Here is a 115343-nt window from a genome sequence, read left to right as displayed (position 1 = left end):
AAGGCACAGCCCCCAAGGCGCTCCCACAAAACGCTGATGCGGGAGCGGCCGGGGAGGGGCGAATCAAATCAGCTCGGTACTGGCGCATCCTCGCGGAGCAGTTCCTCGCGCTTGAGCGTCTGCCAGAATTCGCTGGGAACCTGAGTATTGAAATAGTCCATGTACTGCTTCGGCCGCTCGGGGTTCGCCGTACCGGGGATGACCGAGGCCACCACCGGGTTGGCCAGACAGAAGTGCAGCGCTGCGGCGCGCAGGTCCACGCCGCAGCGCTCGGCGACCGCGTTCAGCTGCTGCCTGCGCTCGCTGATGTGTGCCGGGATCTGGTCGTACTCGTAATGCTCGCCGCCGGCCAGCACGCCGGAGTTGAATGGGCCGCCAACAACGATGCCGACACCCCGCTCGTGGCAGGTCGGAAACAGCGTATCCAGCGCTTCGTCGTGCTCCAGCAGCGAATAGCGCCCGGCCAGCAGGAACACGTTCGGATCGCTCTGCTCCAGCGCCATGCGGCACGGTTCGACCAGGTTGACCCCCAGGCCCCAACCGCGAATCACGCCTTCATCGCGCAGCTGGGTCAGCGCTTTCGCCGCGCCGTTCATGGCCTGCTGGAAGTATTCGCGCCACTGCGGGCCCCATTGATCCTCGGACACGTCGTGGATGAACACCACGTCGAGGCGATCGACGCCCATGCGCTCCAGGCTGTCTTCGATAGAGCGTCTCGCACCGTCGGCCGAATAGTCGGGGACGCGCTTGTTGGGCAGTTCGTCGACAAAAGGCTTGGCGTTCTCCGGTTGAGCGGCCGGGTGCAGCAGTCGCCCGACCTTGGTGCTCAGCACGTATTCATCGCGTGGCTTGCCGCTGAGCAGGCGACCGAAGCGCTGCTCGGCCAGCCCTGCGCCATAGTGCGGCGACACGTCGTAGTAGCGAAAGCCGGCGTCCCAGGCGGCGTTGAGCGTCGCGTCGGCGGTCTCCTCGCTGAGGGGATGGAACATGTTGCCCAGCGGCGCGCCGCCGAGGCCGATGCGTGGCAGGGTGATATGCATGGGAGTCCTCCTTCGGATGCAGATAACGCCGACTGAGGTCAGCGTGGCTCTGCATGGGAGGTCAGCCAGGAGCCGGATGTTCCGGCGATGCGACGGGATGGCCAGAGTGCGGCTGCACAGGCACGAAGTGCACCGGCCACTGGTGTTCTGACCATCGTCCGACGGTCTCGCGTCTGTGCTCGACACGAACCCTGAGCGACACCAGGTGGCCGCCGCGCGCCCGGCGGCTTCGGTAATACCTTGCTAGACGCGATCGTTCATATAGGCGCGCCAACCGCCGAACGCCGTGATGTCGCGGGCCCCCTCCAGTCCGCATGGCTCGCAGATGAAGCCGGTCTCCCAGCTACCATCGGCCAGTTGCACCTTGCCCAGGCCCAGCGGCGCGGGGATTCCTCCGAGGAAGGAGCCCAGCTCGCTGCTGGGGATTTCCCAGACTTCTACTTCGATCGCCGCACCGCCCTCGGCAACCCGGACCATGCCCGGGCGATACGGTGGGCCGCCGGCCAGGGCGTAGAGCTTGTAGGCCGCCGCGCTGCGGGTCGCTTCGAGCAGGCGACCGCCACGCTGCTTGAGCTGCCAGTTCAGCGGCAGCCCGTCCAGATGCGCGCCGCAGACCACCACACGGGCACGGTCGTTGCGCGCGGGTGTTTGCGGAGCGGGCGAGGTGATCGACTGGCCGCCGATCAGCGCGATGCCATTTTGCCGCTGCAGCGCGTCGGCCAGACTCAGCAGGTACTGATCGGTGAACACCCGGCCGAACAGGGTCACGCCCCAGGGCAGACCGTTCTGCATGACGCCCGCCGGCACCGCCACGGCGGCGTAGTCGAGCATGTTCATGAAGTTGGTGTAGTAGCCCAGGTCCGAGTTGCGCTTGACCGGCTCGGCATGCAGCTCGTCCAGCGTCACCGGGCGCGGGTAGGCCGGGGTCAGTACGCAATCGACCTCGGCCATGATCCGGTCGCACACGGCCTTGAGTTGTTGCAGACGGTACTGGGCGCGGAACAACCCTACGGCGGTGGTGCCGGGCGCCTTCTCCAGCACGGCCTTGATCACCGGCAGCACGGCGTCAGGCTGCTGCTCGATCAGCTCGCCGGCGACGCTGTAGCGCTCGGCCACCCAGGGGCCTTCGTAGAGCAGGCGCGCTGCTTCGAGGAAGGGGCCGAAGTCGATTTCCACCGGCTCGCCGCCGATGGCTTTCAATTGCTCGATGGTGGCGGCGAACAGCGCGGGGCTTTCCGGGCAGCCGAGAAATTCCGTGTCCTTCGGCACACCGAAGCGGAACGCGGCGACCTTGCCGAAGGCCGAGCCGTCGTTCCACGATGGGTTGGTGCGGCTGTACTCGTCGCGCGGATCGAGCCGGGCGGTCAGCGCCAGTAGCTGGCTGGCTTCCGCGGCAGTGGCGGCGAAAAAGGTGACGCAATCAAGCGTGCGGCAGGCGGGTACGACGCCGGCCGTGGAGATCAGGCCCTTGCTGGCCTTGAGGCCCACCAGATTGTTCAACGCTGCCGGTACGCGGCCGGAGCCGGCGGTATCGGTGCCCAGTGCGAAGCTCGCGACGCCCAGCGCCACGGCCAGCGATGAACCGGCGCTGGAGCCGCCCGAGGGGTAGTCCGGGTGCACGCTGTTGCGGCATTCACCGTAGGGCGAGCGCGTCCCGTTGAGGCCGGTGGCGAACTGGTCGAGATTGGTCTTGCCCAGCGGGATCGCGCCGAGGCCAATCAACTGTTCGACGAGGGTCGCGCTGGCTTCGGGTGTATAGGCAAAGGCGGGGCAGGCGGCCGTGGTGGGGATGCCGGCCAGGTCGATATTGTCCTTGATGGCGAAGGGGATGCCGTAGAGCGGTAGCTCGGCTGGGGATTTGCTGTCCAGGGCGGCTAGGTAGGGCTCGAGTTCATCTTTGGTCAGAAGATGAATGAAGAGGTTGAATTCGGCCTGGAGGGCGGTGGCTTGCTTGTGCACTGCAGCGATGAGTGTGCGCGGTGACAGTTGGGCGCTGGAGTAAGCCGTGCGGAGTGTGTCGAGGCGTAGATCGAAGTCGTTTGTCACGTTGTATTCCTCGTACGGTGGAAAACGGCAACGCCTTTTCCACCTGTGATGTTCGGGCCGGCCCGGTCAGTCGGTCGGCCGGTTGGTGGATCGGTGAAGCGTGATCCACCCTACGGTTATCTTTGCGTGGGTCGTGCGGCCTTACGCCTCCTCGATCACCACCACGCGCTGGCCGGCGCGCACGGGGGCGCCGGGTTGCACGCGGACCTCCTTGATCACACCGGCTACCGGCGCGGTGAGCGGGATTTCCATCTTCATGCTCTCCAGAATCACCAGCACGTCGCCGGCTTCGACGCGTTCGCCTTCGGCCACCGAGACTTGCCAGAGGTTGCCGGCAATATGGCTTTCGATGCCGTGCTGGCCATCATCCAGCGGGGCGTCTTCGCCGAGATCCGCGGCCACTTCCTCGCTCTCGAAATGCGCCTGGCCGGACGCGATCCAGCGCTGGCGTTCGGCGTCGAAGGCGGCGCGTTGCTGCTGGCGGAAGGCGTCGATGCCGTCGGCTTCCTGGTCCAGAAAAGCCTGGTAATCGGACAGCCGCAGCTCGGTCTCTTCGATCTTCAGCGGGTAACGGCCAAGCGGGAAATCGCGGCGGATCTTTGTCAGCTCCTCGGCCGAAACCGGGAAGAAGCGGATCTGGTCGAAGAAGCGCAGCAGCCACGGCTGGCCGCCGAAGGCCTCGACCGCGCGGTAGCGATTCCACATCTGCAGCGTGCGACCGACAAACTGGTAGCCGCCCGGGCCCTCCATGCCGTAAACGCACATGTAGGCGCCGCCGATGCCCACCGAGTTTTCCGCGGTCCAGGTGCGTGCCGGGTTGTACTTGGTGGTGACCAGCCGATGCCGTGGGTCCAGCGGAGTGGCCACCGGCGCACCGAGGTAGACGTCGCCCAGGCCCATGACCAGATAGCTGGCTTCGAATACGGTGCGGTAGACGGCATCGAGGTTTGGCAGGTCGTTGATGCGGCGGATGAACTCCAGATTGCTCGGGCACCAGGGGGCGTCCTTGCGCACGGTAGTCATGTACTTGTCGATCGCCAGTTGGCAGGCCGGGTCATCCCAGGACAGTGGCAGGTGGACGATTCGCGACGGGACTCTCAGATCCTGTGCCGAGCACACTGCGTCCCATAGGCCGGCGACAGTGTCGAGCAGGCTGGCCAATGGCAGGGTTTCGGGCTGGTAGTGCACTTGCAACGAGCGAATCCCGGGGGTGAGGTCGATCACGCCGTCCAGCTGCTTCGCCTCCAGCGCCTGCATCAGCGCATGGCCACGGAAACGCAGCACCAGGTCCAGTTCCGGTTGACCGATTTCCAGCAAGAGGTGGGTGTCGCCGGAGAGGCGCGCCACCAGGCGCGTATCCGCCTCGCCGATATCCAGCACGATGGGCGATTCCAGCGCCACCGGCACGCACGGCACCGGCGCGGCGGCAAGACGGGCGCACTCGGTGTTGGCTGCCTGGGCCAGCTTGCGTGCGGTAGCCACGTCCACCGGTACGAAACGCACTCTGTCGCCGGCCTTGAGTTGGCCGAGCTGCCAGAGGTCGGCTTCGATGATGGTCACCGGGCAGACGAAGCCGCCGAGGCTCGGGCCGTCCGGGCCGAGAATCACCGGCATGTCACCGGTAAAGTCCACCGCACCGATGGCGTAGGGGTTGTCGTGGATGTTGGAGGGATGCAGACCGGCCTCGCCGCCGCTGTCGCGCACCCACTCGGGTTTCGGGCCGATCAAGCGCACGCCGGTGCGGCTGGAGTTGAAATGCACTTCCCAGTCGGTGGCGAAGAACCTCTCGATATAGCCTTCGGTGAAATATTCCGGTGCGCCATGCGGGCCGTAGATCACGCGGATTTCCCGCACCGCTGGCAGGGCAGAGCACAGTTCCCGAGGCAGGCTCGCGCCAACGCTTTCGTCCGTCAGCGCCGGAATATGTAACACGTCACCGGCCCGCAAGGCGCGACCGGCATGGCCGCCGAACTGGCCAAGGGTGAAGGTGCTCTTGCTGCCGAGATAATCGGGGACTTGCAGCCCGCCGCGTACGCACAGATAGCTGCGCGCACCGGCGCCCGCGATGGTGCCGAGCGCAAGCGTGCTGCCGGCTTTGATCAGGATCGTAGTGCACATCGATAGTTCGATGTCGTCGAGCTTCAGCGGGATCTCGGCGCCTGTTACGGTCACCACTGCGTCGGTGTTGAAACGCAGGATCGGTCCGCTCATGGTGATTTCCAGGCCAGCTGCCTCCGCCGGATTACCCAGCAGCGCGTTGCCCAGGCGCAGCGCACGACTGTCCATCGGGCCAGACGGTGGCACGCCGACGGCCCAGTAACCGAGCCGGCCGGGGTAGTCCTGCACGGTGGTCTGGGTGCCGGCGCTGATCACTTCGAACGTAGTGGCGCGGTAGGTCAGGCTTTCCAGGCAGCGGGTCCAGGGGTTGCCCTCGGCGAACGGGGTATACGCGAGGATCTGCCGCAGGTAGTCGCGGTTGGTCTCGACGCCATACAGCGTGGTAGCGTCCAGCGCCTGATCGAGCGCGGCACAGGCCTGGCCTCGAGTAGGCGCCCAAGTGATGAGCTTGGCGGTCATCGGGTCGAAGTAGGGCGGAATCTCGCAGCCGGCCTCGACCCAGGTATCGATGCGCAGGGCCTTGCCGTCACCCTTGGGGAAACTCACGGCAGTCAGCAAGCCAGGACTCGGCTGGAAATCGCGGCCCGGATCCTCGGCATAGAGGCGCGCCTGAATGGCGTGGCCCTCGGACTTCAAGCCCTTGGCCAGTTCAGCCAGCGGCGGCAGATCACCGGCCGCCAGCTCGATCATCCAGCGCACCAGGTCCACGCCCCAGACCTGCTCGGTCACCCCGTGCTCGACTTGCAGACGGGTATTTACCTCGAGGAAGTAGAAGCGAGCGGCCTCGGCGTCATAGACGAACTCGACCGTGCCGGCGCTGCGGTAGCTGACCGCCTTGGCCAGCTTGATTGCCGCCTCGCAGAGCGCTTCCGCCATGCCGGCCGGCAGGTTCGGCGCCGGGGTTTCCTCCAGTACCTTCTGGTTGCGCCGCTGCACCGAGCAGTCGCGAACGCCTAAGGCGATCACGTCGCCCCGGCCATCACCGAACACCTGTACCTCCAGGTGGCGGGCGCGCTGAATGTATTTCTCGATGAACACGCCCGAGTCGCTGAAGTTGTTCTGCCCGAGGCGTTTGACCGCATCGAAGGCCTCGCTCAGCTCGGCGGCGGTGTTGCATACGCGCATGCCGATGCCGCCGCCGCCAGCGGTGCTTTTCAGCATCACCGGGTAGCCGACCTGCTCGCCAGCGACGAGCGCGGTATCGAGATTTTCCAGCAGTTCGGTGCCTTCGAGCATCGGTACGCCATGCTGCTTGGCCAGCGCGCGGGCGGTGTGCTTGAGGCCGAACACGCGCAACTGCTCCGGCGTTGGCCCGACGAAGGCGATGCCGGCGGCCTCGCAGGCCTCGGCAAAGGCCGCGTTCTCGGAGAGGAAGCCATAGCCGGGGTGAATCGCTCTTGCACCGGTTTCAAGCGCGATGCCGAGAATCTTGTCGACCACCAGATAGGTGTTCGGGGCAGCCCCTTCACCGAGGCTATGGGCTTCATCGGCCTGCTGGATATGCAGGCTGGCGGCGTCGGCCTCGGAATAGACGGCCACGCCTTTCACGTCTAGGGCGCGCAGCGTACGCAGGATGCGGCAAGCAATGGCGCCGCGGTTGGCAATCAGGAGTTTGTCGAACATCTTGGGTAACCCTCAACGGGCAAGGCGGGCCGTCCCGCTTCTATTCGTTCATCGCCACGGTCGTCCGTGGTGGTGATTACGATCAATAGCATCGCGGCGCTCAAAGTCGCCGTAGGGCGGGCTTGAGCCCACCGTTAGCAGTCGGTCAACATGGTGGGCTGAAGCCCACCCTACGACGCCGCCCGGCCCACCCTACGGTTCTACTGGGCGGCGCGATGGTCATCCTTGCCGGGTGTATCCGGCCTGGGTTCGGTGGGCCGCTGCCCGGCACGTGCCTGCAGCAGCGGCAGTAGGTAGCGTCGCAACAGCGGCATCAGTTCCACACCAGCACCTCGGCCGGGGTCGGGTTCCAGCCGTTGCAGGGGTTGTTCAACTGCGGGCAATTGGAAATCAGCACGATCACGTCCTGCTCGGCCTTGAGCTCGACGTACTTGCCGGGGGCAGAGATGCCGTCGGCAAAGGTCAGCCCGCCCTCTGGCGTTACCGGCACGTTCATGAAGAAGTTGATGTTGGCGCCAATGTCGCGCTTGCTCAGGCGGCCGTCGTTGAGGCTCGCGCGCAGGAAGTTGTCGCGGCAGCTGTGCATGTAGCGCTTGTCCAGCGCGTAGCGCACCACGTTGCTTTCCTGGGCACAGGCGCCGCCGAGCGTGTCGTGACGACCGCAGGTGTCGGCGACGATGGTCAGCAGCGGGTTACCCAGGTTCGAATAGAGCACAGTGCCGGTGGTGAGGTAGACGCGGTTCTGCTTGCGCAGAGTGCGCTGCGGGTCGTAGCGCTCGCGCGGGTTCCTCGCGCTGAAGAACAGCGTGTCCACGGCCTGGTTACCTTTCAGATCGAGCAGGCGCAGGGTCTGGCCGGCCTTCACTTCGAACAGATAAGGCTCGCCAGCAGGGATTTCGTGGCGGAACACGGCAGTTTCGGGGTGCAGGTCGCTTTCAATGATCGTCATCTCGGCACTCCTCAGACGTACAGCCGTTCGGTGTTATGGAAGGCGCGGCCGTTCTCTGGCCGCGAGGTGCGGCAGAGCACGCTGATGCCGTCGCTGGCGACGCTGTGCCAGCTGAGCTGCACCGGTTTCGGGGCGTAGTCGGGATTCGGGTCCAGCGGATGCTGCAGCGCAGTGAGGATCACCAGCGTGTCCATTGGTGCGTACAGCTCGACGTAGTCGCCGGCCTGGCTGTTGCCGGGCTGAAAGGCGAAAGCGCCGTCGGCATCGACATCCACCCGGCTGAACAGATTGAGCACCATCAGCAAGTCCTGCAGGTTCAGGTTCCACTTGCCCATCTCCACCAGCAGGTTGTCCGTGCCGTTGCGGAAGAAGCCGTTGCGCAGTTCCTGATAGCGCCCTTGGCCGTACTTCTCGGCGACTTCATCGGCGTTCAGCACGCCGCCGAAGCTGTCGTGCCAGCCGCAGGTGTCGGCGGTGATTGCGGCGAGTACGCGGCCCATGTCCGAGTACAGACAGTGGCCGGCGCTGAGCTTGGCGGTGTGCTGGCCCTTGAGCGTATCCGGCAGGTTGAGGCGTTCGCTCTTTTCATGGGCGTTGAGCAGCATGACGCTGACGTTGGCGCCGCCTTCGATATCGGTCAGGCGCAGCAGCTGGCCGCGTTTGAGGACGAAGGAGGTGTGGCCGCCGCCAGGAACGGTTTCCTCATACAGCGTGGGGCGAATCGCGAGTGAAGCGCTCATGTCAGGCTCCTTGATGGGCAGTTCGAAGTGGCTCGCCGAGGACGGCCGAAAGGCCAGCGGACGCGCCGGGTGCGTGGCGGCCCTCGTGCAGCGGAATGTCGTAGGTCACTCGCGCGCCATAGGCGCCCGGTGCATGGGGATCGATGCGTGGCTTATCGAAGACCAGGATGCGGCTGCCGAGGGTGAAGCCTTCCGACAGGTCATGGGTGACCATGAACACGGTCAATCGGGTCTCCCGCCACAGCTCCAGCAGCAGCGTGTGCATGTCCTTGCGGATGCCGGGGTCGAGTGCGCCGAAGGGTTCGTCCAGCAGCAGCACGCGGGGTTTCATCACCAGCGCCTGGGCGATCGCGAGGCGCTGCTGCATGCCGCCCGACAGCTGCGCCGGATACTTGTCCAGGGCGTGGCCGAGGCCAACCTTGTGCAGCATCTGCGCGGCCTGCTCGCGGGCCTCGCGCTTGTGGCGTCCGAGCAGGCGGCCGAGCAGCGGGGCACGCGGCAGCTCGAGGCCGAGGGCGACGTTGTCCTGCACCGACAGATGCGGGAACACCGAATAGCGCTGGAAAACCACGCCGCGGCTGGCGTCTGGTTCGCCGGCCAGTGGCTTGCCGTCCAGCAGCAGTTCGCCGCGGCTCGGTGTTTCCTGACCCAGTAGTAGGCGCAGGAAGGTCGACTTGCCGCAGCCGGAGGCACCGACCAGGGTGCAGAACTCGCCTTCGCTGATATCCAGATTCAGGCGCTCCAGCACCACCTGATCGCCGTATTCCTGCCAGACGTTCTTCACCTGGATAAAGGTGTTGGGGGAGCCTGCTACGCGAGCCCCTGGCTGCGTTGCGCGGTGCTCGGAGTGTGCGGCCACGGGCGCGTTCGCGTTGATATCGCTCATGCCTTGGCTCCTTCGTACCAGGGGAACAGCAGCTGGGTCAGGCGCCGTAGCAGGTAATCCATGGACCAGGCCAACGCGGTGATCCAGGCGACATAAGGCAGAATCACGTCCATCGCCATGTAGCGACGCACTAGAAAGATGCGGTAGCCGAGGCCGTCCGTGGAGGCGATGGCCTCGGCGGCGATGAGAAACAACCAGGCCGAGCCGAGCACCAGGCGCAGGCTGATCAGCAGGCGCGGCATCAGCTGCGGCAGCACCAGGCGCAGGATCAGCGTCCAGGTGTTGGCCCCAAGGGTTTGCGCCTTGATCAGCAATTCGCGGGGGATCTCGCGGGCGCGCTGCTCCAGGTCGCGGGCGAGGATCGGCGTGATACCGATGACGATGAGCATCACCTTGGACAGTTCGCCCAGCCCGAACACGATGAACAGGATCGGCAGGATCGCCAGTGGCGGCACCATCGAAAGCACCGTGAGCAAGGGCGAAAGCGGCGCGCTAAACAGGGGCAGCGTGCCGGCGGCGATGCCCAGGCAGAGTCCGGCTACCGCCGCAATGGCGAGGCCGATACCGAGGCGCTTTAGGCTGGAGGCGGTGTCCTGCCAGAACAGATAGTCGCCGGAGCGTTTGTCGGGGGTGAAAGCGAGGCGTTCGACGGCGGCGCTCATCTGGCCGAAGCTGGGCAGCAGCTTGTCGTTGGGGTTGAGTTCCAGGCGCTGGGTCGAGGCCGTCAGGTACAACGCCAACAACAGGGCAAAGGGCAGTATGGCCAGGGCTAGCCAGCCGGTGCGGCTGGGTGAACGATTGATCAGGCGCATGGGCAGAGGCCCGGCTCGCTAGGCGCCAGCGCCGGCGGGCAGTCATCCGGCATGTGCGAGACTGGTGCGCCGACAGACAACAGGGCATTGATCGGCAGGGCCGATTCGAACGGGCACATGGCAAACCCTCCAGTGTTTGGAATAGCGCAGGAGCTGCGTGCAATCACGCTGTTCTCCCGGGCTTTTATCCCGCCGTGTAACCTCACTGGAGGTCGCCAACTCTCGGACCAGTCACTCGCAGGCGAGTCGGAACCCTAGTTGGCTATTTTCAAATTTTTGCAGCAGCTTGGCCTGCCCTGTCAGCAAAGCAAGAGCGGTGCCAACGCACGACAATCGCGCATGGCAGGGGCTGGAGAAGGGGGGCTGATCGGTGGCCGCCCCGTCATGGGGCGTCGCCGCGACTCGATGCATGCTTTTCGGGCGCTCGCCGCGTTGTGGCATTCAACGCGGCGGCAACGAACGACGACTCAGAGCTTTAGCTGGCCGATGGCGCGACTGAGATCGGTGGAGAGCGCTGCCAATTCGGCGCTGGTGCTGGCGGAGCTTACGGTCTGCTCTACCGTACGCTCGGTGACGTCGCGGATGCCGGTAACCGAGCGGTTGAGCTCTTCGGCCACCTGGCTTTGCTGCTCGGCAGCCACGGCGATCTGGGTGTTGCTTTCGCGCATCTGTCCGACCGCGTCGGCGATGGCCTCCAGCGCTTGCGCTGCTTCATGGGCTTCACGCACGCAATCGTCGGCCTTGAGCGAACTCTCCTGCATGAATTCCACGGCGTCGCGGGTCATCGATTGCAGGCCGGAGATCATCTGGGTGATCTCGTCGGTGGAGTCTTGCACCCGTTTGGCCAGGTTGCGGACCTCATCGGCGACCACGGCGAATCCGCGGCCCTGTTCGCCGGCGCGGGCGGCTTCGATGGCGGCGTTGAGTGCCAGCAGGTTGGTCTGTTCGGCAATGCTATGGATCACATTGACCACGCCGTTGATCTTCTGGCTGTCCGCGGCGAGCTTCTCGATCATCTCGCCGGTCTGCTGTACGCCCAGGGAAAGACTGGAGATCGACTTCTCGACACGTCCGACAACGCGATGGCCGTCGCCAGCAAGGCGATCAGCGTTCTGCGACTGGTCGCGGTTCTCACGTGCATGCTCGGCAATCTGATGCACCGTGGCGCTCATTTCGTTGATTGCGGTCGCCGCCTGATCAGTTTCACCCTGCTGGCCGCGCATGCCTTTGTGCACGTCGTTCATGCTCTTGGCGAGGCGGCTCGTACCTTCGTCGAGTCGGGCTGCCGCCTGGGCAACCGTACTGACAACGCGCTGATAGCCGCCTTGCATGGCGTTGAAGGCACTGGCCATCTGGCCAACTTCGTCGCGACTGTCCAGCGGTACGCGCGCCTGCAGATCACCGCTGCGCTCGACGTGCAGCATGACGTCCTTGAGTGTGTTGAGGTGGCTGAGCAAAAAGCGGATGAGCAACTGGGATGCGGCGAGCAGGCCAAGCATCAGCACCGCGACCGCTGCGGCGTAGCTGACAAAGTGCTCGCCCAGCACCTGCGACACGCTCGGCGTGCGCGCCAGCACCGCAAGCGTAGTGCCATCGGCGCGGGTAACGACTTGCGCGCCTATAACGGGGTTGTTGGCGAACAGGCGATCATGGGCCAGGGCGGTCCAGCCCCTTTCCGCAACCGGCTGACCCTCGATCGAGGCGCGCTGGTTCGTCTGAAACAGAACGAGATCCGGCGCTTGCGGTAGCGCGGCGGAGTCCGGCCAGGCCGCCAGCAGCGAAGCGCGCCCCTGCGCTTGCGCCTGGGCATCGCCACTACGGGCGGTTTGTTCCAGCTGCACGGCATATAGAACCAGCAACAAGGCGATGACGAACGTCACCATGTTGAGCGCCCAGAATTTGTACTTGAGCGACAGATCGCGAATCCAAACGGCCATGACTGCCCTTCTTCTATAGGAGGTTGCCGGAGCGCGGCAAAGCGCTCTGCGGCGCGACTAACAATTAACGGCCGCGGGGCGCAGAGCTTGAGCAGATTTTGTGAATCAGTCGAAGTCAGGCAGGCCGAAGAACGAGCGCGCGCACCGGGTAGTGTGTTCGGCCAGTTGATCAGTGCTTTCACCACGATGATGCGCGACTTCTTGCAGAACTTCCGGCAGGTAGGCCGGTTCGTTTTGGCCGCTTTTCGGCTTTGGTCGCAGGCTGCGGGGTAACAGGTACGGGGCGTCGCTTTCCAGCATCAGCCGTCCTTCGGGAATGACTTTCACCAGCGGATGCAGGTGCGTGCCGCGGCGCTCGTCGCAGATCCAGCCGGTGATGCCGATGTGCAGGTCAAGATCGAGATAGGTGTACAGCGCCGCCTTTTCACCAGTGAAGCAGTGCACCACAGCGGCTTTCAGGTGATCACGGAACGGTCGCAGGATCGCCGCAAGGCGCTCGCTGGCATCGCGCTCGTGGAGGAAGACCGGCAGCTGCGATTCGACGGCCAGCTGCAGCTGTTCTTCCAGCGCGCGTTCCTGCTGCGGGCGGGGCGAGAAATCACGGTTGAAGTCCAGGCCGCATTCGCCAACCGCACGCACCTGCGGCTCGCTCAGCAGGCCGCGCAACTGACTGATGCTGTCGCTCGACCATTGGCTGGCGTCGTGCGGATGCACCCCGGCGGTGCTGAACAGCCGCTGCCCGGATTCATCCAGATCGCGACAGAGCCCGTGGGCCGCTTCACTTTCTGCAAGGCTGGTTCCGGTAAGCACCATCTGCACCACGCCTGCCGCTCTGGCGCGCTCGACCACGGCCGATGGGTTGGCGGCGAATGACGGGTGAGTCAGATTGACCCCGATGTCGATCAATTGCATAGCAACCTCGAAAACTTAAAACATAGTTAAATCAATAAGATAAAGGATATAGCTAAACCAGTTTTAGAGCCAAAACTGGCGCAAATGCGCGGCCTGTGAGAGGCTTTGCCACCTTTGCGGGCAGGGAGCACCGCGTTAGCGTTCTCTGCGTCTTCAGACCGGTGCGTTCTCGATGTCACGATTGCTGCCACTTCTGTTCTGCCTGCTGCTGGCTTTCATGCCGGGGTTGGCGAGCGCGCGCGTGGCCGGGCCTGAGGTCTGGCAATCGACCGACAAGGTACGTGATCTGGCCGAAATTCGCCGCAGTGGCGTGTTGCGCGTGCTGGTCAACCAGAGCCGTAACAGCTCCGGTGAGATCAAGGGCGAGGCGATCGGGGTCGAGTACGCGCGGCTGCGCGCCTTCGAGCAACACCTGAATCGCGATGCCGCCTCCGGAAAGTCGATCACCCTCAAGATCATTCCCAAAGCCAAGGATCAGCTGCTCGGCGCGCTCCAGCGCGGCGAGGGCGATTTGGTCGCGCCCGGTGAACTGCTTCCATTGGCAGGCATGAAAGGCATCAGCCGCAGTCGACCGGTGGTTCGCGACGTTTCGCTGGTGCTGGTCAGTCGTCAAGGCGGACCGCGCTACCAGCGTCTTGAGCAACTCTCCGGCCGCAGTCTTGCCTTGCCGCCGGGCAGCGCCGCAGGGCCGGCACTGGCGCGGCTGAATAAACAGCTCATGGAGCGCAAGCTGGCGCCCATCGTTGCCGAGTGGGTCGATCCCACACTGGCGGTCGAAGATGTTCTGGAGATGGTGCAGGCTGGCGTCTACCCAGCGACCGTTGTCGAGCAAACCATCGCGCAGCGCTGGGCCAAGGTAATGCCGAAACTGCGTATCGAGCAGAACCTGAGTCTGGGCGACAAGGCCAGCATGCACTGGTTCGTGCGCAAGGACGCCAGCATGCTGCGCGCCAGCGCCGACCGCTTTCTCAAGGATTTCACCTTACCGGCCAACCAGGACGCGGCCTTCGAACGCGTTTACCGACGCCTGTACAAGGTCCAATACCCGCTCGACCGAGTCGGCCGCCAGCGGCTGGAGAAGGTTCGGCCGACCCTGCAGCGTTATGCCGAACAGATCGAGCTGGATTGGCTGAACCTCGCCGCGTTGGCGTTCAAGGAATCGACACTGAATCCGGCCGCGAAGGGCGCTGGCGGTGCAACGGGGCTGATGCAGGTGACCCCGGCGACTGCACGGGCGATGGGCGTGAGCAATATCCAGCAGCTGGACAACAACGTGCAGGCCAGCGCGAAATATTTGGCGAATATCCGCCGCAACTACTTCGCCAGCCCTCGGCTGAACGAGCGTGAGCGCATGGCGTTCATCCTCGCGGCATACAACCTGGGGCCGCAACGGGTGCAGAGCATGCGCGCCGAGGCCCGCCGACGCGGCCTCAATCCGGACCAGTGGTTCTTTCAGGTCGAGCGTATCGCCATGGAGACCGTCGGCATGGGTGTGGTGGGCTACGTCAACAGCGTCAACAAGTACTACCTGGCCTACCATCGCGAGCGCTATCTGCTGGAGGCTGACCGCAAGACTGCGGCCAACTAGCGCTCAGCCTTTGCAGCTTGCCGTTGCTGGGCGACGGCGAGCAGGCGCAGGCGTTCGCTGGCGTCGAAATGCTGTTCCTCCAGTCGCTCGATCGCGGCTTGGCGCTCGAGGTCGTCCAGGCCGCGTGTGGACTCGATGCTCGCTCGTGCCTGCTGATAAGCCGTGACGCGTTGCTGCCATTGTTGGCGCTGCCGGTCCAGCGCATCGAGCCGGTCGGCCGCTGCGCTGCCTACCAGCTGCTGGCGTAGTTGCCGGACCTGCTCAGGCCCAGCGCCGCTTTGCACAAGTGCATTGGTCTGCTCGCGCAGCTCGGTTTGCAGCTGTGGCATCAACAACTCCTGCAGCTCAGCAGGCAGTCCGGCACGCAGCTGATCAATGGCGCGACCCTTGGCGTCACTGTCCATCGCCGGGTCGAAGCGAATCGCCAGGCGTTCCAGGCTGAAACGGTCATAGGCCTCGTCGATTGCGAAGAACGCCTGGTGGACGGCAGGGTCGAGCAGTCGCGCGCGCAATGCCTGCACTGCATCCAAGCGCTGACGCAACGCAGAAAGGTCAGGCGCACGAGCATAAGACGCTTCTAAATCAAGAAGTTGACGCTTATAGCTAAGGTATTGGTTTAATACGGTGAGCGCCTGTCCCTGGGCGGGCTCTCGCAGTTCTGTGGTGATTTGGCGGCGCAAACGCGCAACGCTGTTTTTCAGCGGCTCTTCACCGATGGCTGCGAGAAAGTAATCGAAAAGCTGGCGGATCTCGGCGCCGATGATCAGATTGCCGGCAGCGTCCACACGCAACTGGCCATCGATTTGGGTGCCCTGGAATGAAGCGGGCAACTTGGCCGAGTTCTGCGGCTGCGGTTTGGTCCGGGGTGTTTGACTGACCGCTGCGACTGTCGCCGGAGTCGGTGACGACGCCGGGGAAGGCGGCGCAGCGACGTAAGTCGGTACTGTGGCGGATCGGCTGAGGATGATGGTCAGGCTTAGCGCAACGGCCAGTACCAACAGAAGTAGGTATCTGCTCATGGAAGTGCCCAGCGATGAAGGCCCGGGATCATCGATCCCGGCCTTGGTACATGGATGAACGTGCTACAGACCTGCGCTCTTCATTCGATTCGCATGCTGGCGATAGACACTGACTGGATCGGTTTCAAACAGGCTGGTCAGGCCCATGAACTGGTTGACCTCATCCAGGTGATTCATGCGGTAGTTGTCGCGGATCACCATGCCCAGATGCGAACTGCAGCGTCCGACCAGACCATCGTTGGGCCCGCTGAATGCCAGCGAGCCGGCGCCCATCATGGCGTCGCTGATATCCAGCGGATTGGTCAGCGGGCTGGTACCGCTCCAAGAGTAGTAGTGCACGCCATTGACCTTGTAGGCGCCTTCGCCGCAGGCAGTCGTCGGAATGCCCTGAGGGAATTTCGCGTTGAAGCGGGCAGCACCTTCGCTGTTGAGCGACTCCAGCGTACCCAGTGAGTCTTGCGGAGCGCTGCTTGAGCTGCCGGAAAGGAGATTGATGAAGGTGCCCATGGCATTCACCAGCCCGGCGACTATCGCCTCGCCGGAAGAACCCTCGGGAATATTGCGTATCAGATCGGCCACGTCCGAACCCTTGTGCGGTGCACCCACACTGGTTACCGAGGCGATCAGGTCCGGGCGAACACCGGCGACATAGCGAACCGTCGGGCCGCCGTGACTGTGGCCGATCAGGTTGACCTTCGGTTTGCCGCTGATGGCGACGATCTCCTCCACCTGCGCCAGCAGCTCTTCGCCGCGCAGCTCGGAGGTATTGAGTTGGCTGACCTCCGTCACATAGACCTGGGCACCGTCCCGGCGTAATGCTTTCGGAATGCCATACCAGTAATCGATACCGAGCAGACTGTCGAAGCCGAGCATGCCGTGGGCCAGCACGATTGGATATTTCGTAGCGGTGTAGCCGCTGCCAGAAGCAGCGTAAGCCTGACCGGTGAGCGCCAAGGCGCTACCCAGACAGAGGGCGAGCAAGGTTTTGTTCTTATTCATGGACGCACTCTTCGAATGTGAATCGGGCTGTGGGGCAGTCCCTTGCCGTTCACCGCGCATGGCGCGTACTGCGCCTGGACGAGCGCAGCATTCGTGCCAGAACCGATCGCGGAGCAGTGCGAGCGCTCTAGTTAGCGAGATTCAAGAAGAGTGATATCGCGATGAGATCAGGCGAACGGCCAGGTGGCTGTTACCAAGCGAAACGTCGAGTGGGTTGGAAAGTGATAAGTCTGAATTTTGAAGATTATCGCCGCAAATAATCAGCATGATCGGCGTAGATATTGACTAAATGTCCGTAGTTTGACTGACTGGTCACGGATAGTCGATAGCGACCACATACCAGAGTTTGGTGCCGGTAGGGGTTTGCACCTGAACTTCCGCATCCAGGGACTTGCCCACCAGTGCGCGGGCCAGAGGAGAGTCGATACTGATCAGGCCTTGGCGCAGATCCAGTTCGTCCGGGCCGACGATCCGGTAGCGAGCTTCCTCTCCATCTTCATCTTCCAGCGTCACCCAGGCGCCGAAATACACCTTGTTCGGATCACTCGGATGCTCGCCAACGACTTTGAGCTTCTCCAGGCGCTTGGTCAGAAAACGTACGCGACTGTCGATTTCGCGCAGCATCTTCTTGCCGTAGGTGTATTCGGCGTTCTCCGAGCGGTCGCCCTGTGCGGCCGCCTCGCTGACCGACTGGGTCACCTGCGGCCGTTTGACGTGCCAGAGCTCGTGCAGCTCGGCACGCAGTCGAGCTTCGCCTTCGGGCGTGATCAACGGTGTGCCGGCTGGGCGGGGCGGGCGGTAGCGGCTCATGGTTTCGAGACCTTGCGAAAAGCGCCGATTGTAGCGCTTCAGTTCTCCCGCAGTACGGTCAGCGGGCTGGCATTGAGCGCGCGGCGTGTGCCGATCAGGCCGGCGCCGCCCACAAGCATTGCGCCAATCAATGGCAACACCAGCAGCCAGGGATGCGGCTGCCAACGCAGATCGAACGCGTAGTGATAGAGCAGGGCGCTGACCAGTTCGCAGCCGAGCGCGGCAAGCAAGCCGCTGGCCGCGCCCAACAGGCCGAACTCTGTACGCCGAGCGCGCAGCAACAAACGTCGCTCCGCTCCGAGTGCCCTCAGCAGCGCACCCTGGCGTATACGCTCGTCCAGCGTTGCCTGCAAGCCGGCGAACAGCACGGCCAATCCGGCCGCCAGAACGAACAGCAGTACGTACTCCACCGCCAGTGAAACCTGCGCAAGGATGCTGCGCAGCTGAGCCAGCAGCGCCTCGACCTGCAGCAGGGTGACCGAGGGGAACGCGCGCGCCAGCTCTACCAGCTCGCGCTCCTTGCCGGGCGGCAGGTGGAAGCTGGTCATGTAGGTGGCGGGCATTCCCTCCAGCGTGTCAGGTTCGAAGATCATGTAGAAGTTGGGCTGGAAGCTATCCCAGTTGACCTCCCGCAGGCTGGTGACGCTGGCTTCGCGGGTCAGCCCGCCTATCGTGAAGGACAGGCGATCACCAAGTTTCAACTGCAGGCTTTCGGCGAGTTCGGCCTCGACCGACACGCCAGGGACATCAGTCGCCGCTCGGTTGGTCCACCACTGGCCGGCAATCAGATGGTTGTCCTTCGGCAGGTCGGCTGCCCAGGTCAGGCTCAGGTCACGACGGATCGCGCGTTCGCCCTGGGACTCCTTGCTGACCAGCTGGCGCACCGGCTCGTCGTTGATGGAAATCAGCCGGCCCGGCACCACCGGATATAACGGCGCAGCGTGGCTTGAAAGCGCCGCGATACGCTCGGCGAAGGCGTCCTTTTCGACTGGCAGAACATTGAGTACGAAGTGGTTGGGCGCGTTGTCGGGAAGCTGGTCCTGCCAGGTGTCGAGCAGCTCGCCCCGCAGCAAGGCGATCAGCGCCATGGCCAGCAGAATCAGCCCGAAGGCAAGCGCCTGTCCGGCCGCTGCCAACGGATGTCGCAACAGCTGTCCAAGCCCCAGACGCCAGCTTAACGATGCCCCCGCCAGCAGACGGCGCATGGCCTTGAGGCCAAGCAGAAGCAGGCCGCCCAGCAGCAGCGTGGCGAGTAGACCGCCGCCGAGCAATGCCAGCGTGATCTTCAGATCGAGGCTCAGGCGCCACATGATCAGGCCAAGGGCGAAGATCGCCGTGCCGTACACCAGCCAGGCACTCGGCGGTACGGGCAGCATATCGCGGCGCAGTACTCTTAACGGCGGCACACGGCCCAGAGCAGCCAGTGGTGGCAGGGCAAAGCCGGCTAACGCTACCAGGCCGGTCGCAATGCCCGCCGCTGCAGGCCAGACGCCACCAGCTGGTATTTCCTGCGCCAGCAGGTCGCGCAAAAGGAAGAACAATCCGTGCTGCGCCCCCCAACCAAGCAGGGCGCCGGCAAGGCTGGCCAGCAGGCCGAGCATGGCAAGCTGCAGCGTATAAAGGAGCAGGGCGTCATTGCGCGACAGCCCAAGGCAGCGCAGCAACGCGCTGGCGTCGAAGCGACGTGTGGCGAAGCGTGCGGCGGAGAGGGCGACCGCCACGCCGGCCAGCAGGATTGCGGCAAGGCTCGCCAGATTCAGATAACGCTCGGCGCGGCCAAGGGCACCACCGATCTGTCGGTTGCTGTCGTTGGCTGTTTCGATGCGCTGGTGCGCCTGCAAGCCGGGCTGAATCGATTGCTGATAAGCGGTCAGCGCGGCTGTCTCGCCCCGCCACAGTTCGCGATAGCGGACGCGGCTACCTGGCTGCACGACGCCCGTTGCTTCCAGGTCGTCAAGATGCATCAGGACGCGTGGCGTCAGGCTGTAGAAATCGCCGACCCGGTCCGGCTCGTAGGTCAGCACACGAGTCAGGCGCAGCGGCTTGTTGCCGACCTCGATACTGTCCCCGATCTCCAGGTCCAGGGCCGCGAACAGTCGCGCTTCGGCCCAGGCTTCGCCGGGCGCAGGGCCCGGCCCCGGCTGTTCGGCTTCGTAAGGTTGCGCGGCACTGCGCAGGATGCCGCGCAAGGGATAGCTGCTGCTGGCGGCCTTCACGCTGGCAAGCTGCAGGTCCTGATCGGTCGCGATTACGCTGGAAAACTCGACAACCTGTGCGTGATCCAGGCCTTGGCGCTTACCGGCTTCGATCTGCTCTGGCGAAGCGGGCGCACTGCCCCCTAGTACCATGTCGGCGCCGAGGAATTCGCTGGCGCGCAGCAGCATTGCATCATTCAGGCGCGCGCCGAAATAACCGATCGCGGTGCTCGCTGCGACCGCCACCACGAGAGCGAAGAACAGCACCCGCAGTTCGCCAGCACGTGCGTCACGTAGCAGCTGGCGGTAGGCCAGGGCGAACAGCCGCGCCATGGGCATGCCCTTCATTCGGCTGTCTCGGCAGCGATTTGCCGACCGCCTTCGAGGCGAATCATCCGGTGGCAACGCTTGGCCAGACGTTCATCGTGGGTCACCAGCACGAGCGTGGTGCCGCGCTCACGGTTGAGCTCGAACAGCAGTTCGGTGACATGCGCACCGGTATGGGTATCGAGGTTGCCGGTCGGTTCGTCGGCAAACAGTACGTCCGGCTCGGCAGCAAACGCGCGGGCCAGCGCGACACGTTGCTGCTCGCCGCCCGAGAGTTGACGGGGATAGTGATGCAAGCGCTCGCCAAGCCCGACCCGGGCCAGCAATTCGGTTGCCCGCTCGCGCGCATCGCGGCGGCCGTCCAGCTCCAGCGGCAGCATGACGTTCTCCAGGGCATTCAAACTGTCCAGCAGCTGGAATGACTGGAAGACAAAGCCGACATGCTCGGCACGCACCCGAGCTCGCTGGTCTTCATCGAGCGCCGCCAGGGCGTGGCCCGCCAAGTGCACTTCGCCAGAGCTCGGCAGATCCAGCCCGGCCAGCAGGCCCAGTAGGGTGGACTTCCCTGAGCCGGACGTGCCGACGATGGCGAGGCTGTCGCCCTTGGCCAGTTGCAGCGAGAGGTCGGCCAGGATGCTCAGCTCGCCTTCCGCGCTGGGTACCACTTTGTTAAGGTTCCGGGCGTCGAGAATGTTGCCGCTCATGAGGGGATCCGATGCGTAGTTGGCTGAAGTGCGGGGCTCTGGTTCTGTTGTGCTGGGCTCAGGGAGCGCTGGCCGGAACCGTGCTGGTGGTTGGCGATAGTATCAGCGCCGCTTTCGGCCTGGAAACCAGCCAGGGATGGGTGCATTTGCTGCAAAAACGTCTGGTCGAGGAGGGCAAGGAGCGGCGCGTGGTGAACGCTTCGATCAGTGGTGACACCACGGCTGGCGGGCTCGCGCGGCTTGATCCACTGTTGAAGGAGCATGCGCCCGAGGTGGTGATTCTCGAGCTGGGAGGCAACGATGGCCTGCGTGGACAGTCGCCGGCCCAATTGAAACAGAATCTTGCCGAGATGATCGATCGCAGCCAAGAAGCCGGAGCCGAAGTGCTGCTGCTGGGCATGCGCATGCCGCCCAATCTCGGCCAGCGCTACACCCGCGCTTTCGCGGATGCGTTCGACTCGCTCGCTGCGGAGAAGCCGGTGGCTTATGTGCCATTCCTTCTGGAGGGCGTCGGCGGCGTTGCTGGCATGATGCAGCCTGATGGCATTCACCCGACGGCCGAAGCGCAGCATCTGTTGCTGGAGACGGTATGGCCAGCGCTCGAACCCTTGCTTTGAGACGTGTGCGCAGCTACTGTCGCGCCCTCGATTGGAGCCTCAGATGTCGCGCTCAGCCAGGACCCTTTACGCTTATCGAATCATCGTGCCAGACGAGCAGTACGACATGTTTGCCTGCCGCGAAAATCGACTGCACCTGGCGATGCGGCAGCTTGAACTGAGCGGCAGTGCAGACCGGACCCTCTGTGGTGGTCTGTTGCCAGCCCAACCTCGCTGGAAGGAGCTCGAGCGCGCCACCTTGAAGGACCGGCAGCTGTGTCCGAGCTGTCGGCAGCTGCTGGAGGCGCGGCGCAAAGGCCTTCCGTCTGCCGTTGCGGCCTGGTAGCTCAATTTTTCACCAGTTCAAGTACAATCGCACCATTTCCATAGCCCAAGTTTCAAGGATCTCTGAATGCCCTCGCGCGCGTTTGCAGTCGCCTCCTGTTTGTCATTCGCTGCTTTGCTTTCGGCAGGCACCAGTGCGGCTCTCGAGCTACCGCTGCCGCCCGAGGGCGACGATATTGTCGGGCAGATTCAGGTCATCAAGGCAAAGTACGAAGATACCTTCGCGGCCATCGGTGAAACCCATGACCTTGGCTATCTGGAGCTGGTAGCGGCCAACCCGGGTGTTGATCCGTGGTTGCCGGGTGAGGGCACCGAGATCATTCTGCCGACTCGCTTCATCCTGCCGCCGGGTCCGCGTGAAGGCATCGTGATCAATATTGCCGAGTACCGGTTGTACTACTACCCGGAAGGCAAGAACGTCGTTCATACCTTTCCGCTCGGCATCGGCCGCGAGGGTTGGGGCTCACCGGTTGGCAATGCGCGTATCTCTGCCATGACCAGCAACCCTGCCTGGTATCCGCCGCAGTCGATTCGTGACGAACACGCCGCTGACGGCGATCCGCTACCAAGAGTCGTACCGCCAGGTCCGGATAACCCCCTGGGGCCGTTCAAGATGACACTGTCGCTGCCGGGCTACCTTATTCACGGGTCCAACAAGAAGTTCGGCATCGGCATGCGAGTCAGCCATGGTTGCTTCCGCATGCTCAATCACAATGTGCTGGAGCTGGCGAAGATGGCCAAGGTGGGTACGCCGGTACGCATCGTCGATGAGCCGTACAAATTCGGCGTGAGTGAGGGCAAGGTATATCTTGAAGCCCATGCGCCGCTGGAAGACGGCGAGCAGAAAACGCTTACCCTGATGGACAAGCATGCAGTCGTCATCAATACCCTGCTCAAGCGTGATGAGGCGGCCGGTAAGCTGCATTTGGATTGGGAAATGGTGCGCGAGATCATCGCTGGTGAGGATGGCCTGCCAATCCAGATCGCCGAGCAGCGCACGGAAGTGGCGGCCCAGGATGAACAGTTGTTCTGACTGCTTTCTGAGCGCATAAAAAAAGCCGACCTTGTAGGTCGGCTTTTTTATTTTCTACAAGCTTACTTGCGGCTGGCGCGTTCCAGCATACGCAGAGCACGCTCGTTGGCTTCGTCAGCAGTCTGCTGAGCCTTCTGAGCGGCGGCCATAGCTTCGTCGGCCTTGCTGTACGCTTCGTCAGCGCGAGCCTGGGCGCGAGCAGCGGCGTCTTCGGTCGCAGTCAGGCGAGCTTCGCTTTCTTTGGTCATGCTGTTGCTGCAACCGGTAGCCAGTACTGCGGCCAGAGCCAGAGCAGAGAATTTCAGAACGTTGTTCATCTTGTTCCCCTTAAGGTGGAAATCCATAAAGCAACTTCCGTTATGGAAAGTTTGCGCGCACATACTACCTATAAGTTAGCTTAAGTAAACTGAGCGGGCGTTGCGCTACAGCTTTTTTTTCAAAGTGCCTTTGCTTTTCCTCTCATTTCGACAAGTTGGGTGAAAAACATCCAATGCAGGTCACATTACAGCCTTCGTAGTTGCCTGAGTCCCGCGCTGGACGAAAGTTCCGGTCTTGGGCGCGCAAATATTGATCAACGCAAGACTGGTCGAATGAGTTTGAAACAGGTAGAAAAGACACCTATGAATGTTTGGGCTGCCGATTGCTCGCCATAGGCGCAGCCACCCAAGAACAAGAAGACAGGGCAATCCTGCTGAGGAGTCAAGATGAGCGATACGGTGCGCGTGCGCCATGACCTGTCTGGTCACCGCTTTGAAGCCGAGATCGATGGGCATTGCGCTTACCTGGTCTACATGGATTTAGGCAAGCAGACCCTGGACATATACCGCACCTTTGTTCCTGATGCCTTGCGCGGTCGCGGCATTGCCGCCGTTCTTGCGAAGCATGCTCTGGAATATGCTGAGCGCGAGGGTTATCAGGTCATACCTTCGTGTTCGTACGTCGAGCGTTATATCGAGCGCAATCGACCATCAGCGGACAGGGTCGAACCCAATCCATAAAAAAACGCCGGGAGACCGGCGTTTTTCGTTTCAGCCGCGCTGCCGTCTGGGCAGCACGTCCTTGAGCTTGTCATGCATGCTCAGTACCGCCTTTTCGGTGGTTTCCCAGTCGATGCAGGCGTCGGTGATGGACACACCATACTTCAGATCACACAGATCCTTCGGAATCGCCTGACTACCCCAGCCGAGGTGACTTTCGACCATCAGCCCGACGATGGAGTTGTTGCCTTCCAGGATCTGGTTGGCGACGTTATCCATTACCAGCGGCTGCAGGGCGGGATCCTTGTTGGAGTTGGCATGGCTGCAGTCGATCATGATGTTCGGGCTGATACGGGCCTTGTTCAACTCCTGCTCGCACAGGGCGACGCTGACCGAGTCATAGTTGGGCTTGCCATTGCCACCACGCAGGACCACATGGCCGTAATTGTTGCCCTTGGTCGTGACGATGGAGACGCCACCCGACTGGTTGATGCCAAGGAAACGGTGCGGGCTGGATACCGATTGCAGCGCGTTGATCGCCACGGTCAGGCTGCCGTCGGTGCCGTTTTTGAAGCCGACTGCCGAAGACAGACCCGAAGCCATTTCGCGGTGAGTCTGGGACTCGGTGGTACGTGCGCCGATGGCCGACCAGCTGATCAAATCCTGCAGATATTGAGGCGAGATGGGATCGAGCGCTTCGGTCGCAGTGGGCAGGCCTATCTCTGCGAGGTCGAGCAGCAGCTTGCGGCCGATATGCAGGCCATCCTGGATCTTGAACGAGTCATCCATGTACGGATCGTTGATCAGGCCTTTCCAGCCGACGGTGGTGCGTGGTTTTTCGAAATACACCCGCATAACCAGAAACAGGCTGTCTGAAACCTTTTCCGCAAGCACCTTGAGTCGCTCGGCATACTCGTGGGCGGCCTTCAGGTCATGGATGGAGCATGGACCGATCACGATGAACAGGCGGTGATCCTTGCCATCGAGAATATCGCGTACGACCTGGCGCCCGTGGGAAACGGTTTGCAGTGCGGAGGCAGTCAGCGGGATTTCACGCTTCAGTTGCTCTGGCGTGATGAGGGTCACGTTGGAGGCAACGTTGAGGTCGTCGATTGGTAAATCAGCCATTTGTTACTCGTCAGGAATCACGTGAGCCGTCCGCCAGCGATCCCGGTGCGGCGGAACATAGCCTGAGGGCGCAGCGGGGAAACGGAACCTTAGCGCTAATGGGCGGACTCGACAACGGGATTGATGGCCTATTGAAGGGATCGGTACACACTGCTGCGCCTCGATGGGCCGCGTACTGTGACGCGGGCGGCTGGACTGCTATCGTTTGGTTTTTCAACCGGTTGGCGTGCGGGACGCAGTCAGCCGCCAGATCAGGGGTGCGTATGTCTGCAGCGAGTCCACGTATAGGCATCATCGGTACCGGTGCCATCGGAGGTTTCTACGGTCTGATGCTGGCGCGCGCCGGCTTCGATGTGCATTTCCTGCTGCGTAGCGAGTACGCCGCGGTTCGTGAGCATGGGCTGCAGGTAAACAGTGCCGTTCATGGCCCGCTTCTGCTTGCGCAGCCGCAGATCTATAGCGAACCAGCGCAGATGCCTGCTTGTGATTGGCTCTTGGTCGGCACCAAGAGCACCAGTAACGAGGCGCTGGCGCCGATCATCACGCAGCTGGCAGCCCCTGGTTGCAGGGTCGTGGTGCTGCAGAACGGGCTGGGTGTGGAAGATACGTTCAGGCGGTCGCTGCCGGATAATCTACATCTGCTGGGCGGGTTGTGTGCGATCTGTGCTCATCGCTCAGCTCCAGGTGTAGTCGAGCATCAGGCCTTGGGTGGTGTGAACCTCGGCTATCACTCCGGCCCGGCTGATCGTGACGCGCAAGCACAGCTCGCCTTGCTGAACGAGATGGTCGAGATGTTCAGGCAGGCCGGAGTGGATTCATCGCCTATGCCCAGCCTGGCGCAGGCGCGCTGGATGAAACTGGTGTGGAACGTTCCGTTCAACGGCCTGTCGGCATTGCTCGACGCGGGTACCGAAGCGTTGCTGAACAACGACGACTCACGGGCGGAGATCAAGGCAATCATGCGAGAGGTCTGTGCAGCGGCGCAGGCGCTGGGCTGCGCGTTGCCGGAGGACTTTCCGGAGAAGCTGTTGATGGGCACTGCGCGCATGCCCGACTACCTGCCGAGCATGTATCACGATCGATTTCAGCGTCGGCCGATGGAACTCGAAGCCATTTACGCGGCCCCTCTCGCCGCTGCGGCAGAAGTCGGGGTCCAGATGCCTAGGACGCAAACGCTTTGTCACCTGCTGCGCTTTATGGAGCGACGAGCCGCAGACTGACACAAAGGTCGGGCTCGCCTTTCGCCGCGCTGCTAAGCTCAAGCGGCAGTGCGACCAGGCCGACCAAAGGTCGCACAGCAAAAGCCGAGCGGACGATCTATGATCCGTTGGCGCACCGTTCATGTGGTTATAAGAGTAGCGGCAGGCGCGGGTGCCTTTGCCTTGAGGGATTTCTATGAAGCTTCAACAACTGCGTTACATCTGGGAAGTGGCGCACCATGACCTCAATGTTTCGGCGACCGCCCAGAGTCTGTTCACCTCCCAGCCGGGGATCAGCAAGCAGATTCGGCTACTGGAGGATGAGCTTGGCGTCGAGGTGTTTGCTCGGAGCGGCAAGCACCTGACCCGCGTGACTCCGGCTGGGGAACGCATCATCACCACCGCGGGCGAGATCCTGCGCAAATGCGAAAGCATCAAGCAGATCGCTCAGGAATTCTCCAACGAAAAGAAGGGAACCCTGAGCATCGCGACCACCCACACTCAGGCACGTTACGCGTTGCCTCAGGTAATCAGCAGCTTTATCAAGCAATACCCCGACGTTTCCCTGCATATGCACCAGGGCACGCCGATGCAGATTGCCGAAATGGCGGCTGATGGCACCGTTGATTTTGCCATTGCGACAGAGGGGCTGGAGTTGTTCGGCGATTTGGTGATGATGCCCTGCTATCGCTGGAACCGCTGCGTGATCGTGCCCCAGGGTCATCCGTTGGCGAAGCTCGAGAAGCTCACGCTGGAGGCGTTGGCAGAGCATCCGATCGTGACATACGTATTCGGTTTCACTGGTCGCTCCAAGCTCGACGAGGCGTTCGGTCACCGTGGGCTTTCGCCCAAGGTCGTGTTCACCGCAGCCGATGCCGACGTGATCAAGACCTATGTGCGCCTCGGGCTCGGTGTGGGGATCGTTGCACGCATGGCAGTCGATCCCAAGCTGGATTCGGATCTCGTCGTGCTGGACGCCAGCGAGTTGTTCGAGTCCAGCGTGACCAAGATCGGTTTCCGGCGCGGCACGTTCCTGCGCGGCTTCATGTGCGACTTCATCCAGCAATTTGCTCCGCATCTGAACCGGGACATGCTGGAAAAGGCGATTCAGTGCCGCAACAAGGCGGAGCTGGATGAGCTGTTCGACGGCATGGAACTGCCCACCTATTAAACGGTGATGGAGCAGGTCGGGCTACCGAGCTCCGATCTGCTCAACGTTGGCACCTCCTGCCATGATCCAGCACGAGCCGGCCCCGTATCAGCTCTTGGCGATCAGATTGCCGGCGTGCAGGCCGCATTCCTTGTGTGTTGCTTCTTCCCACCACCAGCGACCTTCGCGTTCGTGCTGGTTTGGCAGCACCGGGCGGGTGCAGGGCTCGCAACCGATGCTGATGAAGCCGCGCTCATGCAGGCTGTTGTAAGGGATTTCAAGCATGCGGATGTAGCCCCAGACTTCCTCACTGGTCATCTGCGCGAGCGGATTGAATTTGTACAGCGTGTTGTCTTGGGTGGAGAACGCGCTATCCATTTCCAGTACGGAAACCTGAGCGCGAGTGCCAGGACTCTGGTCGCGCCGCTGGCCGGTGGCCCAGGCACGGACGTTGGCGAGTTTTCGCCGCAGCGGCTCGATCTTGCGGATGCCACAGCATTCGCCGTGCCCGTCGCGGTAGAAGCTGAACAAACCTTTCTCGTTGACCAGTGGCTGCAGCAGCGCAGGGTCTGGCGTCATGACCTCGATGGCGATGCCGTAATGCTCGCGGACCTGTTCGATGAAACGGTAGGTTTCGCTGTGCAGGCGGCCGGTGTCGAGGGTGAACACCTTTACGTTCTTGTTCAGCTTCCAGGCCATATCCAGCAGGACCACGTCCTCGGCGCCGCTGAAGGAGATCCACAGATCATCGCCGAATAGATCGAAGGCGAGCTTGAGTATGTCTTGCGGTGACTTGTCGGCGTAGGCGGCAGCCAACGCGGCGACGTCGATAGATGGGCTCATCGGGCGGCTTCCTTATGGATTGCATCGGCGCTTTGGCGCTCTGAGGCGGCGGATGGTAGCAAAAGGCGTTTATGCCGCTAAATAACGTTTAGGCACTCCACTCAGCTGTTTCGGGTATAAGCCTTGCGTTGCTTCGGTTGCGAGCTGCCGTTAGAGTGCCGCCTTCAATTTTCTGCATTGAGGAGTGGCCCGTGGAAATAGCCTGTCTCGACCTGGAAGGTGTGCTGGTTCCGGAAATCTGGATCGCCTTTGCCGAGGCCACCGGAATCGAATCGCTTCGGGCGACCACGCGGGACATTCCCGATTACGACGTGCTGATGAAGCAGCGCCTGCGCATTCTCGATGAGCACGGCCTTAAGCTTGCCGACATTCAGAAAGTCATCGCGACGCTGAAACCACTGGAAGGCGCGCCGGAATTCGTCGACTGGCTGCGCGAGCGTTTCCAGGTGGTGATTCTCTCCGACACGTTCTACGAATTCTCGCAGCCGCTGATGCGCCAGTTGGGCTTCCCGACGTTGCTGTGCCATCGCCTGATCACCGACGAGACTGATCGTGTAGTCGACTATCAGCTACGCCAGAAGGACCCCAAGCGTCAGTCGGTCGTCGCGCTGAAGAGCCTGTACTACCGCGTGATCGCTGCAGGCGACTCCTACAACGACACCACCATGCTCAGCGAAGCCCATGCCGGTATCCTGTTCCACGCACCGGACAATGTGATTGCCGAGTTCCCGCAGTTCCCGGCAGTGCACACGTTCGAGGAGCTGAAGCAGGAGTTCCTCAAAGCGTCGAACCGCAAGCTGGCACTCTGAGTCAATGAGGTCGGGGCGGCCGGCTGGCTGGTCGCTCTAACCTGGCAGCCGCTCCAGCGCCCCCAGCAGCACCTTCACCTTGTCGATCGATTCCTGATACTCCGCCTGCCAATCGGAATCGGCAACGATGCCGCCGCCGCCCCAGCAACTGACCTGTCCGTCACGGATGAGCAGGGTGCGAATGGCGATGGAGCTGTCCATTTCTCCCCTCACGTCAATGTAGAGCAGCGAGCCGCAGTAGATGGCACGGCGCGTGGGCTCCAGTTCGTCGATGATTTGCATTGCGCGGATCTTCGGCGCACCGGTGATCGAGCCACCCGGAAAGCTGCCCGCCAGTAGATCGAACGCATCGTGATCATCGGCCAACTCGCCGGTCACGCAGCTCACCAGATGATGTACGTTGGGATAGCTTTCCAAGGCAAACAGCTCCGGCACGCGCACGCTACCGATCCGACAGCTGCGGCCGAGGTCGTTGCGCAACAGGTCGACGATCATCAGGTTCTCGGCGCGGTCCTTGTCGCTGGCAAGCAAGGCTTGTGCTTGCTCGGTATCGCTGCGCTCGTTGTCTCCACGTGGCCGAGTGCCCTTGATCGGGCGGGTTTCCACGTGGCCCTGATGCAAGCGCAGGAAGCGCTCCGGCGAAAGGCTGGCAATAGCACCGTCGTCCAGAGCCAGAAAGCTGGCATAAGGCGTTGGACAGGCCTCGCGCAGTGCGCGATAGGCAGCCCAGGCGTCACCCGAGCAATCGGCGCGGAAACGCTGGGTGAAGTTGACTTGATAGCAATCGCCGGCCTGGATGTAGGCCTGGATCTGCTCGATGCCGTGGCGATAAGCGTCGACGGAGAGGTCTGCACGAAAACGACCCAGCAGCCGGAACGAAGCGCTGTGGCCAGCGGCGGTCGAATCAAACAGACTTACCAGCCGCTCGCGCTCGGAAGCCGCCAATGCCGGATGGAAAAGCAGCTGACTGGTCTGCCGTTGGTGGTCGGTGATCAGCGCCCAGTCATAAAGCCCGAAGCGTGCCAGCGGGAGTTGACTGTCGTCTTCGGCACATTGCGGAAGGGTTTCGAGGCGCGAACCAAAGTCATAGGTCAGCAGGCCGATCAGCCCCCCGGCGAAAGGTAATTCGCAACCGCTTGGCAGTTCGGCCTTGCCGAGTTCGCTTAGCGCTTGGCGCAAGCGCTGGAAGAATTCGCGCCCCAGCTCATCCTCGTCAGGCTCAAGCACGCTCAGCGGCCAGGCGCTGAGAATGTCGAAGCGTCCACGCTCCGCCTTTGGCCTGCCCGAGTCGAGGAGGACCGCACCCGGGACGTGACGGATACGTTCGAACCAATAAGCGGGGTCAGCTTGATAGGGCAGGGCGTGCAGCGTGCAGGTGGGCATGGCTCGGATCAATGAGGTGGCAGCCCGTGAGGATACGCGGGCTGCCCGGTTTGCGTCATTCAGGCATGTGGCGGGACGTGCCCGAACAGCTCCTGGGAAAACCTCACCCGCTCCTCGGGCGTTTCCTGAATGCCTTTCTCTTTGAGTTCTGCCAGGCGGTTCTCGACGGCATGTGCCCGGTGCGTCAGACCGCAGTCGTTGGCGATCTGGATATTCAGACCGGGGCGCGCGTTCAGTTCGAGAATAAGTGGCCCCTTGTCCTGATCGAGCACCATATCGACCCCGATATAACCGAGTCCGCAGAGTTCGTAGCAGCCTGCGCCGAGCTTCATGAAGCCATCCCAGTTCGGCAGTTGCACGCCATCCACGGCGTTGGTGGTATCCGGGTGCTTGGTGATCTTGTTGTTGAGCCAGGTGCCACGCAGGGTGATACCGGTCGCCAGATCCACACCGACGCCGATGGCGCCCTGGTGCAGGTTGGCCTTGCCGCCAGATTGGCGCGTTGGCAGCCGCAGCATGGCCATGACCGGATAGCCCATCAGCACGATGATGCGGATGTCCGGTACACCCTCGTAGCTGATGCTTTTGAAGATCGGATCCGGGGTGACCCGGTATTCGATCAGCGCACGATCACGATGACCGCCCAGTGAGTAGAGGCCGGTGAGGATATTGGATATCTGATGTTCGATCTCCTCGTGCGTGATGATCTTGCCGGAAACGGTCTTGTAGCGACCCTCGAAACGGTCGGCGATCACCAGGATTCCATCGCCGCCGGCACCCTGGGCCGGCTTGACGACGAAATCAGTGTGATCCCGGACGATGTCGTTGAGCTTGTCGATGTCCTTTTCGGTTTCGATGACGCCGTACATCTCCGGCACGTGAATGCCGGCTTCGATCGCGCGCTGCTTGGTGATGATCTTGTCGTCTACGATCGGATACAGATTGCGCTTGTTGTACTTGAGCACGTAGTCCGCGTTGCGGCGGTTGATGCCCATGATCCCCTTGGCTTCAAGGGCCTTCCACGTCTTGATAAGACCGAACATGGCTCAATCCTTCAGAAAGGCTTTGAAGCGGAACAGCTCGGTGAGGCGGTAGCCGCGATAGCGACCCATCGCCAGCATGAAGCCCACCATGATCAACAACACCGCCGGGAAGGTGAAGATGAAGTAGGTCAGCTCCCTAATGTTCATCAGCATGAACGCCAGGCTGGCGGCGATCAGGGTGCCGACCGCCACCTTGAAGGCGTGACCACCACCGCGTTCTTCCCAGGTGATGGACAGGCGTTCGATGGTCATGGTCAAGATCACCATCGGGAACAGCGAGACAGACAGGCCGCGTTCGAGGCCAAGTTTGTGGCTGAACAGGCTGATTACTGCAATCAGTACCACGACGAACGTCAGGACCACCGACAAGCGCGGCAACATCTGCAGTTTCAGGTGCTCCAGATAGGAGCGCAGCGACAGGCCCAACGCCGTGATCAATGTGAACAGGATGATGCCGAAGCCGATCTGCGTTTCGCGGAACGCCAAGGCGATCAGTACCGGGGTAAAGGTGCCGAGTGTCTGCAGCCCGCCCAAGTTGCGCAGGATCAGGATCACCAGCACGCCGATCGGGATCATGATCATGATCTGGTAGGTCTGCTGGGTCTGCAGCGGCAGACCGTACAGCGAATACTCCAGGAAGCCTGCCTCGGTGTTTTCGTCGGTCAGTTTCGCCAGGCGGATAGCGTTCATTTCGCTGTTATTGAGCGTGAAGGTGACCTGCGGGTTGCGACCGCCTTCAAGGCTGATCAGCGGCTCGTCGCCGGTCCACCAGACCAGCCGGTCGTTCGGCAGGCCTTGCTCGCCGGTGCCTGGGTTGAAGAACAGCCACTTGTCACCGTTAAAGCTGCGCAACCAGAGCTCTGGATTCTGTGGCTGGTCGGCATTCAATCGGATGGTGTGCACGCGCTCCATCGGCACGTGGGCGATGGACAGGAGCAGTTCGATGACTCGCGCCTTGTTGGCAATCGAGGTGTCGCCGCCCAGCAACAGTTTGACGTTATCGTCATTGGGGTTGTTGACGCGCTTGATGGCTTCGCTGATGAAGGTCTCGACGTCGGCCGAATGCTGGCGGATCGGTGAAAGCAACGCTTCGGCAGCAATCTTTTCTGCACCTTCGACCGGAATGCTGTCGCGGAAGATTGGGCCGGTCGCCTTGGTCTGTTCGCCGCTGTAGCGCTTGGTCAATACAAGGCGGTAATAGAGGGTCTGGTTGCCGCTGGCGCGCCGTGCAGACCAGGTCACGCGGCGATTGCCGTTTGCACGATTGATGCTGACGCCGTAGTTGTTGGAAATGAAGCTCTCGTTGAGGCTTACGAACTCCTGGTTCAGCGGCGGCACGTACATCTGCAGCTTGACTGGCTCGCGCGGACTGGCCTGGAATTCGACCTTGGCGTCGATGTTCCACAGGTCATCGGTTTCGTCTTCTGTAACCGGGATGCCGAGTACGAAGATCTGGTAGGCGGTAATCGAAATTCCCAGTGCGACGAGCAGGAATATCAAGACTTTCAGATGCAGAGTGAGAGCGCGCATGGGTATTACTCGTCAGCGTCGGATTCGTTGAGGCAGCCGGGCTTGCCGGCAATAAAGGTACGACTGGGGTCGACCAGAGCGCCGAAGCGGGTGAGCGCATCGGAACCGATCAAAAGTGGGTATTGGAAAGCGCTACGGTCCGTCAGGTTCACTTCGATTGTGCGTTTAACCTTGCCCATGCACAGATCGAGCTCGATGACCGGGCGAGCGGTATAGGTCTTTTCCTCTTCGGGATCGAAGTCTCCGGCGCGGCGCTTGATCTTGCTTATACGCGCCAATGGACGCTCGATGGGGTGCGCATGCGCGCTATCCACTGCCAGATAGAAACGTACCCACGACTCGCCTTTGCGCTTGAAACGACGAATGTCACGGGCGCTGAGCGAGGCGGTCTGCGCGCCGGTGTCGAGCTTCGCTTCAACCTCCAAGCCAAAGTCGGGTATCCCGACGTTTTCGTTCAAACCATAGATCGCCTTGTCGGCAGCTGTACCGATTGTTGGCAGGATCAATACGCAGAGCAGCAGAAGGTTGGCTTTTACTCTCATGGAACCCGATGTCTTGAAGGGATGAGGAAAGAAGTGGCTGGTCGGTGGCGCGGATGGGCAGGGCAGACGGGCGCCCAAGGCGCGAAAGGCCGGCATTCTAGCATGGGGATTTCAGAGAGCTGCAATGGGCACTGGTGGCATGGTGGAGGCGAGCGCTGGCCGTTGCAGCAGGTACGACTTTAGTAAAGGTGTCGACAATCGTGGCGATCACCCCGTTGACCGTCTGGCAATACAGGCGTAGTTTCGCCTTACCAAAACTGGATTGTCGACAATCATGCTGGATACCGTTGAACTTCCCCCTTCCGCGCAGCAAGTTGACAGTGGAACACTGGCCGAGCACGTGTTTCGCCTGATCCAGGCTGCCATCGTCAAGGGCGAGATTGCGCCGGGAAGCAAGATCTCCGAGCCGGAATTGGCGCGTACCTATGGCATCAGCCGCGGGCCGTTACGCGAGGCGATTCACCGCCTTGAAGGGCAGAAGCTGCTGGTCCGTGTGCCGCATGTCGGCGCGCGGGTGGTGTCGCTCAGCCACTCCGAGCTGATCGAACTCTATGAGATTCGCGAATCGCTCGAGGGTATGGCCTGTCGCCTTGCAGCCGAGCGGATGAGCGAGTCTGAAATTGAAGATCTGCGGCGGGTGCTCAGCACTCATGAGCGCGACGAGGCCTTCCAGGCCGGCGTCGGCTACTACCAGCAGGAAGGTGATTTCGACTTTCATTACCGGATCATCCAGGGCAGCGGCAACCGCACGCTGGCCAAGCTGCTATGCGACGAGCTTTATCAGCTGGTGCGCATGTATCGCATCCAGTTCTCCACCACGCCGAACCGGCCGCATCAGGCCTTCGCCGAGCACCATCGAATTCTCGACGCCATCGCCGAGCGCGACGGCGAGCTGGCGGAGCTGTTGATGCGCCGCCACATCGCCGCTTCGAAACGAAATGTGGAACGCCATTTCAAGGGCGTTCTTGAGCAAACACCACATAAAAGGGGTAATGCATGACTCTTCCTTCTGCCGGTCAGCGTTTCCGTGACGCCGTGGCCAGTGAGCACCCGCTGCAGGTAGTCGGCGCGATCAACGCCAACCATGCGCTGTTGGCCAAGCGTGCCGGCTTCAAGGCCATCTATCTGTCCGGCGGCGGCGTCGCGGCTGGCTCGCTGGGCTTGCCGGATCTTGGCATCACCGGGCTGGATGATGTGCTGACCGACGTGCGTCGCATCACCGATGTCTGCGATCTGCCGCTGCTGGTGGATGTCGATACCGGCTTCGGCTCCTCGGCCTTCAACGTGGCGCGTACCGTAAAGTCGATGATCAAGTTCGGCGCGGCGGCGATCCATATCGAGGATCAGGTCGGCGCCAAGCGCTGCGGCCACCGCCCGAACAAGGAAATTGTCTCGCAGCAGGAGATGGTCGATCGCATCAAGGCGGCGGTCGATGCACGTACCGATGACAGCTTTGTGATCATGGCGCGCACCGATGCGCTCGCCGTGGAAGGGCTGAATTCGGCGCTTGATCGCGCCGCGGCCTGCATCGAGGCGGGTGCCGACATGATCTTCCCCGAGGCCATCACCGAGCTGGCGATGTACAAGACTTTCGCTGACCGCGTGAAGGCGCCGATCCTGGCCAATATCACCGAGTTCGGCGCGACGCCGCTGTACACCACTGAAGAGCTGGCGAGCGTCGACGTTTCCCTAGTGCTGTACCCGCTGTCGGCATTCCGCGCCATGAACAAGGCGGCTGAGAACGTTTACACCGCGTTGCGCCGCGATGGCACGCAGCAGAACGTAATCGACACCATGCAGACCCGCATGGAGCTCTACGATCGCATCAACTACCACACGTTCGAACAGCACCTCGATGCGCTGTTCGCTCAGAAGAAGAGCTGAGCATGCGGGCTTTGCTGGTTTGCCAGTAGAGCCCGAACCCAATTTCGACGTGATTTGCAGTATCCAGAACAAATCCAAGAAGGAGATAGCAATGGCTGAAGCAAAAGTACTGAGCGGCGCGGGCCTGCGTGGACAGATCGCAGGGCAGACTGCCCTGTGTACCGTCGGCAAGACCGGCGCCGGCTTGACCTACCGCGGTTACGACGTACGCGATCTGGCCGCCGAGTGCGATTTCGAGGAAGTGGCTTACTTGCTGTTTTACGGCGAGCTGCCGAACTCAGCGCAACTGGCCGACTACAAGAATCGCCTGAAGACCATGCGCGACCTGCCGCAGGCGCTCAAGGAGGTGCTCGAGCGTATTCCGGCAAATGCACATCCTATGGATGTGATGCGCACGGGCTCATCGGTACTCGGGACCCTGGAGCCGGAAGTAAGCTTCGATCAGCAGCGCGATGTGGCTGAGCGCCTGATGGCTGCCTTCCCGGCGATCATGTGCTACTGGTACCGCTTCACCCACGATGGCGTTCGTATCAACTGCACCAGCGACGAAGACACCCTGGGCGGTCATTTCCTCGCGTTGCTGCATGACAAGAAACCGAGCGACCTGCACGTCAAGGTCATGAACGTCTCGCTGATCCTTTATGCGGAGCACGAGTTCAACGCCTCGACGTTTACCTCGCGCGTCTGTGCCTCGACGCTGTCCGACCTCTACTCGTGCGTGACGGGTGCCATCGGTTCGCTGCGCGGTCCGCTGCATGGCGGCGCCAACGAAGCAGCGATGGACATGATCGAGCAGTGGAAGAGCCCGGCAGAAGCCCGCGAAGCCATCCTCGGCATGCTCGAGCGCAAGGACAAGATCATGGGCTTCGGTCACGCGATCTACAGCGAGTCCGACCCGCGCAACGAAGTGATCAAGGTCTGGGCCAAGAAGCTCGCCGACGAAGTGGGCGACACCGTGCTCTACCCGGTTTCGGTTGCAGTCGACGAAACCATGTGGGAGCAGAAGAAGCTCTTCCCGAATGCCGACTTCTACCATGCCTCCGCCTACCACTTCATGGGCATCCCCACCAAGCTGTTCACGCCGATCTTCGTTTGCTCGCGTGTCACCGGTTGGGCGTCCCATGTGTTCGAACAACGCAGCAATAACCGGATCATTCGGCCAAGCGCCGAATACATCGGTCCGGAACAGCGCAAGGTCGCCCCGATCGCCCAGCGCTGATCGGAGCGGGGAGTTCCTCGACCGGGCTCCCCAGGCCTCGCCCCTCGAATCATTACTGGATTGAGTTCTTCCGGCATGAATACAGAACACCGCAAACCTTTGCCAGGCACTCAGCTTGACTACTTCGATACGCGTGGTGCGATCGAAGCCATTCAGCCAGGTGCTTACGACAAGCTGCCCTATATCTCGCGCGTACTGGCTGAGCAGTTGGTCCGCCGCTGCGAGCCTGAAGCGCTGACCGATTCGCTGAAGCAATTCATCGAGCGCAAGCGTGACCTCGACTTCCCGTGGTATCCGGCTCGCGTGGTCTGCCATGACATTCTTGGCCAGACTGCGCTGGTCGACCTGGCTGGTCTGCGTGATGCAATCGCCGAGCAGGGTGGCGATCCGGCCAAGGTCAACCCGGTGGTGCCGACGCAGCTGATCGTCGATCACTCGCTGGCGGTGGAATTTGCCGGTTTCGATCCGGATGCGTTCGAGAAGAACCGCGCCGTCGAGGAGCGTCGCAACGAGGATCGTTTCCACTTCATCGAGTGGACCAAGACCGCGTTCAAGAACGTCGATGTGATTCCTGCCGGCAACGGCATCATGCACCAGATCAACCTCGAGAAGATGTCGCCGGTGATCCAGGCGCGCGGTGGCGTGGCCTTCCCGGATACCTGCGTCGGTACCGACTCGCATACCCCGCATGTTGATGCATTGGGTGTAATCGCTATCGGCGTTGGCGGTCTTGAAGCGGAAACCGTGATGCTCGGTCTGCCGTCGATGATGCGCTTGCCCGACATCGTCGGTGTACGTCTGACCGGCAAGCGTCAACCGGGTATCACCGCCACCGATATCGTGCTGGCGTTGACCGAGTTCCTGCGTAAGGAGCGGGTAGTGGGGGCCTGGGTCGAGTTCTTCGGCGAAGGCGCCGACAGCCTGACGATCGGCGATCGCGCGACCATATCCAACATGTGTCCGGAATACGGCGCGACCGCTTCGATGTTCTACATCGACCAGCAGACCATCGACTATCTCAAGTTGACTGGCCGCGAGCCCGAACAGGTTGCGCTGGTCGAGCAGTACGCCAAGGAAACCGGCCTGTGGGCGACGGCTCTGGAGGGTGCCGAGTACGAGCGCGTGCTCGAGTTCGACCTGTCCAGCGTGGTGCGCAACATGGCTGGTCCGTCCAACCCGCACAAGCGCCTGCCGACCTCCGCACTGCATGAGCGCGGTATTGCCGACGGAGCCAAGCTGGCCGCAGCCAAGGCCGAAGAAGCCGAAGGCCTGCTGCCCGATGGTGCGGTGATCATTGCCGCTATCACCAGCTGCACCAACACTTCTAACCCACGTAACGTGGTGGCTGCCGGCTTGCTGGCGAAGAAGGCCAACGAGCTGGGTCTGGTGCGCAAGCCTTGGGTGAAGACGTCATTCGCGCCAGGCTCCAAGGTCGCCAAGCTGTACCTGGAAGAGGCCGGCCTGCTGAGCGAACTGGAAAAGCTCGGCTTCGGCATCGTTGCCTACGCCTGCACCACCTGCAACGGCATGTCCGGTGCGCTGGATCCGGTGATCCAGGAGGAAATCATCGAGCGTGATCTTTACGCCACGGCGGTGCTCTCAGGCAACCGCAACTTCGATGGCCGTATCCACCCGTACGCCAAGCAGGCCTTCCTCGCCTCGCCGCCGCTGGTGGTCGCTTACGCCATCGCCGGTACCGTGCGTTTCGATATCGAGCAGGACGTGCTGGGCCGCGACCAGAATGGCAACCCGATCACCCTGAAGGACCTCTGGCCGTCCGACGAGGAGATCGACGCCATCGTCGCATCCTCGGTCAAGCCCGAGCAGTTCAAGCAGATCTACATTCCGATGTTCGATCTGGGCACCATCGAAGAAGCCAAGAGCCCGTTGTACGACTGGCGCCCGACGTCTACTTACATCCGCCGTCCGCCGTACTGGGAAGGCGCGCTGGCCGGAGAACGCACGCTCAAGGGCATGCGTCCACTGGCGATCCTGCCGGACAACATCACCACCGACCACCTGTCGCCATCCAACGCCATCCTGCTGGATTCGGCTGCCGGTGAGTACCTGGCGAAGATGGGCCTGCCGGAAGAGGACTTCAACTCCTACGCGACCCACCGTGGCGACCACCTGACTGCGCAGCGCGCGACGTTCGCCAACCCGCAGCTGGTCAACGAGATGGCTGTGGTTGATGGCAAAGTGCAGAAGGGTTCGCTGGCCCGCGTCGAGCCTGAAGGCAAGGTCATGCGCATGTGGGAAGCCATCGAAACCTACATGAACCGCAAGCAGAACCTGATCATCGTCGCCGGTGCTGACTATGGTCAGGGCTCGTCGCGTGACTGGGCGGCGAAGGGCGTGCGACTGGCCGGTGTCGAGGTGATTGCCGCCGAAGGCTTCGAGCGTATCCACCGCACCAACCTGGTCGGCATGGGCGTGCTGCCGGTCGAGTTCAAGCCGGGCACCACGCGCCTGACCCTCGGCCTCGACGGCACCGAAACCTTCGATATCGAAGGCGAACTGTCGCCGCGCTGCGACCTGACCCTGGTCATTCACCACCACAACGGTGAAGAAACCCGCGTTCCGGTCACCTGCCGCCTCGATACCGCTGCCGAAGTCAGCGTGTACGAGGCTGGCGGTGTGCTGCAGCGTTTCGCCAAGGACTTCCTCGGTCAGGCGTGACCATCAATTGCTGGCTCCGGTTCGGTACACCACGTGTAGCGAATCGGGACGGTGATTGCTTTTTCCATATCCGCTGCGGCCATCTGGCGGCAGCGGTTTCATGAGGGCGAGGTTCCCATGGCTCATGTATCCCAGGTCAGAATTCCCGCGACCTACATGCGTGGCGGCACCAGCAAGGGCGTGTTCTTTCGCTTGCAGGACCTGCCGGAAAGCTGCCAGTTACCGGGCGCTGCACGCGACAAGCTGTTCATGCGCGTGATCGGCAGTCCTGATCCTTATTCGGCGCACATTGATGGCATGGGTGGCGCCACGTCCAGCACCAGCAAATGCGTGATCCTGTCGAAAAGCACTCGGCCTGATCACGACATCGAGTACCTGTATGGCCAGGTATCGATCGATAAGCCCTTCGTCGACTGGAGCGGTAACTGCGGCAACCTTTCGACTGGCGCCGGTGCGTTCGCGCTGCATGCCGGTTTGGTGGATGCAGAACGCATTCCGCAGAACGGTACCTGTGTGGTGCGCATCTGGCAGGCCAACATCGGCAAGACCATCATCGCCCACGTGCCTATCACGGATGGCCAGGTGCAGGAAACTGGCGACTTCGAGCTGGATGGCGTGACGTTCCCGGCTGCCGAGATCGTGCTCGAGTTCCTCGATCCATCCGATGATGGCGAGGAGGGCGGCTCGATGTTTCCTACCGGTAACCTGGTCGACGAGTTGGAAGTACCCGGCATCGGCACGTTCAAGGCGACCATGATCAGCGCGGGAATCCCGACGGTCTTCGTCAATGCCGAGGACATCGGCTACCAGGGCACCGAGCTGCGTGAGGACATCAATGGCAACCCTGAAGCATTGGCGCGCCTGGAGTCGATTCGTGTGGCCGGTGCGCTGCGTATGGGTTTGATCAAGACCGCAGACGAAGCACTGACCCGCCAGCACACGCCGAAGGTCGCCTTCGTTTCCCAGCCGAAAAGCTATCGGGCCTCTTCTGGAAAGACCATTGAGGCAGGCGAGGTCGATCTGCTCGTGCGGGCTTTGTCCATGGGCAAGCTGCACCACGCCATGATGGGCACCTGTGCGGTGGCCATCGGCACGGCGGCGGCAGTCCCCGGTACGCTGGTCAATCTCGCTGCGGGCGGTGGTGAGCGCGAGGCCGTGCGCTTCGGACATCCATCCGGCACGCTGCGCGTCGGTGCCGAGGCGAAGCAGATCGAGGGCCAATGGAGCGTAACCAAGGCGATCATGAGCCGCAGTGCGCGGGTATTGATGGAAGGCTGGGTGCGTGTACCAGGCGACGCGTTCTGATGTGCTTTCGGCGTCGGGAGGCGAATTCTTCTAGCTGAAAAAAGCAAAAAGTCCGCACCAAGCGGACTTTTTGTTGTCTAGCGAAGCGGCACTTATTTGAGTCGACGCTCGACGCCTTTCTCCACCAGAATCTTCGCCGAGATTTCCTCGACGGAAAAATGGGTCGAGTTGATGTAGTTGATGTTCTCGCGGCGGAACAGACTTTCCACCTCGCGAACCTCGAACTCGCACTGAGCGAAGCTGGCGTAACGACTGTTGGGTTTACGCTCATGCCGAATGGCAGCCAGACGATCAGGGTCGATGGTGAGGCCGAACAGCTTGTCCTTGTATTCCTTGAGAACGCTTGGCAGCTGCAGGCGCTCCATGTCGTCCTCGGTCAGCGGGTAATTGGCGGCGCGGATGCCGTACTGCATCGCCATGTACAGGCAAGTCGGCGTCTTACCGCAGCGGGATACGCCGACGAGAATCAGGTCGGCCTTGTCGTAATAGCGGGTGCGGGCGCCGTCGTCGTTATCGAGCGCGAAGTTGACCGCATCGATACGCTCCATGTAATTGGCGTTGTGGCTGATGGAATGGGATTTACCAACGGAATACGAGGAACGTGACATCAACTCATGTTCCAGCGGAGCAAGGAAGGAAGAGAAGATGTCGATCATGAAGCCATTGGATTCGGCCAGAATGTCACGGATTTCCTGGTTTACCAGCGTGTCGAAGATGATCGGCCGGGCGCCGTCCTTTTCCGCGGCATTATTGATTTGCTGTACCATGGCCCGCGCTTTTTCAGCGGTATCTATGTACGGGCGGGTCAGTTTCGTAAAGGTTATGTTCTCGAACTGTGCCAGAAGACTCTGGCCCAGGGTCTCTGCGGTGATGCCTGTGCCGTCAGAAATGAAGAAAGCAGTTCGTTTCATGTGCCTTGGGCCTTAAGTCGAGAACGGTTCCCAGCTATAGTAGGCCCTTCGCCGAGCCCGGTTGGCGGGCATTGTTACTTATTTTGCAGGGTCGGGCCACAGTCGTGCGGCCTGGCTCCGGTTGAGTTTCCAACACTAATGTGGAGAGATCACCTTGGTAGAGTACGTAGTTTCCCTCGATAAGCTCGGCAATCATGACGTTGAGCGTGTAGGGGGCAAGAACGCCTCCCTCGGCGAGATGATCAGCAACCTCGCCGGCGCGGGCGTTTCGGTGCCTGGCGGCTTCGCCACTACGGCCCTGGCCTACCGTGATTTCATGGAGCTCAGCGGTCTTAACGAGCAGATCCACGCGCTTCTCGATGCGCTTGACGTGGATGACGTCAATGCGCTCGCAAAGGCTGGCTCGCAAATTCGCGGCTGGGTAATGGAGGCGCAATTCCCGGCAAAACTGGATGCCGACATTCGCACTGCATTCGCCGAAATGTCCGGTGGCAACGACAACATGGCAGTCGCGGTTCGCTCCTCGGCCACCGCGGAAGACCTGCCGGACGCTTCCTTTGCTGGTCAGCAGGAAACCTTCCTCAACATCCGTGGCGTGGACAACGTGATCCGTGCTGCCAAGGAAGTATTCGCCTCGCTGTTTAACGACCGCGCCATTGCTTACCGCGTGCATCAGGGCTTCGATCACAAGCTGGTCGCATTGTCCGCCGGCGTGCAGCGCATGGTCCGCTCGGAGACCGGTACCGCCGGTGTGATGTTCACCCTGGATACCGAGTCCGGTTTCCGCGACGTGGTGTTCATCACTGGTGCCTACGGCCTGGGCGAAACCGTCGTTCAGGGCGCAGTCAATCCGGACGAATTCTATGTCCACAAGCACACGCTGGAAGCCGGTCGCCCGGCCATCCTGCGCCGCAACCTGGGCAGCAAGGCGATCAAAATGGTGTACGGCGCCGAAGCCAGCGCCGGCAAGTCTGTGAAGACCGTCGATGTCGACCAGGCGGATCGCATGCGTTTCTGTCTGTCTGACGAAGAAGTGACCAATCTCGCCAAGCAAGCGATGACCATCGAGAAGCACTACGGTCGTCCGATGGACATCGAGTGGGCCAAAGATGGCGACGATAACCAGCTTTATATCGTCCAGGCACGTCCGGAAACGGTGAAGAGCCGCAGCAGCGGCAACGTGATGGAGCGCTACCTGCTGAAGGAAAAGGGCACCGTCCTCGTAGAGGGCCGTGCCATTGGCCAGCGTATCGGCGCCGGCCCGGTCAAGGTTATCCACGACGTCAGCGAAATGGACAAAGTCCAGCCGGGCGACGTGCTGGTTTCCGACATGACCGATCCGGATTGGGAGCCGGTCATGAAGCGCGCCAGCGCCATCGTCACCAACCGTGGCGGGCGTACCTGCCACGCGGCGATCATCGCCCGTGAGCTGGGAATTCCTGCGGTCGTAGGCTGTGGTAATGCCACCGATCTGCTGAAAGACGGTCAGCGCGTTACCGTTTCCTGTGCCGAAGGTGACACCGGCCTGATCTTCGATGGCGAGCTGGGCTTCGACATTCGGCAGAACTCCATCGACGCCATGCCTGATCTGCCGTTCAAGATCATGATGAACGTCGGCAACCCAGATCGCGCCTTCGACTTCGCGCATCTGCCGAACGAAGGTGTCGGCCTGGCCCGTCTCGAGTTCATCATCAACCGCATGATCGGCGTGCACCCCAAGGCGCTGCTTAACTTCGACGGCCTGCCGGCCGATGTGAAGAGCAGCGTCGAGAAGCGCATTGCCGGCTACGACGATCCGGTCAACTTCTATGTCGAGAAGCTGGTCGAGGGCGTAAGTACCCTGGCTGCGGCGTTCTGGCCGAAGAAGGTCATCGTTCGCCTGTCGGACTTCAAGTCCAACGAATACGCCAACCTGATCGGCGGCAAGCTGTACGAGCCGGAAGAAGAAAACCCGATGCTGGGCTTCCGTGGTGCCTCGCGTTATATCAGCGACTCGTTCCGTGACTGCTTCGAGCTCGAATGCCGCGCGATGAAGAAGGTTCGCGACGTCATGGGGCTGACTAACGTCGAGCTGATGGTGCCGTTCGTGCGCACCTTGGGCGAAGCCTCGCAGGTCATCGACCTGCTGGCCAAGTACGGCCTCAAGCGCGGCGAGAATGGTCTGCGGGTCATCATGATGTGCGAGCTGCCGTCCAACGCTCTGCTGGCCGACGAGTTCCTGGAGTTCTTCGATGGCTTCTCCATCGGCTCGAACGACATGACTCAGCTCACCCTCGGTCTGGACCGTGACTCCGGCATCATCGCCCACCTGTTCGATGAGCGTAATCCGGCAGTGAAGAAGCTTCTCGCCAACGCCATCCAGGCGTGCAACAAGGCCGGCAAGTACATCGGTATTTGTGGTCAGGGGCCTTCGGATCATCCGGATCTTGCCAAGTGGCTGATGGAGCAGGGCATCGAGAGCGTGTCCCTGAACCCGGACTCGGTCTTGGATACCTGGTTCTTCCTCGCCGATCGCGAAATCTGATCGATCAAGCGGTAACGAAAACGGGGCGTAAGCCCCGTTTTTGCTGATGCCCACAACGTTCCGTTCGGCAATCCCGTTCCGCCTCTTGCGCCTAGTGGCTAATATGCGCAGCTAGATGACTGTACGCTGGATGTCGTTGTAATTTCCAAGCAGAAGGAGCTTCCCATGCAATACGTCACGCCTGATCTGTGCGATGCCTATCCAGACCTGGTACAGGTCGTTGAGCCGCTGTTCAGCAACTTCGGTGGTCGCGATTCCTTCGGTGGAGAGATCGTGACCATCAAGTGCTTCGAAGACAACTCGCTGGTCAAGGACCAAGTCGACACCGATGGAACCGGCAAGGTGCTGGTGGTCGATGGTGGCGGCTCGCTCCGTCGTGCGCTGCTGGGCGACATGCTCGCCGAGAAAGCCGCACGCAATGGCTGGGAAGGCCTGGTTATCTACGGTTGCGTTCGTGACGTCGACGTCCTGGCGCAGACGGAGTTAGGCGTTCAGGCGCTGGCCAGCCACCCGATGAAGACCGACAAGCGCGGCATCGGTGATCTTAACGTTGCAGTGACCTTTTGCGGCGTGACGTTCCGTCCGGGCGAATACGTATATGCCGACAATAACGGGATCATCGTCTCGCCTGAGCCACTGTCGATGCCGGAGTAAACTCTCCGCGTTGACGGTTGTGCCTGTCATTACAATTCAGCCCGGCGATGCCGGGCTTTTCATGAGCGACGACGGAACGGATAGATGCGGGAAACCGAAAGCGAGCATTGCGGCCTGATCCACGCCTTTGTTTTAGACGGCAGCGGTGGCGCGCGACAGGTCGGCTACAGCGACCTTGCTGAGTTGCAGCTTGCAGCCAACGAGAGTGTCTGGCTGCATTGGGATCGCGGCCAGCCGCAAGCGCGTGAGTGGCTACGCAGGCAAAGCGGGCTTAGCCCTTTCGCCTGCGATGTGCTGCTCGAGGAGAACACGCGTCCACGTATGCTGACGCTGCCGCAGGAAGGGTTGGCCCTGTTCCTGCGTGGAGTGAATCTGAATCCCGACGCTGAGCCGGAAGATATGGTTTCTCTGCGTGTCTTTGCCGACCGCCAGCGGGTTATCTCCCTCCGGCTAAGACCGTTGCGTTCGACTGAAGTGGTGATCCGGTTGCTTTCCGAGCGCCGGGGGCCGAAATCGGTTTCCGAGTTGCTGTTGTACCTGGCCGAGGCAATGACCGATCGCGTCGACGCTCTTGTCATGCAGCTTTCAGAGCGAATCGATACCGAAGAGGAAGCGCTTGAAGGTAATGAGCGCTATACCCCTGAGCACGACTCGATGCTCTCGTTGCGCAGGCAGGCGGCGAGCCTGCGTCGCTTCCTGCTGCCCCAGCGCGAGCTTTACGGCCAGCTGACTCGCACTCGCCTGAGCTGGTTCGTCGAGGACGATACCGAGTACTGGAACGAACTCAGTAACCGGCTCATCCGTTATCTGGAAGAGCTCGACATGGTCCGGGAACGGATCAATCTCGTGCTTGAGTCGGAGCATCGTAGGCTCAGTGAGCGGATGAACCGCACCATGTACCTACTTGCTATCATTACCGGCTTTTTCCTGCCGTTGAGCTTCCTGACGGGGCTTTTAGGTATCAATGTCGGCGGCATCCCCGGTGCTGACTTTCCGTACGGTTTCGTCGTCGCCTGTCTGCTGATCGGCAGTGTCGCACTGCTACAGTGGTGGATGCTGCGCCGCCTGCGTTGGCTGTAAATGTGACTCGCAGCCGACCATAAGCCGTCTAGCCGACATACTTTAGCGAGGTTTGCATGCGCGATCCCTTTGAAGAGTCCCTGCGCGACCTGCTCAACAGGCCTTCTGTCCACGATGACGATGCTTGTCTGGGGCGGGTTCTGAAAACGGCCAACCGCCAAGTCGGTGCCGGCGATCTGTTCGCCTTGATTGGGCATTGGCTGCAGGCAGTGATGATGGCGGTCAATAGCGGCTCGGGCCATATAGCTCCAGTTTCTCGCCGCGCAAAACCTAACTGTTCGTTCGATAAGGCAGATTGATCATGGAATTCAATCCCTGGACCCAAAGCTTTCTGGCGGCTATGAGCTCCATTTGGGCGTCTGTGGCGGCTTTCATTCCCCGGCTATTCGGCGCTCTGGTCGTTGTGCTGCTTGGCTTCATCGTGGCCAAGCTTCTCGACACGCTGCTCTCCAAAGTACTTGCCAAAGTGGGGCTGGACCGATTGATGGCTGGTACAGGGCTCACCAAGTTGCTCAGCCGTGCAGGGGTAAGGATTCCTGTCTCGGCTCTGATCGGCAAGGTGGTGTACTGGTTCGTGCTGCTCATCTTCCTGGTTTCGGCGGCCGAATCCCTGGGGTTGGAGCGGGTATCCGCAACGCTGGATATGCTGGCCCTCTACGTGCCCAAGGTGCTCGGTGCGGCATTGATCCTGCTGGCTGGCGTGCTCCTGGCGCAGTTGCTTAGTGGTCTTGTCCGTGGCGCCGCAGAAAGTGTCGGATTGGACTACGCGAACGGCCTGGCACGCATCGCGCAGGGCCTGGTGATCATCATCAGTATCTCGGTGGCGATCGGGCAGCTGGAGGTCAAAACCGAGCTCCTCAATTACGTTATTGCCATCGTATTGATTACTGTCGGCCTTGCTGTGGCGCTGGCCTTTGGCCTGGGTAGCCGCGAACTGGTCAGTCAGATTTTGGCCGGCATCTATGTCCGTGAGCTTTATGAAGTAGGGCAACGGGTCCGTCTGGCGGATATCGAAGGGCAGATTGAAGAGATCGGAACGGTCAAGACACTGCTGCTGACCGATGAGGGCGAGCTGGTGTCTGTCGCCAACAAAGTCCTGCTCGAACAGCGGGTCGGCAGCCTTTAGCCATCGGATTCTGGTAAAGTACGTCGCCTTTTTCCGGTTTCCAACAATGGCGGCCGAGACTTTGACTGCCGGCTCGAAGCGTCTTGACTAAACCCCCAACGTCCATATCGCGCTACGACCCTCGCCAGCTCACCGATGAAGAGCTGGTGCAGCATGCGCATGTAGAACTCTTTCACGTTACGCGTGCTTATGAAGAGCTCATGCGCCGATATCAGCGCACCTTGTTCAATGTATGCGCACGTTATTTGGGAAACGAGCGAGACGCCGATGATGTCTGTCAGGAAGTAATGCTTAAGGTTCTATATGGCCTGAAAAACTTCGAGGGCAAATCGAAATTCAAGACCTGGCTATATAGCATCACTTATAACGAATGTATTACCCAATATCGCAAAGAGCGCCGTAAAAGGCGTTTGCTCGATGCATTGAGCTTGGATCCATTAGAAGAGGCGTCCGACGAGAAAACGCCGAATACAGAGGAAAAAGCTGGGCTTGACCGCTGGCTTGTGCATGTAAATCCAATTGATCGAGAGATATTGGTGTTGCGTTTTGTTGCCGAACTCGAGTTTCAGGAAATCGCCGATATTATGCACATGGGTTTAAGCGCGACGAAGATGCGCTACAAGCGCGCGCTCGACAAGCTGCGCGAAAATTTTTCTGATACAGCTGAAACTTAACTCTGGAAACTTGTCTTATACCTTGCGAACAGCTTGGGCATACAGACAGCCGGTTTCCTTAGATTGTTCTGATTCTAACCACCAGATGGGGATTTACGGATGAAACTTAAAAACACCTTAGGCGTCGTTATCGGTTCGATGGTTGCCGCCACTTCTTTTAGCGCGCTGGCCCAAGGACAGGGTGCCGTAGAGGTGGAAGCGTTCGGTAAGCATTACTTCACCGATAGCTCGCGTGATGTGCAGCGTGACGGCGAGCTCTACGGCGCTGGCGTCAGCTACTTCCTGACCGACGACGTTTCGCTGGGTCTTTCCTATGGCGAATACCATGACCTGACCTCCAGGGATCCGGTCAACGATGGCAGCCACAAGAACATCAAGGGTAGCCTGACCTCCCTTGACGCTGCCTACCACTTCGGCGCGCCGGGTGTCGGTCTGCGTCCTTACGTGTCCGCTGGTATGGCTCACCAGAGCATCGGTCAGGCTGACCGTGGCGGCCGCGATCGCAGCACCTTTGCAAACATTGGTACCGGTCTGAAGTACTACTTCACCGAGAACTTCTTTGCTAAAGCCAGCGTTGATGGCATGTACAACATCGACGCAGACGAAGGCGAGTGGATGGCTGGCGTCGGTGTTGGTCTGAACTTCGGTGGCGGTGCTCGCCAGGTTGCGGCAGTCGAGCCGACTCCAGAGCCGGCCCCGGCTCCGATCGTCGACACCGAGCCAGAGCCGGCTCCTGAGCTGGTACGTGTTGAGCTGGACGTCAAGTTCGATTTCGACAAGTCGCGCGTTCGTGAAGAAAGCTACAGCGATATCAAGAACCTCGCTGACTTCATGCAGCAGTACCCGCAGACCAACACCACCGTTGAAGGTCACACTGACTCCGTTGGTACTGATCAGTACAACCAGCGTCTGTCCGAGCGTCGTGCCGAAGCAGTTCGCAACGTTCTGGTCAACGAATACGGTGTTCAAGGTGGTCGCGTGAACTCCGTAGGTTACGGTGAGTCCCGTCCGGTCGCTGACAACGCTACCGAGGAAGGTCGTCAGATCAATCGTCGCGTTGAAGCCGAAGTAGAAGCTCAGGTTCAGTAATCCGAGTTAGCTACTCCTAGAAAAGCCCGGCTAGTCCGGGCTTTTTTTTGCCCGTAGAAAAGCAGTTTCTCTGCTGCGTGCCTTTCATCGCCACGGTGTACAGTAAATGACCGGATGCTTCGCCGTTGGGAGTGCTGGCTTGCTGTTAGTGAACACACGGGGGGGGCGTTGATCGTCACTTCGGCGACTTGCATAGGCAGGTATAGAAGCAAACCAAAGCATAAAAAAACCCCGCCGAAGCGGGGTTTTTCATTGCCTTATCGCGTCATCAGACTTCGACGACTTTGATCTTGGCCTTTTCAGCAGCATCGCGGAACTCGGCGATCTGGTCGAAGGACAGGTAGCGATAGATGTCGGCAGCCATGCTGTCGATGTTCTTCGCGTAGCCCATGTACTCCTCGACGCTCGGTAGTTTGCCGGTGATGGCTGCTACCGCCGCAAGCTCGGCCGAGGCCAGGTAGACGTTGGTGGCGTCGCCCAGGCGGTTCGGGAAGTTACGGGTCGAGGTGGAAACCACGGTCGAACCGGTCTGTACGCGAGCCTGGTTACCCATGCACAGCGAGCAACCCGGCATTTCCATGCGTGCGCCAGCCTTGCCGTAGATGCCGTAGTAGCCTTCTTCGGTCAGCTGGTGAGCATCCATCTTGGTCGGCGGAGCCAGCCACAGGCGGGTCGGGATGCCGCCCTTGACTTTGTCCAGCAGCTTGCCGGCAGCGCGGAAGTGGCCGATGTTGGTCATGCAGGAGCCGATGAAGACTTCGTCGATCTTCTCGCCAGCTACGGTGGACAGCAGGCGGGCATCGTCCGGGTCGTTCGGCGCGCAGAGCACGGGCTCTTTGACTTCAGCCAGGTCGATCTCGATCACGGCTGCGTATTCGGCGTCCTTGTCCGCTTCCAGCAACTTCGGATCGGCGATCCATGCTTCCATCGCTTGAGCGCGGCGCTCCAGAGTGCGTGCATCACCGTAGCCTTCGCTGATCATCCAGCGCAGCATGGTGATGTTGGATCGCAGGTATTCGGCAATCGAATCTTCCGGCAGCTTGATGGTGCAGCCTGCGGCCGAGCGCTCTGCGGAGGCGTCGGACAGCTCGAACGCTTGCTCGACGGTCAGCTGGTTCAGACCTTCGATCTCGAGGATGCGGCCAGAGAAGATGTTCTTCTTGCCTTTCTTCTCGACAGTCAGCAGGCCTTGCTGAATGGCGTAGTAGGGGATGGCATGGACCAGGTCGCGCAAGGTGATACCGGGCTGCATCTGGCCCTTGAAGCGGACCAGTACCGATTCCGGCATGTCCAGCGGCATGACGCCAGTGGCGGCCGCGAAGGCAACCAGGCCGGAGCCGGCCGGGAAGGAGATGCCGATCGGGAAGCGGGTGTGCGAGTCGCCACCGGTACCCACGGTATCGGGCAACAGCATGCGGTTCAGCCAGCTGTGGATGATGCCGTCACCCGGACGCAGCGACACGCCGCTGCGGTTCATGATGAAGTCCGGCAGGGTGTGGTGGGTATTAACGTCGATCGGCTTCGGATAGGCGGCGGTGTGGCAGAAGGACTGCATCACCAGATCGGCAGAGAAGCCCAGGCAAGCCAGGTCCTTCAATTCGTCGCGGGTCATCGGGCCAGTGGTGTCCTGGGAGCCGACGGTGGTCATCTTCGGTTCGCAATAAGTGCCAGGACGTACGCCCAGACCTTCAGTCAGACCGCAGGCGCGGCCGACCATCTTCTGTGCGAGGGTAAAGCCCTTGCCGCTGTCGGTCGGTGCTTCCGGCTTCTTGAACAGGGTGGACGGAGCCAAGCCCATTTCAGCGCGGGCCTTCTCGGTCAGGCCGCGGCCGATGATCAGCGGAATGCGGCCGCCAGCGCGGACTTCGTCCAGCAGGACTTCGGTCTTCAGTTCGAAGGTGGTGATGACTTCATCGGTACCATGCTTGCAAACCTTGCCGGCGTACGGGTAGACGTCGATCACATCGCCCATGGCGAGGTTGCTGCAATCGAATTCGATCGGCAGTGCACCAGCGTCTTCCATGGTGTTGTAGAAGATCGGGGCGATCTTGGTGCCGAAGCAGAAACCACCGGCGCGCTTGTTCGGTACGTTCGGAATGTCGTCACCGAAGAACCACAGTACGGAGTTGGTGGCCGACTTGCGCGAAGAACCGGTACCGACCACGTCGCCGACATAGGCAACCGGGAAGCCCTTGGCTTTCAGCTCTTCCATCTGCTTGATCGGGCCGACCGAGCCTGCTACGTCCGGGTTGATGCCGTCGCGGGCCATTTTCAGCATAGCCAGTGCGTGCAGCGGAATGTCAGGGCGCGACCAGGCGTCGGGAGCGGGCGACAGATCGTCGGTGTTGGTTTCGCCGGTCACCTTGAATACGGAGAGGGAGACCTTCTCGGCAACAGCCGGGCGGTTGGTGAACCACTCGCCATCGGCCCAGGACTGCATTACAGCCTTGGCATGCTCGTTACCGGCTTTGGCTTTTTCGGCCACGTCATGGAACGCGTCGAACATCAGCAAAGTGTGCTTCAGCTGCTCGGCTGCAACGGCGGCCAGCTCGCTGTCGTCCAGCATTTCTACCAAGGTAGCGATGTTGTAACCGCCTTGCATGGTGCCTAGCAGCTCAACGGCGCGCTGCTTGCTCAGCAGCGGTGAGGAGGCTTCACCTTTGGCCAGGGCGGACAGGAAGCCGGCCTTGACGTAGGCGGCTTCGTCGACGCCAGCAGGGACGCGGTTGGTGATCAGATCAACGAGGAATTCTTCTTCGCCGGCCGGAGGATTCTTCAGCAGTTCAACCAGACCTGCGGTTTGCTCGGCGTTCAGCGGCTGGGGCACGACGCCCTGGGCGGCACGCTCTTCTACGTGTTTGCGATAGGCTTCAAGCACAGTTTTTACCCTCATCATTGGTCCCTTGGGTGTTTCGGGACGCGCATCCGGAAGCTGTTTTCAAAGTTTTACGCCGGGCGGGCGAGGCCGGATGGGCAGGGTACAGGCGATTCTGCGCATCCGGCACGCAGCCGGTTCAAACTGTGCTCGTGACGCTTTGAAAACAGCTTCGTATGGAATGTGGCGCCAAAAACGGCGGGCCGATACTACTGGAAACAGCCTCAAAAGTTAAGTCGAGCACGGATAGCAGGCGACGCAGCCACGTCGCGGATTGCGGATGGTGATAGGTCTGGCGCCCGCCTGGGCTGGGCTTGTAGGGATGGTTTGGGCATCCCTCGAGGTTAAACATGGGTGACCCTGGTAGGACAAAAGTCTAAGATGCTCGGCCAGCCATCAACCTGCTCCGGTCATGTCAGCACAGCGCATCAAAACCCCTTGTATAGGTCTTTGCTCGACGGTGTACGGCGATATCGTCTGCCGTGGATGCAAACGTTTTCATCATGAGGTGGTTAGCTGGAACGCGTATGGCGAGGAGGAAAAGCGAGCGGTATGGCGCCGCCTTGAGATTCTCCTGGCTCAGGTGATGACGGCCAAGCTAGAAGTGTTCGACGCTCAGTTGCTACGCCAACAGCTAGAGATGCGGCAGATCCGCTTCGTCGTCGAGCAGTCCCCTTACTGCTGGGCCTATCAGCTGATTGCACGCGGCGCGCGCGTCATTCAGCAAATCGAGGCCTATGGGGTGGCATTGTTACCGGAGTTCCGTGACCGACCGCTTTCGGACTTGCGCGATGCAATCGATCAGGAGTTCTTTCTGCTCTCCGAAGCGCATTACGAACGGTACATCGCGCCGCGCTTTTTGTTGGAAGGCATGGATCTGAGGGTCTGACGAAAGCCCTGTGACAGGGCTTTCGAAATCAGTGGCGCACAAGGTCCTCAAGGTGACCAATGATATCGTTGGGCTTGAGCACCAATACGTCGCTTTCTAGCGTATCCAGTACGACCTCGGCGGTGTTGCCCATTAGTGCGCCAGAGAAACCGGTGCGTGCCACGGTGCCGATAACGGTCACGACTGCTTTCAACTGATGGCAAACCCGAGGGATCAGCGCATCGGCAGGGCCTTCCTCGACGTGCAGCTGAGCGTCCGGGATATGAAACTCCTCCTGGAACTGCTTGCATGCGTCGCGGTATCTCGCCTCGATGGTTTCCTTCAGCTGGAAAGCCGGATCGGCCGCAGAGAGCATTGCGGATGGATGTGCGCTGATCACGTGCAGCTTGCCATCGGCCAGGCTGGCGATCTCGTAGCCATGATTGACGATGGTAGCGTGCAATGTTCGATGCTCAAGGTCGGAATTGCCGACGTCTACCGCAGCAAGGATGTTTCCACCGGTCCAAGGATTGTCGGTTTTCACCATCAATACCGGGCATGGACAGTAGCGCAGCAGCTTCCAATCCTCGGGGGTGAGCAATGCGCGCTTCAGGGGATTGTCCGGCACGTGTTGCTTGGCTACCAGGCCGCAGCCTTCTGCCTGCTGCACGGTGATAATGGTCTGGTGCACGCTCTCATGCCACGCCTGCTGCGTGGTGACTTCGTGGCCATCGCTTTCCAGCTGTTCGCGCAGTTTCGCCAGGTGAGCGCTGTGATCGCGCTTGGTGTCGCAGACCAGCAGGTGCAAGCGGGACTGACTGACGGTAGATATCAGTCGAGCGCGTTTCAGTGCCAGCGCTTGTGGCTGGTTCGGGTCAATTACCACGAGGATGCAGCGAATGGCTTGCATGATCGGCTCCATTTCCAAATTCGGGTTGGTCAACTATAGACAAGCCTGCGATGCCAGCCGTGATGTATATCAAGCAAGGCTGGCTGCTCCGCGCGGCATTCGCAATAATGCCCGCCCGGCGTCGGGCGGTGCCATGTAACCGTCGGCTTATTTTGTTCCTGAATATGCAAGGTTCGACATGCTTCCTGATCTGAATGAATTTCTCGGTTGTGCCACGCCCGCAGCCTGGGTGGAGGCAGCATTGCGGGATCAGGATGTGATGCTGATCGACCATGGCAACTGTGAGAAGAAAGCCGCGGGAGCGGCGTTTCAGCTGATGTTTCGCTACATCGACAAGCCGGATCTACAGAACAAGATGTCGCGCCTGGCACGCGAAGAACTCCGCCATTTTGAGCAGGTGCTGGCCATCATTCGGCGACGTGAGATTGCACTGCGTAACGTCGGTTCGTCTCGCTATGCCGCTGGCCTGCGCGAACTGGTGCGTAACCATGAGCCGTATCGCCTGACCGATACGCTGGTTATCGGCGCCTTTATCGAAGCGCGTTCCTGCGAGCGCTTCGCCATGCTGGTCCCGCACCTTGATGAAGAGCTGGGCAAGTTCTATCACGGCCTGCTCAAGTCGGAGGCGCGGCACTTTCAGGATTACCTGAAGCTGGCTTACCAGTACGGCGAAGCGGCGGATGTGGAAGCAACGATCATCCGAGTGCGCGAGCGTGAGCGTGAGCTGATCGAAAGCCCGGACGCCGAGTTTCGCTTTCACAGCGGTGTGCCGCTGGCGGCTTAATTAAAATTCGAAGGGCGTCTGGTGGAAGCCATTTTGATCGACCTGCAACGCCCAGCCTTGACGGTCCCAATCACCGAGTACGATCCGCTGTGCCGGAAGGCCGTGCACTTCCAGCTCGTGTATCGCCGGACGGTGGGTGTGGCCGTGAATCAATGTTCGCACGCCATGCTCGGTGAGCACCCGAGGGATCAGCTCCGGCGTGACGTCAATGATGTCGGTGGCTTTCATGCGCGTCTGGGTGCGGCTCTCGTTACGCAGCTTGCGCGCCAGTTTTCGGCGAGTGGACAGCGGTAGATTGCGCAGGATGAATAGGCTGAGCGGATTGCGTAGCACCCGCCGCAGACGCATGTAGCCTTCATCACGGGTGCACAGGCTGTCGCCATGCATCAGCAGGACGCGTTCACCGTTAAGCTCGACCACGCTCGGGTCGGCCAGCAGCGTGCAGCCCGCTGCCCGGCAGAAGCCCTTGCCCAGCATGAAGTCACGATTGCCGTGCATCAGATAGATGCGCGTGCCGCGCTCGTTCAAGCCGCGCAAGGCCTCTGCGATCGAGCATTGAAAGGGTGTCATCGCATCGTCGCCAATCCAGACTTCGAAGAAATCACCGAGGATGTACAGCGCTTCAGCCTGGCAGGCGCGTGTTTCGAGGAAATGCAGAAACGCCCGGGTAATGTCCGGGCGTTCCTCTTCCAGATGCAGATCCGAGATCAGCAGGATCACTCGCGTTACTCGACGATCTCAGCCTTCTCGATCACCACGTCTTCCACCGGAACGTCCTGATGGCCGGACTTCATGGTGGTCGCCACGGCTTTGATCTTCTCGACCACGTCCATGCCCTCGGTCACTTCACCGAACACGGTGTAACCCCAGCCTTGAACTGTCGGCGCGCTGTGGTCGAGGAAGTCGTTGTCCTTCACGTTGATAAAGAACTGCGCGGAGGCAGAGTGCGGCTCCATGGTGCGGGCCATTGCCAGGGTGCCGACTTTGTTCGAAAGGCCATTATTGGCTTCGTTCTTGATTGGCGCGCGGGTGGGCTTCTGCTTCATGCCGGACTCGAAACCGCCGCCCTGGATCATGAAGTTGCTGATCACGCGATGGAAAATGGTGCCGTCGTAGTGGCCGCTCTTCACGTATTCCTTGAAGTTGGCAGTGGTTTCCGGAGCCTTCTCTTCGAATAGATTGACGCTGATGACGCCGTAGTTGGTGTGCAGTTTGATCATCGGGGTGAGGTTCCGTTTTGATGGTGCGGGACAAGCCGCTGCAAGGGTCGTCGTTACCGAGTGTCGTCAAACACTGATGGCAGTGCCGCCTGGGTGCATTGCTCTGTCAGGGGGTTGACGGGTCCGCTATGATAAGCGCTTTGATTTGGCCGGCCTACCCTGAGCCGCACTCGCTGATCGTTAAGGACATCATGAGCAAGCCCGAGACTCCCGCCGCAAGCAATTTTCTCCGTCCGATCGTCCAGGCCGACCTGGATGCCGGCAAGCACGCCAAGATCGTTACTCGCTTCCCGCCGGAGCCCAATGGCTACTTGCATATCGGGCATGCGAAGTCGATCTGCCTGAACTTCGGTCTGGCGAAGGAGTTCGGTGGTGAGTGCAACCTGCGCTTCGATGACACCAACCCGGCCAAGGAAGATCAGGAATACATCGACGCCATCAAGAGCGATGTCGAGTGGCTGGGGTTCCAGTGGGCCGGTGAGGAGCGCTATGCCTCCAACTACTTCGATCAATTGCACGAGTGGGCGGTCCACCTGATCAAGGCTGGCAAGGCCTATGTCTGCGACCTGACACCCGAGCAGGCTCGCGAATACCGTGGCAGCCTGACCGAGCCAGGCATGAACAGTCCGTTTCGCGAGCGCTCGGTAGCGGAAAATCTCGATCTGTTCGCGCGGATGAAGGCCGGCGAGTTCCCCGATGGTGCCCGTGCGCTGCGGGCGAAGATCGACATGGCTTCGCCCAACATGAACCTGCGCGACCCGATCCTCTACCGGATCCGCCATGCTCACCATCACCAGACCGGTGACAAGTGGTGCATCTACCCCAGCTACGATTTCACCCATGGCCAGTCGGATGCCATCGAAGGCATCACTCATTCGATCTGCACACTGGAGTTCGAGGATCATCGTCCGCTGTACGAATGGTTTCTGGCCAATCTGCCGGTGCCGGCTCAGCCGCGCCAGTATGAATTCGCCCGTCTCAACCTGAACTACACCATCACCAGCAAGCGCAAGCTCAAGCAGCTGGTTGACGAAAAGCACGTGAGTGGGTGGGACGACCCGCGCATGTCGACGCTTTCTGGCTTTCGTCGTCGCGGCTACACCCCGGCGTCGATCCGCAACTTCTGCGACATGATCGGCGTGAATCGCGCCGGCGGCGTTGTCGACATCGGCATGCTGGAGTTCGCCATCCGTGAGGACCTCGACGCCAATGCAGCGCGTGCGATGTGTGTGCTGAAACCGCTCAAGGTGGTGATCACCAATTACCCCGAAGGCCAGGTTGAGAATCTCGAACTGCCACGCCACCCCAAACAGGATATGGGCGTCCGCGCGCTGCCGTTCAGTCGTGAGATCTATATCGATGTCGGCGACTTCGAGGAAGTCCCGCCGGCCGGCTTCAAACGCCTGATTCCAGGCGGCGAAGTACGTTTGCGTGGCAGCTACGTGATCCGTGCGGATGAGGCGATCAAGGGCGACGCGGGCAATATCGTTGAACTGCGCTGTTCCTATGACGAAAACACCCTGGGCAAGAATCCGGAAGGGCGCAAGGTCAAGGGCGTGATCCATTGGGTGCCGGCTGCCGAGAGCGTCGAGTGCGAAGTGCGTCTGTACGACCGGCTGTTCCGCTCGGCCAATCCAGAGAAAGACGAGCAGGGCGGCAGCTTCCTCGACAACATCAACCCGGATTCGCTGGTGGTGCTCAAGGGTTGTCGCGCCGAGCCATCGCTCGCCAATGCCGAATCGGAACAGCGCTTCCAGTTCGAGCGCGAAGGTTATTTCTGCGCCGACATGAAGGACAGCAAGCCGGGCGCTCCCGTGTTCAACCGCACCGTCACGCTGCGTGACTCCTGGGGCCAATGATGGCGCTGTCGATCTACAACACCCTCAGCAAGACCAAGGAAGCCTTCCAGCCACTGGAAGGCAACAAGGTGCGCATGTACGTCTGCGGCATGACGGTCTACGACTTCTGCCACATTGGCCATGCTCGGGTGATGGTCGCTTTCGATGTGGCCACTCGCTGGCTGCGCCACCGCGGTTATGACGTGACCTACGTGCGCAATATCACCGACATCGACGACAAGATCATCCGCCGCGCCAGCGAAAACGGCGAGCCGTTCCAGGCTCTGGTCGAGCGCATGATCACCGCCATGCATGAGGACGAAACACGCCTTAACGTGTTGCGTCCTGACATCGAGCCGCGTGCCACGGACCACATCGCCGGCATGCACTCGATGATCCAGACGCTGATCGACAAGGGCTTCGCCTATGCTCCGGGCAACGGCGACGTCTACTACCGGGTCGGCAAATTCGTCGGTTACGGCAAGCTGTCGCGGCGCAAGATCGAGGATCTGAAGATCGGTGCGCGCATCGAGGTCGACGAAGCCAAGCAGGATCCGCTGGATTTCGTGCTGTGGAAGGGCGCCAAGCCCGGCGAGCCTAGCTGGGATTCGCCTTGGGGTGCCGGCCGTCCGGGCTGGCACATCGAGTGCTCGGTGATGTCCACCTGCTGCCTGGGCGAGACCTTCGACATTCATGGCGGCGGGCCGGATCTGGTGTTCCCGCACCACGAGAATGAGATCGCGCAGAGCGAGGCGGCTACCGGCAAGCAGTACGCCAATGCCTGGATGCACGCCGGCGCAGTGCGAGTCGATGGCGAGAAGATGTCCAAGAGCCTGGGTAACTTCTTCACCATCCGTGAGGTGCTGGAGAAGTACCAGCCCGAGGTGGTGCGCTACTTGTTGGTCTCCAGCCACTACCGCAGCCCGATCAACTACTCCGAAGACAGTCTGCGCGAGGCAAAGGGCGCCCTGGAGCGCTTCTACAATGGCCTCAAAGGGCTGCCAGCCGCGGCACCTGCTGGTGGCGATGAGTTCGCCGCGCGCTTCGGTGCGGCTATGGATGATGACTTCAACTCGCCGGAAGCCTGCGCGGTGCTGTTCGAGATGATTCGCGAGGTTAACCGCCTGCGCGAGTCGGATCTCAATGCCGCCGCAGCGTTGGCAGCGCGCCTCAAACAGTTGGCTGGCGTTCTGGGTGTGCTCCAGCTTGATCCCGACGCCTTCCTACAGGCCGGTGCGGCCGGGAAGGTCGATGCTGCCGAGGTCGAAGCATTGATCGCTGCACGCCTCACTGCGCGGGCGGAGAAGAACTGGGCCGAATCCGACCGCATCCGCGACCAGCTCACCGCAATGGGTGTGGTGCTTGAGGATGGCAAAGGTGGGACGACCTGGCGTCTGGCTGAGTAAGGTAAAAAAACGGCACCGAAAGGTGCCGTTTTTGTTTCGGTCCTAGCAGTTACCCGTGCAGGTGCTCGGCTGCATGCAGCGTGTTTTCCAAGAGGCAGGCGCGCGTCATCGGGCCTACGCCACCGGGGACTGGGGTGATCCAGGCAGCCCGTTCACTGGCAGGTCCGAAGTCCACATCACCCAGCAGACGGCCGTCCGCCTGGCGATTGATACCGACATCAATAACGATTGCGCCAGGCTTGATCCAGTCACCCTTGACCAGGCCGGTAATGCCCGTCGCTACCACCACTAGGTCGGCACGACGAACGTGCTCTTCAAGGTTGCGGGTGAAGCGGTGGGTCACGGTGGTGGTGCAGCCAGCCAACAGCAACTCCAGAGCCATCGGACGGCCGACGATGTTGGATGCGCCCACCACAACTGCGTCCAGGCCGTGTAGATCGACACCGGTGCTCCCCAGCAGCGTAATGATCCCTTTCGGCGTGCAGGGACGCAGCAGCGGCATGCGTTGAGCGAGGCGGCCGACATTATATGGATGGAAGCCGTCCACATCCTTGTCCGGGCGGATGCGCTCGAGCAGCAGGGACGCATCGAGGTGCTTGGGAAGTGGCAACTGCACCAGGATGCCGTCGATGGACGTGTCGTCGTTGAGCTGATCGATCAGCGCCAGCAGGTCTTCCTGGCGGGTATCGCTCGGTAGGTCATGGGCAACGGAATTAAAACCTACTTCCTCACAATCCTTGCGCTTGTGCGCCACGTAAACCTGGGAGGCTGGGTCGCTGCCCACCAGAATCACGGCGAGGCCGGGCGCCCGCAGTCCTTGTGCGCGCCGTTCGGCAACACGACCGGAGACCTGTTGGCGAATGTTGGCAGCAATCGTTTTACCGTCGATCAGTTTTGCGGTCATGACGCTTGGTTAACCATTGAAGAGGACTTGGAAAGGGTGCGTATTCTCGCATGCCATGGCGATGCGGCAAAGGCGAAGCAGCTACCGGCACCTGTAACTCCTTTATCTAACTCAAATTTTTTTGAGTTTGCTGTTGACGACTGTTTGGAGCCTCTATAACATTCGCCCCGCTTGTCGAGCACAGCCTGCTGCTGGGTGAGGCGGCTTTCGAAGAGGGTAGCTTCTTCAAGGGCCGTAGCTTTTAAAGTCTGCGCTCCGAACAGAATGCAGATAAAGCGCCCGTAGCTCAGTTGGATAGAGCATCCGCCTTCTAAGCGGATGGTCGCAGGTTCGAGTCCTGCCGGGTGCGCCATTTCGGGCTCTGGCACAAGCAAATGCAATATGGTGGGCGTAGCTCAGTTGGTAGAGCACAGGATTGTGGCTCCTGGTGTCGAGGGTTCGATCCCCTTCGTCCACCCCATATTTCCGAAAACGCCAGGCGCTGCCTGGCGTTTTCGTTTAAGCCCTGCTGTGCGGACGTGGTGGAATTGGTAGACACACCAGATTTAGGTTCTGGCGCCGTAAGGTGTGAGAGTTCGAGTCTCTCCGTCCGCACCATTACATGATTTTCGAAGGTTTTCTTATGAAGCATCGAAATCCCTGAAAGCCCCGTAACAGGGGCTTTTTTGTGTCTTGCTATTTTCAATGCGGTATACGAACGCGCGCACCTGATCTGCAGCAGGCTCTGTTCATCGCAGGTCTTGATTATTCGCTGAACCGCAAAGATCCCAGGGTCACAAGGCGGTCGATGGCAGGCGCTTCAACTTCTGAGTCGGCCGGGGCACTGTGACAATCGTCCTTTATGGCTTGGATTCCACGGCGCAGCTGCTCTGGATTGCGCGCTTCATCAACCGAGGTCGCCAGTGATGCACCGACCGCGCGGCGCTTGCCTGTGGTCGCGGGCGATAGGGCGAGGTTTTATTCTCGCCGCCATGGACGACTCAGGCGATGCCACACGGAATGTCTTGATTCCGGTTGCTCAGGCCAATGCGCCTTCTTGTTTTCGCATTGCACGATGCCGTTGGTGCCGAGCCTCAGACGCCAGCGTTGGGCTGTAGGAAAGTGCTCGCCGGGCATGGTGTGTAACAGCAACAGGTTGTAGTCGTGCTGCTTTTCGATCGCGTGGGCCTGGACCGAGCCAGAGGCGTTATCGTCCTGAGAGTCGCCCTCCACCCGGACGAACAGCTTGTTGTGGCTGGCCTGGATCATTGCGCATAGCTGTTCGCAGTCCAGCGTAAGCCGCTCCCGAATTTCGTCATGTTCCAACGCACCCTTGTCCAAATTGAGCAGCGCGCGGTAGCAGATGACCTGCCGCTCCTCATTGGTAGCCCATTTGCCGGAGTGCTCTCGTATCAGCTGCGGCAGATCGGGTAGTTTGCGGTAGTCGAGCCAGACCCACTGCTGAGCAAGCAGCTTGCGGGTAAAAGGCATGAGCAGGCGAACCTTCCAGCGCGGCTTGCCCTTGCGCAGTCTGCGTGTAAGGGCGGTGATCATGTCGTCACGCAGCAAGTCACGGACGGCGTAAACCAGAGCGATCACCAGCAGTAAAGCGAGGGAGAGCTTTTCGCTAGCGTCCCGCGCGTTGAACAGGAAGTAGGTGAATAGCGACATGATCAGCATCGTCGAGGCTGCTTTGACCAGCTTGTGGGTGCCGGCCCCCAGTTCCGTGACCTTCGAACGCAACAGCACCGGGTACTCCAGCAACCGGTGATACAGCGCCATGCGGTTCCATATGCGGGTCGGAGTGCCATGGAAATCGCTCAGGTACTCGTGCTCCTTGCGATATTTGTGTTCCTGACGCAGGAATTCCGTCACCGCTTGCTTGAGCTCATCATCGAGAGTGACAAAGCCCTCGAGGGCCATACCTTGCAGCAGGAACTGCTCGGCGTGCCAGGAGAAATAGATGTCCATCTGGCGGAAGTAGCGCTGCTGATTGCTCTGCTTCGGCGTGGATTTGCGCAGGCGCTGCGCAAAGTTCTGGCTGAGCCGCAGGGCGCGCGCGATTGGCTCTGCAACAGCCCCGGACGCAAGCATTTGCTGGCGCAACCGTTCCATTGAGGCCTGATACTGGAAAAACCAGGAACCGTACATGATTTCGTAATGCGGTGAGAGCAGTACGAAGGATTGGTCGGCCTTGCTGATGCGGTCCTTCGACGGCATTCCTTGCAGCCCGAAGCTATGCGTCAGAGTGGTAAAGAAGAAGTGCTCTTCCGATAGGGTCCAGGCCGACAGATTGCTCTCATGCGGGGTAAACAGGTACAGCTCGATCTTGTGCCGTCCAGGCTGCTTCAGCGTGCGGGTCAGCTGCAGGCGGAAATCGCCCTTGCGCTTGAGTGAGAACACGGGACCCTCCGATGACAGTTGGACGCGTCAGGATACCAAGCTTTGCCAGCGGAGGGCTCCAAGCCGGCCCGGGCTTTAGCTTGAGGCGCAAGCGCTATGCTCGCTTTAACGAACAAGCCACTTGCATTAGGGCCTAGCCAAACCTGTCGGATGATTGTGTGCGAAGTGCGAAGTGCGAAGTGCGAAGTGCGAAGTGCGGAGCCGTTGCTGATCGCCTTTGGCAAGTTTGCTAAACGGCTCCGGCCCACTGACGTTTCATATAGCGTTTGGTCGGAACGCCGGTGTGCCGCCGCCGATAATTTACGATGGGGCACCCAATATGAAGGGCGGGAGGCTCGACTCTGATCAGCGACAGGGCCTGGCGTGGGTAGCGCCCGCACAACCGGTCTGCCGCCGCAGATTGGCGATCTGAAGCAGCGCACCAGCCAGCGCAACCGTGCCGGCAATGACGGAAAGCGTCCAGGTTGGCATCTGCAGAAGCAGGACAAAGCCTCCAGCTGCTGCGCCGATGGCACTACCCAGGTACAGCGCTGACTCGTTCAAGGCAATCGCAAGGTTGCCGTCGCCCTGTACCTGACGAGCCAGGATGAGTTCATTGTTCTGGGGCACCTGCAATGCCCATCCAGCGGCTCCCCATATCGCGATGGGTAGCGCTGCGAACCACACATTGAGCGAAGCAGAAATGGGCAATAGGAAAAGCGAAGCACTCAGGATCAGCATGATCGTAAGGACTATCACCGGTCCTCGTATGCGATCAACCACCGGCCCGATCAGAAGGCTGCCCATCACACCACCGATGCCCCAGATCCAGAGATACGGCTTTATCGAGCGAACGGAACCGTGATCGGTGTCGGCGAGCAGCGGCGCAATGAAGGTGTACATCCCGAGGCTGGCAATCGCCGCGAGCAACGATACGAGCAAGATGGTTAGCACGTGGCCGTCAGAGAGAATGGCGAGCTTTTCGCGAAGCGAACTGGTCGCCGCGCAGGGCAGCGTGGGGAGCAAGACTGATAGCCCCACAAAGGCGAGCAGGCCCAACAGTGCGACCAGCCACAATGCGGCCTGCCAGCCCATCTGTTCCGCGATGACAAGGCTCAGCGGGACACCTAAAACCACGCCACTGGCCATCCCGCCCATAATGATGGCAATAGACTTGCCCCGCCGCTCTGCAGTCGATAACGCTGCAGATGCTCCGATCCCCATGGCCAGGTAGACGCCTGCGCCAGCCCCGGCGACCGCGCGCCAGATCATCAAGGTATTGAAATCATGCGCTAGAGCACTTGCTGCATTAGCAATCACGAATAGACCCAGCGCAGCCAGGAGCCCAGTGCGTTGCCGATCAGGTGGCGTTAGTGCGACTAACAGCGGCGAGCCGAGACCGTAGGCCAGGGTGAAGGCCGTTACCAGCTGTGCTGCGATCGCAACGGAGACTGAGAACGAAGCCTCGATCATGGGAATCAGCCCGGCCGTGACGTAGGAGGCCATCCCAAGTGCAAATGCGCCGATAGCTATGAGATAGACCGGATGAGAGTTGGAGGAGGGCGAGCTCATAGGGCGACACCCCAGCGCAACGAGGAGGTGCGCGATCCCGTCCAGGCCCCATCCTGTCGGGGCAGGGGTGGCAACTCGAGTCTTGACCTGTGCCAGATGCCGACTCTGCCAGTTTGTGTTCCATCCATGTGCGCATGCTGGGATGACCGGACCGCCGGCTTGAAGCGGTTAGTCTGGCAGCCTGATTTCTGCCATGTCAGCAGCTCGTAAATTGATGCGTGGACCATCGATGTTCTCCTGATGAGCAAAGCCCGCATCAGCTTGGCCCTCGTTCTAGCGTGGCTTCGGCGGGCGAGAGGCTATTCTTAGTACCGGCCTCATACAGTTACAATTTGAGCGTTTATGCTGTTACTAGGAGTGATTGGATGAGTGCGCCCCGTAGCCATGAACGAAACAGGGCAGAACTTGCGGTGTTTTTGCGTAGCCGCCGCGAACGCATCGCGCCAGAGGACGTCGGGCTCCCATCGGGTGGACGGCGCCGCACACCTGGTTTGCGGCGCGAGGAAGTTGCAGCGCTGGCAGGAGTCGGACTGTCTTGGTACACGTGGCTCGAGCAGGGGCGAGATATCGGGGTTTCAGCGGCGTTTCTCGAAAATCTATCCAGAACGCTAAAGCTCGATGCAACCGAACGTCGTCACCTGTTCCTGTTAGCCCACCAGCGACTGCCTCCGGAGCCAGGAAGAACTTGGTGCGTGGTGCCGCCTTTGGTCCACCGCCTGATGGACGATCTGCATTTGCGCCCAGCCTATGTGTTGAACCTGAGATGGGACGTGCTGGCCTGGAACGCGGCCGCCGATAAGGTGTTCGGTTTTTCGAGTTTCCCGATAGAACGACGCAACCTGCTCTGGCTGTTGTTCACTGAGTCTTCGTTCCGGACGTTGCTCGATCCATGGGGCGATCAGGCGTCACAAATCCTGTCGAGCTTTCGGCGTGACTTCGTCAGGGCGCCGCTGGATCCGGAAATCGGAACATTGGTCAAGGACTTGGCAAAGCTCGATCCAGATTTCAAAACGTGGTGGAAACAGCAGGATATCCATGGGCCTTGCCAGGGTGTGCGGTACTTGCAGATCAAGGAAGTCGGCGCTGTAGTGTTCGATCACACTTCGCTGATCATTGATGTCGACCGTGATTTGCGTCTGGTCTGCTATGCCGCGAAGGAAGGCCAGGTACAAAGCACGCGGTTCGAACACTGGCTGACAGCCAAGTCCGAGCGCTCCGATACCTAACGGCCCAAACGATCAGTCGGAATGACCGGACTGGTTCCAGGCGCGCCGTCCTGCGCATCACGGTTGGGGAAGGTGGCCCCGTACCATGACCCGCGTTCCGGTCATGGCTGCTGTGATGTTCGGGAGCGCGAGGTCTAGCCCAGTCGACATCGAGCTGATGTCAGTGTCAGCGAACCTTGAATCGGCTTACCACGGCCGTAAGTCGCCCGTTCGTGTTGAGCAGCGACTCCGTGCTTCGGTCCACGCTCACTCCGCTTTCCACCAATTCGTCGACAACATGCCGCACGGCAACCATGTTTCGGTTGATCTCCTCGGCCACTGCGCTTTGCTCTTCCGCGGCAGTGGCGATCTGCGTACTCAGGTCGTTGATATGAACTACCGAGGTGGCCATCTCGTCCAGCCCGACAGTGACCTGGGCGGTTTTGTCTGCGGTTGTCTGGCAGCTGACTTTGGTTTGCTCCATGGCCTGAACCGCCAGCCCCACACCCTGCTGCAGCCGCTGGAGTGTCTCGTTGATTTCCGAGGTGCTCTGCTGGGTACGTGCTGCCAAGGCTCTGACCTCGTCGGCGACAACCGCGAAACCTCGTCCTTGCTCGCCTGCGCGCGCCGCTTCGATCGCCGCGTTCAGCGCTAGCAGGTTGGTCTGGCCGGCGATATCACCTATTACGCCTAGTACGTCATTGATGCGTTGAGCGTCGGCCTCCATGGCCTGCACCTTGGCGGTGGCACTTTCAACTTCGCCTACTAGTGCCCGAACACTGTTGGAGGCGTCGTCAACCACTCGCTTCGAGGATGCGGCGTTGTGATTGGCCGTTTGGGTGAATGTGGCCGTTTCGCTGGCGCTCTGTGCCACGGACTCGGCGGTCGAGCTCATTTCGTTGATTGCCGTGACCGCCTGATCGGTCTCTGACGCATGTCGGGCGAGGGCTTCATTGGTTGTGCGCGATAGCTGCTTGAGTTGGCCAATTTCGCTATGGATCTGGGTAGTGGCGTCGCTTACATCGATCATCATCTTTTGCAGATAGACGATGAACCCGTTTACCGAACGCGCAACCTGATCGACTTCGTCCTCGCCTTTGATATCGATTCGCTTGGTCAGGTCGGCATCGCCTGCGGACAACGCATCGATATTGGAGCGCAGCACACCGAGTCGCTTCATCAACTGGTTGAGGGCAAAGATCATCAGCGCGAGCAGAATCATTACCATGGGGATCTGTAGCGAAGCGAGGGTCTTGAGCATGGCATCGCTTCGTGCTTCAAGCTGCGCTGTGGGTAGTGCCGCGGCTAATAGCCATGGTGTGCCCGCAATAGGTGTCAAAAAGAAACTGAAGTCTTCACCGGACTTGCTGATGTAGTCCAGGCGTTGCAGCTGTTGCGGCTTACCCAGCAGTACCTGTTGGACCGACGCAATAAAGGGTGAATGGCTCGATAGCTCCGACACGTTTCTCAGCACCATGTTTCCGCTCACCTGCGGTTGGTTGCTGAGTATCTTGCCGTCGGCTTCGACGATCATCACCTCGCCATTGATCTCGTCCTGCTTTTCGGCAACCAGTCGATTGAAAAAGCCTAGTGTCAGATCGATTGTCGAGACCCCCCAAGCCGAACCGTCCTTGTAAATGGTCATGGCGCAGTTGGTGCGTGGCTCTGCACTCGCATCGTCTTTGTAAGCGGCAGCCCATACGCATTTTCCTCGCGGGGCTTGCATGCCGTCTCTATGCCAAGGTTGTTCGAAGTAATTCAGGGATTCGGCAGAATTCCAGTGTGTATTAACCACCAGTTTCCCCGACTGGTCCCGATGGTAGAACGTACTGTGCTTTGCGCGTCCCGGCGTCCGTGCACCTGACATCGGCCAGATTCCGCCGCCGAACACTTTCACGTCACCGTATTGATCGACCAAGCCTGGAAGAACTCGGTCAATCTCATCGCTTTCCAGCATGGGAACAGCTGGGTGATGCTACGGGCTTGGGCTTCAACCCGCGCCAGCTCCATTGCGATCTGTTCACCAATTTCACTGACCTGAGACAGCACGATCGATTCGCCTGCTGCCATAAGCTGCGGAGCGACGAGACGTTTGATGCCAAGCATCGTGAGCAGCATGACCAGCAATACGAAGCCTATGAAGGTGATTGTGTAACGTGACTTTATGGTTTTGAGCGCGAACATATCTTGAGCCTTAAGACAGCCGCCCGCTTAAGCGGGCGTGGCGATGAATGCGCTATCGGCTGTCACGTGCGTGGCTTGAGGCTCAACTGACTACTGACCGATGGCGCGGTCGCCGCATTTCCGCTCAGCCGCGCTTGAAATGCCCTTCGCCGTATATCTGATACTGCGCAATTGTTGCCCATCGACGCCGCACTCCACACCGCAAGACGTTAATGCGATGGATAAAGCTCCACCACCACGCCCGTATTGGGCCGATCCATGGCCTGGTTCATGGCGTGAACTAATGAGGTTTGCGTAAAGGGCTTGGCCAGTGTGTGGAGCCGGCGGTTACCTTCGGCGAGGTCTGCATAGCCGCTTACCAGAAGAACCGGCAGCCCTGGACGCTCCGTCTGGATCGTTTCAGCCAGCTGGGCGCCAGTCATCCCCGGCATCATGTGGTCAGTCACCAGAATGTCGAAATTGCCCTGTCGACGCAGGAGGCTGAGCGCCGCCTCGCCGTTGTCTACCGCCGTGACGCGATAGCCGAGATCCTCCAGTAGCGCTGAAGTGTTGGCCAGAACGAGCGGATCGTCATCCACCACGAGCACTGCCAGCGAAACCCTCGACATTGCGTGGGGCATCAGCGTGTCGGGGATCTCAACCACTGGGTCGTCATGCTTGGTTTGCTGCGCCGCAGCTTGCGGCAGCCATAGCTCGACGGTGGTTCCGTTGCCTGGACTGCTCTGGATTTCCAAGCGCCCACCCGACTGCTCGGCCAGGCCGTGGGCCATGGAAAGGCCCAGTCCGGTTCCTTTGCCCGGGCCCTTGGTGGTAAAGAACGGTTCCGTGGCACGCGACAGGATTTCCGCTGGCATGCCGCAGCCGTTGTCGCGCACGGTAAGTACGACATAGTCGCGCTGGGTATGGCCGTCGTGCGCGGCAGACTGTCGGCTCTGACCTTCGATGCAGATGGTGCCGCCATTGGGCATCGCATCACGTGCGTTGACCACGAGATTGATCAACACCATTTCCAGTTGGTTGGCGTCGACGAAGGCGGGCGGCAGGTTCAGAGGGAAACGCATGCCTACCGTGATATTCGCCTCCACCGAACGCTGCAGCAATTCGCGCACGCCCATTACCAGGTCAGGAAGGAGGACCGAACTGGGGCGCAATTCCTGCTTTCGGGCGAAGGTAAGCAACCGCTGAACCAGGCCTGCGCCTCGTTGGGTGGCCTGCAGGGCGTTCGCTATCAGGCTATCGACACGCGTCTCACCGCTCGGAACCCGTTTGCGCAGCAGCTCCAGGTTGCCGCCCACCACAGCCAGCAGGTTGTTGAAATCATGTGCGATGCCCCCGGTCAGCTTGCCTATGGCCTCCATCTTCTGCGCCTGGCGCAGCGCAGCCTCCGCCCGACGGCGCTCGGTAACGTTCACCAGGCCGCCGAGAATGAGCGAGCCTCCGGAGGTCATTTCGATGCGGGTCGAGGCGAGTACATCCACGAAAACACCGGCCCTGGCGACGAGCCGGTACTCGGCATTCAGGCATTCGCCCGTTTCGAGCAGCGTTGACCAATCCTGCTCGATCATCTGCCGGGCCGATGCTTCAGTCATGAAGCTGATTAGCTGCCGTCCAATCACATCCTCCCGGCGATACCCGACAAGAGCCAGCCAGGCGTCGCTCACCGACTCCAGGCGGCCGTCGTGGTCCAGGGAATGCAAGGGCAAGGGTGTCTTGCTATAGAGCTCCCTGAAACGCTCCTCGCTCAGGCGCAGTGCCGATGCCTCACGTTCGCTGAGGATCGCGCGACGCCTGTCGTGCATCGAGGCGGCCAGGCCAAAGAACAGAACAACGAAGGTCGAGCCCGAGACGGCCGAAGCGAGGGTCACAAGATCCAGACCGCCACCGGTCGTCACTGGCATCTCAAGGTCCAAGGGCGTGAAGTGTGCGCCGATCATCGCGGCGTAATGCATGCCAGCAATGGCGAAGCCCATCGCCACTGCCGATACGCCCTGCAACAGCGGTCGGGTGCCCTTGGCAGACAACCACAGGGCAACCGTGGAGGCACCGATCGCGATAGCAAAGGAAATGGCGACCCAGGTCCAGTCATAGCTCAACTCGGCGTGAAGGGTCATGGCGGCCATACCCATGTAGTGCATCGCGCCAATACCGAGGCCCATGAACAGGCCGCCTACGCCCAGGGTTGCGCCGTTCGAACCCTTGGCGCCGACAGCAAAGAAGCTGATGGCCGTTACCACCATCGGCAGGACAAAGGACCAGACCGTCAAGCCGACGTCGTACTGAATCTCCATCCCAGGCATCCCGAAGGCGAGCATGCCGATGAAGTGCATCGACCATATGCTGCCGCCCATGCAAGCGGCTGCGGCGGCTAGCCACGCATGCCGTGCCCAGCTATGGGCGACCCGGTTGCGGCTGGCGAGGTCGAGGGCGGTGAAAGATCCAGCGATGGCGATCAGGATGGAAAGGCTGACCAGTGCGATGTTGTAGGTGGTATGCATAGGCGTCCGCTGGCAAAACGTCGACGTTGTTGAGTCTCGCAGAAGGCGCCGATTGATTTCCAGATATCGACCAGCGGCACAGTACGGGAAGCGGCTGTGGCTGTGGCTGAGCGTGGTTCTTTACATAAGTGAGTTCTGGCTATCGGCGGCCTGCATCCCTTTCCACTGGCCGCTCCTGTTCGCTTAAACTGGATGAGAATTATTATCTACAAGTGACGGGTGCATCTACCTGACAAGGAGTGGCGATGGGCGGGTACCTGGCGGATGTGCTGGTCATCGAGGACGATCAGGTCCTGAACGCCCAGCTGGCTGAGCTACTGAGACTGCAAGGATATGCAGTGCGATCCAGCCTGTTGGGTGAAAGCGGACTGGCAATGGCATTAGCCAGCGCGCCGGATCTGGTGCTGCTGGATGTCATGTTGCCAGACATGAATGGACTTTCAGTGTTGCGTCGGCTGCGTGAACAGCAGCAAACGCCAGTGATCATGCTGACAGCGTGCGGCGCGGAGGAAGAGCGTATTCGCGGATTGCGACATGGCGCGGACGACTATCTGGCCAAGCCTTTCAACCTGACCGAGCTGCAGCTGCGCATCGATGCAATCTTGCGGCGTACTCGCAGCGCAGACCATCGTATGGCGCCGCCGTCGTCCTTGCAGGTTGATTCGCTGATTCTTGATCGTCACAGCTTACGGGCCCAAGTTGGCGAGCATGATCTGGCGTTGACGCCGCTGCAGTTCCGGCTGCTCTGGCAATTTGTGCTCCAGCGCGGAGAAGTTCTCAGTAAACCTTACCTCTATCGAGTGGTTCTGGAGCGTGAGTACAGCGGCTACGACCGCAGCCTCGACATGCATGTCAGTCGCATTCGGCGCCGGTTGGGCGAGGCCGGGCTTGCTGCCGATCGTTTACAGACGCTTCACGGCCGCGGTTACAGCTTCCAATGAACCGGCGCTTATTCTGGAAGCTGTGCGTAGGGGTTGCGCTGGGCAGCGTAGCGCTGTTTTGGGTCATCGCGCGGCTCAGCGGTCAGGCCGAAGAGCAGATGAGTTTCATTGACGCCGAGCATCAGCACACGCTGCGCCAGTACGCGCAACAAGCCGAGGCGCTCTACCGGGAGGGGGATGCTAAGGCGCTGCAGGATTGGCTGCGTTCCGTGCAACTGCAGGAGCAAACCTGGGCAGCGATCGTCGAGCCGCACCTGCAGGCGCTGGCTGGCAGTGAGTTGTCCGAGCGGTTTCTCAGCGAATTCAGTCTGGGTCGAGACCCGTCGTGGAAGATCCACCTTTATTTCCAGGACAACCCGATCATGGACGTACCGTTCGCCGATGGGCAGCGGCGATTTCTGATCCAGTTGCCGCAACGCATGCGCCCCGGACATTACTGGTATCCCGCACGCCTGCTCCTGGAGCTGGTGTTGCCGCTGGTGTTGCTGGTGATCGGCTGCCTGTTGCTCTATCGCCATCTGATGCAGCCGCTGAACCGCCTGGAACAAGCAACCCGTCGATTCAGCGAAGGAGACTATGAAGCGCGGGCCGGTGCGCTGTTGGGCTCGCGTCGCGATGAACTGGCGGGGTTGGCCGAAACCTTCGATGCGATGGCTGAGCGAATTGGAGGGTTGATCATCGATCAGCGTCAGCGCCTCGCCGAGATGTCTCACGAGTTGCGTACGCCACTGGCTCGTATCGAAATGGCGGTGGGGCTTGCCGAGCAGGGCGCGGACTCCGCTACCCTGTTGCCGCGTATACGCCAGGACTGCGCTGCGATGCGATGTCTGGTCGAGGATTCGCTAACGCTGAGCTGGCTCGAAACGGAGCGCCCCAGGTTGCGTGACGAGACGCTGGATCTGATCGATCTGCTGGATAGCATTCTTGATGATGCCCGTTTCGAATTCCCGGATCGCCATATCGACACGCAGCTTCCTACGGAGGCCGAGCTGGTTGGCAGCTGCCACCGTGCGCTTGGTCAGGCGATCGAGAATATAGTGCGCAACGCCCTCGACCACACGCCGCCTGGAGGACGAGTACGCATTCATCTGCAAACCGCCCCCCAGGCCTATTGCCTTGAGATCATCGACCAGGGCCCTGGGGTGCCGGAGCAGTGGCTCGAGCGTATCTTCCTGCCGTTCGAGCGGCTGAGTGAAGATAGAGTCGGTTATGGCTTGGGGCTGGCGCTGGCGCAGCGTCAAGTGCGTGCGATCGGCGGGAGACTGGCGGCGCGCAATGACGAGCAAGGTGGCTTGTGTATGGGGATCTGGCTGCCTCACGAAGGGAGCACTGCGTAACAGTTGTAAAAGTGATTCTGCTGCAGCAACCCTCCGGCGAGAATGATGAATACGAAACGTTCGCATTCTTGCCTCGAGGTCTTTCATGCAACATTGTCCATGTCCGCGCGCGCTACTCGGGTCACTGTCGTTCGCCGCGCTTCTGACTACCGTGCCTTGCCAGGCTCAACCATCCGAACCTTTGGAGTTGAGCGGCACCGAGGTAACGGCGCGCCACGTGCAAGACGACAGCGTCGAATCCGAGCAGCTTCAGCATTACCAGGCGGCCGACCTGCAGGACGTGTTCGAGTCCAGTCCGGAGGTCTCCGTTGGCGGCGGCCCCGGTGTGGCTCAAAAGCTCTATCTGCGTGGCTTCGAGGATACCTTGCTCAACATCACCATCGACGGTGCCAGCCAGCCTGGGCAGACCTTCCACCATACAGGCCGTATTGGCATCGAGCCGGAACTGCTCAAGCGTGCCGAAGTGCGGGCCGGTACGGGCGATGCGACGTCGGGCCCCGGGGCTTTGGGTGGCTCGATTCGCTTCGTCACCAAGGACCCGGACGACCTATTACGTGAGGGCGAGCGGGCTGGTGCGCTGGTAAAAGGTGGCTATTTCAGCAACGCAGAGGGCTACAAGACCAGTACGAGCTTGTTTGGTCGGCTCAACGACGACTGGTCGGCATTGGCGGTGGCCACCTACCAGGATCAAAACGACTATGAGGATGGCAAGGGGCGCGATGTTCTCGGCACCGGAGCGCGGCAGCAACTGGGTTTCGCCAAACTGGTCGGGCGCCTGAGCGATGAGCAGACGCTGCGGTTGTCCTACGAAAAACGCACCGACGAAGGCGAACGCAGCCAGCGGCCGCAGTGGATCCCGAGTGGGTTCAATCCGTTATTTCCGCTGGAAACGGAGCGCGAAACCTGGACCTTGAACTACGGCTGGAATCCGCTGAGCGACGAGCTACTCGACCTTGAGGTTACGACCTATCACACCTCCACCGAGTTGCAGCAGGACGGACGCTGGGGACTGTACATCGGTGACACAACAAGCGCCGGAGTGGACGTACGCAATACGAGTGAGTTTGGTGCTCATCGCCTGACTTATGGTGTCGATTATCGCGATGACAAAACCAGCCTTGGCCCTGCTGGCGACCGCAAACTGGATGAGGAGGAGGGCAGCGTACTCGGCTTCTACCTCCAGAATAGTTATCAGGTCACGGACAAACTGCTGCTCGGCATGGGTGTTCGCTATGATCGCTACCGTCTCGATGATCGTGACGGGCAGGATTTCTCGGACGCCGGCTTCAGTCCGAACGTGAATCTTCGTTATCAACTGACGCCACAACTTGCGCTGCTTGCCGGTCATGCCCAGGCGCTGCGTGGCGTGCAGGTACGCGACGCATTCAAGCTCGATGCCGCGGGTAACGACCCTGACCTCGATGCAGAAAAAGCACGCACCAATGAGGTGGGGATCGAGTTCCGCGAGGGCGGTCTGGAGCTGTCGGGCAAGCTCTACGACACCCGTATCCGCGACGTGATCTATGACCCCAGCGGGCGACCCAATCTCTACGTGAACGGCGGCACGCTCAGAAGCCAGGGCGTCTTGTTGCAAAGCGCATATCACTGGCAGCAACTGAGCATTGGACTGAGCTACCACCATAACGACATCGAGCTCGATGGCGATGATCTGAACGTATACGAGCACAACGGCTTGGGCACGACGCTTGGCGATACGTGGATAGGCTTTGCCGACTACCGTGCCAATGATGCGCTGAGTTTCGGCTGGCAGGGCCGCTTCGTCACCGCTGTGGATTCGCTACGCACTGGCGTCGGCAAGCTAGACAAACCCGGCTACGGCGTACACGACCTCTACGCCCAGTGGTCAGCGCTACCCAATGATCGGCTGGTGTTGAACCTGACATTGAAGAATATTTTCGACAAGCAGTATCTGGACCACGCCAGCAACGAGGATTTCGAGCACATCCCGGATTACGAAGGTGTGCGCGGCAGTTACGAGCCCGGCCGCGAGCTGCGTCTTGGCGTGGCACTGCGGATCTGAATGCACACATGAGCTGCTGCTGATGGAGTGACGAGGATGGTGTGTTCTGGCGACACGCGGGGGCAACAGGCCGGCCACCCCGCGGGTTGCAGTTGAATTGCCGTCGCAGGAACCGGCAGATCCAATTGGCACACCAGCTCTGCTCGGTTGAGTCCGTTGGATTGGTGGGCCCCCAGCGTTAGCTGGCAGCGAGGCGATTAGCTCGTCAGAGATGCATCAGGGCGTGCGGTTCGCTGCCTCGGGTACGTAGATCATTCTTCCGTCGTTCAGGCGGTAGGTGATGCCGGCTTTCGCTCCCTGGCCTTCGCCGATTTCCCCGCTGGATTCATATTGAGTCAGTTCCTGGCCTTCCTTGATCAGCATGCGCATGTTTGTTTCGCCGGGGTTCTCGATGACCACGACCTTGTCCTGGCTGAACGGATTGAGCGGGTTTTGCACTATGACGATAAGCAGGATGCCGATCACTACCAGGAACAGATCGATCAGGTTGACCACGGAAAGTAGCGGATCATCGTCGTCGTCATGGTCGAGAAAGCGCATCAATGCAGCTCCACGGCACGTTCGATGGCGCGCAACTCCTGCAGTAGCCAGCGCCGCCGCACGGTAAGCACGTAGAAGGCGATGCTGGAGGCGACGAGCGCAAGAATCACGGCCGAAAAGGCGACCACCAGGTTCTCGCCGATGCCTTTGGCGTCGCTCTCGGTGAGGGCGAGCAGGGCAGGTCCCATAGGGATCATGGTGGCGACAAGGCCGAGCATTGGCGCGCTGCGCGAGGTCACGCGCAACCATTCGAGGCGCTGCATGATCCACAGCTCCAGATCATCACTGGTGCCGCCATGGATCGCCTGATGAGCAGCAAGTACCGAGCGGTAGCGGCCGCTGCGGCGTTGCCAAGCCTCCATGGCAAAGCTGCCCAGTGCAAGAAAGGCGTAAACCAGCGCAGCGAGGATTAGCAGCAAAACGGGCACCAGAAAGATGCGGGTGAGTTCGTAGAGACTGGTTTCAAGTGCGTTCATTGGATGGGGTTCTTTCGGTCAGGAGTGGTAGCGATACGGCGGTTGGCGAGTGCCTGACGCACTGCGCCAAGCAGCAGGCAAATGAGTAAGGCAGCAATGCCGAGGGCGAGTCGCAATGGGCTGGGGGCTTCGCTCGGTTGCTCGGCGACCTCCTGCATCACCTGCCCACGTACGGTCTCGCCTGGCATGGTGGCGTCAGAGGTCGGTGCGTCCGGCGAAGGCTGTGGCGCGTTGAGCGCGAGTCCGTACCCAATGGCCATCTGTTCAATGAATTCACGGGTCGCCGGCTCGCCTGCGTCAGCGCCGTGGTCGCGGGTCAAGGCCTGCCAACGCTCGGTCAGCTCGCGGCGGGTCTCCTCGGGTGCGTTCCAGTAGCCTTTGCGGATGGCCTCGACCATGCGCTCGATAAGCTGCGCCTGGGCGGTGGGGTTGTTGTCTTGGAACCATTGGCTCAGACCGAGCTCACGCTGGTCCTTGACGAAGGTGTCATGCAAGGCCTGCCATTGATCGGCGCGAACCATGCTTCTGTCAGCTGCTTGCCAGCCCCACAAATTGTTGGCGACGTTGAGTATCTCTAATGTTCCGGCGTAGCCCTCCTGTTGCATGGCAGTGATCCATTGCGGGTTCAGGTAGCGGCTGCGCAGCTCGCGGGCGAGATAGCTCGCCGCGCCGGTCGTCCGCGGTTCGCTTTTGCGCAGATCAGAGATATAGAGCGACGGGCTAGTACCGTCGAGATGACGCACCGCCAGAGAGAGCCCGCCGAGAAACTCGAATGGATGATCCGTAGACAGCACACCATTCAGCTCGCTGGACCGGGCCATGACAGCCGCCTGAACACCTTTGAGCTGTTCGGCGAACAGGTTCTGACCATCGACCTTTTCCCCCCAGCTTTTGGTGCCGTACCCGTATTGCAGCCGCGAAAGGAATTGCTCGGCGAGCTGCGCCTCATCTTCGCAGCGAGTCGAATCAAGGGTGAGTTGAGATACACCGGTGCCATAATCGCCAGGTTCATTGCCAAACAGCCGCAGCTGCGCCAGTTGCTCTGCGCGATTGGCTTCTACACCCTGATCGCGTAATCGCTGGGCCAGGGCGCTGCTATTGCTGGCCAGTACATTGCCCGGTTCGTCGAGCGCCGCTAGTTGTTCAACCACATCGGCGAGCAGGCGCATGAAACCGTCGAACTGGTCGCGATAAACGCTGGTGACCTGCACAACGACATCGATTCGCGGCCGGTCAAGTTCGGCTAGGGGGATGATTTCCAGCGAACGCACCCGTCCGCCGACGTCCCACACCGGCCGTACGCCCAGGGCGTGCAGGACCTGACTTTCGAGAACGCCGAGATGGCGCATGGCTTCCGATGACCACAGACTGAACGCAAGCTTTTGCGGCGTGTTGCCTCCATGTTCGTCACGGTAGCTCGCGAGCAATTGTTCCAACGCCTTTCCGCCGGCCTCGTATGCAGCACGGGTTGGTAGCTTTTCCGCCTCGAATGCATACAGGTTGCGCCCGCTGGGGACGTCCGGGTTGCGCACCGGATCGCCGCCCGGTCCCGGGGCTACGAAGCCGCCAGCCAGGCCGGCGAGCAACGCTTCGATTTCTCCGGTGTCGGCCAAGTTTGCGTCCAGTTCCATCGCGCGCTCGATCTGCTCGCGCAGGTGCGGATCATCGATCGAACCAGGTTGTTCGCCATCCCGCAGAAAGCGTTGCAAGGTGCGGTAGGGAAGGCTTGCCTGCAGCCCGGTGAAGTCCTCGGCCAATGGTTCCTCCGCGGGCAGCTTCAGTGCCTGTAGGAAAGCTGGGCCCAACTGCTGTAGCACGGTGGCCAAGCGGTGCCCCGGCGAGGCTGCTTCGCCAAACGTGTGCAGGCCCAGCGGCACGTTTGCCTCGGCAATTTCGTGCAAATGATCGTGCAGCACCTGCAGAAACCCGTCAGGGTCGGCGAGCATCCGCTCTTCGCTCCAGCCAAGGTCTTCGAGCATCCGACTCTGCAGTGCAAACTGCCGGATACGCTCGGCCGTGGTTTCACGTACCGCCCCCTGGTCGAGCTGCTGATATTCGTGAATCAATACGTGCAAATCCCGCAGTTCATCGTAGAGCCCGGCAGGAGCAAAAGGCGGCGTTTGGTGGCTGATGATCACGGCACGGCCGCGGCGACGTGCCTGAATGGCTTCCCCGATGTTGTCCTGAATATAGGGGTAGAACACTGGCAGGTCGCCTAGCGCCAGGAAGGGATAATCGCCTGCGGCAAGCCCTCTATCCTTACCGGGCAACCACTCCTGGGTGCCATGGGTGCCGAAGTGGATCAGCGCATCGGCTTTGAATGCCTCACGCAGCGCCTGATAGGCCGCCAGATAGAGATGGTCCGGCGGAATCTTGCCGTCGTGATAGGCCTCACCCGGGCGACCAGCTCGCGGCGGTTGCGGCAGCAGCATTAGTTTGCCGAGGCGCACGGCGGGAATCACGAAGTGCGGCGTCCCGTCGATATTGCGTAAGGCCCAATGTGCGGCGGGATCGCCCCAACGCTCGGTCAGCGCCTGGCGGTTACGTTCGGGCAGGGTTGCCAGCCAGCGTTGGTAATCCTCAAGGGGCAACGTCAAGGCGAGGTGGTCAGCGAGTAGATCATCCAGCGTTTCGGGCCGGTAGTAACCGCCGAGCAGGCGCTGCGCCGTTTCGATCAGCTCGTTTTCATCGCGCGGCAGTACGTCGTGACCGGATTGCTGCAAGGCAATGGAGAGCCGCGCAAGGCTGCGTGGCACGTTCAGGTTCGAGGCCGAAATGTTCTTTTCGCCGTCCGGATGGTTCCAGAACATGAGGGCCAGGCGCTTTTCGAACGGAGCCAGCCGGCGAAGGCGAGATAGGCTGTCGATCTTGCCGAGCAGGGCGTCGACCTGTTCCGGGATCGGCGTAGGCTCGCCATCTTCGATTGCGGCGATCACCAGCGGATCGGTCATGCCCCAGCTTTCCGGCACCGTCAGCATCGTCGCGGCGGTACGGGGCATAACGCCGCTATTGGACGCGCGCCAATGTGCCCGGTCTCCCTCGCGCCAGGTGAGTGTCGATAACACCGGGATTCCCAGTGCCAGGAACTCCGCCTGTCGGGCGGCACCGTTCTGCATATGCTGCAGGTTGACCAGCACCTCGCTGTCGACGGGTTCGAGGATTTTGCCCAGCGCGTGCGGATCCTTGTCGTCCGCCCAGAATGCCAGCGGTGCCTGGCCGCGTGCCTCGCTTCTGCGGATGAGTTCGTCGATCAGCCGGAGCTGACCGTCGACGAGTGCACCACGATGGATCGCAAACGCTACGCGAGGTGCCTCCGGCGGCCAGCGCTCGGCGCCCCAGCTCAGATAGTCAGCCGGCGTCGCGAAGGGGGCAGGCGCGTCAGGATGATGGAAGCCTGTGCTGGCGAGCTCGGTCGGAGCTGAAATGGATTCAGCTTCGGCGCCGTCGTGCCAGGCACGGAAGTAGACGAACAGATTTCGCAGGTTTTGCTCGCCGCCATTTGCGTAGTAGCCGATCAGCCGTCTGGCTACAGCGGCAGGCAAGTTGCCCGACGCCGGCGCGCCGCCACCGATGCGTATCCAGGGTGTGTTAGTGGTGTTGAGTCGGTCGCCGAGCGCCTGCTGTACGGTGGCTAGATCGGCGGGCCGTGGTGTATCCATGATTAGCAGGTTGGCGCGTGCGGCAAGTTGGTCACCGAGAGCGGCCGAGGGCACGCGCGTGCTGCTCAGCGTAACGCCCGATTCCTCTGCCCAACCGGCGAGCCGGTCGAGCTTGCCCTGCAGCACAAAATCGGTGGTCACGACTTTTACCTGAGGTGCCCTCTGTTGCGCTGGCTCGGCAAAGGCTGGCTCGGCCAAGGAGGCCAGCGCCAGGATGACCAGGCTGGTTTGGATTAGACAGCGCATGTCAGAAGCTCAGGCTCACACCGACGTGGTAAGTCCGCCCCGGTTCAGCGAAGGTGAAATTGTCGGATGCATCGCTGAAATCTTCGTCGGTGAGATTCTCTATGCCACCACGGATACTCAGGTTGTCCGTGAGGCGCTGGGTCAGCTCCAGGTGCCACAGGCTGTAGGCCGGTACTGCATAGGCGGTGTTGCTGGAATAGGTCAGCTGGCTGCCGACGTATTCGCCTCGCAGCTGCCCGCTAAAACGAGCGGTAGGCGCCCATTGCAATCGCGTGTTGGCCAGGTGGCGTGCGCGGTCACCCAGCCTGCGCCCAGCGCTGCGATCGATGGCATCAAGATAGGTGTAGTTCAGATCCCAATGCAGATTCGCGGGTAGATCCAGACCGCCGCCCAGCTCAAGACCGCGAATACGCGCTTTATCGACGTTATCGTAATTGCGTATCTCACGGCCACGCTGGCCGCAGTTCGCCACACATACCGTCTGGATCAGGCCACGAACGTTGTTTTGGAAAAGCCCCGCGTTCAGCGACCAGTCGCCTGCCTGATAATCCGCACTGAGCTCATAGGTGGTGTTGGTTTCGGGCTCGAGGTCCGGGTTGCCGAAGATGGTGAACATTCCACCGCCCCCAACCGCCGAGTAGCCTGGCGACAGCTGCTTGAGCGATGGCGCTTTGAAACCCCGGCCGCCGCCGCCTTTGATGGTCAGCTCATCGCTGAGATGATGGACGAGGTAGGTACGCGGGCTATTGTGCCAACCGTATTCCTCATGTCGGTCGAACCGATTCCCCAGCACCAGCGACCAGGTGGGATCGAGTTCGATTTCGTCCTGCATGAAGAGCGCGCGATGGATCATGCTCGCATCGCCGGCAGTGAACCCTCCGTCCTCCAGCTGCTCGTTGCGCCATTCGCCACCCAGGGTCACCAGATGCATCTCGGCTATCGGCACGCTCAAACTGCCATCGACAATGTCGTCGGTAAGCTCTTGGCGCGGCGACGTAGGTATGACCCCGCTAGTGAAACGGTTGGTGCGTTCCAGCGTGTTGCGATAGGCACGTAGCGAGCTTGCGCCCCACGACCAATCGCCGCTATGGGCGACAGAGAATCGCTCGCGCTCGATGCGATCGCTGGACTCGTAATCGACAGGCCTTGCACCCGCACGGCGCGTATTGCGCCAGCGATCTTCCAGGCCACTTGCGTAGGTAAAGTCGATGCGCTGGGCGGCGTCCGGCGTCCAGTTAAGGGTGGCGCTGCCGCTATGGGCATCACGGCCTTCGATTTCCGACAGGGCTGCATCGCGATGTCCTGGTGTTTCCTGCCGCCGCCGTGTCTCGCCACTCAGTGACAGGCCTAGCACGTCAGGTATCAGCGGGCCGCCGGCATAAACGCCTAGCTGATGGGTCTGGCCGCCCCGGTCATCCTCGCGCACACCACCATTGATCTGCGCTGCACCGTGCCAAGCGTCCGTGCTGCGACGGGTAATGACGTTGACCACACCGCCAAGCGCCTCGGAACCGTAAAGCGAGGACATTGGCCCGCGTATCACCTCGATCCGCTCTATGGCTTCCACCGGAACCCAGCCAAGATCGAAGTCAGCATGGGCCACGGCGCCGGTAGCTGTATTGACGCGCTGTCCATTCACCAGTACCAGCGTGTGCTCGCTTCCCATACCGCGAATGCTCACACCGCGGCGAGTCATGCCGACACCGGTGAACTGCAGGCCTGGGGTGCCACGCAAGGCATCTTCCAGATCCTGGACCGGACGCACGCTCAATTCTTCGCGAGTGATGACGGCGATGCTCGCTGGCGCATCACTCAACTGGCGCGCGGTAGAGGTCGCGGTAATCACAGTAGGCTCGAGATTCAGCGTTTTTTCAGCGCCAAGAGCCGTCAACGGCAAGCAGGCCAGAATGGAAAAGAGTCGAGCAGGAGTGCAAAGAACAGGACTGCTGTTACGGCGGGGCATCAAATCGTCTTCCTTGGCTGATGTGGGTACGACGAGGCGATGCGAGGCCGCTCCGACAGGGCGGCTTCGCATCTGGAAAGGCATTGCATTCAGTTCGTTTTGGTGAATCCGGCGAAGCGCTTGTTGAAGCCTGCAATGCGGCCTTCGGTGGTGGTCTTGCGTTGCTTGCCCGTATAGATCGGGTGCGACGCACTGGACACATCGAGTGCGATATAGGGGTAGCTATTGCCGTCAACGTGTTGATGGGTGCGATTGGTTTCGGCGGTCGAGCCGATCAAAAAATAGACATCCGCTGCGGTGTCGTGAAACAGCACCGGGCGGTAGTCGGGGTGAATGCTTGGTTTCATGAACGATCCCTCCTGATACAGCGTTTTGCCTGACGTTATAACATAACATCTGCGCAGTGGACGAGCTACCGCTGAGTTGAAATGGGCGCAAAAGAGGGACGGATGATTGATCTTGCGGTACACGCACTCGTGTCGGTACGACTACGTAATCTGGACGCTGAAGCTGTGCGACGCGAGGCCAACCTGGGCGCCCGCCGCTTGTTTTGTCTATGCGCTCAGTACAGCGACAGCCGGATGCCTTCCGGGGTCTGCCCACTGGCGCTAAGGATATTCGTCGGGATGCATTCGGCTTCAGTCTGCAGTGAGCGACCTTCCTCAGTCAGGCGTAATTCGACTACGCGCTCATCCGCGGTGCGGCGGGTTCGGGTGATGAACCCCGCAGCTTCAAGCCGTTTCAGTAAAGGCGTAAGCGAGCCCGGATCGGTCAGCAAGCGCGCACTGATATCCCCAACGGTGATGCCGTCGTCTTCCCAGAGCACCACCAGCATGGCCAGGTACTGCGGATAGGTTAGCCCGATACGTTGGAGCATGGGTTTGTAGACCTTTGTCATCAGCAGTGAGGTTGAATGCAATGCAAAGCAAAGCTGATTGTCCAGGCTGTAGGGCCGGGCAGGAGCGAGGCTTGGTCATGATCGAGTGGTCAGCGCGGGGTAAGGCGTAACGTTATCGCTCCACTTCCGGGTGCGCAAATGCATTGATTGCGATGGCGGTTGGCTGCGATGCAGCGTTGCGGACATGCACTGGAAATTCTGCCATTGCTCTGCAAAGGGCGAGGGCGCATATGCAAAGTCAACTTCCGTAACTTCTCGAGTTTTGACCCAATGGACTACTGATTGAATTGAGGAGCGCTCAGGTTGCGTTTACTCGCTGAAAATTTAGTTCATTTCAGCCGTAGCGCCGTTTTTATAAGGCCATATAAAGGTCCGCTACCGCTCATGCCTTGATATTCATTCAGGTGGGCATCTAGGCCTACCATCTGTCGGTTAGCAGATTGGCGTAATTCCTCGCTGGTATTAATCCCGCGCTTGTAAGGGCCTTGAATGCTTCACATAGCTTATTGATTGAAATCATGTCCATGGGTAGTAGGCATTAATCCCTTATCAATTAATTTGAATTATATTGATCGTCGGAAGGGCAGGCGGATTCTAAAGCGACGCCACTTATTTGCAGTGACTAGACTGACGACGGGATTAACTTCTTGCTTGAGAGGCTAGGCATGCGTCATTTATCCGTAGCTTTACTGCTCGCGTTACTTGTTATACCTACGAGCCTTTGGGCACAGACGAAATCCAGCAGCGATGTAAGTTACCGGCCGGACGTCACGATTACCCTGAGGACGGACATTGCCGATGGAAAGCTCGTTTACGTCAGTGAGTCCGGCCCGACCCGAGGGGAGGTGAATCCCGAGCTGCGCGTTCCGGAAGGCGCTGTGGTGCAGATCAACCTCGTCAATGGTGACGGGGCAATTCACGATATAGCAGTGCCAGAGTTCGATGCCGGTTCCAGCGAAATTTCCGGCAAGGGCGCCGCCACCACAATCGTATTCCGCGCCACCCAAGAGTGGCACCTTCGAGTACTACTGCACGCTTCCGGGACACAAGGCAGCCGGAATGTTCGGGAAGTTCATCGTTGGAGATGGCCCCGAGACGGTCGCCCAGCAAGGCAAGGATCTTTCCAAGAACCCCACACAGGTGGGCGAGCCGGTAGGCAATCGCGAACCGAAGAGTATCACCCTCGATCTGCGTACGACCGAGGAGGAGGGGCGGCTGAGCGATGGCAGCACCTACAAATTCTGGACCTTCGACGGCACGGTGCCGGGTCCGATGGTGCGTATTCGCGAGGGCGATACCGTCACGTTGAATCTCAGCAACGAGCCTGACAGTGCGCATATCCACTCCATCGATCTGCACGCGGTCACCGGGCCCGGCGGCGGTGCCGCAGTTACCCAGGTAGCGCCGGGTCAGACCCGATCTTTCACGTTCAAGGCGCTGCAGCCGGGCCTCTATGTCTATCACTGCGCCACTCCCATGGTGGCGCAGCACATCAGCAACGGCATGTATGGGTTGATCCTGGTCGAGCCTGAAGGTGGCCTGGCGAAAGTCGACCACGAGTTCTATGTGATGCAGGGGGAGCTGTACACGGCGAGCCCGAGAGGCGCGCGCGGGTTGCATGAGTTCTCGCTGGACATGCTGTTGCGCGAGACGCCGCAACATCTGATGTTCAACGGCGCAACCGACGCCCTGACCAGTATCCATCAGATGGAAGTCAACACTGGCGACAGCGTGCGCATCTTCTTCGGTGTTGGCGGCCCGAACCTGATTTCCAGCTTCCACGTGATTGGCGAAATCTTCGACAAGGTCTTCGACCAAGGCTCGCTCACCAGTCCGCCATTGACGGACGTGCAGACGACTCTGGTGCCGGCTGGCGGCGCGACCATGGTCGAGTTCGTCGCTGACTACCCAGGTAAATACATCCTGGTGGATCACGCCCTGTCGCGCGCCGAGAAAGGCCTGATGGGTGTATTGACGGTGAAGGGCGACGCGGACGCTTCGATCTTTTCCAGCCCCGAACCGATAGACCCACATTCCGGACACTGAGAGCGGTTTCCCATACGGCAGTTAATGCTGCGAAGGAGAAGACATGCAGGCTCGAAAGCTCTATGGCCCGTTGAAGATACTGAGTGTTGTTGTGCTGGTATTGATGTTTGGCGCAATGCTCTACGCGTTCACGATGACGCTCATCCACTGGACAGGCATCAATGTCTGAGGGCACGCCATGAACAACCGCCAAGCGAGGCTCTTCGCAATTGCCGCAACCGGTGTGGCCACGCTCGTGTTCATCGGGCTGACAGTGGACAGTCACCGGCAATTTCCCAAGCTGACCAATGCCGAGAACATCACGGCTGAGGTCAAGCACGGGATGGATGTCTGGCATAAGTACAACTGCATCAACTGCCACACGCTATTCGGTGAGGGCGCTTACTACGCGCCGGATCTGACCAAGATCACCCAGCACCGCGGTGAGCCTTATCTCAAGGCTTATATGCGTGATCCGTCCAAGTTCTACGACGAGAAGATCCATCGCCGGCTGATGCCCCAGCAGAATCTGGCCGAGGACGAGATCAGCGATTTGATCGCCTTTCTCGACTGGGTAAGCAAGGTCGACAACCAGGGGTGGCCGCCGCGGCCGATCCTGGTCACCGGCAGCTTCGTTCCGGGCGCCGACACCGGTGGTGGACAGCGTGACGACATGCCGGCCGGCGCGCGGCCGGTAGATGCAGACGATGACGAGCGTGCTTTGGGTGAGCAGGTGTTTCGTTCTGCAGTGCCTGCGTGCAACGCCTGCCACTCGATTGCGCCTGGGGCGAACATGGCGGGGCCGACCCTGGCGGGTCTTGCCACCCGCGCGGCGGAAATCGTCGCGTCTGCCGATTACACCGGGCAGGCCAGTGACGCTCGCGGCTATATCCGCGAATCCATCGTCACGCCCAGTGCGCACATCATCCCCGGCGCTATGTACTCGGCTGACGGCACATCGTTCATGCCGACAGGTTACGAGCAGAGCCTGACGGATGCGCAGATCGATCAACTGACGGCCTATCTCGAAACGCTCAAGTGACACGACGGCCAAGCCGACCCACGTTCGCTTCAAGGGGAAACTACGATGCGTTATCAGTCCCAATCGGTTGCTTACTGGTACTTCGCCGTCGCGATGGTGTTGTTCGGCCTGCAGCTGGTGTTCGGCCTGCTGTCGGCGACCAAGTACATCGGACCCGACCCGCTGCTTTACATCCTGCCGTTCGACGTGACCAAGGTCATCCACACCAACCTGCTGATCGTTTGGGTACTGACCGGCTTCATGGGGGCGACCTACTGGATGATTCCGGAAGAGTCTCGCGCCGAACTGCATAGCACCAAGCTGGCCTATGTACAGCTGGTGCTTTGGACGCTGATGGGCGTCACGGCGATCATCGGCTACCTGTTCCGCTACGGCACCGGCAACAAGCTGCTCGAACAGCCGCTGCCGCACAAGATCGTCATCGTCATCGTCATCTGCATGCTGATCTTCCTCTACAACATCGGCATGACGATCCGAAAATCAGGGCGTTTCACCACGACCGAAGCGGTGCTGATGATCGGCTTCGTCAGCGCTGCGCTGCTGTATTTGCCGGCACTGCTGCACTACGAGAACTACACGGTTTCCATCTTCTATCGTTGGTGGACGATTCACCTGTGGGTCGAAGGCGTCTGGATGATGATCATGGGTGGCTTCCTGGCCTATCTGCTGATCCGCTTGTCCGGCGCGGATCGGGAAGTCATGGAAAAGTGGCTGTATGTGATCGTCGGTCTGGTGTTTCTCGCCGGCATCCTCGGTACGGCGCACCATTATTACTGGGTCGGCGTGCCCACTTACTGGTTGCCCATCGGCGGATTTTTCAGCGCGCTGGAGCCGCTCGCACTCGTCGGCATGGCCGCCTATGCCTATGGCGCCATGCGTCGCTCGGGGCTGGCACATCCGAATACGCTGGCGTTGCACTGGACGATCGGCAGCGCGCTGTTCTCGCTATTCGGTGCAGGGCTGCTGGGCCTGGCGCACACGTGGCCGAGCGTCAATAAGTGGACCCACGGCACCTTGATCACTGCGATGCACGGCCATGCCGCGTTCTACGGTGCCTACGCGATGATCGTCATGGCGATGATCACCTACGCCTTGCCATCACTAACTGCCGGGCGCCGGGAGCAGGGCACTGCGCTCGGCTACTGGGCGTTCTGGCTGCAAATCACCGGCATGTTCGGCATGACGCTGTCGTTCGCCACGGCAGGCATCGCGCAGGTCTACCTGGAGCGGATCATGGGTATGGGCTATCTGGATGCACAGCTGAAAATTCAGATCCATTTCGTGATGCTCATTGCCACCGCGTCGCTGTTCACCGTGGGCGTAGCCCTGTTCATCTATGACTTCTTCCGCTACACACCACGCTTCGTCTTGAATGATACGGAGCCCGTGCTTGCAGAGACGGAGGTGCGCCCGACGTGACGTTGCCCGAACACCCGCCATTGGCGCAGGCAAGCGAGGGGGAACCGTTCTACGTAGCGAGCGGCAATGAAGTCGCGATGTTCGAGCGCTGCCATGCGCGTGGCCTGGCGGTCATGCTCAAAGGACCGACCGGCTGCGGCAAGACCCGCTTCGTCGAGCACATGGCCTGGCGGCTGGGCCGGCCGCTGATCACAGTGGCCTGCCACGATGACCTGTCGGCCAGCGATCTGATCGGGCGTTTCCTCATTCGCCATGACGGCACTGTCTGGCAGGACGGCCCTCTCACCCGAGCCGTACGTGAGGGGGCTATCTGCTATCTGGATGAAGTCGTCGAAGCGAGGCAGGACACCGTGGTCGTTCTGCACGCTCTTACCGATCATCGGCGTCTGCTGCCGATCGACAAGACCGGCGAATTGCTGATGGCCTCGCCGGGCTTCCAGTTGGTGATCTCCTACAATCCGGGCTATCAGCGCATGCTAAAGGATCTCAAGCCGAGCACGCGTCAGCGGTTCGTGGCGATGGACCTGGATTTTCCGGGGGAAGAGGAAGAGGCGAAGATCGTCCAGCGCGAGAGTGGTGTCGATGCACCGACCTCGCGTGCTTTGGTCACATTGGCGCGCAGGCTGCGAGCGCTGCGTGACCGTGGCTTGGCCGAGGTACCCAGCACCCGCCTGCTGATAGCTGCAGGCGCACTTTGTGCCGATGGCATAGCCGTGCGAGAAGCTTGCCTGGCGGCAATCGTATCGCCACTTTCGGACGACGAAGCGCTGGTCGGAGCGATGCGCGATCTGGTCGACGGAACATTCATCTAGGCATGGCCGAAGCTGAAGAGGTTCTCACCGATGCCGCGCGGCATGCGACCGTCTTCGCCCAGCGCCTCTGGCGTCGCTACAGCCCCGAGCCGAACGCACCAGCGAGCCTGCCGCTCAGCGAGGTGGCGGAGCGCCTGGAGCTGCTGCTGTCGGCGGTGTTCGGCAACAGCTATCGGCTGCGTATCGCCCAGCCGCCGGCACGACCGACATTGCTCGCCGACTGGTTCGGACGCAGCCCCAAACCGCAGCGGCTCGCTGCAGTACCGGCAACCGATGGTGCGAGTATCTGGTTGCCCCGCATGCTGGATATTTCTGACCGCCCGCTTGCGGCGACCCTCTATAAAGTGATGGCGTTGCAGCAGGCGATGCGCATCCGTCGCGGCAGTGCACTGTCGCAGTGGCGCAGCCTCCCACCACTTGCGGCGGCGCTGTACCAGCTGCTTGAAGCCCAAGCTGCCGAGCGTGAACTGCTGGAGGAAATGCCTGGGCTCGCTGGCCCGGTGCAGGCATTACGGGCCTGTGCACTTGCGCGTCGTCCAGCGCTGAATGCATTCGGTTCGGCACGACGCCCGCTGGAGGCTCGCGTGCGTGCGTTGCTGGTGGGTGAAACTGATGGTGTTCCGCATTCGTCTACGCCAGACGACTCATGCGAGCTGGCGGTTCGATTGTTGGCTCAATGGGGGTTGGCATCTGCTTCTGGAGAACGCATCGGTCAGGAGCCCCTATTCGCCGATTGGTGGACCGGCATGCTGTTGGCTCCCGTGTCACGCCATCACCATTCCGTCGCTGCTCAGAGTTCGTTCGACTCCACTCAGTCAGCGCCGCAGAGCGTGCGGCTCGAACGACGGCCCGATGTTCGCCAGGCGCGCCCTGATGAGGATGAGTCGGAGGAAAGCGGGCCGCTGATGATCCAGCTGGACGAGCCGCATCCCCATGCCGAAGACCCGATGGGCCTGCAGCGGCCCATCGATCGGGACGATGCGGATGCCGAGCTGTTCGGTGAAATGCTCGGCGATCTTCCACAGGCGCGTCTGGTGGCTTCACCCGGACAACCCAAGGAGGTGCTGCTGGCCGATGATCCACCAGATGCCTGGGCTAGCGTGCTTGCGCCCGGTTTTTCGGCTGCGCAACGAGGAATTGCCTATCCCGAGTGGGATTACCGTGAGCAGCATTACCGCGAACAGAGCGCCCTTGTGCAGGTGCGCACGGCTCCCCCGGGTAATCCAGCCTGGGTAGCGGAAACGCTCGAATCCCATCGAGGATTGCTCGAGGGGATTCGCCGCCGTTTCGAATTGCTGCGCACGCATCGGGTCTGGTTGCGTGGTCAGGTCGATGGAGACGAGCTGGATCTGGATGCCTATGTCGATGCACTCGCGAATCTGCGGGCCGGCAGCGGGCTGACGGATCGCCTGTACCGCACGCAACGTTGCGCTGAGCGAAATCTGGTCATCCTGCTGCTTATCGACGTCAGCGGATCGACGGACAGCTGGATATCACAAGGGCGGCGTGTAATAGATGTCGAGCGTGAAGCCCTGTTGTTAGTCAGCATCGCGCTGCAGAGCCTGGGTGCACCCTACGCGATACAGGCATTTTCAGGGCAGGGCAGGGAAGCGGTCGTGGTCCGCGATATCAAGATCTTCGAGGAGGCTTACGGGCAAGACGTAGCGCTGCGTATTGCCTCCCTGGAACCGGAGCATTACACCCGCTGCGGCGCGGCTATCCGTCATGCCAGCGCCGGCCTGATGCACCAGCCGGCAGCCCGTCGACTGCTGCTGGTGCTGTCCGATGGAAAGCCCAGTGACAACGACGATTACGAAGGCCGATATGGAATTGAGGATACCCGTCAGGCGGTACTGGAAGCGGTGCTGCAGGGAATATCGCCGTTCTGCCTGACCATCGACCGGCAGGCCAGCGCTTACCTGCCACGGATATTCGGCGCCACCCGTTACGCGCTGCTGCCCCGTCCGGACCTGCTGCCTACGGTGCTGCTCGACTGGATGAAGCGGCTTGTACAAGGCTAGCGCCCGGTGCAGCGCATCCAGACTTGTGGTCGGTACGCACGCTCAAGGGCGGAGACGCTGCCTGTTGAAAGTCTTCAGTAGGCAGCGTCTGTAGATACAGAGGGTGTTGGGTCGCACTGTCGTAGGTAGCGGGCAAACTGGAAAGTTGGAGCGATGGCAAGCATCAACGCGTCGCTGTGCTGGCTGGTGGTGCGCAGTTGTGACTTTCACTGGCTTGTCTAGCCGCCATTTGGCTCGTCGCGACAGGCAGGGTGACTTATGTCAATCGAGCCACTAGAATGCTTGCCCATTCTGGGGCCGGAACGCCCGGCTAATGTCTGTGCAACGAGGAAAATCCATGCAAGTTTCTGTTGAAAGCACCTCCGCTCTTGAGCGCCGCATGACCATCGGCGTGCCGGTCGAGCGTATCGAGACCGAAGTCAACAAGCGTCTGCAACAGACCGCCAGCCGTGCCAAGATCCCTGGTTTCCGCCCCGGCAAGGTGCCGATGAGCGTGATCCGTCAGCGTTACGAAGAAGCCGCCCGTCAAGAAGCGCTAGGTGACCTGATCCAGTCGAGTTTCTACGAAGCCGTCGTTGCCGAAAAACTGAATCCGGCCGGTGCCCCGTCCGTCGAGCCGAAAGTGTTCGAAAAGGGCAAGGACCTGGAATACGTCGCCACCTTCGAAGTGTTCCCCGAGTTTGAAGTTGCCGGTTTCGAGGCTATCGAAATCGAGCGTCTGCAGGCCGAAGTGGCCGACAGTGATGTCGACAACATGTTGGACATCCTGCGCAAGCAGAACACCCGTTTCGAGACTGTCGAGCGAGCTGCCGAGAGCGGCGACCAGCTGACCATCGACTTCGTCGGCAAGATCGACGGTGAAGTCTTCGCTGGTGGTTCGGCCACGGGCACTCAGCTGGTGCTGGGTTCGGGCCGCATGATTCCAGGCTTTGAAGATGCCCTGGTCGGCGCCAAGACTGGTGAAGAGCGCGTGATCAATCCGACCTTCCCCGAGGACTATCAGAACCTCGACCTGGCCGGCAAAACCGCCGAGTTCACCGTTACCGTGAACGCCATTGCCGCTCCGCAACTGCCCGAGCTGAATGACGAGTTCTTCGCCCAGTTCGGTGTTCAGGAAGGTGGCGTCGAAGGCTTCCGCGCCGAAGTTAAGAAGAACATGGAGCGCGAACTGCGCCAGGCTATCAAGACCAAGGTGAAGAACCAGGTCATGGAAGGTCTGGTAGCGGGCAATCCGATCGAAGTGCCCAAGGCACTGATCGACAACGAAGTGAACCGTCTGCGCACCCAGGCCGTTCAGCAGTTCGGCGGCAACATCAATCCCGAGCAGCTGCCGGCCGATCTGTTCCAGGAGCAGGCCAAGCGCCGCGTCGTGCTGGGGCTGATCGTCGCCGAAGTGGTCAAGCAGAAGGAGCTGAAGCCTGATGAAGCCCGCGTTCGCGAGCTGATCGAAGAAATGGCTTCAGCCTATCAGGAGCCTGAGCAGGTCGTTGCCTGGTACTACAAGAACGCCGAGCAATTGAACGAAGTTCGTTCGGTTGTGCTCGAAGAGCAAGTTGTAGATACTGTCCTGCAGCAGGCTAAAGTGACCGACAAGTCGGTCTCCTACGAAGAAGCTGTCAAACCTGCGGAAGCCCCGCAAGCAGCCTGATTTCTTCATATATTCGAGTGCACAAACATAAGCCAGCCTCGTGCTGGCTTATGTCTTTTGAGGCATGACATAGGGAGTATCGTTGGAACATGTCCCGCAATCCTTTTATGCAAGTTCCGGACATTCAGGCCGCCGGCGGCCTGGTCCCGATGGTGATCGAGCAGTCCGCTCGCGGCGAGCGCGCCTATGACATTTATTCCCGACTCCTCAAGGAGCGGGTGATCTTCATGGTTGGGCAGGTCGAAGACTACATGGCCAACCTGATCGTCGCGCAGATGCTGTTCCTCGAGGCTGAAAACCCCGAGAAAGACATTCACCTCTACATCAATTCCCCTGGTGGGTCGGTGACTGCCGGCATGTCGATCTACGACACCATGCAGTTCATCAAGCCGGATGTATCGACCATCTGCATCGGTCAGGCCTGCTCCATGGGTGCCTTGCTTCTGACAGGCGGTGCCGCGGGCAAGCGTTATTGCCTGCCACATTCACGCATGATGATCCACCAGCCATTGGGCGGATTCCAGGGTCAGGCTTCGGACATCGAGATTCATGCCCGGGAAATTCTGACTATCCGTGAACGCCTGAACAAGGTAATGGCTCACCATACCGGTCAGCCGATGGAAGTGATTGCCCGCGATACCGACCGCGACAACTTTATGAGCGGTGAGGAAGCCGTCAAGTACGGGTTGATCGACCAGGTTCTGACCCAGCGTCAAATGGCCGTCTGATCTCCGCAGCCTGCGATACGTGGCTGCTCCGTGGGCTTGAAAAAGCCCACGAATGCCTTCATCTTGTGTTTCAAGCCTTCCCGATTGGATCGATCGAATGACTGACACCCGCAACGGCGAGGACTCCGGCAAACTGCTTTATTGCTCTTTTTGCGGCAAAAGCCAGCATGAAGTACGCAAATTGATCGCCGGGCCCTCCGTTTTCATCTGCGACGAGTGCGTCGACCTGTGCAATGACATCATCCGCGAGGAGGTGCAGGAAGCGCAGGCCGAGAGCAACGCGCACAAACTGCCTGCGCCCAAGGAGATCAGCGGCATTCTCGACCAGTACGTCATTGGTCAGGAACGTGCCAAGAAGATCCTGGCGGTGGCCGTTTACAATCATTACAAGCGACTCAACCAGCGCGACAAGAAAGAAGAAGTCGAACTGGGCAAGAGCAATATTCTGCTGATCGGCCCAACCGGCTCCGGCAAGACGCTGCTGGCTGAGACTTTGGCACGTCTGCTAAATGTTCCGTTCACAATCGCTGATGCAACCACGCTTACCGAGGCGGGTTATGTAGGCGAGGACGTGGAAAACATCATCCAGAAGCTGTTGCAGAAGTGCGATTACGATGTCGAAAAAGCCCAGATGGGCATCGTCTACATCGACGAAATCGACAAAATCTCCCGCAAATCCGATAACCCCTCCATTACTCGTGACGTGTCCGGCGAAGGCGTGCAGCAGGCGCTGCTCAAGCTGATCGAGGGTACCGTTGCGTCCGTTCCTCCGCAGGGCGGTCGCAAGCACCCGCAGCAGGAATTCCTGCAGGTCGATACGCGTAACATCCTGTTCATTTGTGGTGGTGCGTTCGCAGGCTTGGAAAAAGTCATTCAGGGGCGCTCGACTCAGGGTGGAATCGGCTTCAATGCCGAGGTGCGTAGCAAAGATCCGGGCAAGAAGATCGGAGAAGCGCTGCGTGCTGTGGAGCCGGATGACCTGGTTAAGTTTGGCCTGATTCCCGAGTTCGTTGGTCGTCTGCCGGTAATTGCCACGCTCGATGAGCTCGATGAGGCAGCGTTGATTCAGATTCTGACCGAGCCGAAGAATGCGCTGACCAAGCAGTACGCCAAGCTATTCGAACTCGAGGGTGTGGATCTCGAATTCCGTCCAGACGCGCTTAAAGCTGTCGCGTCTCGCGCGCTTGAGCGCAAGACTGGCGCGCGCGGTCTGCGTTCAATTCTTGAGGGGGTATTGCTGAACACCATGTATGAGATTCCTTCGCAGAAGGAAGTCAGCAAGGTTGTCATCGATGAAAGCGTGATCGAAGGCACATCCCAGCCTTTGCTGATTTACGAGAACACCGAGCCGCCAGCTAAGGCGGCGCCTGAGGCGTAATCGAACAAAGGGGCCTACGGGCCCCTTTGCATTTGGTTCGGCGCCTTGTTTTTTGCGGTGCGTGCCCTCATCTTTGCTGCAAGGGTATTGCCCGTCCGTTTACCGCCGTATGGCCGTCGTAGAGCTTAATTTATGAAGACAACCATCGAATTGCCCCTTTTGCCGCTGCGCGATGTGGTGGTTTACCCGCACATGGTGATCCCGCTTTTCGTTGGCCGTGAAAAATCCATCGAAGCGCTCGAGTCTGCCATGTCCGGCGATAAGCAGATCCTTTTGCTGGCTCAGAAGAACCCGGCTGATGACGATCCGGTTGAAGATGCGTTGTATCGCGTTGGTACGGTGGCTACCGTGCTGCAGCTCCTCAAGCTGCCAGACGGCACCGTCAAGGTCTTGGTTGAAGGTGAGCAGCGTGGCGTGATCGAGCGCTTCGTCGACGTGGATGACCATTGCCGCGCTGAGGTTTCGCTGATCGAGGAAGCGGATGTAGAAGCGCGTGAATCCGAAGTCTTCACGCGTAGCCTGCTGAGCCAGTTCGAGCAGTACGTGCAGTTGGGCAAGAAGGTCCCCGCCGAGGTTTTGTCCTCCCTGAGCAGCATCGATGAGCCCGCGCGCCTGGTCGATACAATGGCTGCGCACATGGCGCTGAAGATCGAGCAGAAGCAGCAGATCCTCGAAATTACCGATTTGCCGGCCCGTGTTGAACACGTGCTGGCGCTGCTGGACGCGGAAATCGACCTGTTACAGGTTGAAAAGCGCATTCGCGGTCGCGTCAAAAAGCAAATGGAGCGCAGCCAGCGCGAGTACTACCTGAATGAGCAGATGAAGGCCATTCAGAAAGAACTTGGCGACATCGACGAAGGCCACAACGAAGTCGATGAGCTGAAAAAGCGTATCGAGAACGCCGGCTTGAGCAAGGACGCCTACACCAAGGCGCAGGCTGAGCTCAACAAGCTCAGGCAGATGTCTCCGATGTCAGCAGAGGCCACGGTTGTTCGCACCTATATCGACTGGCTGGTGAACGTGCCGTGGAAGGCCGCCAGCAAGGTGCGCCTGGATCTGGCCAAGGCTGAAGAGGTGCTCGACGCTGATCACTATGGCCTCGAAGAGGTCAAGGACCGCATTCTCGAGTATCTCGCCGTGCAGAAGCGGGTGAAGAAACTCAAAGGACCGGTTCTTTGTCTGGTCGGCCCGCCTGGTGTCGGTAAGACCTCGCTGGCCGAGTCCATTGCGCGCTCGACCAATCGCAAGTTCGTCCGCATGGCGCTCGGCGGTGTGCGCGATGAGGCGGAGATCCGCGGTCATCGCCGTACCTATATCGGCTCCATGCCCGGTCGTCTGATCCAGAAAATGACCAAGGTCGGAGTGCGTAACCCGCTGTTCCTGCTCGACGAAATCGACAAGATGGGCAGTGACATGCGCGGCGATCCGGCTTCGGCGCTGCTCGAGGTGCTGGACCCGGAGCAAAATCACAACTTCAACGACCACTACCTTGAAGTCGACTATGACCTCTCGGATGTGATGTTCCTCTGCACCGCCAATTCGATGAACATCCCCGCGCCGTTGCTCGATCGCATGGAAGTCATTCGGTTGCCGGGTTACACCGAAGACGAGAAGATCAATATTGCCACCCGTTACCTGGCGCCAAAGCAGATCGAGGCCAATGGCCTGAAGAAAACCGAGCTGGAGTTTCAGGAAGCGGCGATTCGCGACATCATCCGCTACTACACCCGCGAGGCGGGCGTGCGCAGCCTCGAGCGCCAGTTGGCCAAGGTATGTCGCAAGGTCGTCAAGGAACATGCTGCGGAGAAGCGTTTCCACGTTGTCGTGGATGCCGATTCGCTGGAGCACTTCCTGGGCGTGCGCAAGTTCCGCTATGGCCTTGCAGAGCAACAGGACCAGGTAGGGCAGGTGACCGGTCTGGCATGGACTCAGGTCGGTGGTGAACTGCTTACTATCGAGGCCGCGGTGGTGCCTGGCAAAGGCCGGCTGACCAAGACCGGCTCGCTGGGTGAGGTCATGGCTGAATCGATCACAGCTGCGCTGACAGTGGTTCGCAGCCGTGCTGCCAGCCTGGGTATAGCGGCCGATTTCCATGAGAAACAGGACATTCATATCCACGTGCCTGAGGGTGCGACGCCGAAGGACGGTCCGAGTGCAGGTGTCGGTATGTGCACTGCACTGGTTTCCGCTCTGACCCAGATCCCGGTGCGCGCCGATGTCGCAATGACGGGTGAAATCACGTTGCGCGGCCAAGTGCTTGCAATTGGCGGATTGAAGGAAAAGCTCCTTGCTGCTCATCGTGGCGGGATCAAGACCGTGATCATTCCGGAAGAAAATCAGCGTGATCTAAAAGAGATTCCTGAAAATATTAAGCAGGACCTGCAGATTAAACCGGTGAAGTGGATTGACGAGGTCCTGCAAATTGCGCTGCAATACGCGCCGGAGCCCTTGCCTGATGCGGCTCCCGAGATTGTTGCAAAGGACGACAAGCGCGAGCCTGATTCCAAGGAGCGAATCAGCACGCATTAGTCTGGACGGCCACGTTGACACACTTCAGGTGCCCTTGTTTAATCGGCCTCTTGTGTCATTGCCATCTAGCACCGCTTTGCTTACACCCGAAAATTAAAGATACGACTCAACAGAAATAAGGGGACTTAGAGTGAACAAGTCGGAACTGATCGATGCTATCGCTGCATCTGCTGATATCCCAAAAGCTGTTGCTGGCCGCGCGCTGGATGCAGTGATCGAATCCGTCACCGGTGCCCTGAAGGCTGGTGACTCCGTTGTACTGGTTGGTTTCGGTACTTTCGCTGTCAAGGAGCGCGCTGCGCGCACCGGTCGCAACCCGCAGACTGGCAAGCCGATCAACATCGCCGCTGCCAAGATCCCGGGCTTCAAAGCTGGCAAGGCGTTGAAAGACGCTGTTAACTAAGCGTGTTTCAGCCCGGCCAGGCAGTTTGCGCTGTTCTGGCTCGGGGCGGTTGTTGAGCAGGCCTGGCCTGCTGCAGTCTGGCTTGGGGGAATAAGCCCAACCGCTCCAAAAGCTCCGAGAAGGCGCATCCCTGGATGCGCCTTTCTTTTATCCGGTTTCCACCCGCGTTGCGCATTCGATCGCGCCGCAGACTCCTGGGGGTCGCATGCTTCAGAACATCAGGGACAATTCACAAGGCTGGATAGCCAAAACCATCATCGGGGTCATTGTGGTGCTGCTGGCGCTGACCGGCTTCGATGCCATCTTCAATGCTGCCAGCAACAGTCAGAACGCCGCGGCGGTCAACGGCGAGGAGATTTCCCGCTACGACCTCGACCAGGCGATGAACATGCAGCGGCGCCAACTGGCCCAGCAACTTGGTCAGGATTTCGATGCCTCGCTGCTCGATGACCGGCTGCTGCGCGATTCGGCACTCAGCTCGCTGATCGATCGCATGCTGCTTTTGCAAGGCGCCAAGAGCGCGAATTTCGCTTTCTCTCGTGAAGCGCTGGATCAGTTGATCCTGCAAACCCCCGAATTTCAGGTTGAAGGTGCTTTCAGCCCTGCACGTTTCGATCAGGTGATTCAGCAGATGGGGTATTCCCGTCTTCAGTTCCGTCAGTTGCTTGAGCAGGAAATGCTGATTGGGCAGCTGCGTGCGGGCATCTCAGGCACCGGTTTCGTTACTGATCAGCAGGTCGAGAATTTTGCACGGCTGGAAATGCAGACTCGTGATTTCGCCACGTTCACCGTGCCCGCGCAAAACGACACGATCGACGTCAGCGACGAGCAGATCCAGGAATACTACGAAGCCAACGCTGACCGTTTCCGAACGCCCGAGCAAGTCATCGTCGAATACGTTGAGTTGAAAAAAGAGTCGTTCTTCGATCAGGTTGAAGCGTCCGACGAAGAGCTGCAGGAGTTGTATCAGAAGCAAATCGCCAACCTGGCCGAGCAGCGTCGCGCTGCGCACATCCTGGTAGAGACCGGTGGCGAGCTAAGCGACGCTGACGCCAAGGCGAAAATCGAGGACGTCGCGGCGCGGGTGAAAGCCGGCGAAGATTTCGCCTTCGTAGCCAAGGAAGTCTCGCAGGATCCGGGTTCCGCCAACGAGGGTGGGGATCTGGGCTTTGCTGGCCCGGGCGTGTACGACCCTGCGTTCGAAGATGCGCTCTATGCGTTGGGCGAAGGGGAGGTCTCTGCGCCGGTGCGGTCCGAGTTCGGTTGGCACATTATCAAGCTGCTGGGCGTTCAGTCGCCCGAGGTGCCGTCTTTCGAGAGCATGAAGCCCGAACTGGTTCGTGAACTCAAGGCACAGCAGGTTGAGCAGCGTTTTGTGGAAACCAGCAAGCAGCTGGAAGATTCTGCTTTCGAAGCGTCTGACTTGGCCCAGCCGGCCCAGGAACTCGGCTTGATGGTACAGACCACCGAAGCGTTCGGCCGTGATGGTGGCGAAGGCATCGCCGCCAATCGGCAAGTGATCCAGGCGGCCTTTAGTGAAGAGGTTCTGGTCGATGGCACCAACAGTGGCGTCATCGAGCTTGATCCCGATACCTCCATTGCATTGCGTGTGAAGGAGCACTTGAAGCCCGCAGCCATTCCGCTTGCCGATGTACGTGACGACATCGTGCAGCAGCTTCAACGCAGCCTGGCAGCTGAAACGGCCCGTGCCCAAGGTGAGCAACTACTGGCGGATCTACGCCAGGGGCAGCAGCCTGATGGGCAGTGGCAATCGGTTGAAGCCGCCTCCCGTAGCCAGGAAGGCGTCGCGCCAGCGCTGTTGCAGACCGTATTCCGCATGCCGCGTCCGAAGCAACAGGATAAGCCGAACTATTCCGGCGTTGCGTTGAGCAATGGGGACTATGTCGTGGTGCGTTTGAATGGCGTCAACGAATCAGAAGCCTCGCTATCCGATGAGGAGAAGCTGAATTACCAGCGCTTCCTGGCCTCTCGCGTTGGTCAGCAGGACTTCGCAGCGTTTCGCCAGAAGTTGCAAGCCGAGGCGGATATCGAACGGTTCTGACCTCGGGCTCGCCTCAAGGTTATTGAGCGTGTTGGCTAGGTCCATCACGTAGGCTACGCCCCGACTGGTTCGGGGCGTTGTCGTTTCCGCAAGCCGGTTTTTCTCGGTCACCGAAGCAGCCGGTGCGCCAGCCATGGTCCCTGACGCAGCAGCGCGGTGTGAACCTGCACCAGTTCGGCACCGGCGCTCATGCGCGCTCGCAGGTGGGTCGCCGTCTGGATGCCGCCGACCGACATCAGTGCCATATTCTCGCCGCAAAAACGCCGCAAGTGTTCTATCTGCTCGCACGCTTGCGCCTGCTGTCGCGGATCCTGCCAGGCGCGATAGCGTTCGCGTGTCGCTGGAGGCCCTGGGTCATGTGCCGCTAGCAGCCCGTCAAATCTTAGGTCGAGAAGCAAGCCCGCTAGCGAGAAGGGGATCTGCTCTGGCAGGCAGCGCAGCTTCGCTGCCAGCGGTACCCGACGGTTGCCTGCCAGATTCAGCTGGTGGTTTTCTTCACGGAGGGCGGCGAGAAGGTTGCGTAGCCGTACAGTCTGGGAAAGCAGCGGCGCGCTGGCCGGGCTGATCAGGTTCAGCACCAGATAGTCGGCATGCGGCCAGGCGTTGCGCAGCAGCGCACAGGTCTCGGCTGCCGAGCGCCTCGCATCCAGGGTTAGATTGATTCCGAGACGCGCCTCGCCACGCGGAAACGGTTGCAGTTGCGTCAGTCCAGCCGCAGCCAGGCTGCCGATCTCGTTGAACCCGAAGCCCAGCGCTGCGACCCGCCGGGCAAGCCGCCCGTTGCGATCGAAGCCGGCAGCAATACCTAAGGGTGACGGAAAGCTCAGGCCCATTACCAAAAGTGAACGGCTGGGTACGGCGCGCGGCAGACGACATGCAATGTCAGCGAGCACCAAAGCAAAACGTTGTGTCAGTGAACTGCGCAGAGCGTGGGCGCCGCCTTTTCTATCCATGAAGGCGCTCGAAATGGGTCATGAACTTCACCAGGTGCGTTACTCCAGTCAGTGGCATCGCGTTGTAGAGGCTGGCTCGTATGCCGCCGGTTGCTGCGTGCCCACGAAGGTTGGCCAGGCCGTTCTGCTCGGCATGGCTCAGGAAGGTTTCGGTAAGCCCAGGATCACTGAGTTGGAAACAAACATTGATTGGCGAACGGTCCGCGGGACTTTGCTGACATCGAAAGAGTTCGCTGGCTTCAATGCAGCGGTACAAAAGCTCGCTTCTTTGCTGTGCCACGCGGGCCATTGCGGCAACGCCGCCCTTATGGGCGACCCAGCGCAACATCAGCCCGGTTACGTAGAGCGCGAAGGTCGGTGGCGTGTTGAAGCGACTCTGTTGCTCGGCCTGAAGCGCATAACTGAACGCTGCCGGTAATCCCGCTGGGGGCGCTCGCAGCAGATCGTCGCGGATGATCACCATGCACAGCCCGGCCACGCCGAGATTCTTCTGGGTGCTGGTGTAGATCAGCCCGAAACGCTCGATCGGAAGCGGCCGGGTGAGCAAGTCGGAGGTCATATCCGCCACCAACGGTACCGACAGTTCCGGAAACTCCTGCAGTTGCAGCCCGTTCGCGGTTTCGTTGCTGGTGATATGGCAATAGCCGGCATCGCTATCAAGGCGCCAGTGGTCGATTGCGGGGAGGGCGACAAAGGCCTGACCTGCGCCGCTGGCAATTACATTGACTGGCGAATGACGGCGGGCCTCGTTGATTGCCTTGCGCGCCCAGTGGCCACTTTCCAGATAGTCCGCGCTCTGGCCCGGGCGCAGCAGGTTGAGCGGCAACAGGCCGAACTGCGCCGAGGCACCGCCTTGCATGAAGAGCACGCGATAGTTGTCTGGGATCGTCAGTAATGCGCGTAGGTCGGCCTCGGTCTCGGCCATCAGTTGCTTGAAGGCGGTGCTGGTAAACGGCTGCTCAAGCACGGAAGAGCCGGTATTACGCCAATTCGGCAGTTCCTCGCGAATCTGTTCCAGCACCTCTTCGGGCAACATCGCCGGACCAGAGGCGAAGTTGTAGCGTTCGGGCTGCTCAGAAGAGGTACAAGCCATGACCACCACTCGCCATCAGGAACAGCAGGGGAAAGGACAAAATGGTGTTGCTGCGCGAGGAGAGGAAGGTAATCCGCGAACAGCGCACCCGTTCTTCCAATGTCGCAGGGACAAAGCCGAGCAGCTTCTTCTGATGCGGCCAGAGCACCAGCCAAAGGTTGAGCAGCATCAACGTGCCAATCCATGCACCCAGGCCGATCACCGCCAGAGGACCTTGCAGCATGAGGGCATCGACCAGCCAGCCGCGCTGCCAGAGCATGAAGATCCCAGACATCCAGACCACCAAGGATGCGTAGCGGAAGATGCCGTGTTCGCGCTTCATCCGTGCTTCCAGATCGCAGTTCAGCGTCGCGGTGTCGATGCCGTTCTGCAGTGGCACGAAGCGCGGGTTCTGGATGAAGTTGGCGTAGTTGTGACCGACCCAGACCAGGGCAAACAGTAGGTGTGCGTAGCGGGCCAGCAGATCGAACGCGGGTAGCTGCATGGCTCAGCCCACCAGCCCGTAACGCAGCAGCAGGTAACAGCCGAGCGTGAGCAGGAGTCCTGCGCTGACTGTGCCGCCGAACGAGTCATGGGGCAATTTCAACTTCCACCCCCTGGCTGGCCTGGCGAGCGATCAGCGTGCCCTGGAGGCGCGTCGCATCCTGTGCCAGCTCAACAGCCTGGCGAATCAGCTGATGATGTGGAGATTTGCTACAGGCCGGGTCGGTATTGGCGCCATTGCCGGTCAGCAACAGCGCTTGGCAGCGGCAGCCGCCGAAGTCCGTTTCCTTCTCGTCGCAACTGCGGCAGGGCTCGGGCATCCAGGCTTCGCCGCGGTACAGATTGAACACCGGCGAGTCGTGCCATATCTGCTCCAGCCGCTGATCTCGCACGTTGGGAAAGGTCAGGTTCTTGAAGTTGCTCGCCTGGGAGCAGGGCAGCACGTTGCCATTCGGCGCAATGGTGACGTGAATGGCACCCCAACCGTTCATGCATGCCTTGGGGCGACCTTCGTAATAGTCGGGAATGACAAAGAAGATGGTCAGGCGATCAGCGAAACGCTCACGCGCCTTGCGCACCTCGCCTTCGGCTTTTTGCAGCTCGGCACGGGTAGGCATCAGCGCATCGCGGTTGAGAAGTGCCCAGTTGTAGTACTGCACGTTCGCCAGCTCGAGGTATTCAACGCCCAGCTCGACGGCGAACTCAATGATCTCTGGAACCTGGCCAATGTTCTGCCGCGTAATCGGTACATTGAGGACCATAGGGAAGTCCATGGACTTGATCAGCCGCGCCATGTGCAGCTTGCGCTCCCAGACATCGACGCCGGCCAGCTGACGGGCCACGTTGCGGTCGGTGGATTGAAAGCCGAGTTGGACGTGCCGAAGCCCGGCTTCCTTCAATGCACGCAGACGCGCTTCGGTCAGGCCGATGCCTGAGGTAATCAGGTTGGTGTAGTAGCCCATGCGGTCAGCCTCGCCGACGAGGGTCTCAAGGTCCTTGCGCAGTGTCGGCTCGCCGCCGGAGAAGCCAATCTGCAGGGCACCCATGGCGCGTGCCTGGGCCATCACGTCGATCCACTCGGCGGTGCTCAGCTCATCCTGACGGTAGTCGGCAAAGTTGCGCGGATTACTGCAGAACACGCATTGCAGCGGGCATTGGTAGGTCAGCTCCAACAGAAGCCAGACCGGGCTGCCGTTGCCATCAAGCCTTAGCTCGGATCCAGCCTTTGCCATGGGACACCTCCAGGAAATTCAGGACGCCGTTGCGGATCGCGCCGATATCGGATGCGCTGTAACTGCGGGCCAGTTGATCGATCAGCTCGGCGACGCTCGTGTTGCCGTCGCAGCGTTGCAGGATCTCCCCGCCAGTGGCGTTCAGCTTGACGATGCCCTCGGGATAGAGCAGTACGTGCGCTTGTTGCGATTCTTCCCAGCGAAAAAGGAAGGGTGGGCGGATTTCGAAGCGGCCGGCAGGCAGAATTGTTGTTGTCATGTTCATTCCTCGCTCGACCGGCGTGAAGGCATGCGCGATCACGCCGGCCAGGGGCTCAGCGTACGTAGACGTACGCGGTTACTTCGAAGCCCAGACGCAGGTCGCAAAAGTCCGGATCGATCCACTGCATGGCGTATCTCCTCAAGGGTTGTTGTCGGCAATAGCGATGTCGCACCCCGAAGCTAAGGCGCTTTACCGGGGCGGCTAATAAGACTTTGGGTTCGGTTTTGCGGGCTTTTGGTCGCGCTTTTATTGCGCTTCAGGAAAATTTGCGCTCTGGGTCGGCGCCCTTGTTCAGCGTCATGTTTGCAGTGCGATTCCAGGCCTATCCTGCTCGGCTTTTTCTCCCGATCCGGGCTGCGTGAAACAATCGCAAACCGCCATCAGCTCTGCCTCTGCGCCTTGCCATCTACTACCAAATGAGGAGTTCTCCGCTGCCATGGGTGCATACCGGAGCGAAGACCACGCTGCCTAAGATCGGTCCATGTCCTGTGCACTTCCCGGCACAGGCTCCGACAAGCAGAAGAAGAGAGCCTCATCATGATCTACGCCCAGCCCGGTACCCCAGGCGCCGTCGTTTCTTTCAAGCCGCGCTACGGCAACTACATCGGCGGTGAGTTCGTCCCTCCGGTCAAAGGTGAGTATTTCGTCAACACCTCGCCAGTTAACGGTGAAGTGATCGCCGAGTTTCCGCGTTCGGGTGCCGAAGACATCGAAAGGGCGCTGGACGCCGCGCATGCTGCTGCCGATGCGTGGGGGCGTACCTCAGTTCAGGACCGCGCGCTGATTCTGCTGAAAATCGCTGACCGCATTGAAGCCAATCTTGAAAAGCTCGCCGTCGCCGAAACCTGGGACAACGGCAAAGCCGTACGTGAAACCCTGAACGCTGACGTGCCGCTGGCCGCCGACCATTTCCGCTATTACGCCGGCTGCATCCGAGCCCAGGAAGGCGGCGCTGCCGAAATCAACGAGCACACCGCTTCCTATCATTTCCACGAGCCGCTGGGCGTCGTTGGTCAGATCATTCCGTGGAACTTCCCGCTGCTGATGGCCGCCTGGAAGCTGGCTCCGGCGCTGGCTGCCGGCAACTGCATCGTGCTCAAGCCTGCAGAGCAGACTCCACTGTCGATCATGGTGTTCATCGAAGTGGTCGGTGATCTGTTGCCGCCGGGCGTGCTGAACATCGTCCAGGGCTTCGGTCGCGAAGCCGGTCAGGCGCTGGCCACCAGCACCCGCATTGCCAAGATCGCATTTACCGGCTCGACGCCAGTCGGCTCGCACATCATGCGCTGCGCTGCCGAGAACATCATTCCGAGCACCGTCGAGCTGGGCGGCAAGAGCCCGAACATCTTCTTCGAAGACATCATGAATGCCGAGCCTGCGTTCATCGAGAAGGCGGCCGAAGGCCTGGTGCTGGCGTTCTTCAACCAGGGCGAAGTCTGCACCTGCCCGTCGCGCGCGCTGATTCAGGAATCGATCTTCGAGCCCTTCATGGAAGTGGTGATGAAGAAGATCAAGGCGATCAAGCGCGGCGATCCGCTGGATACCGACACCATGGTCGGCGCCCAGGCTTCCGAGCAGCAATTCGACAAGATTCTCTCCTACATGGAGATTGCCCAGCAGGAAGGCGCGCAGATCCTCACTGGCGGCAAGGCGGAGAAGCTCGAAGGTGGGCTGTCGACCGGTTACTACGTGCAACCGACCCTGATCAAGGGCCACAACAAGATGCGCGTGTTCCAGGAAGAAATCTTCGGACCCGTGGTCGGAGTCGCGACCTTCAAGGACGAAGCCGAGGCCCTGGCGATCGCCAACGACACCGAATTCGGCCTGGGTGCCGGCGTCTGGACCCGTGACATCAACCGTGCCTATCGCATGGGCCGCGGCATCAAGGCTGGCCGCGTCTGGACCAACTGCTATCACCTGTACCCGGCGCACGCTGCGTTCGGCGGCTACAAGAAATCCGGCGTCGGCCGCGAAACCCACAAGATGATGCTTGACCACTATCAGCAGACCAAGAACCTGCTGATCAGCTACGACATCAATCCGCTCGGATTCTTCTGATGAGGGCCCCGGCGCGTGAGCTCCAGCGCGCCGGCTTATTTTGCTATGCACGTCATGTGCAGGAATCTGCGCCGCTTCTGCTTTAATCCCCCTTGAATCGAGCGCACGATTCCTATCGCAACGCGGCTTCGGCCGCGTTTTTTTATGGCCGATTGCAAGCCAGCCATCGCGCTCATCGAACTACCGGCCGCCGTCACCCCTCCCATCAGCATGCCCCCAATTCTGGCTGGATGAGGAGAACGCCATGTCGCAACTGTTCGAGCCCTATACGCTGAAGCATCTGAGTCTGCGCAATCGCGCGGTCGTTGCGCCCATGACCCGCGTCAGTGCCGAAGCCGAGGGCGCAGCCAATGAGCTGATGCGTGATTACTACGCGTCATTCGCCAAGGGTGGTTTCGGTCTGATCGTCAGTGAAGGCGTCTATACCGATACGGCCTTCAGCCAGGGCTACTTCAATCAACCGGGGCTTGCCACCGAGGCGCACCGGGACAGCTGGCGACTGGTGGTAGAGGCCGTACATGATGCCGGAGCCGCTTTCATCGCTCAGCTTATGCACGGTGGCGCCCAGACCCAGGGCAACATTCACCATGCCCGTCATATCGCGCCTTCGGCCGTGCAGCCCAGCGGGTCCCAGCTGACCTTCTACGGCGGGGAGGGACCCTATGCGACTCCGGCTGAAATGAGCGAGCAGGAGATCCAGCAAGCCATTTGCGGATTCGCCGAAGCTGCTCGGCATGCGCGCGAGGCCGGCTTCGATGGTGTCGAGCTGCATGGTGCCAATGGCTATCTGCTGCACGAGTTCATCAGTGCCGAATTCAATCAGCGAATTGATCAATGGGGCGGCGACTACCTGCAGCGCCTGAATATGCCGCTGGCGGTGATCCGCGCCGTGCGGGCCCAAGTGGGGGACGATTTTGTGGTTGGTATGCGCTTGTCCCAGAGCATGGTGTGTGACGGCCAGCTGAAATGGGAGGGCGGCGTCGACGAGGCTCGGCAGCGCTTCATTGCGCTGGCTGACGCGGGTCTCGATTATCTGCACGTAACTGAACCCGACGCTGCCGCACCGGCTTTCAGCGAGGGTCCGAGCCTGGCTGCGATAGCCAAGAGCTGCGTTTCGATCCCGGTCATTGGTAACGGCCGCATCGTCACAGGGGAGCAGGCAGACGGCATGGTCGCTCGCGGTGAAATGGACCTGGTAGCCATCGGCAAGGCCGCGCTGGCCAATAACGACTGGCCGCAGCGTGTTCAGCAGGGACTGGCGCTCAGTGAGTTCGACGGCACGATGTTCGTGCCCATGGCAACCATTACCAACGAACTGGCGTGGCGAAACGCCAATGGTCGGCCAGCGCTGGGTTCAAGTTGACAACGCAGTCCCGCCAGGCGTTAGCTGAGTACGAAACGTGGCAAGAAAATGACAGCCGTCTGTCGGGCACTACCAAGGCATGGCGCTGTCTCCTTCCAAAGTACCATTCTGCTTCAGGCAGAACAGGGGGCTTAATTGGGCTGTCGGAATCTTCCGGCACCATAAAAAGAGGACCGACCTATGTGGACTAAACCCGCCTTCACCGACATGCGTATTGGTTTCGAAGTCACCATGTACTTCGCAAATCGTTGATCGATCAGCCCCGGCTCCCGCCGGGGTTTCGTTTTTGGGGGCTGTCCATGTTCATCAGAATTCTCGGTTCCGCTGCGGGCGGCGGTTTTCCGCAGTGGAACTGCAACTGCGCCAATTGTGCAGGGCTGCGCGCTGGAACGCTCAATGCCAAGGCGCGTACCCAGTCATCGATCGCCATCAGCGATAACGGCGTCGACTGGATTCTGTGCAACGCCTCGCCAGACATCCGCGCGCAGCTGGAATCTTTCCCAGCCCTGCAGCCGGCACGGGCGCCACGTGATACCGCCATCGGTGCGATCGTCCTGCTGGACAGCCAGATTGATCACACCACGGGCCTGCTGACCCTGCGCGAGGGCTGCCCACACGAAGTCTGGTGCACCGAAATGGTCCACCAAGATCTGACGACCGGCTTCCCGCTGTTCAACATGCTCGAACACTGGAACGGCGGGCTGAGATGGAACCCCATCGGCCTGACCGACAGTTTCAGCATTCCGTGCTGCCCTAACCTGCACATCACGCCGATTCCGTTGCGCAGTTCGGCGCCGCCTTATTCTCCGCACCGCAATGACCCGCATCCGGGCGACAACATCGGCCTGCTGATCGAGGATCGCAAAACCGGTGGCACGCTCTTCTACGCGCCGGGGCTGGGCAAGGTCAGCGACGAGTTGCTCGACACCATGCGCCAGGCCGATTGCCTGCTGGTCGACGGCACGTTGTGGCGCGATGACGAAATGCTCGTGCGTGAGGTTGGCACCAAGCTCGGCAGCGAGATGGGGCACCTGCAGCAGAGCGGCCCGGGCGGCATGATCGAAGTGCTCGATGGCATGCCCGCCGTGCGCAAGATCCTCATACATATCAACAACACCAATCCGATCCTCGATGAAGACTCCGTCGAGCGGGAAATTCTCGGCGAGCACGGCATCGAAGTGTCGTTCGACGGCATGAACATCGAGCTATAGAGCGATGCTTTGCCGGAACGCGGCCTCAGACCGCCAGGCACGTCGCGAAATGAACAAACGGAACAAGAAGAAAAGGAACGACACCGTCATGAACCTGCCAGCCATGAGTCCAGCCGAATTCGAGCAAGCGCTGCGCGCCAAGGGCGAGTACTACCACATCCATCACCCGTTCCACCGGGCGATGTACGCCGGGCAGGCGACGCGCGAGCAGATTCAGGGCTGGGTCGCGAATCGCTTTTACTACCAGGTGTGCATTCCGGTTAAGGACGCGGCGATCATGGCCAACTGTCCGGACCGCGATACCCGCCGGGAGTGGATTCAGCGCATCATCGATCACGATGGGGCGCCGGGCGAAGAGGGTGGTATCGAAGCCTGGTTGCGACTGGCTGAGGCGGTAGGGCTGGACCGTGAGCAAGTGCTGTCGCAGGAACTGGTGCTGCCCGGCGTCCGTTTTGCGGTGGATGCCTACGTCAACTTCGCTCGCCGTGCCAGCTGGCAGGAAGCTGCCAGCAGCTCGCTGACCGAACTCTTCGCACCGACAATCCATCAGTCGCGCCTGGACAGTTGGCCGCAGCACTATCCCTGGATTGATGCCTCCGGCTACGACTACTTCCGCAAGCGCCTGAAGGAAGCCCGCCGCGACGTCGAGCACGGCCTGCGCATCACCCTGGACCACTACCGCACCCGCGAGGCACAGGAGCGCATGCTGGAAATTCTGCAGTTCAAGCTCGACGTGCTGTGGAGCATGCTCGACGCCATGACCATGGCCTACGAGCTGGATCGCCCGCCGTACCATACCGTGACCCGTGAACGGATCTGGCACAAGGGAATCAGCTTCTAGGAACGAGCCTCTGCAGGGTGGGCTTCGGCCCACCGCCAGCGAGCAAAATTGATTTGGCCGGGCTGCCCGCCTGCCGACTGGCGAGACAATGACCATGAGCGACATCCAACTGACCCAGGTTCCGGCCTTTCGCCGCGGTTACCGCTTTCAATGGGAGCCGGCGCAAAGCTGTCACGTGCTGCTGTACCCGGAAGGCATGATCAAACTCAACGAAAGCGCGGCGGCGGTGCTGACGGAGGTGGACGGGGCCCGTAGCATCGGCGCCATAGTCGCCGACCTGCAGGCCCGCTATCCCGAGGCTGAAGGGATTCAAGAAGATATCGTCGCGTTTCTGGAGGTTGCCATTGAACGGTTCTGGATCGAGCTTCGCTAAACCTGGCTACGAGCCCGGTCCGCCGCTCTGGCTACTGGCGGAGCTGACCTATCGTTGCCCGTTGCAGTGCCCGTACTGCTCCAATCCGCTGGACTTCGCCCGCAGCCATGAAGAGCTGACCACCGCGCAGTGGATCGAGGTGTTTCGCCAGGCACGCGAGATGGGTGCTGCGCAGCTTGGCTTCTCCGGCGGTGAGCCGCTGGTGCGGCAGGACCTGGCCGAGCTGATCGAGGCTGCGCGTGGACTCGGCTATTACACCAACCTGATCACTTCAGGCATCGGTCTTACCGAAGAGAAGATCGCCAGCTTCGCCGAGGCCGGGCTCGACCATATTCAGATCAGCTTCCAGGCTGCCGACGAAGAGGTGAACAACCTGCTCGCCGGCTCGAAGAAGGCGTTTGCCCACAAACTGGAAATGGCTCGGGCGGTGAAGAAGCACGGCTACCCGATGGTGCTCAACTTCGTCACCCACCGGCATAACATCGACAACATCGATCAGATCATCCGTCTGTGCATCGAGCTTGAGGCCGATTTCGTCGAGCTCGCGACTTGTCAGTTCTACGGCTGGGCCGAGCTGAACCGTGCTGGGTTGCTGCCGAGCAAGGCGCAGCTGGTGCGTGCCGAGCGCATCACCAATGAGTGGCGCGACAAGCTGGCTGCGGAAAATCACCCCTGCAAGCTGATCTTCGTCACCCCCGATTACTACGAGGAGCGCCCGAAGGCCTGTATGAACGGCTGGGGCAACCTGTTCCTCGACATCACCCCGGACGGCACGGCGTTGCCTTGCCACAGTGCGCGGCAACTGCCGGTGGAATTTCCCAACGTGCGCGAGCACAGCATCGAGCACATCTGGCGGCATTCCTTCGGTTTCAATAAATTCCGTGGTTACGACTGGATGCCCGAGCCGTGTCGCAGTTGCGATGAAAAGGAGAAGGACTTCGGCGGCTGCCGCTGCCAGGCCTTCATGCTCACCGGCGATGCCGCCAACGCCGACCCGGTGTGCAGCAAGTCCATGCATCACGACAAGATTCTTGCGGCTCGCGATCAAGCGGACCATGGCGCGCTGGGGCTCGAACAACTGCAACACCGCAACGAAAAGGCTTCCAAGCTAATCCTCAAGGTATGAAGGGGCCCGACAACGATTTCACCAATGCCAACCCGGCAATTGAGTGCCTGCCTTACGGCTTCTGGCCCAGCGGGTGGAGCGCCGAAGCGGCAGCGGGCGCCAGCCGGGACTATGCCGAGCTGCGTGCCGGGCACGGTGGACTGTGCTGGATCGAATATGACCCTGCACATGGACGCTGCACGCTGTGGTTGTGGCGGGACGGTCGTGCCCACAGCCTGACCCCCGACGGCTTCTCGGTTCGTAGCCGGGTCTACGAGTACGGTGGCGGTGCATTCTGCCTGACCACCCAAGGTCTCGCCTTCGTCAACGAGACGGATCAGCAGATCTACCTGCAGGTACTCAACAGGGCCGAGGCTGCACTACCGCAGCCTGTTGCCCTGACAGGACAGCCAGAATGCCGATATGGCGACCTGCAGCACGACCCGCACGCTGAGGCGATCATCGCGCTGGAGGAATCCCACGGGTCCGATGGCGTCGTGCATCGGCTGGTGAGCTTTGCGCTGGCCGATGGCACGCGGCGCAAGCTTTTCGAAGGGGCTGACTTCTATTCCACGCCCACGCTCAGCCCGGACGGCACGCGATTGGCCTGGATCGAATGGGACCGGCCCGAGCAGCCTTGGACTGCCACACGCCTTTGCGTCGGCGAGCGCCTGCCAGACGGGTGTTGGGGCAACAGGCAATGCCTGGCCGGCGCGGAGGGTGGCGAGTCCTTGCAGCAGCCTCGCTTCGACGCCGATGGTCGCCTGCATTGCCTGAGCGACCGTTCGGGCTTCTGGCAGCCGTGGATCGAGGTGGCTGAACAGCTGGTGACGCCTTCCAGCCTTACGCAAGCGGCGGCGGATTACGACTGCGCCCCGGCGCCCTGGCAACTGGGTACCACCAGCTATCTGCCGCTGAGCGACGGCGGCCTACTGCTGACGCACATGGTGGACGGGTATGGTTGGCTGTTCGAGCACGCTGTCGACGCGAGCCAACGCCAGCTGGCCGCGGAGTTCACTCGTTGTCGCCAGCTGGCCGTGAACGACACACACGTGTTCTGCATCGCCGGCTCGCCGGAGCGAACGCCGGCTGTACTGGCCATCGAACGTACTAGCGGCGCGGTGCAGGTTTTGGCAGGCGGCACGATCCCCTTTGCGGCCACCCAGCTGTCACGTCCTGAACCGATGCGATTTGCCACGGGGAATACGGAAATCGCATATGCCTTCTTCTATCCGCCGCGCAATGCGAGTTGCCAGGGCGAGTCCGAAACGCTGCCGCCGCTGGTGGTGTTCGCCCACGGCGGCCCGACTTCGGCGAGCTATCCGGTGTTCGACCCGCGTATCCAGTTCTGGACCCAGCGCGGTTTCGCCGTTGTCGACGTCAATTACCGCGGCAGCAGCGGCTTCGGTCGCGCCTATCGGCAGCGTTTGCATGAGCACTGGGGCATCGTCGATGTAGAAGACGTCTGTCAGGCCGCCCAGGCGCTAGGGCAGCAGGGCAAGGTCGATTCGCAGCGGCTGTTCATCCGCGGTTCCAGCGCCGGCGGCTACACCGCACTCAGCGCACTGGCCACAACCAACCTCTTTCGTGGCGGGGCCAGTCTGTATGGCGTCAGCGATCCGCTGGCCTTGCGCCGAGCAACGCACAAATTCGAAGGTGACTACCTGGATTGGCTGATCGGCGATCCGCAGCAGGTGCCGGAGCGTTTTCGTGAGCGCGCGCCGCTGCACAATGCCGAACGGATAACCGCCCCCGTGATTTTCCTCCAGGGCGGACAGGATGCGGTCGTGCTGCCCGAGCAGACCGAGTCGATGGTGGCGGCCCTGCGTGCTCGCGGTGTTACGGTGGAATATCAGCTCTATCCTGAAGAGCGCCACGGCTTTCGTCAGGCGCGCAATCTGGCGGACGCGCTGGAACGGGAATGGCGCTTCTACCAGCGCTCGCTGTAAGGCTTTCTGCCAGACGGGCGACGGCGCGGCCTAATAGACGCATTGCTTTACCGGAGCAATGCAGTAGGCTTGGCCCGTTGTTACAAAAAATAAAAAAGGCCGCAGTCATGAGCCCGAACATCAGCATCCAGCGCAAATTCGTGTCCCCTGAAATAATCTTTGGAGCCGGCTGTCGCCACAGTGTTGGCAACTGCGCCGCGAATTTCGGTGCGCGAAAGGTGCTGTTGGTATCTGACCCCGGCGTAGTGCAGGCCGGCTGGGTGGCTGACGTACAGGCAAGTCTTGAAAGACAGAACATCAGTCATTGCCTGTTCACCGGGGTATCGCCCAACCCACGCTGCGAAGAGGTGATGCTCGGCGCCGAGCTTTACCGCAGCGAGGGCTGCAATGTGATCGTCGCCGTCGGTGGCGGCAGCCCGATGGACTGCGCCAAGGGTATCGGCATCGTCGCAGCTCATGGTCGTCATATTTACGAGTTCGAAGGCGTCGACACCCTTCGTGTGCCCAGTCCGCCGCTGATCCTGATCCCGACCACGGCGGGTACTTCGGCGGATGTCTCGCAGTTCGTGATCATTTCCAACCAGCAAGAGCGGATGAAGTTCTCCATCGTCAGCAAGGCGGCCGTACCGGATGTCTCGCTGATCGATCCGGAAACCACGCTGAGCATGGACCCGTTCCTCTCGGCCTGTACGGGTATCGACGCGCTGGTGCATGCCATCGAGGCGTTCGTTTCGACCGGTAACGGACCGCTGACCGACCCACACGCCCTGGAGGCAATGCGGTTGATCAACGGCAATCTGGCGCAAATGATCGCCAATCCCGCCGATATCGTCCTACGCGAACAGATCATGCTCGGCAGCATGCAGGCCGGGCTGGCGTTCTCCAACGCGATTCTCGGAGCCGTGCATGCGATGTCCCACAGCCTGGGCGGCTATCTCGACCTGCCGCATGGCGTATGCAACGCCGTCCTGGTTGAACACGTGGTTGCGTTCAACTATGAAGCCGCACCTGATCGCTATCGCAAGGTTGCCGAGACGCTGGGTATCGATTCGCGCGGGCTGAACCACAGGCAGGTCCGTGAACGACTGGTGCAGCACCTTATCGATCTCAAGCAGCAGATCGGCTTCAAGGAAACCCTTGGCTTGCACGGCGTGAACATTTCCGACATCCCGTTCCTCTCGCAGCATGCGATGCAGGACCCGTGCATCCTGACCAACCCACGCTCATCGACGCAGCGGGACGTCGAGGTCGTTTATGCCGAAGCCCTCTGACGACCCGAATCAAGCGCTGACGCAACTGCTTGGCTTTGGCAGCCATTCGGCACGCAAGAGTCACTATCCGGAACTGGTGGCACGGCTCGAAGAACTCGAGGCAGAGCGCAATCGCTACAAATGGTTGGTCGAGCACGCGGTACACGGCATTTTTCAGGCCAGCCTGCAGGAAGGCATCCGCGCTGCCAATCCGGCGCTGGCGCGCATGCTTGGCTATGAGACACCTGAAGACGCGCTGTGGACCCTGACCGATCTGTCCCATCATCTGTTCATCGGCGGCGAGGAAGAACTGCGCCAGATTCGCCATACCCTTGGCCAGCAGCACGGACTGTTCGGCTATGAGACGCGTCTGCGTCGAAAGGACGGCAGTGCGATCTATGTGGTCATGAACCTCTTGCTCAAGCCAGACGAAGAGGGGCTGGTTGAGGGGTTCGTCGCCGACGTGACTGAACGCAAACTGGCGCAGTTGCGCCTGTTGCAGCTCAACGAAGAGTTGGAGCATCGCGTTACCGAGCGAACCTGCGAACTGCGTGAGGCTCGTGATGCAGCGGAGGCTGCCAATCTGAGCAAGGACAAGTATCTCGCGGCGGCCAGCCACGACTTGCTGCAGCCGCTGAACGCGGCGCGCCTGTTGATTTCGACCCTGCGCGAACGTCAGCTGCCTCAAAGTGAACGGCATCTGGTCGAGCGAGCGCATCAGGCATTGGAGGGCGCCGAAGATTTGCTTACCGATCTGCTCGATATTTCCAAGCTGGATCAGGCGGCCATCAAGCCGGACATAGACATCTACTCGCTGGCTGACGTCCTGCTGCCGCTGGTATCCGAGTTCCAGTCCGTGGCCGACGCCGCGGGGCTGCAGTTCAAGCACTACATCCCCCGTTTTGCCATCAAAAGCGATTTCCGTCTGCTGACGCGAATCCTGCGCAACTTTCTCAGCAATGCTTGCCGTTATACCGATCGAGGCAGCGTTCTGGTTGGCGCCCGCATGCGCGCCGGGGCCTTGCGCATCGAAGTGTGGGATACCGGGCGGGGCATCCCACAGGAGGAGCTGCAGTCGATCTTCCTCGAATTCAACCAACTGGGAATCGGCAGATCTGCAAAACGCAGCGGGGTCGGCCTGGGGCTGGCCATCGTCGACCGCATCGCCAACATGTTGGATTACCGCGTGCTGGTGCGCTCCCATCTGGGACGTGGCTCGGTGTTCAGCATCGACGTGCCGTTGGCGGAAATGGCGCCGAGCCAGGGCCTCGCCGCGCCGGTAGTCGTCGCGCAGTTAGGCGACCCACTGCCGGGACGTCGACTGTTGGTGATCGACAATGAGGAAAGCATTCTCCTGAGCATGGCCGCGCTGCTTGAGCAGTGGGGTTGCACGGTGCTGGTAGCCTCAGATGAGCAGGGCGCATTGACGGCGTTGGGCGGGGTTGCGCCGGATGCGATCCTCGCCGATTACCACTTGGACCATGGCCTCACCGGTTGGGATGTCGTGCTTGCAGTGCGCGAACGCTTCAATGAGGCATTACCGGTGGTGATGATCACTGCCGACCGCAGCGATGAGTGCCGGCAGCTGTTGCACGGCTGTGGTGTCCCGGTGCTGAACAAGCCGGTCAAGCCCGGCAAGATGCGCTCGGTGCTCAGCCATCTACTCGCCGGCAACGGGACTGGTGGAGGACCGGATGCGGACTGACACGATCTGGATCAAGTATTTTACGGCCCGAGTCCGGCTAGACTCGTTGCCATGAAAGCCTCTGTGCGTCTATTACTCGTTCTGCTGATCAGCCTTGCGCTACCCGCAAGCGGTATGGCTGCGCTTGAGCTAAGCGCAGAGCCATGCCAGATGCAGGGCGATATGGACGTCTTCCCGCATCTCGCACACCAACCTATCGCTCAGGACGAGGATGCGCACTCGCATGCTGGCAACCCACTGTGTAAAAGCGGTCACCAGTGCAAGACCGGAAGTTTGGTGCAGACCGGCATCACCCAGCCCATTTTCACCGCGTCGCTGGCGCAACTCGTAGCTCACTACCCCGCGTTCTTTCCCGCCCGCTCCGGCGCCGACGTCTGGCGCCCCCCGCGTTACTGATTCCATCGCTGACCTGAATCGTCCCACGCACATGCGTTGAGACGCTGTAGGCATGCCGTCGCGGCATGCAGGAAACCGAGGAATCCAATCCATGATCTCCCGATTGATAGGGAAGTATCGGCCGTTCGCTGGCGTGCTGGTTGCCGCTGCGTTTGGCTTGCCTGGTGTAGCCAGCGGCCTGACGCTCGACGATGCCCTGAGCCTTGCACAACAGCAGGCGCCTTCGCTGCGTGCCGAAGCGTCCAGGCTGCACGCCGCGCGTAGCGAGGCCGTCGCCGCTGGCGAGCTACCCGACCCGAAACTGCTGCTGGGCCTGCAGAACCTGCCCATCGAGGGCGCCGAGCGCTGGAGTCTCGATGACGATGGCATGACCATGCGCATGGTCGGCCTGATGCAAGAAGTGCCAAGCCGCGACAAGCGCAAGGCGCGCACCGATGTGGCACGAGCGACTGTCGATCGCGCGAATGCCTCGCGCGAGGTGGAAACGCTCAAGGTGTATTTGGCGACGGCCCAGGCATGGATAGCTACCCATGCCGTGGAGCGCAAAATCCGACTGTTCGAGCAGTTGTTCGAGGAGAACCGCCTGCTCGCCGAAGCGATTCGGGCCCGTATTGCCGGAGGGCGCGGGCAGCTGACCGACAGCGTCACGGCGAAGCAGCGAGCAGCGCTACTGGCCGAGCGCCAGGATGAACTGGAGCAGCAACGCCGCCAGGCCCGCGCGGCACTGGTGCGCTGGGTCGGTAACGATGGCAATCAACCCCTGGCCGGCGAGCTGCCTCGTTGGGCCATTGCCCCTGGGCAACTGGCGCAGCGGGTTGCCGCGCACCCGCAATTGACGGCCTATGCACCGATGACTCAGGAAGCGCAGGCCCGCATTCGTGAAGCGGTCGCCGAGAAGCAGATCGACTGGAGTTGGGAGGTCAGCTACCTCAAGCGCGGCCGTGAGTATGGCGACATGGTCAACCTGCAGTTCAGCTTCGACCTGCCGGTCTTCCAGCGCTCGCGGCAAAACCCACGGATCGCCGCGCGCTACGCCGAGCTCGAGCAACTGGAAGCCGAGCGCGAAGCCATGACGCGCGAAGTCGTGGAGCAGTTGGCCATCGAACTGGCGGATCTGGAACGGCTGCAGCGCGCGCTTGAGCGCAACGCTGAGGTGCTGCTGCCGCTGGGGGAGGAAAAGGTGGAGCTGGCCATGGCCGGCTATCGCGCAGGGAGCAGCGATCTGGATGAGGTGCTTGCAGCACGTAACGAGCTGATCGAAACCCGTCTTAAACACATCGACCTGCAAGGTCTGCTAGCCATCGCTGCGGCGCGCCTGCACCTCGCTTATGGAGAAGCCAAATGAGCCGGATTACTTTCGCAAGCGTCGCCCTGGCCGGGCTGACCGCGGTGATCGGTGCGGGCGGCGGCTACTGGCTTGCCAGCTCTGCTAATCACGGCTCCGAACACGCCGCATCCGTCGTCGGTAGCCAAGCCCAGGTGCTCTATTGGTACGACCCGATGGTGCCGCAGCAGCGTTTCGAAAAACCGGGCAAGTCACCGTTCATGGACATGGATCTGGTGCCGCGCTACGCCAACGAAGGCGGCGATGTCGCCGCCATCAGTATCGATCCCGGCATCACGCAAAATCTCGGTGTTCGCTTGGCTGTCGTCAGTCGCGGGCAGATGACGAACCAGGTAGAAGCGGTCGGTGTGCTCGAATACAACGCGCGCGATGTCGCTGTCGTTCAGGCGCGGGCCAGCGGTTTCGTTGAACGCGTGTATCGGCATGCGCCCGGTGATCTGCTAGCCAAAGGCGCACCGCTCGCCGATCTGCTGATCCCCGAGTGGACGGCCGCCCAGGAGGAATAT

The 115343-nt window shown here is 60.7% G+C and carries 97 protein-coding genes, 3 tRNA genes, 1 pseudogene and 1 riboswitch (1 of these 102 only partly in view); of the genes and pseudogenes, 56 read left to right on the top strand and 45 right to left on the bottom strand.

Translation table 11 applies throughout. The annotated features are described in order from the left end of the window. Positions 1–68: 68 nt before the first annotated feature. The 11 genes from SM130_RS12140 to SM130_RS12090 all read right to left on the bottom strand — a co-directional run bounded on the left by SM130_RS12140 (position 69) and on the right by SM130_RS12090 (position 13063). The gene (locus SM130_RS12140) at positions 69–1040 is read right to left on the bottom strand and encodes an aldo/keto reductase (RefSeq protein ID WP_102825792.1); all 972 of its coding nucleotides are present in this window, start codon (positions 1038–1040) and stop codon (positions 69–71) included. A gap of 243 nt (positions 1041–1283) precedes the next feature. After that, positions 1284–3086 (bottom strand): allophanate hydrolase, encoded by a 1803-nt coding sequence (gene atzF / locus SM130_RS12135; RefSeq protein ID WP_102825793.1) that lies wholly within the window; start codon positions 3084–3086, stop codon positions 1284–1286. Between the two features lie 141 nt (positions 3087–3227). Continuing rightward, complete coding sequence (gene uca / locus SM130_RS12130) at positions 3228–6827, bottom strand: urea carboxylase (protein ID WP_102825794.1); 3600 nt, start codon at positions 6825–6827, stop codon at positions 3228–3230. A 200-nt stretch (positions 6828–7027) separates the two neighbouring features. Beyond that, positions 7028–7150 (bottom strand): hypothetical protein, encoded by a 123-nt coding sequence (locus SM130_RS12125; RefSeq protein WP_258006879.1) that lies wholly within the window; start codon positions 7148–7150, stop codon positions 7028–7030. Beyond that, positions 7141–7776: an urea amidolyase associated protein UAAP2 gene (locus SM130_RS12120; RefSeq protein ID WP_102825795.1), complete on the bottom strand. Its 636-nt coding sequence runs from the start codon at positions 7774–7776 to the stop codon at positions 7141–7143. Before SM130_RS12120 ends, SM130_RS12125 begins: the two co-directional genes overlap by 10 nt. 11 nt (positions 7777–7787) lie before the next feature. Continuing rightward, complete coding sequence (locus SM130_RS12115; RefSeq protein ID WP_102825796.1) at positions 7788–8516, bottom strand: urea amidolyase associated protein UAAP1; 729 nt, start codon at positions 8514–8516, stop codon at positions 7788–7790. A 1-nt stretch (position 8517) separates the two neighbouring features. Next, positions 8518–9402 (bottom strand): ABC transporter ATP-binding protein, encoded by an 885-nt coding sequence (locus SM130_RS12110; protein WP_256044904.1) that lies wholly within the window; start codon positions 9400–9402, stop codon positions 8518–8520. Continuing rightward, positions 9399–10214, bottom strand: a complete 816-nt coding sequence (locus SM130_RS12105; protein ID WP_102825797.1) for an ABC transporter permease — start codon at positions 10212–10214, stop codon at positions 9399–9401. Before SM130_RS12105 ends, SM130_RS12110 begins: the two co-directional genes overlap by 4 nt. After that, positions 10205–10333, bottom strand: a complete 129-nt coding sequence (locus SM130_RS12100) for a hypothetical protein (protein WP_256044905.1) — start codon at positions 10331–10333, stop codon at positions 10205–10207. The genes SM130_RS12105 and SM130_RS12100 overlap by 10 nt, the downstream gene beginning before the upstream one ends. A gap of 52 nt (positions 10334–10385) precedes the next feature. Next, positions 10386–10483: riboswitch (guanidine-I (ykkC/yxkD leader) on the bottom strand. A gap of 198 nt (positions 10484–10681) precedes the next feature. Continuing rightward, the gene (locus tag SM130_RS12095; protein WP_102825798.1) at positions 10682–12151 is read right to left on the bottom strand and encodes a methyl-accepting chemotaxis protein; all 1470 of its coding nucleotides are present in this window, start codon (positions 12149–12151) and stop codon (positions 10682–10684) included. 105 nt (positions 12152–12256) lie between these two features. Further along, positions 12257–13063, bottom strand: a complete 807-nt coding sequence (locus SM130_RS12090; protein ID WP_102825799.1) for a TatD family hydrolase — start codon at positions 13061–13063, stop codon at positions 12257–12259. Positions 13064–13235: 172 nt separating this feature from the next. Here SM130_RS12090 and SM130_RS12085 point away from each other — a divergent pair, with 172 nt between their 5' ends. Next, positions 13236–14651 carry a transglycosylase SLT domain-containing protein gene (locus SM130_RS12085; protein WP_102825800.1) on the top strand — a complete coding sequence of 472 codons (1416 nt, stop codon included), beginning with the start codon at positions 13236–13238 and terminating at the stop codon, positions 14649–14651. Here SM130_RS12085 and SM130_RS12080 read toward each other — a convergent pair. From SM130_RS12080 to SM130_RS12060, 5 genes are all read right to left on the bottom strand, one after another. After that, positions 14648–15670: a lipase secretion chaperone gene (locus SM130_RS12080; RefSeq protein ID WP_102825801.1), complete on the bottom strand. Its 1023-nt coding sequence runs from the start codon at positions 15668–15670 to the stop codon at positions 14648–14650. The genes SM130_RS12085 and SM130_RS12080 overlap by 4 nt on opposite strands. A gap of 63 nt (positions 15671–15733) precedes the next feature. Further along, complete coding sequence (locus SM130_RS12075) at positions 15734–16669, bottom strand: triacylglycerol lipase (protein ID WP_102825802.1); 936 nt, start codon at positions 16667–16669, stop codon at positions 15734–15736. 312 nt (positions 16670–16981) lie between these two features. Then, positions 16982–17479, bottom strand: coding sequence for a transcription elongation factor GreB (gene greB, locus SM130_RS12070; protein ID WP_102825803.1), 498 nt, complete (start codon positions 17477–17479; stop codon positions 16982–16984). A 38-nt stretch (positions 17480–17517) separates the two neighbouring features. Further along, positions 17518–20022: an ABC transporter permease gene (locus SM130_RS12065; RefSeq protein ID WP_102825804.1), complete on the bottom strand. Its 2505-nt coding sequence runs from the start codon at positions 20020–20022 to the stop codon at positions 17518–17520. Continuing rightward, a complete protein-coding gene (locus SM130_RS12060) occupies positions 20019–20705 on the bottom strand; it encodes an ABC transporter ATP-binding protein (RefSeq protein WP_102825805.1) in 687 nt (228 codons plus the stop codon). Before SM130_RS12060 ends, SM130_RS12065 begins: the two co-directional genes overlap by 4 nt. A gap of 11 nt (positions 20706–20716) precedes the next feature. On the opposite strand from SM130_RS12060, the gene SM130_RS12055 reads away from it, so the two are divergent. The 3 genes from SM130_RS12055 to SM130_RS12045 all read left to right on the top strand — a co-directional run bounded on the left by SM130_RS12055 (position 20717) and on the right by SM130_RS12045 (position 22679). After that, the gene (locus SM130_RS12055) at positions 20717–21322 is read left to right on the top strand and encodes an arylesterase (RefSeq protein ID WP_102825806.1); all 606 of its coding nucleotides are present in this window, start codon (positions 20717–20719) and stop codon (positions 21320–21322) included. 43 nt (positions 21323–21365) lie between these two features. After that, positions 21366–21647: a hypothetical protein gene (locus SM130_RS12050; RefSeq protein WP_102825807.1), complete on the top strand. Its 282-nt coding sequence runs from the start codon at positions 21366–21368 to the stop codon at positions 21645–21647. Positions 21648–21713: 66 nt separating this feature from the next. Beyond that, positions 21714–22679, top strand: a complete 966-nt coding sequence (locus SM130_RS12045; RefSeq protein ID WP_102825808.1) for a L,D-transpeptidase family protein — start codon at positions 21714–21716, stop codon at positions 22677–22679. Between the two features lie 62 nt (positions 22680–22741). Here SM130_RS12045 and SM130_RS12040 read toward each other — a convergent pair whose 3' ends face one another. Next, positions 22742–22996, bottom strand: coding sequence for an Lpp/OprI family alanine-zipper lipoprotein (locus SM130_RS12040; RefSeq protein ID WP_003284566.1), 255 nt, complete (start codon positions 22994–22996; stop codon positions 22742–22744). Positions 22997–23383: 387 nt separating this feature from the next. On the opposite strand from SM130_RS12040, the gene SM130_RS12035 reads away from it, so the two are divergent. Then, the gene (locus SM130_RS12035; protein ID WP_102825809.1) at positions 23384–23677 is read left to right on the top strand and encodes a GNAT family N-acetyltransferase; all 294 of its coding nucleotides are present in this window, start codon (positions 23384–23386) and stop codon (positions 23675–23677) included. 30 nt (positions 23678–23707) lie between these two features. Here SM130_RS12035 and SM130_RS12030 read toward each other — a convergent pair whose 3' ends face one another. Continuing rightward, positions 23708–24784, bottom strand: coding sequence for a 3-deoxy-7-phosphoheptulonate synthase (locus SM130_RS12030; RefSeq protein WP_102825810.1), 1077 nt, complete (start codon positions 24782–24784; stop codon positions 23708–23710). 263 nt (positions 24785–25047) lie between these two features. Here SM130_RS12030 and SM130_RS12025 point away from each other — a divergent pair, with 263 nt between their 5' ends. Then, positions 25048–26004, top strand: coding sequence for a putative 2-dehydropantoate 2-reductase (locus tag SM130_RS12025; protein ID WP_102825811.1), 957 nt, complete (start codon positions 25048–25050; stop codon positions 26002–26004). A gap of 175 nt (positions 26005–26179) precedes the next feature. Beyond that, complete coding sequence (cysB, locus tag SM130_RS12020) at positions 26180–27154, top strand: HTH-type transcriptional regulator CysB (protein ID WP_102825812.1); 975 nt, start codon at positions 26180–26182, stop codon at positions 27152–27154. Between the two features lie 87 nt (positions 27155–27241). Here the strand turns inward: cysB and SM130_RS12015 are convergent, their stop codons facing one another. Continuing rightward, the gene (locus SM130_RS12015) at positions 27242–27976 is read right to left on the bottom strand and encodes a phosphoadenylyl-sulfate reductase (RefSeq protein ID WP_102825813.1); all 735 of its coding nucleotides are present in this window, start codon (positions 27974–27976) and stop codon (positions 27242–27244) included. A gap of 191 nt (positions 27977–28167) precedes the next feature. Between SM130_RS12015 and thrH the strand changes: the two genes are divergently transcribed. Next, positions 28168–28785, top strand: a complete 618-nt coding sequence (thrH, locus tag SM130_RS12010) for a bifunctional phosphoserine phosphatase/homoserine phosphotransferase ThrH (protein WP_102825814.1) — start codon at positions 28168–28170, stop codon at positions 28783–28785. 36 nt (positions 28786–28821) lie between these two features. On the opposite strand, the gene pabB is transcribed toward thrH, so the two are convergent. Genes pabB through SM130_RS11990 form a run of 4 tightly spaced genes read right to left on the bottom strand, consistent with a single transcriptional unit; the run spans position 28822 to position 33283 of the window. After that, positions 28822–30168 carry an aminodeoxychorismate synthase component I gene (gene pabB / locus SM130_RS12005; RefSeq protein WP_102825815.1) on the bottom strand — a complete coding sequence of 449 codons (1347 nt, stop codon included), beginning with the start codon at positions 30166–30168 and terminating at the stop codon, positions 28822–28824. Between the two features lie 59 nt (positions 30169–30227). After that, positions 30228–31211, bottom strand: a complete 984-nt coding sequence (locus SM130_RS12000; protein WP_102825816.1) for an alpha-L-glutamate ligase-like protein — start codon at positions 31209–31211, stop codon at positions 30228–30230. A 3-nt stretch (positions 31212–31214) separates the two neighbouring features. After that, positions 31215–32741 (bottom strand): inactive transglutaminase family protein, encoded by a 1527-nt coding sequence (locus tag SM130_RS11995; RefSeq protein WP_102825817.1) that lies wholly within the window; start codon positions 32739–32741, stop codon positions 31215–31217. 5 nt (positions 32742–32746) lie between these two features. Further along, complete coding sequence (locus SM130_RS11990; RefSeq protein WP_102825818.1) at positions 32747–33283, bottom strand: ATP-dependent zinc protease family protein; 537 nt, start codon at positions 33281–33283, stop codon at positions 32747–32749. Between the two features lie 274 nt (positions 33284–33557). Here SM130_RS11990 and SM130_RS11985 point away from each other — a divergent pair, with 274 nt between their 5' ends. The 5 genes from SM130_RS11985 (at position 33558) to prpF (ending at position 40370) form a co-directional block, all read left to right on the top strand. Continuing rightward, complete coding sequence (locus SM130_RS11985; RefSeq protein WP_102825819.1) at positions 33558–34283, top strand: GntR family transcriptional regulator; 726 nt, start codon at positions 33558–33560, stop codon at positions 34281–34283. Next, the gene (gene prpB / locus SM130_RS11980) at positions 34280–35167 is read left to right on the top strand and encodes a methylisocitrate lyase (protein ID WP_102825820.1); all 888 of its coding nucleotides are present in this window, start codon (positions 34280–34282) and stop codon (positions 35165–35167) included. The genes SM130_RS11985 and prpB overlap by 4 nt, the downstream gene beginning before the upstream one ends. A 91-nt stretch (positions 35168–35258) precedes the next feature. Further along, a complete protein-coding gene (gene prpC / locus SM130_RS11975; protein ID WP_102825821.1) occupies positions 35259–36386 on the top strand; it encodes a bifunctional 2-methylcitrate synthase/citrate synthase in 1128 nt (375 codons plus the stop codon). Positions 36387–36461: 75 nt separating this feature from the next. After that, positions 36462–39065, top strand: coding sequence for a Fe/S-dependent 2-methylisocitrate dehydratase AcnD (gene acnD, locus SM130_RS11970; RefSeq protein ID WP_102825822.1), 2604 nt, complete (start codon positions 36462–36464; stop codon positions 39063–39065). Between the two features lie 117 nt (positions 39066–39182). Beyond that, positions 39183–40370 carry a 2-methylaconitate cis-trans isomerase PrpF gene (gene prpF / locus SM130_RS11965; RefSeq protein ID WP_102825823.1) on the top strand — a complete coding sequence of 396 codons (1188 nt, stop codon included), beginning with the start codon at positions 39183–39185 and terminating at the stop codon, positions 40368–40370. Between the two features lie 92 nt (positions 40371–40462). Here the strand turns inward: prpF and ppsR are convergent, their stop codons facing one another. Next, complete coding sequence (gene ppsR, locus SM130_RS11960) at positions 40463–41281, bottom strand: posphoenolpyruvate synthetase regulatory kinase/phosphorylase PpsR (protein ID WP_102825824.1); 819 nt, start codon at positions 41279–41281, stop codon at positions 40463–40465. Positions 41282–41435: 154 nt separating this feature from the next. On the opposite strand from ppsR, the gene ppsA reads away from it, so the two are divergent. From ppsA to SM130_RS11925, 7 genes are all read left to right on the top strand, one after another. After that, complete coding sequence (gene ppsA, locus SM130_RS11955) at positions 41436–43805, top strand: phosphoenolpyruvate synthase (RefSeq protein WP_102825825.1); 2370 nt, start codon at positions 41436–41438, stop codon at positions 43803–43805. A gap of 165 nt (positions 43806–43970) precedes the next feature. Next, positions 43971–44459, top strand: a complete 489-nt coding sequence (gene rraA, locus SM130_RS11950; RefSeq protein ID WP_102825826.1) for a ribonuclease E activity regulator RraA — start codon at positions 43971–43973, stop codon at positions 44457–44459. Between the two features lie 84 nt (positions 44460–44543). After that, positions 44544–45539, top strand: a complete 996-nt coding sequence (locus SM130_RS11945) for a zinc transporter ZntB (RefSeq protein ID WP_102825827.1) — start codon at positions 44544–44546, stop codon at positions 45537–45539. A 56-nt stretch (positions 45540–45595) separates the two neighbouring features. Then, the gene (locus SM130_RS11940; protein ID WP_102825828.1) at positions 45596–45838 is read left to right on the top strand and encodes a CrfX protein; all 243 of its coding nucleotides are present in this window, start codon (positions 45596–45598) and stop codon (positions 45836–45838) included. A 2-nt stretch (positions 45839–45840) separates the two neighbouring features. Continuing rightward, positions 45841–46665 (top strand): mechanosensitive ion channel family protein, encoded by an 825-nt coding sequence (locus SM130_RS11935; protein ID WP_102825829.1) that lies wholly within the window; start codon positions 45841–45843, stop codon positions 46663–46665. An 83-nt stretch (positions 46666–46748) separates the two neighbouring features. Beyond that, positions 46749–47339 (top strand): RNA polymerase sigma factor SigX, encoded by a 591-nt coding sequence (sigX, locus tag SM130_RS11930; RefSeq protein WP_102825830.1) that lies wholly within the window; start codon positions 46749–46751, stop codon positions 47337–47339. 99 nt (positions 47340–47438) lie between these two features. Then, positions 47439–48428 (top strand): OmpA family protein, encoded by a 990-nt coding sequence (locus tag SM130_RS11925; protein WP_102825831.1) that lies wholly within the window; start codon positions 47439–47441, stop codon positions 48426–48428. Between the two features lie 268 nt (positions 48429–48696). Here SM130_RS11925 and acnB read toward each other — a convergent pair whose 3' ends face one another. Beyond that, positions 48697–51306 (bottom strand): bifunctional aconitate hydratase 2/2-methylisocitrate dehydratase, encoded by a 2610-nt coding sequence (acnB, locus tag SM130_RS11920; protein ID WP_102825832.1) that lies wholly within the window; start codon positions 51304–51306, stop codon positions 48697–48699. A gap of 409 nt (positions 51307–51715) precedes the next feature. On the opposite strand from acnB, the gene SM130_RS11915 reads away from it, so the two are divergent. Continuing rightward, positions 51716–52192, top strand: coding sequence for a DUF1289 domain-containing protein (locus SM130_RS11915; protein ID WP_102825833.1), 477 nt, complete (start codon positions 51716–51718; stop codon positions 52190–52192). A gap of 28 nt (positions 52193–52220) precedes the next feature. On the opposite strand, the gene SM130_RS11910 is transcribed toward SM130_RS11915, so the two are convergent. Continuing rightward, the gene (locus SM130_RS11910) at positions 52221–53081 is read right to left on the bottom strand and encodes a universal stress protein (protein WP_102825834.1); all 861 of its coding nucleotides are present in this window, start codon (positions 53079–53081) and stop codon (positions 52221–52223) included. A 178-nt stretch (positions 53082–53259) separates the two neighbouring features. Here SM130_RS11910 and SM130_RS11905 point away from each other — a divergent pair, with 178 nt between their 5' ends. Continuing rightward, positions 53260–53865, top strand: a complete 606-nt coding sequence (locus SM130_RS11905; RefSeq protein ID WP_102825835.1) for a tRNA-(ms[2]io[6]A)-hydroxylase — start codon at positions 53260–53262, stop codon at positions 53863–53865. Here the strand turns inward: SM130_RS11905 and SM130_RS11900 are convergent, their stop codons facing one another. Continuing rightward, positions 53866–54585: a UDP-2,3-diacylglucosamine diphosphatase gene (locus tag SM130_RS11900; protein ID WP_102825836.1), complete on the bottom strand. Its 720-nt coding sequence runs from the start codon at positions 54583–54585 to the stop codon at positions 53866–53868. A 5-nt stretch (positions 54586–54590) separates the two neighbouring features. Then, complete coding sequence (locus SM130_RS11895; RefSeq protein WP_102825837.1) at positions 54591–55085, bottom strand: peptidylprolyl isomerase; 495 nt, start codon at positions 55083–55085, stop codon at positions 54591–54593. A 191-nt stretch (positions 55086–55276) separates the two neighbouring features. Here SM130_RS11895 and SM130_RS11890 point away from each other — a divergent pair, with 191 nt between their 5' ends. After that, positions 55277–56944, top strand: coding sequence for a glutamine--tRNA ligase/YqeY domain fusion protein (locus SM130_RS11890; protein ID WP_102826132.1), 1668 nt, complete (start codon positions 55277–55279; stop codon positions 56942–56944). Further along, positions 56944–58329, top strand: coding sequence for a cysteine--tRNA ligase (cysS, locus tag SM130_RS11885; RefSeq protein ID WP_102825838.1), 1386 nt, complete (start codon positions 56944–56946; stop codon positions 58327–58329). Before SM130_RS11890 ends, cysS begins: the two co-directional genes overlap by 1 nt. A gap of 49 nt (positions 58330–58378) precedes the next feature. Here cysS and folD read toward each other — a convergent pair whose 3' ends face one another. Next, positions 58379–59233, bottom strand: coding sequence for a bifunctional methylenetetrahydrofolate dehydrogenase/methenyltetrahydrofolate cyclohydrolase FolD (gene folD, locus SM130_RS11880; protein WP_102825839.1), 855 nt, complete (start codon positions 59231–59233; stop codon positions 58379–58381). A 275-nt stretch (positions 59234–59508) separates the two neighbouring features. Between folD and SM130_RS11875 the strand changes: the two genes are divergently transcribed. From SM130_RS11875 to SM130_RS11865, 3 genes are all read left to right on the top strand, one after another. Next, positions 59509–59585: transfer RNA gene (locus tag SM130_RS11875), tRNA-Arg, on the top strand. 32 nt (positions 59586–59617) lie between these two features. Beyond that, a tRNA-His gene (locus SM130_RS11870) sits at positions 59618–59693 on the top strand. Between the two features lie 52 nt (positions 59694–59745). After that, positions 59746–59830 (top strand) — tRNA-Leu (locus SM130_RS11865). A gap of 360 nt (positions 59831–60190) precedes the next feature. Here SM130_RS11865 and SM130_RS11860 read toward each other — a convergent pair. Both SM130_RS11860 and SM130_RS11855 read right to left on the bottom strand, forming a co-directional pair. Then, positions 60191–61615 carry a hypothetical protein gene (locus tag SM130_RS11860; protein ID WP_102825840.1) on the bottom strand — a complete coding sequence of 475 codons (1425 nt, stop codon included), beginning with the start codon at positions 61613–61615 and terminating at the stop codon, positions 60191–60193. Between the two features lie 345 nt (positions 61616–61960). Beyond that, positions 61961–63166, bottom strand: coding sequence for an MFS transporter (locus tag SM130_RS11855; protein WP_102825841.1), 1206 nt, complete (start codon positions 63164–63166; stop codon positions 61961–61963). A gap of 365 nt (positions 63167–63531) precedes the next feature. Here SM130_RS11855 and SM130_RS11850 point away from each other — a divergent pair, with 365 nt between their 5' ends. After that, positions 63532–64392 carry a helix-turn-helix transcriptional regulator gene (locus SM130_RS11850; RefSeq protein WP_102825842.1) on the top strand — a complete coding sequence of 287 codons (861 nt, stop codon included), beginning with the start codon at positions 63532–63534 and terminating at the stop codon, positions 64390–64392. Between the two features lie 166 nt (positions 64393–64558). Here SM130_RS11850 and SM130_RS11845 read toward each other — a convergent pair. Then, positions 64559–66555, bottom strand: a pseudogene (locus tag SM130_RS11845) (methyl-accepting chemotaxis protein). 209 nt (positions 66556–66764) lie between these two features. Continuing rightward, positions 66765–69050: an MHYT domain-containing protein gene (locus SM130_RS11840; protein ID WP_102825843.1), complete on the bottom strand. Its 2286-nt coding sequence runs from the start codon at positions 69048–69050 to the stop codon at positions 66765–66767. A gap of 245 nt (positions 69051–69295) precedes the next feature. Between SM130_RS11840 and SM130_RS11835 the strand changes: the two genes are divergently transcribed. From SM130_RS11835 to SM130_RS11825, 3 genes are all read left to right on the top strand, one after another. Next, positions 69296–69991, top strand: a complete 696-nt coding sequence (locus SM130_RS11835) for a response regulator transcription factor (protein WP_102825844.1) — start codon at positions 69296–69298, stop codon at positions 69989–69991. Next, positions 69988–71328, top strand: coding sequence for a sensor histidine kinase (locus SM130_RS11830; RefSeq protein WP_102825845.1), 1341 nt, complete (start codon positions 69988–69990; stop codon positions 71326–71328). The genes SM130_RS11835 and SM130_RS11830 overlap by 4 nt, the downstream gene beginning before the upstream one ends. Before the next feature lie 85 nt (positions 71329–71413). After that, positions 71414–73369: a TonB-dependent receptor domain-containing protein gene (locus SM130_RS11825; RefSeq protein ID WP_102825846.1), complete on the top strand. Its 1956-nt coding sequence runs from the start codon at positions 71414–71416 to the stop codon at positions 73367–73369. A 216-nt stretch (positions 73370–73585) separates the two neighbouring features. Here the strand turns inward: SM130_RS11825 and SM130_RS11820 are convergent, their stop codons facing one another. The 6 genes from SM130_RS11820 to SM130_RS11795 all read right to left on the bottom strand — a co-directional run bounded on the left by SM130_RS11820 (position 73586) and on the right by SM130_RS11795 (position 81196). Further along, positions 73586–73909 (bottom strand): DUF2149 domain-containing protein, encoded by a 324-nt coding sequence (locus SM130_RS11820; RefSeq protein WP_102825847.1) that lies wholly within the window; start codon positions 73907–73909, stop codon positions 73586–73588. Beyond that, on the bottom strand, positions 73909–74385 hold the full coding sequence (locus SM130_RS11815; RefSeq protein WP_102825848.1) for a MotA/TolQ/ExbB proton channel family protein: 477 nt from the start codon (positions 74383–74385) through the stop codon (positions 73909–73911). The genes SM130_RS11820 and SM130_RS11815 overlap by 1 nt, the downstream gene beginning before the upstream one ends. Next, positions 74382–78290, bottom strand: a complete 3909-nt coding sequence (gene cobN, locus SM130_RS11810; RefSeq protein WP_102825849.1) for a cobaltochelatase subunit CobN — start codon at positions 78288–78290, stop codon at positions 74382–74384. Before cobN ends, SM130_RS11815 begins: the two co-directional genes overlap by 4 nt. Before the next feature lies 1 nt (position 78291). After that, entirely contained in the window at positions 78292–80253 is a 1962-nt protein-coding gene (locus SM130_RS11805) for a TonB-dependent receptor domain-containing protein (protein ID WP_102825850.1), read from the bottom strand. 89 nt (positions 80254–80342) lie between these two features. Then, positions 80343–80600 carry a type B 50S ribosomal protein L31 gene (locus SM130_RS11800; RefSeq protein WP_102825851.1) on the bottom strand — a complete coding sequence of 86 codons (258 nt, stop codon included), beginning with the start codon at positions 80598–80600 and terminating at the stop codon, positions 80343–80345. 215 nt (positions 80601–80815) lie between these two features. After that, positions 80816–81196, bottom strand: coding sequence for a MarR family winged helix-turn-helix transcriptional regulator (locus SM130_RS11795; protein WP_102825852.1), 381 nt, complete (start codon positions 81194–81196; stop codon positions 80816–80818). Between the two features lie 1014 nt (positions 81197–82210). Here SM130_RS11795 and nirK point away from each other — a divergent pair. The 12 genes from nirK (at position 82211) to SM130_RS11735 (ending at position 97218) form a co-directional block, all read left to right on the top strand. Beyond that, the gene (gene nirK / locus SM130_RS11790) at positions 82211–83197 is read left to right on the top strand and encodes a copper-containing nitrite reductase (RefSeq protein ID WP_256044907.1); all 987 of its coding nucleotides are present in this window, start codon (positions 82211–82213) and stop codon (positions 83195–83197) included. Positions 83198–83240: 43 nt separating this feature from the next. Then, complete coding sequence (locus SM130_RS11785) at positions 83241–83366, top strand: hypothetical protein (RefSeq protein ID WP_256044908.1); 126 nt, start codon at positions 83241–83243, stop codon at positions 83364–83366. 9 nt (positions 83367–83375) lie between these two features. Then, positions 83376–84218, top strand: coding sequence for a c-type cytochrome (locus SM130_RS11780; protein ID WP_102825853.1), 843 nt, complete (start codon positions 83376–83378; stop codon positions 84216–84218). A gap of 45 nt (positions 84219–84263) precedes the next feature. Continuing rightward, complete coding sequence (locus SM130_RS11775; RefSeq protein ID WP_102825854.1) at positions 84264–85637, top strand: cbb3-type cytochrome c oxidase subunit I; 1374 nt, start codon at positions 84264–84266, stop codon at positions 85635–85637. After that, positions 85634–86449: a CbbQ/NirQ/NorQ/GpvN family protein gene (locus SM130_RS11770; protein WP_102825855.1), complete on the top strand. Its 816-nt coding sequence runs from the start codon at positions 85634–85636 to the stop codon at positions 86447–86449. The genes SM130_RS11775 and SM130_RS11770 overlap by 4 nt, the downstream gene beginning before the upstream one ends. Positions 86450–86451: 2 nt before the next feature. Then, entirely contained in the window at positions 86452–88470 is a 2019-nt protein-coding gene (locus SM130_RS11765) for a nitric oxide reductase activation protein NorD (RefSeq protein ID WP_102825856.1), read from the top strand. 337 nt (positions 88471–88807) lie between these two features. Then, positions 88808–90118 (top strand): trigger factor, encoded by a 1311-nt coding sequence (gene tig / locus SM130_RS11760; RefSeq protein ID WP_102825857.1) that lies wholly within the window; start codon positions 88808–88810, stop codon positions 90116–90118. A gap of 89 nt (positions 90119–90207) precedes the next feature. After that, positions 90208–90846 carry an ATP-dependent Clp endopeptidase proteolytic subunit ClpP gene (gene clpP / locus SM130_RS11755; RefSeq protein WP_102825858.1) on the top strand — a complete coding sequence of 213 codons (639 nt, stop codon included), beginning with the start codon at positions 90208–90210 and terminating at the stop codon, positions 90844–90846. A 97-nt stretch (positions 90847–90943) separates the two neighbouring features. Next, positions 90944–92224, top strand: coding sequence for an ATP-dependent Clp protease ATP-binding subunit ClpX (gene clpX / locus SM130_RS11750; RefSeq protein ID WP_102825859.1), 1281 nt, complete (start codon positions 90944–90946; stop codon positions 92222–92224). 132 nt (positions 92225–92356) lie between these two features. After that, complete coding sequence (lon, locus tag SM130_RS11745; protein WP_102825860.1) at positions 92357–94753, top strand: endopeptidase La; 2397 nt, start codon at positions 92357–92359, stop codon at positions 94751–94753. A gap of 130 nt (positions 94754–94883) precedes the next feature. Continuing rightward, positions 94884–95156, top strand: coding sequence for a nucleoid-associated protein HU-beta (gene hupB, locus SM130_RS11740; RefSeq protein WP_003282502.1), 273 nt, complete (start codon positions 94884–94886; stop codon positions 95154–95156). 205 nt (positions 95157–95361) lie between these two features. Next, positions 95362–97218: a SurA N-terminal domain-containing protein gene (locus SM130_RS11735; RefSeq protein ID WP_102825861.1), complete on the top strand. Its 1857-nt coding sequence runs from the start codon at positions 95362–95364 to the stop codon at positions 97216–97218. 107 nt (positions 97219–97325) lie between these two features. On the opposite strand, the gene SM130_RS11730 is transcribed toward SM130_RS11735, so the two are convergent. The 6 genes from SM130_RS11730 to pqqA (SM130_RS22335) form a co-directional block, all read right to left on the bottom strand. Beyond that, on the bottom strand, positions 97326–98171 hold the full coding sequence (locus SM130_RS11730; RefSeq protein WP_102825862.1) for a phosphoserine aminotransferase: 846 nt from the start codon (positions 98169–98171) through the stop codon (positions 97326–97328). After that, the gene (serC, locus tag SM130_RS11725; protein WP_102825863.1) at positions 98164–99264 is read right to left on the bottom strand and encodes a 3-phosphoserine/phosphohydroxythreonine transaminase; all 1101 of its coding nucleotides are present in this window, start codon (positions 99262–99264) and stop codon (positions 98164–98166) included. The genes SM130_RS11730 and serC overlap by 8 nt, the downstream gene beginning before the upstream one ends. Next, a complete protein-coding gene (locus SM130_RS11720) occupies positions 99245–99748 on the bottom strand; it encodes a urate hydroxylase PuuD (RefSeq protein ID WP_102825864.1) in 504 nt (167 codons plus the stop codon). Before SM130_RS11720 ends, serC begins: the two co-directional genes overlap by 20 nt. Before the next feature lie 85 nt (positions 99749–99833). After that, positions 99834–100979 (bottom strand): pyrroloquinoline quinone biosynthesis protein PqqE, encoded by a 1146-nt coding sequence (pqqE, locus tag SM130_RS11715; protein WP_102825865.1) that lies wholly within the window; start codon positions 100977–100979, stop codon positions 99834–99836. Continuing rightward, the gene (gene pqqD, locus SM130_RS11710) at positions 100948–101244 is read right to left on the bottom strand and encodes a pyrroloquinoline quinone biosynthesis peptide chaperone PqqD (RefSeq protein ID WP_423835166.1); all 297 of its coding nucleotides are present in this window, start codon (positions 101242–101244) and stop codon (positions 100948–100950) included. Before pqqD (SM130_RS11710) ends, pqqE (SM130_RS11715) begins: the two co-directional genes overlap by 32 nt. Before the next feature lie 49 nt (positions 101245–101293). Continuing rightward, positions 101294–101368 (bottom strand): pyrroloquinoline quinone precursor peptide PqqA, encoded by a 75-nt coding sequence (gene pqqA / locus SM130_RS22335; protein ID WP_003282509.1) that lies wholly within the window; start codon positions 101366–101368, stop codon positions 101294–101296. A gap of 410 nt (positions 101369–101778) precedes the next feature. On the opposite strand from pqqA (SM130_RS22335), the gene exaC reads away from it, so the two are divergent. The 13 genes from exaC to SM130_RS11645 form a co-directional block, all read left to right on the top strand. Beyond that, on the top strand, positions 101779–103299 hold the full coding sequence (gene exaC / locus SM130_RS11705) for an acetaldehyde dehydrogenase ExaC (RefSeq protein ID WP_102825867.1): 1521 nt from the start codon (positions 101779–101781) through the stop codon (positions 103297–103299). A 244-nt stretch (positions 103300–103543) separates the two neighbouring features. After that, positions 103544–104662, top strand: coding sequence for an NADH:flavin oxidoreductase (locus SM130_RS11700; RefSeq protein ID WP_102825868.1), 1119 nt, complete (start codon positions 103544–103546; stop codon positions 104660–104662). A 180-nt stretch (positions 104663–104842) separates the two neighbouring features. Next, on the top strand, positions 104843–104914 hold the full coding sequence (gene pqqA / locus SM130_RS11695) for a pyrroloquinoline quinone precursor peptide PqqA (RefSeq protein ID WP_003284930.1): 72 nt from the start codon (positions 104843–104845) through the stop codon (positions 104912–104914). Positions 104915–104961: 47 nt separating this feature from the next. Next, entirely contained in the window at positions 104962–105873 is a 912-nt protein-coding gene (gene pqqB / locus SM130_RS11690) for a pyrroloquinoline quinone biosynthesis protein PqqB (protein WP_102825869.1), read from the top strand. 88 nt (positions 105874–105961) lie between these two features. Next, positions 105962–106714, top strand: coding sequence for a pyrroloquinoline-quinone synthase PqqC (gene pqqC, locus SM130_RS11685; RefSeq protein WP_102825870.1), 753 nt, complete (start codon positions 105962–105964; stop codon positions 106712–106714). Between the two features lie 94 nt (positions 106715–106808). Further along, positions 106809–107087 carry a pyrroloquinoline quinone biosynthesis peptide chaperone PqqD gene (gene pqqD / locus SM130_RS11680; RefSeq protein ID WP_102826133.1) on the top strand — a complete coding sequence of 93 codons (279 nt, stop codon included), beginning with the start codon at positions 106809–106811 and terminating at the stop codon, positions 107085–107087. Further along, positions 107059–108213 carry a pyrroloquinoline quinone biosynthesis protein PqqE gene (gene pqqE, locus SM130_RS11675; protein WP_102825871.1) on the top strand — a complete coding sequence of 385 codons (1155 nt, stop codon included), beginning with the start codon at positions 107059–107061 and terminating at the stop codon, positions 108211–108213. Before pqqD (SM130_RS11680) ends, pqqE (SM130_RS11675) begins: the two co-directional genes overlap by 29 nt. Beyond that, positions 108210–110141 carry an alpha/beta hydrolase family protein gene (locus SM130_RS11670; protein WP_102825872.1) on the top strand — a complete coding sequence of 644 codons (1932 nt, stop codon included), beginning with the start codon at positions 108210–108212 and terminating at the stop codon, positions 110139–110141. Before pqqE (SM130_RS11675) ends, SM130_RS11670 begins: the two co-directional genes overlap by 4 nt. Before the next feature lie 107 nt (positions 110142–110248). After that, complete coding sequence (ercA, locus tag SM130_RS11665) at positions 110249–111412, top strand: alcohol dehydrogenase-like regulatory protein ErcA (RefSeq protein WP_102825873.1); 1164 nt, start codon at positions 110249–110251, stop codon at positions 111410–111412. Continuing rightward, the gene (locus tag SM130_RS11660) at positions 111396–113096 is read left to right on the top strand and encodes a PAS domain-containing hybrid sensor histidine kinase/response regulator (protein ID WP_102825874.1); all 1701 of its coding nucleotides are present in this window, start codon (positions 111396–111398) and stop codon (positions 113094–113096) included. The genes ercA and SM130_RS11660 overlap by 17 nt, the downstream gene beginning before the upstream one ends. A 51-nt stretch (positions 113097–113147) precedes the next feature. Next, the gene (locus tag SM130_RS11655; protein WP_102825875.1) at positions 113148–113492 is read left to right on the top strand and encodes a hypothetical protein; all 345 of its coding nucleotides are present in this window, start codon (positions 113148–113150) and stop codon (positions 113490–113492) included. Positions 113493–113583: 91 nt separating this feature from the next. Beyond that, positions 113584–114837 (top strand): TolC family protein, encoded by a 1254-nt coding sequence (locus SM130_RS11650; protein WP_102825876.1) that lies wholly within the window; start codon positions 113584–113586, stop codon positions 114835–114837. Further along, on the top strand, positions 114834–115343 hold the 5' portion of the coding sequence (locus tag SM130_RS11645; RefSeq protein ID WP_102825877.1) for an efflux RND transporter periplasmic adaptor subunit. 978 nt of this gene lie beyond the right edge of the window; 510 of the gene's 1488 nt are visible here — the first part of the coding sequence; it begins with the start codon at positions 114834–114836; the stop codon falls past the right edge of the window. The genes SM130_RS11650 and SM130_RS11645 overlap by 4 nt, the downstream gene beginning before the upstream one ends.

The sequence above is a fragment of the Stutzerimonas stutzeri genome, assembly GCF_038561965.1.
GTDB lineage: Bacteria > Pseudomonadota > Gammaproteobacteria > Pseudomonadales > Pseudomonadaceae > Stutzerimonas > Stutzerimonas stutzeri_AA.
This window is presented reverse-complemented; position numbering and strand designations above follow the sequence as displayed.

Coding starts and splice junctions, on each gene's coding strand:
- SM130_RS12140 (WP_102825792.1), bottom strand. CDS start 1,040: ATGCATATCACCCTGCCACGCATCGGCCTCGGCGGCGCGCCGCTGGGC.
- uca (WP_102825794.1), bottom strand. CDS start 6,827: ATGTTCGACAAACTCCTGATTGCCAACCGCGGCGCCATTGCTTGCCGC.
- SM130_RS12120 (WP_102825795.1), bottom strand. CDS start 7,776: ATGACGATCATTGAAAGCGACCTGCACCCCGAAACTGCCGTGTTCCGC.
- SM130_RS12115 (WP_102825796.1), bottom strand. CDS start 8,516: ATGAGCGCTTCACTCGCGATTCGCCCCACGCTGTATGAGGAAACCGTT.
- SM130_RS12110 (WP_256044904.1), bottom strand. CDS start 9,402: ATGAGCGATATCAACGCGAACGCGCCCGTGGCCGCACACTCCGAGCAC.
- SM130_RS12105 (WP_102825797.1), bottom strand. CDS start 10,214: ATGCGCCTGATCAATCGTTCACCCAGCCGCACCGGCTGGCTAGCCCTG.
- SM130_RS12100 (WP_256044905.1), bottom strand. CDS start 10,333: ATGTGCCCGTTCGAATCGGCCCTGCCGATCAATGCCCTGTTGTCTGTC.
- SM130_RS12095 (WP_102825798.1), bottom strand. CDS start 12,151: ATGGCCGTTTGGATTCGCGATCTGTCGCTCAAGTACAAATTCTGGGCG.
- SM130_RS12090 (WP_102825799.1), bottom strand. CDS start 13,063: ATGCAATTGATCGACATCGGGGTCAATCTGACTCACCCGTCATTCGCC.
- SM130_RS12085 (WP_102825800.1), top strand. CDS start 13,236: ATGTCACGATTGCTGCCACTTCTGTTCTGCCTGCTGCTGGCTTTCATG.
- SM130_RS12080 (WP_102825801.1), bottom strand. CDS start 15,670: ATGAGCAGATACCTACTTCTGTTGGTACTGGCCGTTGCGCTAAGCCTG.
- SM130_RS12075 (WP_102825802.1), bottom strand. CDS start 16,669: ATGAATAAGAACAAAACCTTGCTCGCCCTCTGTCTGGGTAGCGCCTTG.
- greB (WP_102825803.1), bottom strand. CDS start 17,479: ATGAGCCGCTACCGCCCGCCCCGCCCAGCCGGCACACCGTTGATCACG.
- SM130_RS12065 (WP_102825804.1), bottom strand. CDS start 20,022: ATGAAGGGCATGCCCATGGCGCGGCTGTTCGCCCTGGCCTACCGCCAG.
- SM130_RS12060 (WP_102825805.1), bottom strand. CDS start 20,705: ATGAGCGGCAACATTCTCGACGCCCGGAACCTTAACAAAGTGGTACCC.
- SM130_RS12055 (WP_102825806.1), top strand. CDS start 20,717: ATGCGTAGTTGGCTGAAGTGCGGGGCTCTGGTTCTGTTGTGCTGGGCT.
- SM130_RS12050 (WP_102825807.1), top strand. CDS start 21,366: ATGTCGCGCTCAGCCAGGACCCTTTACGCTTATCGAATCATCGTGCCA.
- SM130_RS12045 (WP_102825808.1), top strand. CDS start 21,714: ATGCCCTCGCGCGCGTTTGCAGTCGCCTCCTGTTTGTCATTCGCTGCT.
- SM130_RS12040 (WP_003284566.1), bottom strand. CDS start 22,996: ATGAACAACGTTCTGAAATTCTCTGCTCTGGCTCTGGCCGCAGTACTG.
- SM130_RS12035 (WP_102825809.1), top strand. CDS start 23,384: ATGAGCGATACGGTGCGCGTGCGCCATGACCTGTCTGGTCACCGCTTT.
- SM130_RS12030 (WP_102825810.1), bottom strand. CDS start 24,784: ATGGCTGATTTACCAATCGACGACCTCAACGTTGCCTCCAACGTGACC.
- SM130_RS12025 (WP_102825811.1), top strand. CDS start 25,048: ATGTCTGCAGCGAGTCCACGTATAGGCATCATCGGTACCGGTGCCATC.
- cysB (WP_102825812.1), top strand. CDS start 26,180: ATGAAGCTTCAACAACTGCGTTACATCTGGGAAGTGGCGCACCATGAC.
- SM130_RS12015 (WP_102825813.1), bottom strand. CDS start 27,976: ATGAGCCCATCTATCGACGTCGCCGCGTTGGCTGCCGCCTACGCCGAC.
- pabB (WP_102825815.1), bottom strand. CDS start 30,168: ATGCCCACCTGCACGCTGCACGCCCTGCCCTATCAAGCTGACCCCGCT.
- SM130_RS12000 (WP_102825816.1), bottom strand. CDS start 31,211: ATGTTCGGTCTTATCAAGACGTGGAAGGCCCTTGAAGCCAAGGGGATC.
- SM130_RS11995 (WP_102825817.1), bottom strand. CDS start 32,741: ATGCGCGCTCTCACTCTGCATCTGAAAGTCTTGATATTCCTGCTCGTC.
- SM130_RS11990 (WP_102825818.1), bottom strand. CDS start 33,283: ATGAGAGTAAAAGCCAACCTTCTGCTGCTCTGCGTATTGATCCTGCCA.
- SM130_RS11985 (WP_102825819.1), top strand. CDS start 33,558: ATGCTGGATACCGTTGAACTTCCCCCTTCCGCGCAGCAAGTTGACAGT.
- prpB (WP_102825820.1), top strand. CDS start 34,280: ATGACTCTTCCTTCTGCCGGTCAGCGTTTCCGTGACGCCGTGGCCAGT.
- prpC (WP_102825821.1), top strand. CDS start 35,259: ATGGCTGAAGCAAAAGTACTGAGCGGCGCGGGCCTGCGTGGACAGATC.
- acnD (WP_102825822.1), top strand. CDS start 36,462: ATGAATACAGAACACCGCAAACCTTTGCCAGGCACTCAGCTTGACTAC.
- prpF (WP_102825823.1), top strand. CDS start 39,183: ATGGCTCATGTATCCCAGGTCAGAATTCCCGCGACCTACATGCGTGGC.
- ppsR (WP_102825824.1), bottom strand. CDS start 41,281: ATGAAACGAACTGCTTTCTTCATTTCTGACGGCACAGGCATCACCGCA.
- rraA (WP_102825826.1), top strand. CDS start 43,971: ATGCAATACGTCACGCCTGATCTGTGCGATGCCTATCCAGACCTGGTA.
- SM130_RS11945 (WP_102825827.1), top strand. CDS start 44,544: ATGCGGGAAACCGAAAGCGAGCATTGCGGCCTGATCCACGCCTTTGTT.
- SM130_RS11940 (WP_102825828.1), top strand. CDS start 45,596: ATGCGCGATCCCTTTGAAGAGTCCCTGCGCGACCTGCTCAACAGGCCT.
- SM130_RS11935 (WP_102825829.1), top strand. CDS start 45,841: ATGGAATTCAATCCCTGGACCCAAAGCTTTCTGGCGGCTATGAGCTCC.
- SM130_RS11925 (WP_102825831.1), top strand. CDS start 47,439: ATGAAACTTAAAAACACCTTAGGCGTCGTTATCGGTTCGATGGTTGCC.
- SM130_RS11915 (WP_102825833.1), top strand. CDS start 51,716: ATGTCAGCACAGCGCATCAAAACCCCTTGTATAGGTCTTTGCTCGACG.
- SM130_RS11910 (WP_102825834.1), bottom strand. CDS start 53,081: ATGCAAGCCATTCGCTGCATCCTCGTGGTAATTGACCCGAACCAGCCA.
- SM130_RS11905 (WP_102825835.1), top strand. CDS start 53,260: ATGCTTCCTGATCTGAATGAATTTCTCGGTTGTGCCACGCCCGCAGCC.
- SM130_RS11895 (WP_102825837.1), bottom strand. CDS start 55,085: ATGATCAAACTGCACACCAACTACGGCGTCATCAGCGTCAATCTATTC.
- SM130_RS11890 (WP_102826132.1), top strand. CDS start 55,277: ATGAGCAAGCCCGAGACTCCCGCCGCAAGCAATTTTCTCCGTCCGATC.
- cysS (WP_102825838.1), top strand. CDS start 56,944: ATGGCGCTGTCGATCTACAACACCCTCAGCAAGACCAAGGAAGCCTTC.
- folD (WP_102825839.1), bottom strand. CDS start 59,233: ATGACCGCAAAACTGATCGACGGTAAAACGATTGCTGCCAACATTCGC.
- SM130_RS11855 (WP_102825841.1), bottom strand. CDS start 63,166: ATGAGCTCGCCCTCCTCCAACTCTCATCCGGTCTATCTCATAGCTATC.
- SM130_RS11850 (WP_102825842.1), top strand. CDS start 63,532: ATGAGTGCGCCCCGTAGCCATGAACGAAACAGGGCAGAACTTGCGGTG.
- SM130_RS11840 (WP_102825843.1), bottom strand. CDS start 69,050: ATGCATACCACCTACAACATCGCACTGGTCAGCCTTTCCATCCTGATC.
- SM130_RS11835 (WP_102825844.1), top strand. CDS start 69,296: ATGGGCGGGTACCTGGCGGATGTGCTGGTCATCGAGGACGATCAGGTC.
- SM130_RS11830 (WP_102825845.1), top strand. CDS start 69,988: ATGAACCGGCGCTTATTCTGGAAGCTGTGCGTAGGGGTTGCGCTGGGC.
- SM130_RS11825 (WP_102825846.1), top strand. CDS start 71,414: ATGCAACATTGTCCATGTCCGCGCGCGCTACTCGGGTCACTGTCGTTC.
- SM130_RS11820 (WP_102825847.1), bottom strand. CDS start 73,909: ATGCGCTTTCTCGACCATGACGACGACGATGATCCGCTACTTTCCGTG.
- SM130_RS11815 (WP_102825848.1), bottom strand. CDS start 74,385: ATGAACGCACTTGAAACCAGTCTCTACGAACTCACCCGCATCTTTCTG.
- cobN (WP_102825849.1), bottom strand. CDS start 78,290: ATGCGCTGTCTAATCCAAACCAGCCTGGTCATCCTGGCGCTGGCCTCC.
- SM130_RS11805 (WP_102825850.1), bottom strand. CDS start 80,253: ATGCCCCGCCGTAACAGCAGTCCTGTTCTTTGCACTCCTGCTCGACTC.
- SM130_RS11800 (WP_102825851.1), bottom strand. CDS start 80,600: ATGAAACCAAGCATTCACCCCGACTACCGCCCGGTGCTGTTTCACGAC.
- nirK (WP_256044907.1), top strand. CDS start 82,211: ATGTTCGGGAAGTTCATCGTTGGAGATGGCCCCGAGACGGTCGCCCAG.
- SM130_RS11785 (WP_256044908.1), top strand. CDS start 83,241: ATGCAGGCTCGAAAGCTCTATGGCCCGTTGAAGATACTGAGTGTTGTT.
- SM130_RS11780 (WP_102825853.1), top strand. CDS start 83,376: ATGAACAACCGCCAAGCGAGGCTCTTCGCAATTGCCGCAACCGGTGTG.
- SM130_RS11775 (WP_102825854.1), top strand. CDS start 84,264: ATGCGTTATCAGTCCCAATCGGTTGCTTACTGGTACTTCGCCGTCGCG.
- SM130_RS11765 (WP_102825856.1), top strand. CDS start 86,452: ATGGCCGAAGCTGAAGAGGTTCTCACCGATGCCGCGCGGCATGCGACC.
- tig (WP_102825857.1), top strand. CDS start 88,808: ATGCAAGTTTCTGTTGAAAGCACCTCCGCTCTTGAGCGCCGCATGACC.
- clpP (WP_102825858.1), top strand. CDS start 90,208: ATGTCCCGCAATCCTTTTATGCAAGTTCCGGACATTCAGGCCGCCGGC.
- clpX (WP_102825859.1), top strand. CDS start 90,944: ATGACTGACACCCGCAACGGCGAGGACTCCGGCAAACTGCTTTATTGC.
- lon (WP_102825860.1), top strand. CDS start 92,357: ATGAAGACAACCATCGAATTGCCCCTTTTGCCGCTGCGCGATGTGGTG.
- SM130_RS11735 (WP_102825861.1), top strand. CDS start 95,362: ATGCTTCAGAACATCAGGGACAATTCACAAGGCTGGATAGCCAAAACC.
- SM130_RS11730 (WP_102825862.1), bottom strand. CDS start 98,171: ATGGATAGAAAAGGCGGCGCCCACGCTCTGCGCAGTTCACTGACACAA.
- serC (WP_102825863.1), bottom strand. CDS start 99,264: ATGGCTTGTACCTCTTCTGAGCAGCCCGAACGCTACAACTTCGCCTCT.
- SM130_RS11720 (WP_102825864.1), bottom strand. CDS start 99,748: ATGCAGCTACCCGCGTTCGATCTGCTGGCCCGCTACGCACACCTACTG.
- pqqE (WP_102825865.1), bottom strand. CDS start 100,979: ATGGCAAAGGCTGGATCCGAGCTAAGGCTTGATGGCAACGGCAGCCCG.
- pqqD (WP_423835166.1), bottom strand. CDS start 101,244: ATGAACATGACAACAACAATTCTGCCTGCCGGCCGCTTCGAAATCCGC.
- exaC (WP_102825867.1), top strand. CDS start 101,779: ATGATCTACGCCCAGCCCGGTACCCCAGGCGCCGTCGTTTCTTTCAAG.
- SM130_RS11700 (WP_102825868.1), top strand. CDS start 103,544: ATGTCGCAACTGTTCGAGCCCTATACGCTGAAGCATCTGAGTCTGCGC.
- pqqB (WP_102825869.1), top strand. CDS start 104,962: ATGTTCATCAGAATTCTCGGTTCCGCTGCGGGCGGCGGTTTTCCGCAG.
- pqqC (WP_102825870.1), top strand. CDS start 105,962: ATGAACCTGCCAGCCATGAGTCCAGCCGAATTCGAGCAAGCGCTGCGC.
- pqqD (WP_102826133.1), top strand. CDS start 106,809: ATGAGCGACATCCAACTGACCCAGGTTCCGGCCTTTCGCCGCGGTTAC.
- SM130_RS11670 (WP_102825872.1), top strand. CDS start 108,210: ATGAAGGGGCCCGACAACGATTTCACCAATGCCAACCCGGCAATTGAG.
- ercA (WP_102825873.1), top strand. CDS start 110,249: ATGAGCCCGAACATCAGCATCCAGCGCAAATTCGTGTCCCCTGAAATA.
- SM130_RS11660 (WP_102825874.1), top strand. CDS start 111,396: ATGCCGAAGCCCTCTGACGACCCGAATCAAGCGCTGACGCAACTGCTT.
- SM130_RS11655 (WP_102825875.1), top strand. CDS start 113,148: ATGAAAGCCTCTGTGCGTCTATTACTCGTTCTGCTGATCAGCCTTGCG.
- SM130_RS11650 (WP_102825876.1), top strand. CDS start 113,584: ATGATCTCCCGATTGATAGGGAAGTATCGGCCGTTCGCTGGCGTGCTG.